Origin of the sequence: Rhodococcus sp. 05-2255-3B1 (assembly GCF_002258545.1) — a bacterium.
GTDB lineage: Bacteria > Actinomycetota > Actinomycetes > Mycobacteriales > Mycobacteriaceae > Rhodococcoides.
The window spans coordinates 628,705-744,047 of record NZ_NOZC01000007.1 but is presented as its reverse complement, the minus strand read 5'-3'; the positions used below and the strand labels follow the sequence as shown (position 1 = coordinate 744,047).

At 64.8% G+C, this 115,343-nt stretch carries 108 protein-coding genes and 1 pseudogene (2 of these 109 only partly in view); 59 read left to right on the top strand and 50 right to left on the bottom strand.

All coding sequences use genetic code 11. The annotated features are described in order from the left end of the window. Positions 1-1,028, bottom strand: the 5' portion of a protein-coding gene (gene dhaL / locus CH249_RS07800) for a dihydroxyacetone kinase subunit DhaL (protein ID WP_094646575.1). The gene continues 625 nt to the left of window position 1, outside the view; only the first 1,028 of its 1,653 coding nucleotides appear in the window; the start codon lies at positions 1,026-1,028; the stop codon falls past the left edge of the window. Positions 1,029-1,094: 66 nt separating this feature from the next. On the opposite strand from dhaL, the gene CH249_RS07795 reads away from it, so the two are divergent. Continuing rightward, positions 1,095-1,646 (top strand): YceI family protein, encoded by a 552-nt coding sequence (locus tag CH249_RS07795; RefSeq protein ID WP_094632044.1) that lies wholly within the window; start codon positions 1,095-1,097, stop codon positions 1,644-1,646. Between the two features lie 38 nt (positions 1,647-1,684). Next, a complete protein-coding gene (locus CH249_RS07790; RefSeq protein ID WP_256980427.1) occupies positions 1,685-2,416 on the top strand; it encodes an SIMPL domain-containing protein in 732 nt (243 codons plus the stop codon). On the opposite strand, the gene CH249_RS07785 is transcribed toward CH249_RS07790, so the two are convergent. The 4 genes from CH249_RS07785 to CH249_RS07770 form a co-directional block, all read right to left on the bottom strand. After that, on the bottom strand, positions 2,413-3,522 hold the full coding sequence (locus CH249_RS07785; protein WP_094681690.1) for a CaiB/BaiF CoA-transferase family protein: 1,110 nt from the start codon (positions 3,520-3,522) through the stop codon (positions 2,413-2,415). The genes CH249_RS07790 and CH249_RS07785 overlap by 4 nt on opposite strands. 31 nt (positions 3,523-3,553) lie before the next feature. Further along, positions 3,554-4,195, bottom strand: coding sequence for a TetR/AcrR family transcriptional regulator (locus CH249_RS07780; protein ID WP_032395380.1), 642 nt, complete (start codon positions 4,193-4,195; stop codon positions 3,554-3,556). Positions 4,196-4,249: 54 nt separating this feature from the next. Further along, positions 4,250-5,671, bottom strand: a complete 1,422-nt coding sequence (locus CH249_RS07775) for a lipase family protein (protein WP_256988175.1) — start codon at positions 5,669-5,671, stop codon at positions 4,250-4,252. 212 nt (positions 5,672-5,883) lie between these two features. Further along, a complete protein-coding gene (locus CH249_RS07770; protein ID WP_094681688.1) occupies positions 5,884-6,765 on the bottom strand; it encodes a dioxygenase in 882 nt (293 codons plus the stop codon). Positions 6,766-6,848: 83 nt separating this feature from the next. Here CH249_RS07770 and CH249_RS07765 point away from each other — a divergent pair, with 83 nt between their 5' ends. Next, positions 6,849-7,250, top strand: a complete 402-nt coding sequence (locus tag CH249_RS07765; RefSeq protein WP_094646570.1) for a hypothetical protein — start codon at positions 6,849-6,851, stop codon at positions 7,248-7,250. On the opposite strand, the gene CH249_RS07760 is transcribed toward CH249_RS07765, so the two are convergent. After that, positions 7,222-7,431 (bottom strand): hypothetical protein, encoded by a 210-nt coding sequence (locus CH249_RS07760; RefSeq protein WP_094646569.1) that lies wholly within the window; start codon positions 7,429-7,431, stop codon positions 7,222-7,224. The two genes, CH249_RS07765 and CH249_RS07760, sit on opposite strands and share 29 nt — an antisense overlap. A 49-nt stretch (positions 7,432-7,480) precedes the next feature. Between CH249_RS07760 and CH249_RS07755 the strand changes: the two genes are divergently transcribed. The 4 genes from CH249_RS07755 to fahA all read left to right on the top strand — a co-directional run bounded on the left by CH249_RS07755 (position 7,481) and on the right by fahA (position 11,302). Then, complete coding sequence (locus tag CH249_RS07755) at positions 7,481-8,053, top strand: MarR family winged helix-turn-helix transcriptional regulator (protein ID WP_094646568.1); 573 nt, start codon at positions 7,481-7,483, stop codon at positions 8,051-8,053. Between the two features lie 72 nt (positions 8,054-8,125). Then, positions 8,126-9,319: a homogentisate 1,2-dioxygenase gene (locus tag CH249_RS07750; protein ID WP_094681687.1), complete on the top strand. Its 1,194-nt coding sequence runs from the start codon at positions 8,126-8,128 to the stop codon at positions 9,317-9,319. After that, entirely contained in the window at positions 9,316-10,104 is a 789-nt protein-coding gene (locus CH249_RS07745) for a hypothetical protein (protein WP_179273168.1), read from the top strand. The genes CH249_RS07750 and CH249_RS07745 overlap by 4 nt, the downstream gene beginning before the upstream one ends. Positions 10,105-10,135: 31 nt before the next feature. Further along, on the top strand, positions 10,136-11,302 hold the full coding sequence (gene fahA, locus CH249_RS07740; RefSeq protein WP_094681686.1) for a fumarylacetoacetase: 1,167 nt from the start codon (positions 10,136-10,138) through the stop codon (positions 11,300-11,302). Positions 11,303-11,310: 8 nt separating this feature from the next. On the opposite strand, the gene CH249_RS07735 is transcribed toward fahA, so the two are convergent. Both CH249_RS07735 and CH249_RS07730 read right to left on the bottom strand, forming a co-directional pair. Continuing rightward, positions 11,311-11,970: an IclR family transcriptional regulator gene (locus CH249_RS07735; protein WP_256981125.1), complete on the bottom strand. Its 660-nt coding sequence runs from the start codon at positions 11,968-11,970 to the stop codon at positions 11,311-11,313. Positions 11,971-12,064: 94 nt separating this feature from the next. Then, the gene (locus tag CH249_RS07730) at positions 12,065-12,604 is read right to left on the bottom strand and encodes a gamma carbonic anhydrase family protein (protein ID WP_256981124.1); all 540 of its coding nucleotides are present in this window, start codon (positions 12,602-12,604) and stop codon (positions 12,065-12,067) included. A gap of 174 nt (positions 12,605-12,778) precedes the next feature. Between CH249_RS07730 and CH249_RS07725 the strand changes: the two genes are divergently transcribed. The 3 genes from CH249_RS07725 to CH249_RS07715 all read left to right on the top strand — a co-directional run bounded on the left by CH249_RS07725 (position 12,779) and on the right by CH249_RS07715 (position 16,338). Further along, entirely contained in the window at positions 12,779-14,002 is a 1,224-nt protein-coding gene (locus CH249_RS07725; RefSeq protein WP_094681685.1) for a CaiB/BaiF CoA-transferase family protein, read from the top strand. A gap of 1 nt (position 14,003) precedes the next feature. Next, positions 14,004-14,885 carry a hydroxymethylglutaryl-CoA lyase gene (locus tag CH249_RS07720; protein ID WP_094681684.1) on the top strand — a complete coding sequence of 294 codons (882 nt, stop codon included), beginning with the start codon at positions 14,004-14,006 and terminating at the stop codon, positions 14,883-14,885. Between the two features lie 73 nt (positions 14,886-14,958). After that, entirely contained in the window at positions 14,959-16,338 is a 1,380-nt protein-coding gene (locus CH249_RS07715) for an SLC13 family permease (protein ID WP_094681683.1), read from the top strand. A 33-nt stretch (positions 16,339-16,371) separates the two neighbouring features. Here the strand turns inward: CH249_RS07715 and CH249_RS07710 are convergent, their stop codons facing one another. Then, positions 16,372-16,884: an Lrp/AsnC family transcriptional regulator gene (locus CH249_RS07710; RefSeq protein WP_094681682.1), complete on the bottom strand. Its 513-nt coding sequence runs from the start codon at positions 16,882-16,884 to the stop codon at positions 16,372-16,374. 180 nt (positions 16,885-17,064) lie between these two features. Between CH249_RS07710 and hppD the strand changes: the two genes are divergently transcribed. After that, positions 17,065-18,270, top strand: coding sequence for a 4-hydroxyphenylpyruvate dioxygenase (hppD, locus tag CH249_RS07705; protein ID WP_094681681.1), 1,206 nt, complete (start codon positions 17,065-17,067; stop codon positions 18,268-18,270). A 28-nt stretch (positions 18,271-18,298) separates the two neighbouring features. Here the strand turns inward: hppD and CH249_RS07700 are convergent, their stop codons facing one another. After that, complete coding sequence (locus CH249_RS07700) at positions 18,299-18,784, bottom strand: Lrp/AsnC family transcriptional regulator (protein ID WP_045198207.1); 486 nt, start codon at positions 18,782-18,784, stop codon at positions 18,299-18,301. A gap of 158 nt (positions 18,785-18,942) precedes the next feature. On the opposite strand from CH249_RS07700, the gene CH249_RS07695 reads away from it, so the two are divergent. Genes CH249_RS07695 through lpdA form a run of 4 tightly spaced genes read left to right on the top strand, consistent with a single transcriptional unit; the run spans position 18,943 to position 23,706 of the window. Then, positions 18,943-20,058: a thiamine pyrophosphate-dependent dehydrogenase E1 component subunit alpha gene (locus CH249_RS07695; RefSeq protein WP_094646560.1), complete on the top strand. Its 1,116-nt coding sequence runs from the start codon at positions 18,943-18,945 to the stop codon at positions 20,056-20,058. Continuing rightward, the gene (locus CH249_RS07690) at positions 20,055-21,059 is read left to right on the top strand and encodes an alpha-ketoacid dehydrogenase subunit beta (RefSeq protein WP_094646559.1); all 1,005 of its coding nucleotides are present in this window, start codon (positions 20,055-20,057) and stop codon (positions 21,057-21,059) included. Before CH249_RS07695 ends, CH249_RS07690 begins: the two co-directional genes overlap by 4 nt. Beyond that, on the top strand, positions 21,056-22,342 hold the full coding sequence (locus tag CH249_RS07685) for a dihydrolipoamide acetyltransferase family protein (protein WP_094646558.1): 1,287 nt from the start codon (positions 21,056-21,058) through the stop codon (positions 22,340-22,342). Before CH249_RS07690 ends, CH249_RS07685 begins: the two co-directional genes overlap by 4 nt. Beyond that, positions 22,339-23,706, top strand: coding sequence for a dihydrolipoyl dehydrogenase (lpdA, locus tag CH249_RS07680; RefSeq protein ID WP_094646557.1), 1,368 nt, complete (start codon positions 22,339-22,341; stop codon positions 23,704-23,706). The genes CH249_RS07685 and lpdA overlap by 4 nt, the downstream gene beginning before the upstream one ends. A gap of 21 nt (positions 23,707-23,727) precedes the next feature. Here the strand turns inward: lpdA and CH249_RS07675 are convergent, their stop codons facing one another. Both CH249_RS07675 and CH249_RS28710 read right to left on the bottom strand, forming a co-directional pair. Beyond that, positions 23,728-24,558, bottom strand: a complete 831-nt coding sequence (locus tag CH249_RS07675) for an EAL domain-containing protein (RefSeq protein WP_179273167.1) — start codon at positions 24,556-24,558, stop codon at positions 23,728-23,730. Position 24,559: 1 nt separating this feature from the next. After that, a pseudogene (locus CH249_RS28710) lies at positions 24,560-24,913 on the bottom strand (EAL domain-containing protein); the annotation flags it as partial. A gap of 350 nt (positions 24,914-25,263) precedes the next feature. Here CH249_RS28710 and CH249_RS07665 point away from each other — a divergent pair. Next, positions 25,264-26,292 carry an Rv1355c family protein gene (locus tag CH249_RS07665; RefSeq protein WP_094681679.1) on the top strand — a complete coding sequence of 343 codons (1,029 nt, stop codon included), beginning with the start codon at positions 25,264-25,266 and terminating at the stop codon, positions 26,290-26,292. A gap of 78 nt (positions 26,293-26,370) precedes the next feature. Next, complete coding sequence (locus tag CH249_RS07660; protein ID WP_094646555.1) at positions 26,371-27,540, top strand: diguanylate cyclase; 1,170 nt, start codon at positions 26,371-26,373, stop codon at positions 27,538-27,540. A gap of 12 nt (positions 27,541-27,552) precedes the next feature. On the opposite strand, the gene CH249_RS07655 is transcribed toward CH249_RS07660, so the two are convergent. After that, positions 27,553-28,197: a hypothetical protein gene (locus CH249_RS07655; RefSeq protein WP_068054540.1), complete on the bottom strand. Its 645-nt coding sequence runs from the start codon at positions 28,195-28,197 to the stop codon at positions 27,553-27,555. 589 nt (positions 28,198-28,786) lie between these two features. Next, complete coding sequence (locus CH249_RS07650; protein ID WP_306436630.1) at positions 28,787-30,040, bottom strand: EAL domain-containing protein; 1,254 nt, start codon at positions 30,038-30,040, stop codon at positions 28,787-28,789. A 261-nt stretch (positions 30,041-30,301) separates the two neighbouring features. On the opposite strand from CH249_RS07650, the gene CH249_RS07640 reads away from it, so the two are divergent. Continuing rightward, positions 30,302-30,784: a hypothetical protein gene (locus CH249_RS07640; protein WP_094681715.1), complete on the top strand. Its 483-nt coding sequence runs from the start codon at positions 30,302-30,304 to the stop codon at positions 30,782-30,784. Between the two features lie 240 nt (positions 30,785-31,024). On the opposite strand, the gene CH249_RS07635 is transcribed toward CH249_RS07640, so the two are convergent. Beyond that, positions 31,025-31,567, bottom strand: coding sequence for a helix-turn-helix transcriptional regulator (locus CH249_RS07635; protein ID WP_179273166.1), 543 nt, complete (start codon positions 31,565-31,567; stop codon positions 31,025-31,027). 314 nt (positions 31,568-31,881) lie between these two features. Further along, the gene (locus CH249_RS07630; protein ID WP_094646552.1) at positions 31,882-32,682 is read right to left on the bottom strand and encodes an AbiJ-NTD4 domain-containing protein; all 801 of its coding nucleotides are present in this window, start codon (positions 32,680-32,682) and stop codon (positions 31,882-31,884) included. A gap of 304 nt (positions 32,683-32,986) precedes the next feature. Here CH249_RS07630 and CH249_RS07625 point away from each other — a divergent pair, with 304 nt between their 5' ends. From CH249_RS07625 to CH249_RS07615, 3 genes are all read left to right on the top strand, one after another. Continuing rightward, complete coding sequence (locus tag CH249_RS07625; protein ID WP_094646551.1) at positions 32,987-33,391, top strand: VOC family protein; 405 nt, start codon at positions 32,987-32,989, stop codon at positions 33,389-33,391. Next, positions 33,388-33,702 carry a helix-turn-helix domain-containing protein gene (locus CH249_RS07620; RefSeq protein WP_094646550.1) on the top strand — a complete coding sequence of 105 codons (315 nt, stop codon included), beginning with the start codon at positions 33,388-33,390 and terminating at the stop codon, positions 33,700-33,702. The genes CH249_RS07625 and CH249_RS07620 overlap by 4 nt, the downstream gene beginning before the upstream one ends. 90 nt (positions 33,703-33,792) lie before the next feature. Further along, a complete protein-coding gene (locus tag CH249_RS07615) occupies positions 33,793-34,473 on the top strand; it encodes a hypothetical protein (RefSeq protein ID WP_094646549.1) in 681 nt (226 codons plus the stop codon). A 191-nt stretch (positions 34,474-34,664) separates the two neighbouring features. On the opposite strand, the gene CH249_RS07610 is transcribed toward CH249_RS07615, so the two are convergent. Beyond that, positions 34,665-35,966 carry an MFS transporter gene (locus CH249_RS07610; RefSeq protein ID WP_068054534.1) on the bottom strand — a complete coding sequence of 434 codons (1,302 nt, stop codon included), beginning with the start codon at positions 35,964-35,966 and terminating at the stop codon, positions 34,665-34,667. Positions 35,967-36,263: 297 nt separating this feature from the next. On the opposite strand from CH249_RS07610, the gene CH249_RS07605 reads away from it, so the two are divergent. Beyond that, positions 36,264-37,673: an FAD-binding oxidoreductase gene (locus tag CH249_RS07605; RefSeq protein WP_094681677.1), complete on the top strand. Its 1,410-nt coding sequence runs from the start codon at positions 36,264-36,266 to the stop codon at positions 37,671-37,673. Here CH249_RS07605 and CH249_RS07600 read toward each other — a convergent pair. The 5 genes from CH249_RS07600 to CH249_RS07580 all read right to left on the bottom strand — a co-directional run bounded on the left by CH249_RS07600 (position 37,639) and on the right by CH249_RS07580 (position 42,221). Next, positions 37,639-38,769 (bottom strand): helix-turn-helix domain-containing protein, encoded by a 1,131-nt coding sequence (locus tag CH249_RS07600; RefSeq protein ID WP_094646547.1) that lies wholly within the window; start codon positions 38,767-38,769, stop codon positions 37,639-37,641. The two genes, CH249_RS07605 and CH249_RS07600, sit on opposite strands and share 35 nt — an antisense overlap. Before the next feature lie 30 nt (positions 38,770-38,799). Continuing rightward, the gene (paaI, locus tag CH249_RS07595) at positions 38,800-39,168 is read right to left on the bottom strand and encodes a hydroxyphenylacetyl-CoA thioesterase PaaI (RefSeq protein WP_082074055.1); all 369 of its coding nucleotides are present in this window, start codon (positions 39,166-39,168) and stop codon (positions 38,800-38,802) included. A gap of 23 nt (positions 39,169-39,191) precedes the next feature. Further along, positions 39,192-39,509: an EthD family reductase gene (locus CH249_RS07590; RefSeq protein ID WP_094646546.1), complete on the bottom strand. Its 318-nt coding sequence runs from the start codon at positions 39,507-39,509 to the stop codon at positions 39,192-39,194. Further along, entirely contained in the window at positions 39,506-41,533 is a 2,028-nt protein-coding gene (paaZ, locus tag CH249_RS07585; RefSeq protein WP_094646545.1) for a phenylacetic acid degradation bifunctional protein PaaZ, read from the bottom strand. The genes CH249_RS07590 and paaZ overlap by 4 nt, the downstream gene beginning before the upstream one ends. 76 nt (positions 41,534-41,609) lie before the next feature. Further along, entirely contained in the window at positions 41,610-42,221 is a 612-nt protein-coding gene (locus tag CH249_RS07580) for a TetR/AcrR family transcriptional regulator (protein ID WP_094646598.1), read from the bottom strand. Positions 42,222-42,331: 110 nt separating this feature from the next. Between CH249_RS07580 and CH249_RS07575 the strand changes: the two genes are divergently transcribed. The 11 genes from CH249_RS07575 to CH249_RS07525 all read left to right on the top strand — a co-directional run bounded on the left by CH249_RS07575 (position 42,332) and on the right by CH249_RS07525 (position 52,101). After that, positions 42,332-43,531, top strand: a complete 1,200-nt coding sequence (locus tag CH249_RS07575) for a thiolase family protein (protein ID WP_094646544.1) — start codon at positions 42,332-42,334, stop codon at positions 43,529-43,531. Further along, complete coding sequence (locus CH249_RS07570) at positions 43,528-44,250, top strand: enoyl-CoA hydratase/isomerase family protein (RefSeq protein ID WP_094646543.1); 723 nt, start codon at positions 43,528-43,530, stop codon at positions 44,248-44,250. Before CH249_RS07575 ends, CH249_RS07570 begins: the two co-directional genes overlap by 4 nt. Beyond that, complete coding sequence (locus CH249_RS07565; RefSeq protein ID WP_094646542.1) at positions 44,247-45,098, top strand: 3-hydroxyacyl-CoA dehydrogenase family protein; 852 nt, start codon at positions 44,247-44,249, stop codon at positions 45,096-45,098. The genes CH249_RS07570 and CH249_RS07565 overlap by 4 nt, the downstream gene beginning before the upstream one ends. After that, positions 45,095-45,865 (top strand): enoyl-CoA hydratase/isomerase family protein, encoded by a 771-nt coding sequence (locus CH249_RS07560; RefSeq protein WP_094681676.1) that lies wholly within the window; start codon positions 45,095-45,097, stop codon positions 45,863-45,865. Before CH249_RS07565 ends, CH249_RS07560 begins: the two co-directional genes overlap by 4 nt. A 154-nt stretch (positions 45,866-46,019) precedes the next feature. Beyond that, positions 46,020-46,967 (top strand): 1,2-phenylacetyl-CoA epoxidase subunit PaaA, encoded by a 948-nt coding sequence (gene paaA, locus CH249_RS07555; protein ID WP_032379887.1) that lies wholly within the window; start codon positions 46,020-46,022, stop codon positions 46,965-46,967. Next, on the top strand, positions 46,964-47,326 hold the full coding sequence (paaB, locus tag CH249_RS07550) for a 1,2-phenylacetyl-CoA epoxidase subunit PaaB (RefSeq protein WP_032404451.1): 363 nt from the start codon (positions 46,964-46,966) through the stop codon (positions 47,324-47,326). Before paaA ends, paaB begins: the two co-directional genes overlap by 4 nt. A gap of 28 nt (positions 47,327-47,354) precedes the next feature. Further along, on the top strand, positions 47,355-48,272 hold the full coding sequence (gene paaC, locus CH249_RS07545) for a 1,2-phenylacetyl-CoA epoxidase subunit PaaC (RefSeq protein WP_032404450.1): 918 nt from the start codon (positions 47,355-47,357) through the stop codon (positions 48,270-48,272). 41 nt (positions 48,273-48,313) lie between these two features. Further along, positions 48,314-48,775 (top strand): 1,2-phenylacetyl-CoA epoxidase subunit PaaD, encoded by a 462-nt coding sequence (gene paaD / locus CH249_RS07540; RefSeq protein ID WP_068054497.1) that lies wholly within the window; start codon positions 48,314-48,316, stop codon positions 48,773-48,775. Further along, entirely contained in the window at positions 48,775-49,869 is a 1,095-nt protein-coding gene (gene paaE, locus CH249_RS07535; protein WP_094681675.1) for a 1,2-phenylacetyl-CoA epoxidase subunit PaaE, read from the top strand. Before paaD ends, paaE begins: the two co-directional genes overlap by 1 nt. 17 nt (positions 49,870-49,886) lie before the next feature. Then, on the top strand, positions 49,887-51,194 hold the full coding sequence (gene paaK / locus CH249_RS07530) for a phenylacetate--CoA ligase PaaK (RefSeq protein WP_094681674.1): 1,308 nt from the start codon (positions 49,887-49,889) through the stop codon (positions 51,192-51,194). 1 nt (position 51,195) lies between these two features. Further along, entirely contained in the window at positions 51,196-52,101 is a 906-nt protein-coding gene (locus tag CH249_RS07525) for a helix-turn-helix domain-containing protein (protein WP_094681673.1), read from the top strand. 29 nt (positions 52,102-52,130) lie between these two features. Here the strand turns inward: CH249_RS07525 and CH249_RS07520 are convergent, their stop codons facing one another. From CH249_RS07520 to styD, 7 genes are all read right to left on the bottom strand, one after another. Then, entirely contained in the window at positions 52,131-53,651 is a 1,521-nt protein-coding gene (locus CH249_RS07520; protein ID WP_094681672.1) for a GMC family oxidoreductase, read from the bottom strand. A 102-nt stretch (positions 53,652-53,753) separates the two neighbouring features. Further along, positions 53,754-55,463: an amidohydrolase gene (locus tag CH249_RS07515; RefSeq protein ID WP_094681671.1), complete on the bottom strand. Its 1,710-nt coding sequence runs from the start codon at positions 55,461-55,463 to the stop codon at positions 53,754-53,756. A 22-nt stretch (positions 55,464-55,485) separates the two neighbouring features. Continuing rightward, on the bottom strand, positions 55,486-55,971 hold the full coding sequence (locus CH249_RS07510; RefSeq protein WP_143544373.1) for a hypothetical protein: 486 nt from the start codon (positions 55,969-55,971) through the stop codon (positions 55,486-55,488). 11 nt (positions 55,972-55,982) lie between these two features. Then, positions 55,983-57,398: an APC family permease gene (locus tag CH249_RS07505; RefSeq protein WP_094681669.1), complete on the bottom strand. Its 1,416-nt coding sequence runs from the start codon at positions 57,396-57,398 to the stop codon at positions 55,983-55,985. Next, positions 57,391-59,337, bottom strand: a complete 1,947-nt coding sequence (locus tag CH249_RS07500; RefSeq protein ID WP_094681668.1) for a primary-amine oxidase — start codon at positions 59,335-59,337, stop codon at positions 57,391-57,393. Before CH249_RS07500 ends, CH249_RS07505 begins: the two co-directional genes overlap by 8 nt. Positions 59,338-59,426: 89 nt before the next feature. Continuing rightward, positions 59,427-59,996 carry a TetR/AcrR family transcriptional regulator gene (locus tag CH249_RS07495; RefSeq protein ID WP_094646597.1) on the bottom strand — a complete coding sequence of 190 codons (570 nt, stop codon included), beginning with the start codon at positions 59,994-59,996 and terminating at the stop codon, positions 59,427-59,429. A gap of 254 nt (positions 59,997-60,250) precedes the next feature. Continuing rightward, the gene (styD, locus tag CH249_RS07490) at positions 60,251-61,735 is read right to left on the bottom strand and encodes a phenylacetaldehyde dehydrogenase StyD (protein WP_094681667.1); all 1,485 of its coding nucleotides are present in this window, start codon (positions 61,733-61,735) and stop codon (positions 60,251-60,253) included. 291 nt (positions 61,736-62,026) lie between these two features. On the opposite strand from styD, the gene CH249_RS07485 reads away from it, so the two are divergent. The 3 genes from CH249_RS07485 to CH249_RS07475 are packed head-to-tail and all read left to right on the top strand — an operon-like array spanning position 62,027 to position 65,050. After that, on the top strand, positions 62,027-63,085 hold the full coding sequence (locus tag CH249_RS07485) for a carbon-nitrogen hydrolase family protein (RefSeq protein WP_094646531.1): 1,059 nt from the start codon (positions 62,027-62,029) through the stop codon (positions 63,083-63,085). Next, a complete protein-coding gene (locus CH249_RS07480; RefSeq protein ID WP_094681666.1) occupies positions 63,078-64,079 on the top strand; it encodes a phenylacetaldoxime dehydratase family protein in 1,002 nt (333 codons plus the stop codon). Before CH249_RS07485 ends, CH249_RS07480 begins: the two co-directional genes overlap by 8 nt. A gap of 20 nt (positions 64,080-64,099) precedes the next feature. Further along, the gene (locus CH249_RS07475; RefSeq protein ID WP_094681665.1) at positions 64,100-65,050 is read left to right on the top strand and encodes a helix-turn-helix domain-containing protein; all 951 of its coding nucleotides are present in this window, start codon (positions 64,100-64,102) and stop codon (positions 65,048-65,050) included. Positions 65,051-65,056: 6 nt separating this feature from the next. Here the strand turns inward: CH249_RS07475 and CH249_RS07470 are convergent, their stop codons facing one another. Further along, positions 65,057-66,034: an alpha/beta hydrolase family protein gene (locus CH249_RS07470; protein ID WP_094681714.1), complete on the bottom strand. Its 978-nt coding sequence runs from the start codon at positions 66,032-66,034 to the stop codon at positions 65,057-65,059. Between the two features lie 261 nt (positions 66,035-66,295). Here CH249_RS07470 and CH249_RS07465 point away from each other — a divergent pair, with 261 nt between their 5' ends. Next, positions 66,296-66,748, top strand: a complete 453-nt coding sequence (locus CH249_RS07465) for a MarR family winged helix-turn-helix transcriptional regulator (protein WP_045198157.1) — start codon at positions 66,296-66,298, stop codon at positions 66,746-66,748. After that, on the top strand, positions 66,745-67,131 hold the full coding sequence (locus CH249_RS07460; RefSeq protein WP_094646528.1) for a DUF5313 family protein: 387 nt from the start codon (positions 66,745-66,747) through the stop codon (positions 67,129-67,131). Before CH249_RS07465 ends, CH249_RS07460 begins: the two co-directional genes overlap by 4 nt. Here CH249_RS07460 and CH249_RS07455 read toward each other — a convergent pair. Then, a complete protein-coding gene (locus CH249_RS07455; protein WP_094681664.1) occupies positions 67,125-69,506 on the bottom strand; it encodes a response regulator in 2,382 nt (793 codons plus the stop codon). The two genes, CH249_RS07460 and CH249_RS07455, sit on opposite strands and share 7 nt — an antisense overlap. Before the next feature lie 122 nt (positions 69,507-69,628). Between CH249_RS07455 and glgX the strand changes: the two genes are divergently transcribed. Beyond that, complete coding sequence (glgX, locus tag CH249_RS07450; RefSeq protein WP_094632189.1) at positions 69,629-71,671, top strand: glycogen debranching protein GlgX; 2,043 nt, start codon at positions 69,629-69,631, stop codon at positions 71,669-71,671. On the opposite strand, the gene CH249_RS07445 is transcribed toward glgX, so the two are convergent. Then, a complete protein-coding gene (locus CH249_RS07445) occupies positions 71,652-73,085 on the bottom strand; it encodes an FAD-dependent oxidoreductase (protein WP_094681663.1) in 1,434 nt (477 codons plus the stop codon). The two genes, glgX and CH249_RS07445, sit on opposite strands and share 20 nt — an antisense overlap. A 122-nt stretch (positions 73,086-73,207) precedes the next feature. On the opposite strand from CH249_RS07445, the gene CH249_RS07440 reads away from it, so the two are divergent. Then, positions 73,208-73,768 carry a TetR family transcriptional regulator gene (locus tag CH249_RS07440; RefSeq protein ID WP_094681662.1) on the top strand — a complete coding sequence of 187 codons (561 nt, stop codon included), beginning with the start codon at positions 73,208-73,210 and terminating at the stop codon, positions 73,766-73,768. Positions 73,769-73,773: 5 nt separating this feature from the next. On the opposite strand, the gene CH249_RS07435 is transcribed toward CH249_RS07440, so the two are convergent. Genes CH249_RS07435 through CH249_RS07425 form a run of 3 tightly spaced genes read right to left on the bottom strand, consistent with a single transcriptional unit; the run spans position 73,774 to position 77,845 of the window. After that, a complete protein-coding gene (locus CH249_RS07435) occupies positions 73,774-75,480 on the bottom strand; it encodes a glycerol-3-phosphate dehydrogenase/oxidase (RefSeq protein ID WP_032395443.1) in 1,707 nt (568 codons plus the stop codon). After that, positions 75,477-76,994 (bottom strand): glycerol kinase GlpK, encoded by a 1,518-nt coding sequence (glpK, locus tag CH249_RS07430; protein WP_045198146.1) that lies wholly within the window; start codon positions 76,992-76,994, stop codon positions 75,477-75,479. Before glpK ends, CH249_RS07435 begins: the two co-directional genes overlap by 4 nt. After that, complete coding sequence (locus tag CH249_RS07425; RefSeq protein ID WP_094631967.1) at positions 76,991-77,845, bottom strand: MIP/aquaporin family protein; 855 nt, start codon at positions 77,843-77,845, stop codon at positions 76,991-76,993. The genes glpK and CH249_RS07425 overlap by 4 nt, the downstream gene beginning before the upstream one ends. A gap of 121 nt (positions 77,846-77,966) precedes the next feature. Here CH249_RS07425 and CH249_RS07420 point away from each other — a divergent pair, with 121 nt between their 5' ends. From CH249_RS07420 to CH249_RS07400, 5 genes are all read left to right on the top strand, one after another. Beyond that, on the top strand, positions 77,967-78,950 hold the full coding sequence (locus CH249_RS07420) for a sugar-binding transcriptional regulator (protein WP_094631965.1): 984 nt from the start codon (positions 77,967-77,969) through the stop codon (positions 78,948-78,950). Between the two features lie 128 nt (positions 78,951-79,078). Continuing rightward, positions 79,079-80,344, top strand: coding sequence for a DUF6745 domain-containing protein (locus CH249_RS07415; RefSeq protein ID WP_256988170.1), 1,266 nt, complete (start codon positions 79,079-79,081; stop codon positions 80,342-80,344). A gap of 61 nt (positions 80,345-80,405) precedes the next feature. Continuing rightward, positions 80,406-80,861: a hypothetical protein gene (locus CH249_RS07410; RefSeq protein ID WP_094646523.1), complete on the top strand. Its 456-nt coding sequence runs from the start codon at positions 80,406-80,408 to the stop codon at positions 80,859-80,861. A gap of 130 nt (positions 80,862-80,991) precedes the next feature. Beyond that, positions 80,992-82,323, top strand: coding sequence for an MCE family protein (locus CH249_RS07405; RefSeq protein WP_045198138.1), 1,332 nt, complete (start codon positions 80,992-80,994; stop codon positions 82,321-82,323). Positions 82,324-82,390: 67 nt separating this feature from the next. Continuing rightward, a complete protein-coding gene (locus CH249_RS07400) occupies positions 82,391-82,750 on the top strand; it encodes an STAS domain-containing protein (protein WP_094681661.1) in 360 nt (119 codons plus the stop codon). On the opposite strand, the gene CH249_RS07395 is transcribed toward CH249_RS07400, so the two are convergent. Continuing rightward, positions 82,727-83,875 (bottom strand): PP2C family protein-serine/threonine phosphatase, encoded by a 1,149-nt coding sequence (locus CH249_RS07395; RefSeq protein ID WP_094631960.1) that lies wholly within the window; start codon positions 83,873-83,875, stop codon positions 82,727-82,729. The two genes, CH249_RS07400 and CH249_RS07395, sit on opposite strands and share 24 nt — an antisense overlap. Further along, positions 83,872-84,672: an alpha/beta fold hydrolase gene (locus CH249_RS07390; protein ID WP_094681660.1), complete on the bottom strand. Its 801-nt coding sequence runs from the start codon at positions 84,670-84,672 to the stop codon at positions 83,872-83,874. The genes CH249_RS07395 and CH249_RS07390 overlap by 4 nt, the downstream gene beginning before the upstream one ends. An 86-nt stretch (positions 84,673-84,758) precedes the next feature. On the opposite strand from CH249_RS07390, the gene CH249_RS07385 reads away from it, so the two are divergent. Beyond that, positions 84,759-85,811 (top strand): NAD(P)H-binding protein, encoded by a 1,053-nt coding sequence (locus CH249_RS07385; RefSeq protein WP_179273165.1) that lies wholly within the window; start codon positions 84,759-84,761, stop codon positions 85,809-85,811. Here the strand turns inward: CH249_RS07385 and CH249_RS07380 are convergent. From CH249_RS07380 to CH249_RS07350, 7 genes are all read right to left on the bottom strand, one after another. Next, complete coding sequence (locus CH249_RS07380; RefSeq protein ID WP_094681712.1) at positions 85,808-87,292, bottom strand: amidase; 1,485 nt, start codon at positions 87,290-87,292, stop codon at positions 85,808-85,810. The two genes, CH249_RS07385 and CH249_RS07380, sit on opposite strands and share 4 nt — an antisense overlap. Before the next feature lie 42 nt (positions 87,293-87,334). Then, positions 87,335-88,537 carry an MFS transporter gene (locus tag CH249_RS07375; RefSeq protein ID WP_094681658.1) on the bottom strand — a complete coding sequence of 401 codons (1,203 nt, stop codon included), beginning with the start codon at positions 88,535-88,537 and terminating at the stop codon, positions 87,335-87,337. A gap of 140 nt (positions 88,538-88,677) precedes the next feature. Next, positions 88,678-89,853, bottom strand: coding sequence for a 4-hydroxybenzoate 3-monooxygenase (locus CH249_RS07370; protein ID WP_094646519.1), 1,176 nt, complete (start codon positions 89,851-89,853; stop codon positions 88,678-88,680). A gap of 66 nt (positions 89,854-89,919) precedes the next feature. Beyond that, positions 89,920-90,672 carry an IclR family transcriptional regulator gene (locus tag CH249_RS07365; RefSeq protein ID WP_094681711.1) on the bottom strand — a complete coding sequence of 251 codons (753 nt, stop codon included), beginning with the start codon at positions 90,670-90,672 and terminating at the stop codon, positions 89,920-89,922. Positions 90,673-90,765: 93 nt separating this feature from the next. Continuing rightward, on the bottom strand, positions 90,766-92,268 hold the full coding sequence (locus tag CH249_RS07360; RefSeq protein WP_094681657.1) for a carboxyl transferase domain-containing protein: 1,503 nt from the start codon (positions 92,266-92,268) through the stop codon (positions 90,766-90,768). After that, complete coding sequence (locus CH249_RS07355) at positions 92,265-93,464, bottom strand: CaiB/BaiF CoA-transferase family protein (RefSeq protein WP_032395453.1); 1,200 nt, start codon at positions 93,462-93,464, stop codon at positions 92,265-92,267. Before CH249_RS07355 ends, CH249_RS07360 begins: the two co-directional genes overlap by 4 nt. Before the next feature lie 212 nt (positions 93,465-93,676). Further along, on the bottom strand, positions 93,677-95,047 hold the full coding sequence (locus CH249_RS07350; protein WP_094646516.1) for an SLC13 family permease: 1,371 nt from the start codon (positions 95,045-95,047) through the stop codon (positions 93,677-93,679). 194 nt (positions 95,048-95,241) lie between these two features. Here CH249_RS07350 and CH249_RS07345 point away from each other — a divergent pair, with 194 nt between their 5' ends. From CH249_RS07345 to CH249_RS07315, 7 genes are all read left to right on the top strand, one after another. Then, the gene (locus tag CH249_RS07345; RefSeq protein WP_045198123.1) at positions 95,242-95,940 is read left to right on the top strand and encodes a FadR/GntR family transcriptional regulator; all 699 of its coding nucleotides are present in this window, start codon (positions 95,242-95,244) and stop codon (positions 95,938-95,940) included. A 172-nt stretch (positions 95,941-96,112) separates the two neighbouring features. After that, positions 96,113-97,306 (top strand): acyl-CoA dehydrogenase family protein, encoded by a 1,194-nt coding sequence (locus CH249_RS07340; RefSeq protein WP_094681656.1) that lies wholly within the window; start codon positions 96,113-96,115, stop codon positions 97,304-97,306. Between the two features lie 37 nt (positions 97,307-97,343). Beyond that, positions 97,344-98,552 carry an acetyl-CoA C-acetyltransferase gene (locus tag CH249_RS07335; protein WP_094681655.1) on the top strand — a complete coding sequence of 403 codons (1,209 nt, stop codon included), beginning with the start codon at positions 97,344-97,346 and terminating at the stop codon, positions 98,550-98,552. Between the two features lie 35 nt (positions 98,553-98,587). Next, complete coding sequence (locus CH249_RS07330) at positions 98,588-100,762, top strand: 3-hydroxyacyl-CoA dehydrogenase NAD-binding domain-containing protein (protein ID WP_094681710.1); 2,175 nt, start codon at positions 98,588-98,590, stop codon at positions 100,760-100,762. A gap of 28 nt (positions 100,763-100,790) precedes the next feature. Next, the gene (locus CH249_RS07325; RefSeq protein ID WP_306436613.1) at positions 100,791-101,420 is read left to right on the top strand and encodes a TetR/AcrR family transcriptional regulator; all 630 of its coding nucleotides are present in this window, start codon (positions 100,791-100,793) and stop codon (positions 101,418-101,420) included. A gap of 132 nt (positions 101,421-101,552) precedes the next feature. After that, positions 101,553-103,100 (top strand): long-chain fatty acid--CoA ligase, encoded by a 1,548-nt coding sequence (locus CH249_RS07320; protein WP_094681654.1) that lies wholly within the window; start codon positions 101,553-101,555, stop codon positions 103,098-103,100. Further along, positions 103,097-104,587: an aldehyde dehydrogenase family protein gene (locus CH249_RS07315; RefSeq protein WP_094681653.1), complete on the top strand. Its 1,491-nt coding sequence runs from the start codon at positions 103,097-103,099 to the stop codon at positions 104,585-104,587. Before CH249_RS07320 ends, CH249_RS07315 begins: the two co-directional genes overlap by 4 nt. Positions 104,588-104,591: 4 nt before the next feature. Here CH249_RS07315 and CH249_RS07310 read toward each other — a convergent pair whose 3' ends face one another. The 4 genes from CH249_RS07310 to CH249_RS07295 are packed head-to-tail and all read right to left on the bottom strand — an operon-like array spanning position 104,592 to position 108,074. Further along, positions 104,592-105,254, bottom strand: coding sequence for a class II aldolase/adducin family protein (locus CH249_RS07310; RefSeq protein WP_094681652.1), 663 nt, complete (start codon positions 105,252-105,254; stop codon positions 104,592-104,594). Next, positions 105,254-106,189 carry a carbohydrate kinase family protein gene (locus CH249_RS07305; RefSeq protein WP_094681651.1) on the bottom strand — a complete coding sequence of 312 codons (936 nt, stop codon included), beginning with the start codon at positions 106,187-106,189 and terminating at the stop codon, positions 105,254-105,256. The genes CH249_RS07310 and CH249_RS07305 overlap by 1 nt, the downstream gene beginning before the upstream one ends. After that, positions 106,186-106,665: an SRPBCC family protein gene (locus CH249_RS07300; protein ID WP_032395463.1), complete on the bottom strand. Its 480-nt coding sequence runs from the start codon at positions 106,663-106,665 to the stop codon at positions 106,186-106,188. Before CH249_RS07300 ends, CH249_RS07305 begins: the two co-directional genes overlap by 4 nt. Beyond that, entirely contained in the window at positions 106,647-108,074 is a 1,428-nt protein-coding gene (locus tag CH249_RS07295; RefSeq protein WP_094681650.1) for an FAD-dependent oxidoreductase, read from the bottom strand. Before CH249_RS07295 ends, CH249_RS07300 begins: the two co-directional genes overlap by 19 nt. Positions 108,075-108,211: 137 nt before the next feature. On the opposite strand from CH249_RS07295, the gene CH249_RS07290 reads away from it, so the two are divergent. After that, positions 108,212-108,823 (top strand): TetR/AcrR family transcriptional regulator, encoded by a 612-nt coding sequence (locus tag CH249_RS07290; RefSeq protein WP_094646591.1) that lies wholly within the window; start codon positions 108,212-108,214, stop codon positions 108,821-108,823. Between the two features lie 12 nt (positions 108,824-108,835). Here the strand turns inward: CH249_RS07290 and CH249_RS07285 are convergent, their stop codons facing one another. Next, positions 108,836-109,408 (bottom strand): TetR/AcrR family transcriptional regulator, encoded by a 573-nt coding sequence (locus tag CH249_RS07285; RefSeq protein ID WP_094631930.1) that lies wholly within the window; start codon positions 109,406-109,408, stop codon positions 108,836-108,838. Positions 109,409-109,521: 113 nt separating this feature from the next. On the opposite strand from CH249_RS07285, the gene CH249_RS07280 reads away from it, so the two are divergent. Genes CH249_RS07280 through CH249_RS07265 form a run of 4 tightly spaced genes read left to right on the top strand, consistent with a single transcriptional unit; the run spans position 109,522 to position 113,925 of the window. Then, entirely contained in the window at positions 109,522-110,436 is a 915-nt protein-coding gene (locus tag CH249_RS07280) for a metal-dependent hydrolase (RefSeq protein WP_032395475.1), read from the top strand. Between the two features lie 17 nt (positions 110,437-110,453). Next, positions 110,454-111,542: a PDR/VanB family oxidoreductase gene (locus tag CH249_RS07275; protein WP_256988169.1), complete on the top strand. Its 1,089-nt coding sequence runs from the start codon at positions 110,454-110,456 to the stop codon at positions 111,540-111,542. 17 nt (positions 111,543-111,559) lie between these two features. Next, a complete protein-coding gene (locus tag CH249_RS07270) occupies positions 111,560-113,095 on the top strand; it encodes an NAD(P)/FAD-dependent oxidoreductase (protein WP_094681649.1) in 1,536 nt (511 codons plus the stop codon). Beyond that, the gene (locus CH249_RS07265; protein WP_094681648.1) at positions 113,092-113,925 is read left to right on the top strand and encodes an SDR family NAD(P)-dependent oxidoreductase; all 834 of its coding nucleotides are present in this window, start codon (positions 113,092-113,094) and stop codon (positions 113,923-113,925) included. The genes CH249_RS07270 and CH249_RS07265 overlap by 4 nt, the downstream gene beginning before the upstream one ends. A 19-nt stretch (positions 113,926-113,944) precedes the next feature. Here the strand turns inward: CH249_RS07265 and CH249_RS07260 are convergent, their stop codons facing one another. Beyond that, the gene (locus CH249_RS07260) at positions 113,945-114,598 is read right to left on the bottom strand and encodes a TetR/AcrR family transcriptional regulator (protein WP_032395478.1); all 654 of its coding nucleotides are present in this window, start codon (positions 114,596-114,598) and stop codon (positions 113,945-113,947) included. Between the two features lie 124 nt (positions 114,599-114,722). Between CH249_RS07260 and CH249_RS07255 the strand changes: the two genes are divergently transcribed. After that, positions 114,723-115,343, top strand: the 5' portion of a protein-coding gene (locus CH249_RS07255; protein WP_032395479.1) for a VOC family protein. Its footprint extends 513 nt past the window's final position; 621 of the gene's 1,134 nt are visible here — the first part of the coding sequence; its start codon is at positions 114,723-114,725; the stop codon falls past the right edge of the window.

Below are 115,343 nucleotides of genomic sequence, written 5' to 3'. Positions count from 1 at the left end.
CCGAAGCCTCCACGTTCGCCCACCGACTTCACGCCGCGGCTGTGGGCGTTGGGCCAACCGGGTGCGTCGGTGGGGGCGTCCCAGAGCTCGAGCATCTCGTCGTCGGCGCGCACGAGGGTGATCGAGGCTCCACCCATGTCGAGCGCGGTGACGAAGCTGCCGACGAGCGAGCGGGAGATCTCGATCCCTTTGCCGTGCAGGTACTCCGAGAGTTCACCGAACAGCAGATGCAGCTCCAGCGGATGCGTTGCTCCGAGCCCGTTGACCACCGCGATCACCGATTCGCCCGAGTTCAACCCGAGCGAGTCCACGATGGGATCGGTCAGTTTCGCGACGATCTCCTGGGCGGGCAGGCGCGGCACCCGGTCGGTGCCGCGTTCTCCGTGGATGCCGATGCCGAGTTCGATTTCCTCCGACGGGAGGTCGAACGACGGTTCGTCCGCTCCCGGCAATGTGGGCGGATTCATCGCGACGGCCATGCTGCGTGCGTTCTCCGCGGTCCGACGCCCAAGCGCGACCACCGCCTGCAGGCTGTCTCCGCGTTCGGCCGCTGCGCCGCATACCTTTTCGACGACGATGGTCGCTGCGGTGCCGCGGCGGCCAGGGCCGTCCTCGCTCTCACTGGCCACGTCGTCGTCGACGAGAACGACGTCGGCAACAATGCCGTCCTCCTGCAACAACTCTCGGGCGATCTTGAAGTTCATCACGTCGCCGGTGTAGTTCTTCACGATGTGGACCACGCCGCCGCCCGAGTCCACGGCCTTGGATGCCTCGTGCACCTGGAGGGCGTTGGGTGAGGTGAACACCAGGCCCGGGCACGCGCCGGTGAGCATGCCGCGGCCGATGAAGCCTGCATGCAGCGGCTCATGGCCCGATCCCCCACCGGACAGCAGCGCGACCTGGCCGTCGGAGATGCGATAGCGACGCGTCAGGTAGCCGGGGTCGGCATGCCAGGCGACGTCGTCGGTGGCGGCGACGAAGCCGCGGAGGGCGTCGGCGACGAATGTTCGAGGGGAATTGGAGAACATACCTCCACCCTAACCACCTGCGCCTGAGTCCCGTCGTCGGTTCTGCGGGACGGATACAGTCGGGGGATGAGTACCGAGACCTGGACGCTCGACGCATCCGACGGCGGGCAGTTGGCTGTTCGCACGGATGTCACAGGAAGGGCATCCAAGATGGGGCATCGCCTCACGATCGCGATGACCTCCTGGGCTGCGACAGTCGAGTGGGCCGGGGACGCACCTACCGCTGTCACCTTGACCGCCGAGGTGAGTTCACTCGACGTGGTCCACGGCGAGGGTGGACTGACACCGTTGATCGGACCGGAGAAGATCGTCGCGAAAGCCAACGCGCTCAAGAGTTTCGACGCCGACCGATATCCGTCGATACGTTTCCACTCCACCGAGATCACGGCCGTCGACTCCGGATTCAGGCTGGCGGGCACGGCCGAGATCCACGGTGTGTCGAGGGAGATCACCGTGGATGTGGACGTCACGGACCTCGGCGATCGGTGGCGTGTCGGGTCCGAAACCACTGTGCGTCAGTCGGATTACAAGATCACTCCGTATTCGCAGATGTTCGGAGCCATGAAGGTGGTCGACGAGGTCACCGTGACGTTCGACGCCGAGTATCGCAAGCCCTGAGCCTTTCCAATTCACCTGCAATGGTGGACACTACGGCGGTGAGTCGAAACAGATGGTTGGCCGGATCCTGCGCATCGGCCCTGGTGCTGGCCGTAGCCCTGACTGCGGGCTGCAGCAGTCCAGCGACCACGTCCCCCGATGGACCTCCCGGTGTGAACGTCAACGGCGTCGGAGAAGTCCAGGGCGCACCGGATACGTTGACAACCCAGATCGGCGTCCAGGCCACGGCCGAGGACGTCACCGCCGCGATCGAACAGGCGAACGCTGCGGTGACCGAAGTGACGGACGCGGTCATCGCGGCCGGAGTCGCTCGCGAGGACATCCAGACTCAGCAGGTCTCGATCGATCCGCAGTATTCCGGTGCACTGCCGGGCGGTACCTCGGCCATCTCCGGATATCAGGCCACCAACACCTTGCAGGTGACGGTTCGCGACCTGTCGAAGGCGTCCGAAGTGTTGGGCGACGCCACATCGGCCGGTGGCAACGCGACCCGAATCTCCGGGGTCTCGTTCAAGATCGACGACGATTCCGAGTTGATCACCGATGCCCGGTCCAGGGCGTTCGCCGATGCCCGCGATCGCGCCGAGCAGTACGCGACGCTCGCAGGCGGCGAACTCGGAGACGTCCTGTCGATCACCGAGTCGATCACCGGCCAGGAGCAGCCGAGGACGTTCGGCGACTCCGCCAGTTCGTTCGACACGGCGGTGCCCATCGAACCTGGCCAGCAGACGGTCAGTGTGTCCGTGTCGGTGAAGTGGGCGTTGAACTAGAACTCGGCGGGCGGTGGCAGGCGATAGTTCACCGGTGTTGCCGAGAAGTCCAGTGGGTTGCGGACGCCGTCGGCCACTGAACCCGGAACCTGCACGCGCGGTTCGAGACCGAGTGATTCCGCGAACGCGAAGGCCTCCTCGAGAGAATTGACCGGTCCCGCGGGAACGTTGCGGGCCATCAGTTCTCGATACCACTCGTCCGCGGTGCGGGCGCTCAACGCCGAGGTCAGAACGTCGACCAGCTCGTCTCGATGTTTCACGCGAGCGGAATTGGACGAGAAGCACTCGTCCGCAGCCAGTGCGGGCGATCCGAGAACCTCGACCAGGGCAACGAATTGCCGGTCGTTGCCCACGGCAAGTGCGAGGGGTCGATCGGCGGTCTCGAACACCTCGTACGGCACGAGTGAGGGGTGCTTGTTGCCCATCGGCACGGGTACGACGCCGGCCCCGAGATAGGCCGACGACTGGTTGCTCAATGCGGACAGCACCGACGCCATCAGTGAGGTGTGTATCTGCTGGCCTGCACCTGTGTTCGATCGATGATGCAGCGCCGCAAGGATTCCGCTGAGCGCATGGAGTCCGGTGACGATGTCGACCATCGCCACACCCACTTTGGTCGGCGCCTCCGCGTCCGGGCCGGTGACGCTCATCAGCCCGCCGACCGCCTGAACCACGAGGTCGTAGCCCGGCAGCGCTGCTCCCCCGCCGGTGCCGAATCCAGTGATCGAGCAGTAGATCAAACCGGGATTGCGCTGCGAGAGCGTCGAATAGCCCAGTCCGAGTCGGTCCATCGCACCGGCGCGAAAGTTCTCGATCACGATGTCCGCGCCGGCGACGATCTCGCGTGCCTCGGCTACGCCGGTCTCGGACTGCAGGTCGATGAACCTCGACGTCTTGTTGCGGTTGACCGAGTTGAAATAGGTTGCCGTACCGGCAGAGTCGTACGGGGGACCCCATGATCGGGTGTCGTCTCCGATTCCGGGTCGCTCGATCTTGATCACCTCGGCACCCATGTCGCCGAGCATCATCGTCGCGTACGGTCCGGCGAGTACACGAGAGAAGTCCGCGACCACGAGTCCTGCGAGTGGTCCGGTGGCAGCTGTCATCGGTCCACTGTATTGCGCGGCACCCTGCAGTTCAGTTCAGGTCGGGAACGAAGGCTCCCAGCACGGCGACCATCGTCTCGACGATGAGCTCGATGGGTGGCCGGGGCGGGGCGGTACGGGACCAGTCGGAGACGATCTCGGTGAGCGCTCCGAGGAATGCTGTTGCAGCCAAACGGTATCCACCCGGTGGAACGAAGTCGGAACCGACTTCCGAGCGCAGGGTGTTCTCGAAGAATTCCACCCACTGTGCACGGCGGCGCGTCCGGTGCTGTTCGACGGCATCGCTGACACCCAGCATCTCCAGATACGAAATCCGCGCTCGCCGTGGGTCACCTCCGATCGATCCGACCAAGGCGGTCATCGCGGCGACGACCAGCGCGCGTCGGTCTCGGTCGACTTGCCCGTCGAGTGCGGCGACGACTGCAGCCAACGCGTCGTCTTGGATCAGGTCGTAGACATCCACGAGCAGCGCCTCACGGTTGGCGAACTCACTGTAGAACTGACTGCGCGCCAAACCGGCCGCGGTGCAGATATGGGCGACCGAAGTGGCTGCGTATCCGCGCACCCCGATGACCTCGATCCCGGCCTGCAGAAACCGTGCGCGTCGATCGGCTTTGCGCGCGGCGGACGATTGTCCGGCGTAGATGCGGCCCTGATCGTCGGCGACAGTCACCGGCGGAGTCTACCGCCGGTGACTGTCTAGCGGGCCTGACGCCGATCGGGCCCGTCACGCCCCGATCGGCTTGCCGAACAGTCCGGCGATCATCTCGCCGACGGCATCGACGAAGAGCGGGTGTGCACGTGTGTCGAGCGCCATCGAGCCGACATCGTTCGTTCGGCAACCCGGTTCCACAGGAACACCGGCAAACCGGTCGCGCATCCACAACACCGCGCTCGGAAAGGCAATCAGCTCCAGAGTGATGTGCTCGCTGAAATGGTCACGGGTGTAGGTGACATCGGCACCGGGACGGCTGCAGTACGAATCGACCATCGCGTTGACCGGCCCGATCGGCACCAGCCAATCCGGGTTCGAGTGGTAGACGTAGAGCGGCATGTTCGGGGTGGTGCCACCGAGTCGCATCGCGGACAGGGCCTTCTTCACCACGGGTTGTTGAATCGGGTCGCCGTCGGTATGCAGGAAACCCTTCAGGTTGACGAACGGGAGCAGCGCCGACGAGTAGCCGACACAGAGATTGTCCTTGGCCGCGAACAAAGTTCGGCCGAGCGGATCGATGTGCCGGTCGATGAAGTCGGCCAACTCGGGATCTTCGCGGCTGGCACCGATGATGCCGGCAGCGACGATGCCGGAGCCGAGGGCGTTGTTCGCGTTGTCGACCAGGGCCCCGAGTTCAGCCGGGGTTCCGCCCTCGGTGACGCCGACGATATCGAGCTCGGGCGCGTAGCTTCCGGCCAGCTCGGCTGCATGACCGGTGGCTATCGCGCCACCGGAGTAGCCGCTCATCCCCACCTTGGTGGCCTCCCCGGACAACTGCATCGGCGCGAAGTTCTCGGCCGCTCGGATGCCGTCGAGGGTGATCCGACCGGCGACCGGCCCCGCGGCGAACGAGTTGTTCGGACCTTGATGGTCGGGTACCGATACCGCCCAGCCCTGAGCCAACGCTGCCTGCACCTCGAGGAATTGGGCACCCGACGTCACTGCGCCCGTGACCGGCCAGGGAATTGCCCCCGCTCGCATCGCATACGAGGGCGCGCAGTAGGCGGCGAGAGAATCCTCGGCCAATTGGATGGATATCAGCGGGCGCGGTGCCGCGGGCACGCCACGGGGCTTGATGACCGTGGTGACCGCAGCTATCGGCTCGTCGCGTCCGTTGTTGGACCGAAACGACAGCTGCCAGGCGTCCACCTGTGCGGGGATGACATTGAGAGTGGCCAGCTCGACGGGCCGAGCGGCGATGATTTGACCTGGTTCGGCCGCGGCCACGACGTCGGCGGGAGGACGGTAGAAGCCGGTGTCGAACTCCGGGATTGTCGGCCACGTGAACGGTGCCAGAGGCGGCTGAACCACCACCTCGGGCGGATCGCTGACGTCGGGTGCAGCGGCAGCGGGACTGGTCGTCGCCGCAATGGCGGCTACGACCGTCACCAGGCCGATTGCGACCCGAAGCGTCCAAGATCGAGCAGAAGACACGGCTGTACTCCTTCGCGCCGGAGGACGGGCTCCGTAGGACGCGCGCCCGGCGTCAGTTCGTACAGCGCATCCGACCATCTTGGACACCGATGTCCGAGATGGTGCTGAGAACTGTAGAGCGAAGTGGTGTGGATAACAATCCCCGGTTCGAAAAGAATTCAGAAGTGAACCGATTCCATCTCCAGCCGGCCATGCCTGCCCCTCCTACGACATCACGCGACCGCGAAGGATCTCTTCGCCAAACCGAATTGAAAGCCGGTGATGGCGGTGGTCACCGGAGTTTCCGGGTTCTCGGCGGCACCCAGAGTGACGAACAGTGGCGTGAAATGTTCGACGGTGGGGTGGGCGTACGGCATCCCCGGCGCAGCACTACGGAAGTCCGCCAGAGTCGCGACGTCACCACGCGACAACGCGTCGGCCGCCCAGAGATCGAAGTCCTCCGACCAGGTCGGCACAGTGTTGGTGGCGAAATTCTCCCGGGACAGGAACGGCAGACCGTGCGTCATGAACCCGGAACCGATCACCAAAACTCCCTCGGCGCGAAGTTCCTTCAACGCGGCGCCGATCGCCATCAGCCGATCGGGAGCGTGCGTCGGCAGGCTCAACTGCAGAACGGGAACATCGGCGTAGGGGTACATGACCTTCAGCGGAACCCAGGCACCGTGGTCGAGGCCGCGGGAGTTGTGCTGATGCAGGTTCTCCGACGCCGGAATGGCCGCGGCAACGCGTGCGGCCAGCTCCTCGGCGTCGGGCGTCCGATATTCCATCGAGTAGTAGCGCTGAGCGAATCCACCGAAGTCGTAGACCAATGGGGTTGCGGCACCCGAGGCGGACAGACTCAGCGGTGCCTCTTCCCAGTGCGCGCTGACGATGAGGATCGCTTTCGGCTTGGGCATCGACTGCGACCAGGTGAACAGCTGGTCCATCCACAGGGCGTCGTCGAAGACCGGTGGTGCGCCGTGGCTGATGTAGAGGGCGGGCATCGGCCCGTCGCTCGGGGTCCACAGTTTCTGCGAACGGCTCGCGGGCGCGGCATCGGCGAGAAACGCGTCGAACGCTGCGCCCGCGACCGGCGGGTTGATCACAGGTGGCATGGCAGGTCCTTCGAAGTGATTAAGTTGAACCTTCAAGTTAGCATCGATCGTGCATTCTGGCCAGCATCGCTACGCTCGGCCCTATGCCGGACGCCGTCTACCGCGCACCGATGCCCGGGGGTGTCGAACGTGCCCTCACCTTCGGACTCTGCGGGATGGCGGCCGACGACGAACGATCACTACGACGGGTAGAGCGCTTCGAGCAGGTCGCGGACGGCTCCTGGGTCTGGACGCGTACCGAGCGCGGCGAGTACTTCCTCGGCCGAATATCCGGTCCGCTTCGCCAGGACCACAGCGCCGATGCGGTGGCGTCGAACATGACTTTCGTACGTGACTGCGAGTGGACCGACGAGCCCGTTCCCGAACATCGGGTACCGGCCGCGACGCTGCACACCTTCGCCCGCGGCGGGCGGAACTTTCAGCAGACGCACGACCCTCAGGTCGCCGCGGAGTCGGCTAACGTGTGGCGAGCTCGAGGTCGCTGACCTGGGGATCGACCTGCACGACGGCGTAGCCCTGAATCTCGAACTTGTTCTCACCCTCGGGCGGCCCGAGCACGGCGCGGACGATCAGCGTTGCAGCGGCAGCGACGAGTGCGATCACGACGACCACCGCGGCCACGATCAGCAGGGTCCGGGGGCCGCCGAACAGGTTCTTCGAGCTCATGCGTCCATCATGACTCCTGCGGGACGAGGCACGTATCGCGCCCAGCGAAATGATAAAGGTGTTGATCAGATGGTTTCGTGGTTACAGTGAATCCGTGACCGACTCACCCGAGCCCGATTTCTGGTCGTTCATCGAGACCGCCAACAGCACGTTGGCCCGGAAGTACGGCTTCGAGCATCAGCTGGCCACAGAGGTTCTACTGACGCTCAACCGGGCGTCGAACATCGTCACGTACGACCTGGAGTCGACGGTTCATCGCCCGCGAGGCTGGTCATGGTCGTCGTTCCGGCTGATGTTCGTCACGTGGCTGGCGGGTCCGATCGAGCCGAAGCGGGCCGCCGAATTGACCGGCATGAGTCGCGCGACCGTATCGAACCTGTCAAAATCCCTGATCGCGGGCGGTTTGCTCGTCAGCACCCCCGACGAGTCCGACGGGCGTTCGGTTCGCCTGGCCCTCACCGAGCGTGGTCACGCAGAGATGATCGAGACGTTCGCCGAGCAGAACGAGCGGGAGAACGCGTGGGCCAGCGCGCTCACCGAGCCCGAGCAGCGGATTCTGGTGATGTTGTTGACCAAGCTGATCACCAATCGAAGCCAGTTCGACGTCCGCGGACGGAACTGACGGTTGCGTAGATCACGTCGAAATAGTTAATGTATTTACTACATCCGGTGAACTCGACCCAGGAGCGACGACGTGGCCTATTACCGCCAGCTCGGATCGGTGCCGCCGAAGCGGCACACCCAGCATCGAACTCCAGAGGGCAACCTCTACTTCGAGGAACTGATGGGCGAAGAGGGCTTCTCCTCGGACTCGTCTCTCCTCTATCACCGCCACATTCCCTCGGCCATTGTCGATGCCACGGTCTGGGAGCTTCCCGATCAATCGACGACGCCGAACCATCCGCTGAAGCCGCGACACCTGACGTTGCACGAGCTGTTCCCGGACTCCGTCGTCGCCGACACCGACGTCGTCACCGGCCGGCGACTCGTCCTCGGCAACGCCGACGTCAGACTGTCCTACGTCGTCGCATCGAAAACCTCACCGCTGTATCGCAATTCGATCGGCGACGAGATGGTCTACATCGAATCCGGCTCTGCCACAGTGGAAACGGTATTCGGCGCGCTGCAGGCGCAGCAGGGCGACTACGTGCTCATTCCGCGCGCGACGACGCACCGCTGGATTCCTCACGGTCCACTTCGCGCGTACGCCATCGAAGCCAACAGTCACATCGCGCCACCGAAGCGGTTCCTGTCGAAGTACGGCCAGTTGCTCGAGAACGCTCCCTACTGTGAACGCGATCTGCACGGCCCCAGCGAGCCTCTGCTCGGCGAGGGAACCGACGTGGAAGTGCTTGTCAAACACCGCGGTTCGACGGGGATCGTCGGGACCCGATACGTCTACCCGCAGCATCCGTTCGACGTGGTGGGGTGGGACGGCTGCCTGTACCCGTACACGTTCAACATCTCCGACTACGAACCGATCACCGGCCGCGTGCATCAACCACCGCCCGCGCACCAAGCGTTCGAGGGTTCCAATTTTGTGATCTGCAACTTCGTTCCACGCAAGGTCGACTACCACCCGCTGGCAATTCCGGTGCCGTACTACCACTCCAACGTCGACTCGGACGAGATCATGTTCTATGTCGGCGGCGACTACGAGGCCCGCAAAGGTTCCGGAATCGGCCAGGGTTCGATCTCGGTGCATCCAGGCGGTCACGCTCACGGGCCGCAACCCGGTGCCTACGAACGCAGTATCGGTGCCGAGTTCTTCGACGAACTGGCCGTCATGGTCGATACGTTCCGCCCGCTCGAACTGGGCGAAGGTGCGCTGGCGTGCGAGGACACCGGGTATGCGTGGACCTGGGCAGGCCGGGGACCGAACCGATGATTCCAAAGTTCTTTCATCGCCTGTGCGACGATGCCGCTGTTTTCCCTCCCGGCAATGCGCCGCTCGATGTTGCTGCGGCACAACATCTCAAGTACCGGGGCAGTTCTTTCGCAGACCTCGTCGGCCCGTTGGTCGTTCCGATGGACCGGGTGAACGAGCTCGTCCTCGGTGCTCGGATGGAGGTGGCGTTGACCGCACCTGCCGGACCAGGCAGTGTCGAGGCCGGCCTACGCGCCGCCGACCGCACGGCCGGGGTGACCGTCGTGGCCATCGAAGTGGCAGTCCCCGACGGCACCGACATCGATGCCCTGCGCACCATCACTCAGGACATCGACATCTACGTCGAGATTCCCCGGGATGCCCGACGAGACGCCATCTTCGATGCAGTCGACGAGTTCGGGTATCGCGCCAAATTCAGAACCGGCGGAGTCACGGCCGACCTGTACCCGGACGAGCAGGAGCTCGCCGCGTCCCTCTACGAGGCCGCGCAGCGTGAGGTCCACTTCAAAGCCACCGCGGGCTTGCACCATGCGGCTCGTAACACCGATCCCGACAACGGGTTCGAGCAACACGGCTTCCTCAACGTGATCCTCGCGGCGCAGGCCGCCCACAGCGGCGCGCGAGTCGGCGAGCTCGAGAAGATACTGGCGATCCGCGATGCAGACGTCCTCGCCGGGCTCGTCGCCGGGATCGAGGGCCAACGCGCTTTCGCCTCCTTCGGTACCTGCAGCGTCCGCGAACCCCTCGACGATCTCGTCGCCCTCGGCCTCGTGCCACCCCTGTGAGCCCCACCCCCGTACATCAGGAGCGCCGTCCATGACGCACATCGACATCCCCGCCGATTCCGAGTTCGGAATCGACAACCTCCCCTATGGCATCTTCAGCACTCCCGGTACCGACGCACGCGTAGGAGTTCGGTACGGCGACAACGTGATCGATCTTTCCGTAGCTGTGGACGATCCCGATTTCGCCTCGCCCAGCCTCAATGCGTTCATGTCCCGTGGACGCACCCGCTGGGTGGAGGTGCGCACGTCCGTCACCGACATGCTCATCAGTGGCACCACCCCCACGGACGCAATCGTATCCGTTTCCGATGTCACGATGCACCTGCCGTTCGCGGTGGCCGACTACGTGGACTTCTACGCCTCCGAGCACCACGCGTCCAACCTCGGTCGACTCTTTCGCCCCGATGCCGAACCGCTGCTACCGAATTGGAAGCACCTGCCCGTTGCGTATCACGGCCGGGCCGGCACGGTGTTCGTCTCCGGTACCGACGTCAGGAGGCCGTGCGGTCAGCGCAAGGCACCCGACGAGGCGTCGCCCACGTTCGGTCCGAGTCGGCGACTGGATATCGAGGCCGAGATGGGCTTCGTCGTCGGTGTTCCGTCCAACGGGCCCATACCGCCGGATCGGTTCTCCGAGCACGTGTTCGGTGCCGTCGTCGTCAACGACTGGTCGGCTCGCGACATCCAGGCCTGGGAGTACGTGCCGCTGGGGCCGAATCTCGGCAAGAGTTTTGCGACGTCCATCTCACCGTGGGTGGTTCCCCTGCTCGCGCTCGAACACGCGCGAACCTCGACGCCGGTTCAGGATCCGGAGCCGCTCGAGTACCTCCGCGAATCTCGTTCGTGGGCTTTGGACATCGATCTGACGGTCTCGTGGAACGGCCATGCCGTTTCCCACCCGCCCTACAGTGCGATGTACTGGTCGCCGGCGCAGATGCTGGCGCACGAGACCGTCAACGGCGCAACCAGCCGAACCGGTGACCTGTTCGCCTCGGGCACCATCTCGGGACCCGAGAAGGATCAGCGCGGTGCCTTCATCGAACTCACCTGGGGTGGTAAGGAACCGGTGTCACTCGGCGCGGAGACCCGCACCTTCCTCGAGGACGGCGACGAGGTCGTCATTGCCGCGAGCGCTCCTGGGCCGAACGGTTCGCGCATCGGCTTCGGTGACGTCCGGGGCCGGATCACGCCGGCCTGAACGACTGGCTACCACTCGGATCGCACGACCAGAGATTTCTCGATCTCCAGCGCTGCGTCGCGCACGGCCTGCCCCCACAGCAGGCCGGCCGACGTCGCCACCCTCTCGATCGGACCCGCGACACAGACGGCGGCGACGATGCGCTCGTCTCGGCGGACCGGTGCACTCACCGAGGTCAGGCCCGGGGTTCGCTCCGACGCCGATTCCCACCACCCGCGGGCCCGACGCTCGGCGTCGGCGTCGAGGTCGCCTGCCAACACGTGACCGGCCGACCCCGCTCCGAGCGGAAGTAGCGCCCCCGCGGGCAAGGACGCCCGGAGTTCGTGCTCCGAATCCTCCGACACCAGACACAACCGATGCGATCCCCGCAGTACCCACAGCTGCGCGGATTCGCCGGTCTCCTGCCGCAGACGCCTGAGAATCGGCACGGCGAGTCCGCCGAGAGTGGACGTACCGAAGCGATCACCGGGATGAACAAGACCGTCGTTGTCCCGGCGCAGCATCGAGTACCGCACCATCTCGCCGACCAGCCGATAGACCGTCGATGCAGACAGACCCAGCATCTTGGCGAGGTCGCCGGTGGTCCGCGGACACGCCTCGACGGCGTTGAGAATCACTGCGGCCCGAGCCAGAACCCCGGTGGTGGTGTCGGCGCTACCGTCCGTCACTGCTGTCGACCTCCGTTTTCGATTCCGGCACTGCACCGGCGACCTGACCGACACTGACTACGCAGCATAGGTGTCGGACCGATCCGCGACGCCGTCAGCAGCGCCGAGCACCACGGTGGACTCCGGCCAAGGTGCGGTAGGTGAGCGCGTTGGCCGTGCAGTGCTCGACCTCCTCGTCGGTCAATTCCCGCCGAACCTTGGCGGGGACACCCGCCACCAACGATCTGGGCGGAATACGAGCGCCTTCGGTCACCAGCGCGCCCGCCGCAACGAGGCAGCTCTCTCCCACCACTGCGCCGTTCATGATGACGGCAGCCATGCCGACCAGTGTTCCGTCGCCGACGGTGCAACCATGCAGGACGGCATTGTGTCCCACACTCACGTTCGCACCGATCGCGAGCGGATAGCCCGGATCCACATGTGCGACAACGCCATCCTGAATATTGGACCCACTGCCGACCGTGATCTCCTCGGAGTCGGCGCGGAGAACGGCCCGATACCAGACACTGCTGCCCGGCCCCAGATTCACTCGTCCGACGAGCGTCGCAGTGGGGGCGACCCATGCGGACGCTTCGACGTTCGGAGATCCGCATTCGAGCGCGAGCAGCATCGACCCTGAGCTCGTATCGGTCATGAGTTCCTGTTCCCTTCCATCGGTACAGCTATTTCTGGAATCCACGTCACAGTGCTTGTCATCAGTGATCCAGCGCACTATGGTCATTCCTACCAGAAGATAATGTGTTTATCAAATAATGATAATTGACATCTTCACTCGGACCTACTACCCAACTGCAGGGAGTGACCACCGGTGTCCACCACTACCGAGAACGGCCCATTGCACGGAATCCGTGTGATCGAGCTGGGCAACTTCATCGCCGCACCGTTCGCCAGTCGTCTTTTCGCCGACTTCGGTGCCGAAGTCATCAAGATCGAACGCCCCGGCGTCGGTGACGAACTCCGCGGCTGGCGTCGAAGCCGCGGAGACACCTCCATGATGTTTCGGACCATTGCCCGCAACAAGCATTCTGTGACCCTCGACCTTCGAACCGACGACGGCCGCGATCTGGCGCTGCGCCTGGTCGAAACCGCCGATGTCGTCGTCGAGAACTTTCGACCCGGCACACTCGAGCGGTGGGGTCTCGGGCCCGATCGTCTGCAGGCAGTCAATCCCGACGTCGTCCTGGTGCGGATCTCGGGCTACGGTCAAACCGGCCCCCATCGCGATCGCGCGGGATTCGGAGGTGTCGCAGAGGCTTTCGGCGGACTTCGCCACGTCACCGGGCACGCAGATCGCGACCCGGTGCGCCCGGCCGCACCCATCGGAGACGTCCTGGCCGGACTCCACGGAGCTGTCGGCGCTCTGGTGATGCTGCTCGCTCGAGAACGCAGCGGAGATCATTCTCGGCCCAAGGTCGCCGACGTCGCACTCTACGAAGCAGTGTTCATGGCCATGGAATCACTGGTCCCGGACTTCGACGCATACGGCACCGTCCGCCAGCGCACAGCGGGCAATCTTCCCGGCGTGGTCCCCAGCGGGATCTATCCATCCCAGGACGGCAGCGTCATGATCGCCGGTAACTCGAGCAGCGTGTTCGGCCGGCTCATGACCGCGGTCGGCCGAGCAGACCTTGCCGCGGACCCCGACTTGGCCGACGGCGACAGGCGATCTCAGCGCGAGGCCGAGCTCGACGAGGCGATCTCGTCGTGGACATCGGCGCGCCCCACCTCCGTGGTCGTCGACGAGCTCGGTGGTGCAGGCGTTCCCGTCGGAGAGGTATTCGACGCAGGCCAGATCGCCGAGGACGAGCACTTCGTCGCCCGCGGCATGGTGCAGCCTCTGAAAGTCTCGGTGGAACAGGGCAGCACCGAGGAAGTGCGCTTTCCCGGAGTGGTTCCGCGCTTCGGCGACACCGCCACCGCCGTCAAGTGGGCGGGCCCGGATCTGGGCGAGCACACCGACGATGTTCTCGGCCGCACACTCGGTCTCACCGAGGAGCAGCTCGACGATCTCCGCGCCAGGAAGGTGATCTGAAATGCCGCGCGTCAACATCACCGACGTCTATCTCCGCGATGGTCTGCAGGACGAGAAGTGCATCGTCCCCACCGCGGACAAGCTGGCGGTGCTCGATGCAACCCTTGCGTCGGGCATCACCTCGCTCGAGATCGCGTCGTTCGTCTCTGCCACCCGGGTGCCGCAGATGGCCGACGCCGAGGAAGTCGTGAGACTCGCACCCCGCCGAGACAGAAGTCGTTACAGTGCACTGACTTTGAACAGTCGCGGTGTCCACCGGGCAGCCGAGACGGACATCGACGTGATCCAGATCGTGACGTCCGCCAGCGAGAGCCACAGCCGCGCCAACGCTGGACGCTCGCCCGACGACGCCTTGCGCGATCTGAGTTCCACTGTCGCACTGCATCCGGACCGCACATTCATCGGCGGGGTCAGTACCGCATTCGTGTGCCCGTTCGACGGCGTCATCACGCCCGAGCGGCTCGTCGAAGTATGTGAACGCATGGCCGACATCGGTGTATCGAGCCTCGGTCTGGCCGACACGCTGGGGATCGCCACCACCGACCAGGTACTGACCGGTGTCGACGCCGTACGAACAGCGTTGCCCGAGTTGACAATCAGCCTGCATCTGCACAACGCTCACGATCAGGCCCTCGACACAGCGGTACGTGCAGTACTCGACCTCGAGATCGAATACTTCGACAGCGCACTCGCCGGGTACGGCGGTTGTCCCTTCGCCCCGGGCGCGCACGGAAACCTGGCCACCGAACAGCTCGTGGATACGTTCCATCGCGCCGGAATCGACACCGGTATCGACACTGACGCTCTCACCGTCGCTGCCGATCTCGCTCGTGCAGTGGTCGATCGCGCCCTACCTCTCCCCACCCCCGCCTCCGCACTGTGATCAGGCGGGCTCCGGCCCGCGCATCGCCGCTTCCTCCGCGGCACAACCTCATCCTCCGTCCGAAAGGCCAGCCATGGTCTACGCAATCTCGATCGTCGCCCTCATCGCCATCTTCACGGTCGCGACGATCACTCCCATCAACATGGGTCTACTCGCCTTCGCCGGCGCTTTCCTCATCGGTGGCGCGATATCCGGCATCCCCATCGACGACATCATCGACGCATTCCCCGGTAGTACGTTCATCATCGTCGGCGGCATCACCTTGCTGTTCGCCATCGCCAAAGCCAACGGAACCATCGACGTCGTCATCGATCGTTCCCTCCGACTGGTGGGCGGGCGACGCTGGGCCATTCTGTGGATGATGTTCCTGCTGTCCGGGCTGCTGATGGCCCTCGGCTCCGTTCTCGCCGTCGGGATGCTGGCACCGATCGCGATGCCACTGGCCAAGCGCAACAACATCAATCCCTTCCTCATGGGCATGGTCGTGAGCCACGGCGCTCTTGCGTGCTGCTTCTCCCCGATCAACCTGTACGGCGCTTTCGTCAACGGCCTGATGGATTCCACCGGGGTCGGCTCACATCCGCTGGCCCTGTTCCTCATCCCGTTCGTGCTCAACACCTTCATCGCTCTCGTGCTCTTCCTCGTTCTCGGCCGCGACCTGATCACAGATCGAACGCGTGCGTTCGACGTTCAGGACCTGCGCGACCAGGCGGGCGGACTGCCGACGCCGTCCGGACCGCGTCCGGGCCACACCGGGTTGCCCGAGGGCAGCGGTGGCGGCACCGCAGTGCAAGTCGAGGCCGATCCCATCGAAGCTGCCTCGGTCACAACGGTTCCCGATCAGCCCGTTCCTCTGAATCGAGTGCGTATCCTCACGCTCCTCGGCATCGCCGCCCTGGTCCTGCTGTCGGTCACCTTGGGTGTCGACATCGGCGTCAGCGCGATCTGCGTGTCGGTGGTGCTGCTGCTGTTGGCACCCAAGACCCACCCCAAGGTGGTCGACAACATCGCCTGGCCCGCCGTGGTCCTGGTCTGCGGCGTCCAGACCTACATGACGGTCATGACCCAGAACGGCACACTGGGATTCCTCGGCGACGCCGCGTCGGCCCTCGGCTCACCACTGCTGACGGCACTGATCCTCTGCTACGCGGTGGCCATCATCTCGGCATTCGGATCGTCGATCGGCACCATCGGTATCGCCCTACCCCTCGCTGCACCGATGCTCGCCGCCGGTGAGCTGGGTGCCATCGGATTCGTTGCTGCCATTGCTTTCTCGGCGACGGTGGTCGACGTCAGCCCGTTCTCCACCAACGGTGTCATGGTCCTGGCCGAAGCACGAGTGGACGACAAGGCCCGATTCCAGCGAAAGATGCTGGGGTACTGCGGACTCGTCGTTCTGCTCGCCCCGCCGACGGTCTGGCTTCTGGCAGTGGTTGCACCATCGGTCACCTGACTCGGCGAACCGACACGCCCCTGCTCACCGCCCTCATTCCCGCGAGGGTCGGTAGGCAGGGGCTTTCGGCGTTCGATCGGTCTCCGCGGTGTTCAGCAGCGGCATCGTTCGGAACTCGACCAGTTCCGAAAGCACCACAACACTCGTCGACCGGGCGATCGTACGAGACTGGTTGAGTACGATCAGAGTTCGTTGCAGATCGTCGTGTGAGGCAGCCGCGACTCGGCACAGCACATCACCGGCACCCGTGGTGGCAAAGGCTTCCAGGACGCCGGGGATCTGCTCGAGAGTAGCGACGACGTCGCCGAGCGCACCTTGTGCAATCTCCAACGTGACGAATGCCTGGACCCCGTAACCTGCTGCAGCCAAACCGATTCGAGGTCGATAGCCGGTGATGACGCCGCTGTCCTCCAGCCGTTGCAGCCTCGCTGTCACCGTCGCCCGTGCCACCCCGAGGTTCCGTGACAGCTCGAGCACCCCGATTCTCGAATTGTCCTGCAGCGCAGCGAGTATCGCGCGGTCCAGCTTGTCGAGCGTCGGTTCCATCGTGCACCTCGGTGGTCATCGTATTTTCTAGACATATCGTATAGCAGAACGAGGGATTGTCTGCGCTATCCGTACAGCTGAGACAGTAGAAGCGAGGTCGATTGACGACCTATCCGCCAGATGTTTTGCTCGACGGAACAACTGGTCGACACGACGCCAGCTCGGCAACAGGGAGATTCAATGAGCCTCGACAGCATTCTCAACGACGACGAAAGATTGGCCGACCTCGACGCCGATCAGCTCCGACAGCTCGTCGGCCTGGTCGAGTACGACGACAAACGCGACCCCTTTCCGGTCAGCGGCTGGGACGCCATCGTGTGGGTCGTCGGCAACGCGACGCAGACCACGCACTTCTTCCAGTCCGCCTTCGGCATGGAATTGGTGGCGTACTCCGGCCCGACGACAGGTCAGCGCGACCACCACGCGTACGTACTCAAGTCGGGCGCAGTGCGATTCGTCATCACGGGAGCCGTCGATCCTGACAGCGACCTGGTGGCGCACCACACCCGCCACGGCGACGGCGTCATCGACATCTCGCTGGCCGTCCCGGATGTGGATCGGTGCATCGAGCATGCGCGGGCGCAGGGCGCGCGAGTACTGCAGGAACCAACCGATATCTCCGACGAGCACGGCACGGTGCGGACTGCGACCATCGCCACCTACGGCGACACCCGGCACACGTTGGTCGACCGATCCCGGTACACCGGCGCATACCTCCCCGGCTACGTGCCGCGGACGTCGACACTGCAGCGACCGGTAGGCGCTCCCAAGCGGATCTTTCAGGCCCTCGATCACGTGGTGGGCAACGTGGAGTTCGGCAAGATGGACGAGTGGGTGGACTTCTATCACCGCGTCATGGGATTCACGAACATGGCCGAGTTCGTCGGAGCCGACATCGCAACCGACTACTCGGCGTTGATGAGCAAGGTCGTCTCCAACGGCAACCACCGCGTGAAGTTCCCGCTGAACGAGCCGGCCGTCGCCAAGAAGCGATCGCAGATCGACGAGTACCTCGACTTCTATCGAGGCCCGGGCGCACAGCATCTGGCGCTCGCGACCAACGACATCCTGTCTTCGGTCGATGCCCTGCGCGCAGCGGGCGTCGAATTTCTCGCCACCCCCGATTCGTACTACGAGGACCCGGATCTGCGGGCCCGCATCGGCAACGTCCGGGTACCGATCGAAGAACTGCAGAAGCGTGGAATTCTCGTGGACCGAGACGAGGACGGGTATCTGCTGCAGATCTTCACCAAGCCTCTGGTCGATCGCCCGACGGTGTTCTTCGAGCTGATCGAACGCCATGGCTCGCTCGGCTTCGGCATCGGCAACTTCAAGGCCTTGTTCGAGGCCATCGAGCGTGAGCAGGACGCTCGCGGCAACTTCTGACTCGTGATCTGTTCGACGCCGCCCACCGTCAACGTTCGGTGGGCGGCGTCGTGCGTCCCAGACCGCCTCGGTCCTCGTCGAAGATCAGCCACGTGCGAGTCGCGCGGACTCCGTCGAGTGATTGCAAACCCTCCAGCACCACCTGCCGCAAACTCTCGTTGTCGGGAGTCCTGATGAGCACCAAGACGTCGAAATCGCCACCGAGCAAACTGAAATGGTCGACGAATTCCATTGCACGCAAACCCTCGGACACGGTCCGCCACGAATCTTGCCGGATGGACAGCGCAATGAACGCAGAGGTCCCCAGCCCTGACGCCGCATGGTCGACCTGAACGGTGAACCGCTCGATGACCCCCGAGTCCTTCAACCGATCGACACGCGTATACGTATGTGCACGAGAGAGATTCAATCGATCGGCCAGTACCCGCATCGAGACCCGACCGTCGGCGGTCAACTCGGTGAGGATGCGCCGATCGGTGTCGTCCAGCTCCACACGCCTCGAGACGTCGTCCATTCGTCCGCTCCTACCTGGTCGTTCTATGCACTGATCGGACATATCGCTGGTGTACGCGAGGATCGGTAGCCATATGTCTGCAATTCTACGACCGTAGGACTTCTTCCTCACTGAATCGGCCAGAATCGCCGTACAAGCCGATTTCAGGAGAGTGCGCCATGACGACCGTCGAGAAGGTTCCGGCAACGTCCTATCAACAGTTCATGCCCGCCGACCGTCCCGTGCAGTATCTCGCACCCGACGGGACAGGCGTCGACAGCGCCGCACGGTATGCGCGCCCGTCCGACGAACGGCTGCTGGAGATGTATCGCTCGATGGTGCACGGTCGCCGATTCGACCAGCAGGCAACGGCATTGACCAAGCAGGGCCGGCTCGCGGTCTATCCCTCCTCGCGTGGACAGGAAGCCTGCCAGATCGCCGCAGCCCTCTGCCTGGGTGAGCAGGACTGGATGTTCCCGACGTACCGGGACTCGATGGCTCTCGCGGCGCGAGGCGTCGACCAGGTGGAGTTGCTCGGTATGCTCGCAGGCTACTGGCACTGTGGTTACGACCCGACCGCCTACAAGGTCGCTCCCCAATGCACACCGCTGGCAACACAATTGCTGCACGCGACCGGTTTCGCGTACGCCGAGGCCAAGCAGGGACGAGACACCATCGCCCTGGCATTCTGCGGAGACGGCGCAACCAGCGAGGGCGACTTCCACGAGGCCCTGAACTTCGCCGCCGTCTTCCGGGCCCCGGTCATCTTCCTGGTCCAGAACAATGGTTTTGCGATCAGCGTTCCGCTCGCGCGTCAGAGCGCGGCTCCGTCGTTGTCGCACAAGGGCGTCGGCTACGGCATCGGTAGCGAACAGGTCGACGGCAACGACCCCGTCGCGATGATGGCCGTCATGGACGAGGCAGTGAAGTACGTCCGCGCGGGCAAAGGACCGGTGGTCGTCGAGGCGCACACCTACCGCATGGACGCCCACACCAATGCCGACGACGCCACCCGCTACCGCAAGGCCGACGAGGTCGAAGGATGGTTGGCCCGAGATCCGCTCTCACGCTTGGACTCCTACCTCGAGGGCCGAGGAATCCTCACCGACGAGCTCCGCGAGCAGATGACGGTATCCGCCGACGCCGACGCTGCAGCCTTGCGCGCCGGCATGAACGTCGAGCAGGACGTCGACCCCAACGATCTGTTCCGGTTCGTCTACTCCTCCCCTACCCCCGGCCTGACCGACCAGCGCAATCAGGTCGCCGCCGAAATCGCAGCAGGAGAACTGTCATGACCACGATCACCATGGCCGGAGCCCTCAACGCCGCCCTCCGCGATGCGTTGACCGAGGACGAAAGGGTCGTTGTTTTCGGCGAGGACGTCGGCACGCTCGGCGGCGTCTTTCGCGTCACCGACGGACTGACCCGCGACTTCGGTGACGACCGCTGCTTCGACACCCCGCTCGCGGAGTCGGGCATCGTCGGATTCGCGATCGGGATGGCGATGTCGGGCTACAAGCCCGTCGTCGAGATGCAGTTCGACGCGTTCGCCTACCCGGCATTCGAGCAGATCGTGTCCCATGTGGCCAAGCTGCGCAACAGAACTCGTGGCTCGCTCACCGCCCCGATGGTCATTCGCATCCCGTTCGCGGGCGGCATCGGCGGCGTCGAGCACCACTGCGACTCGTCCGAGGCCTACTACGCCCACACCCCGGGGCTGAAGGTCGTCTCCCCGTCCACCGTAGCCGACGCGTACTCACTGATGCGTGACGCCATCGCGGATCCCGATCCGGTGATCTTTCTCGAACCGAAGCGGCTGTACTTCTCCAAGGACGACATCGAATTGGGAAACACCGAGCCGATCGGCACGGCGGTCGTACGCAGAGGCGGTACCGACGTCACGCTTCTCGCCTACGGACCCACCGTGTCGGTCGCCATGCAGGCCGCGGAATTCGCGGCCGAGGACGGCCGGAGCGTCGAGGTGATCGATCTGCGATCGCTCAATCCGTTCGACGACGAGACCGTCGCGGCCTCGGTTCGTAAGACCGGACGCTGCATCGTGATTCAGGAGGCGCAGGGCTTCGCCGGCGTCGCTGCCGAGATCGCCTCACGCGTATCCGAGCGCTGCTTCCATCACCTGCACGCCCCTGTACTCCGCGTTGCCGGACTCGATATTCCCTACCCGGCACCGAAACTCGAGCACTTCCACCTGCCGTCCGCAGACCGCGTACTCGACGCGATGGACCGGCTGCAGTGGAACGATGCTCCCGATCTCAGCAAGGCGGTCACGGTATGAGCATGCAGGTGTTCCTGCTCCCCGATCTCGGTGAGGGACTGACCGAGGCCGAGATCGTCGAGTGGAAGGTCAAGCCCGGCGATACCGTCACCATCGATCAGGTCGTCGTCGAGGTCGAAACTGCAAAAGCGTCCGTCGAGGTGCCGTGTCCCTTCGAGGGTGTGGTCGGCGAACTGCATGCGGCCGAGGGCACTTCACTGGCCGTCGGCGCGCCGCTGATCAGCATCACCGGCGGCGCTATCGCCGATACGCCTGCCGCCCATGAGCGGTACCGCGAGGAAGAACGCGCAGGCTCGGGCAATGTGCTCATCGGCTACGGCACAGGACACGGCCCGACCGGTCGTCGCAAGCGGAGTGCGGCTCCGCCGCAGCAGAGAGCGGCTGCGCCGCAGGTGAGCGGAAACTCGACCCAGGCTACGAATTTCCACTCACATGCGCCGAAGGTGCTCTCCCCCATCGTTCGGAGCATAGCGTTGAAGGGTGGGCTCGATCTGGGCAGTATCGACGCAGAAGGCAGCCACGGCGTCATCACTCGTGCAGACGTCGAGCGAGCTTTGGCAAGTTCGACGGTTGCTTCCTCGCCGGAGGGCGTCACGCGAATACCCATCACCGGTATTCGTAAGACCATCGCAGACAAGCTCTCTCGCAGCCGTTCGGAAATTCCTGAGGCCACCGTCTGGGTCGACGTCGACGCGACGGCTCTGCTGCAGGCCCGACGCGACCTCGATGCCTCCATAGACGGCGTCAAGGTGACGCTGCTGGCGGTCCTCGCGAAGCTCACCATGGTCGCGCTGGCCAAGTTCCCGGAGCTCAACAGCACGGTCGACACCGCTGCAGGCGAGATCCTGCGTTACGAGAACGTCGGACTCGGCATCGCCGCGCAGACCGACCGTGGACTGATGGTTCCCGTTGTGCCGCAGGCCGACAAGGCCGACCTGAAGGAACTGTCCGAACGGCTGGCCGAGCTGACCGAACTCGCACGGACCGGCTCACTGCCCGCAGCACGGCTGAGCGGCGGAACGTTCACCCTCAACAACTACGGGGTGTTCGGGGTCGACGGCTCGGCCGCGATCATCAATCATCCCGAGGCCGCGATCCTGGGCATCGGCCGCATCATCGACCGTCCGTGGGTGGTCGACGGCCAATTGGCCGTGCGCAAAGTCGCGCAGCTGTCGTTGGCGTTCGATCACCGCGTGTGCGACGGCGGAGTGGCTGGCGGGTTCCTGCGCACCGTTGCCGATTTTGTCGAGAACCCCGTCGTGGCATTGGGATCAGTCCGATGAGCGACGTGGACGTTCTCATTCTTGGTGGAGGGTCGGGCGGCTATTCGTGCGCCCTGCGTGCCGAACAACTCGGCCTGACGGTCGCGCTCGTCGAGGAAGACAAGCTCGGTGGCACCTGTCTGCATCGCGGATGCATCCCCACCAAGGCCCTGTTGCACACCGCCGAGGTTGCCGACGCGGTGCGCGGCTCGGCGCATGTCGGCGTCACCGCATCGTTCACTGGTGTGGACATGCCCGCGGCACTGGGCTATCAGCGCAGCGTGGTCGCCGGCCTGTACGCAGGTCTGCAGGGATTGCTGAAGCGTCCGGGCATCGAAATCGTGTCCGGTAGTGGCCAGGTGGTCGGTCCTCGCACCGTCGAGGTGGAGGGTCGACGCATCACCGGGGCCTCGCTGGTTCTCGCCACCGGGTCGTATTCACGCACCATCCCCGGTATCGAACTGGGACCTCGCGTGCTCACCAGCGACGGGGCGATGGCACTCGATCGGGTTCCGGAGTCGGTCGTCGTGCTCGGCGGCGGTGTGATCGGTATCGAGTTCGCCAGTATCTGGGCATCGTTCGGTGCGAAGGTCACCGTTGTCGAGGCGCTCGATCGCATCGTTCCCGGCGAAGACGAATGGTCCTCGAAGCAGTTGACCAAGGCATTACGCAAGCGCGGCATCGACATTCGTACCGGGACCAAGGTCGAGTCCGTCACCGAATCTCCCGACGCAGTCTCTGTGTCACTGTCGTCCGGGGACACCCTCTCGGCCGACCTCGTCCTGGTGTCCGTCGGACGCGGACCCCGCACCGACGGCCTCGGCCTGATCGAGCAGGGCATCGCCACCGAACGCGGCTTCGTAAGCGTCGACGACAATCTGCTCACCACCGTGGACGGCGTCTATGCCGTCGGCGACATCGTGGCGGGATATCAGTTGGCACACCGCGGATTTCAGCACGGCATGTTCGTCGCCGAGCACATCGCCGGCCTCGCACCGGCACGCATCGACGGCGATCTCATTCCGCGCGTGACCTATTCACACCCGGAGGTCGCGTCGGTGGGACTCACCGAAAAGGCCGCGGAGCAGAAATACGGCACAGTGACCTCCGTTGTCTACGACCTCGGCGGCAACGGCAAGAGCCGCATCCTGTCCACCGCCGGCGGAGTCAAAGTGATTCGAGCCCGTGACGACGGCCCGGTTGTCGGTGTTCACCTCGTCGGCGACCGCGTGGGCGAGCTGATCGGCGAGGCACAACTCGCCGTGGCATGGGAAGCACTGCCATCAGAAGTCGGGAGTTTCGTGCATGCTCACCCCACGCAGAACGAGGCACTCGGTGAGGCGATGATGGCGCTGTCGGGACGTCCGCTGCACGCGCACAGTTGACCGCTGCCGGAACAGGTTTCGTCATGGTCGACCCGATGTCAGGTCGGGCCCGGGTCGGGTGGGGCTCGAACTGTGCACGATCAGTGTGCGCGCAGAGTCGCAGACCTGGGCCGGATCGGTGCTGAAGAAATACCTCCACTCGTTCGACGGCGAGGCTGGAGCATCGGGGTCGAGCGGGGCGGCGACCAGGGCGCAGTAGAACCGTTGGCCGATGACGGCGATGGCACCGATTCTTTCCGAGGGTTGAACCAGGTCGGCGTGGCGCACCCCATCGGTGGCAGTGAACAGTGCGCGCGGTGCGTCGAGCGCTTTGACGTACGGGTGTCGGCGCGCCAGATGCTGCAGTTTGCGCGCCATGTCTGCGCTGCACAATTCCGGTTCGCGGAACGCGACGACGATCGTCAGAGTCTCGGTGGTCGTCATCGCGAAGTCGAGCAAATGGTCGGAGATGGACGTGAGGAGCGAGATCGACGTCGTGTCGGTGGCGCGGTCGTCGAGAATGTCCGTCAACGGTCTCGTCACAGGAGGGCGTGGCTGCACAGGAAAGGAGGAGGTCGGGGATGCATCGAGGGGGCCGGGACGGCCGAGATGAAACCCTTGCCCGTAGTCGGCACCCCACGCCAAGGCCTTGTCCTTCTGTCTCTCGGTTTCGATTCCTTCGGCGATGAGTGTCACCTCGAACCGGCTCGAGTATGCGAGCACGGCGAGCAAGGTGGCGAGCTTGTCGCCGGGGAGGTCGTCGTCGAGCAACGATCTGTCGAGTTTGATCACTTCCCGGTGCCAGAAGGGGCAGCAGTACCAGAGAGTCGGGGTCGGCACCGACGTCGTCGAGAGCGATGGTGACTCCGTCACGTCGGAGTCGGTCCGCCGATCTGAGCAGGCGTGCAGGGTCGGTGAGCAGGGAGCGTTCGGGGAATTCCGCAACCGGCCGAACCTGGGAGCCGCCTGCGCGGAGCAACTGGCTGAGGCGGCGGACCGAGGCCGACGAGTTCTCGGAGGACATCGCTTCGGCTTCGATGTTGACGAACAACGTACGCGGCGCGTGGTCTGCAGGGGTCGACTGTGCCGCTGTGGTGACTGCCGACTCAATGCATCTGCGGTCCAACTCGTCGACCATTCCCATGGTGCGAGCGATGTCGAAGATCTGTTCCGGCGAGGTGTCCGGAAACGCCGGCCACCGGGTGAGTGCCTCGTGCGCGACGACCAACCCGGTTCTCGAGTCGACGATCGGCTGAAAGATCGAGGTCAGTGAGCCGAAACGCTCGTCGAAGCCCCTGTCGACGCCCAATTCTCACCCCACGTTCTCGGTCCCACCGCTGCACGTACACAGAGACTTTCGTTCCCTGTGCCGCGGCACGCGGGCGCGTTGTCCGTACGCGGGCTTCACCACAGCGGATGGACGGCGTCTGATTAGTTCTTATCAAGCGATCCGCAGCCTGGCAATGATTGCCGCCCGTTGTTCAGTAACGTGAACCAGCCTGGTGTCGCGTCCGGCTGTGGGACGTGATCAGTGCCGCCCGTCGGCGACAATCATCCGAAAGATGCGGAGACTCAGCAATGTCAGAGCACAGAGTGTTCGATCCGTCCGAGCACGAACACGACTCGATCGTCCGTGGTCTGATCGACGATCCCGCCATCGGCGTCGTCGACACGACACCCGACCAGTTGGCCTCGCTTCGTGGGCTGCTTCCCGCGATCGCGGGCGACCTCGCGGAAGAGCCACGGTGGGTGTACTACCCATGGCGGCGCTCACTGGTGCGGGTCCTCGGTCCACGCGGCTTCGATCGGCTGCGACTGGACCGCAACAGAAACAAGATCACCACCGAAGAGCAAGCCCGGTTCAGAGGTCTGCGGGTGGGAATCGTCGGGCTGAGTGTCGGTCATGCCGTCGCGCATACCCTCGCACTGGAGGGATTGTGCGGGGAGTTGCGTCTGGCCGACTTCGACGAGCTCGATCTGTCGAATCTCAACCGCGTCCCGACTTCGGTGCTCGATCTGGGCGTGAACAAAGCGGTCGTGGCAGCCCGACGAATTTCCGAGCTCGACCCCTATCTGAATGTGCAGGTCTTCGCGAACGGTGTGACGGCCGAGACGCTCGGTGGCTTTCTCGACGGACTCGATCTCGTCGTCGAGGAATGCGACTCGATCGACACCAAATTGCTGGTCCGCCAGCACGCCCGCGCCCGAGGTATTCCTGTGGTGATGGAGACCAGCGACGGAGGCGTCCTCGATATCGAACGCTTCGATCTCGAACCCGACCGACCGGTGTTTCACGGACTGCTCGGCGAAATGGACACCGAGGATCTGGCCGACATGACCATCGAGCAGAAAAGCACAATTGCAGCGACGTTGCTCGAACCGAGCAAGCTGACCCCTCGAATGATTGCGTCGGTGCCGGAGATCGGGCGCACGCTCTCGACGTGGCCCCAGCTCGGCGGAGACGTCGCACTCGGGGGTGCCGCTGTAACCGCTGCCGTGAGGGCATTCGGCCGCGGCGAACCACTTCCTTCAGGTCGGCGGCGGATCGATCTGGATGGGTTGGTACGCACCGGCCTCGACCCTGCCGCCGGTCCTGCAAACGTGTGAGCGGGCGCACCACCGGCGAGGAGCTCCGACAGATACTGTTTGTGGGGTTCGCCCAACCCTGATCCGAGGAATCATCCGATGAACGTGATCGACCAGTCGCCTCGTCGGCGCACGAACTTCTGGCGATCACGGCTCGACACCCGCACGGCCGCAGTCATCGCGAGCGCCACCGGTGCGGTGCCGCTGTTGGCCATTGCGCTGCTGTCACCGACATTCCTACGGCCGAACGCACTTCCGGTTCTCATCGCCGTGCTGACGTTCACCGCAGTCACCGTGCTCTTCGCCGCCAGGGTGGGGCGGTTGAGCGAACGCCAATTCGCGGTCCTGGGTTTCGGGGGTATGACCGGAGTCGCGATCAGTGCCTACCTGATCGCGGATCCGGCAGGAACGCGTGCGGTCACCTCGATGTTGGCCATCGTTCCGGCCATCGCCGCATCGAGCTCACCACCACGTGTGACTGCCGGCCTGTCCGCGGTCTCGGTGGTGATGGCCACGGCACTGTCGGTGATCAGTGTGGGGTCTTCCGGGTGGGCGGTGACTGCGGTCGCTATCGGTGCCGCCGTGACCACGGTGCTGGTGCCGGTCGCGCTCATCGGTGGCCTGCGCCGAACACTGTCGGTGGTCAACCGGAAACTGCAACAACTGGCCGACACGGATCCGCTGACCGGTCTGGTCAATCGACGCGGACTGCTGTCGAACGCCGGGATCCTGGTGCACGAGGCCTGCGAGCGAGGGAAACCGTTGTCTGCGCTCGTAGTCGACGTCGACTACTTCAAGGCCGTCAACGACACGGCCGGTCACACAGCCGGCGACCGAACGCTCGCCGCGGTTGCCGCCACCCTGGCGAATGCGGTGCACGCGGTGGTCGGCGCATCGGATGCGGTGGTTGCCCGGACCGGCGGCGAAGAGTTCCTGATCCTCGCCACACACCGAGAGGATCACGAGCTCACGCGGCGGATACTCGACCGAGTCCGGTCCGACTGCACGGTGACCGTGAGTATCGGAACGGTGACTGTGGACGTGCGACCGGCCGCGTCCGATGACGGTGCGTCACCCGCGACAAGCTTCGCTTCGACCGAATCGGGCGGTCTCGATCAAGTACTCGATGCAGTCGTCCGCGCCGCTGATGCCGCGCTCTACCGAGCCAAGACCGACGGCCGAGACCGCGCCTGCCACGCGGGGACCTTGACGATCAGCTGGCAGGGCACCCTACAGGGTCGGCAACACGAAAATGGTCGACGTCAGTGATGTAGCGAGCCGCTATGCCACGAACAGGACCTGCCGATCGTCCCCGCACAGTGCGCGGACCTCGTCGACCATCGAGCGCCACACCTCGGGCTGCGCGGCCTGCGCGAGGGTAGTTCGGTCCCACCACATCATGACGGTCCGGTACTGCTCGCTCGGATACGCGGCAGCGGGGATGCCGTGGTCGATCCGCCCACCGGAACTCTCCCACAAACGCAGGACGTGATCGGCCGCGCTGGCGAACAGGTACCGGCTGCCGGTCAATTCGAGCGTCGGCAACGCTGTTCGAGCCAGGACATTCGACACCGTCCGCCCTGCGGCCCCCGCATCGACCCACGCGCTTTTCATTTCGACGATTCCGTGGGGAAGTCGAGACCGAAGCAGGTCGGTAACCGGTGCCAGTCCGGGCGAGTCCTTCCACTCGGTGAGGACATGGGATTGCTCGACCATCGCGTACGGCCCCTGGGCTCGAACGCCGCCGAGCATCTCTCCTGCCTCATCGCACACCACGTAGAACAGTGCTGTCGTTGCGCCGGAAGCCACTTCTTCCATGTCGAGAGCCGCGGTGACACCGTGGCGTGAATACGACTCCCATGCTCCTTCGACGTAGCGGGACCACAGTTCCGGGGAGCCCGACGGCGTCGCGGCTGTCAATGTCAAGGCTCCGTCCGCGCAAGGCGTCGACCGGTGAACGGAGTCCAGCCCTCGCCCCCGGACGAGGCCCGTCCTGTCCGTCGGCACACTGCAAACCGAGCGGGAACGGTCTACGTATTCGATGGTGCGTGCCGAGGGCACGTCGGGGAGGAGAGGGGTAGTCATGGGCGCACTCCTGGCTGATCCCTCGACGCCCTTCTGGGGCAAAATCGAGGGCATGGTTGATTCCTGAACAATCGTCAAACCTATTGTGTCCAGAAAACAACCCTACGGACCAGCGGAATAGCCTAAAACGTACTGCAGACCTGTTATTTGTCGTAGCTCTGTGACATATCACTGGTCGAACCCGACAGAAGGTCTGCAGTCACTGTGGATAATCACATATCCAGGTCATGATGTCCGAGGCGGTCAGCGGCACGCTCTCCATCAGGAGAGTGATCCGTGTGAGCATCTGAATCGAACGAGCTGTGTCGATCGCGAGTCCAGCTGACCCACGGCTGCGTCCCTGAAATCTGCATAGGTGCGCATTGTTCGCTGGAACCGAGGATGCTGTCCGGCGGCCGTGGGACCCCGCATGCTGGCCGATGTGTGCTGTTCAGTGCGGGTAGCGCCGCAGAATCGCTCGGGCGGCTTGGGTGACGGTGGCTCGGTCGAAGGTCTGCACGAAGTCGAAAGTGCGGTCGAGGTCAGGGCCGTTGTCGTGGCGGTCACGTGCGGACAGAAGTGCCGCGTGGTGTGGACCGAGGGTGATGACGGTCCATTCCTGGACGAGTGGGTCGCCCGGGTCGAGTGGGGCATGTCGAACGTTGCCGTCGACGAGGGCGGGTAGGCCCACGCCGTAGACCCCGGCGAAACCAATGGTTTCTGCGAGATGATGCCATCGAGCGGAGGTGGTGGGTGTGAAGTGTTGTGCGCGTTGGAAAGTGCCGAGTGCGATCATCGATGATCCGGACGCTGCGGCGTGCGCTTCGAGGGATTTGCTCATCTGAATCAACAGCTTTTTCGTTCCGCGCCGGGCGGTGGCGTGTGCCGAGGCGATCGCGTAGGGGGTGCTCGAGTCGGTGGTCGGTGTGGTCCAGACCGGGTCAGCGGGCATAGGAACGACCGGCTCGTCGAGGAGTTCGGCAGGGTCTTCGACTGCCGGGAACAGTTGCCCCGTTCCGTATGTGGCTCCGATGGTGATCGCGGCCAGGCGGGTGGCTTCGGTGTCGACGCCTTCGGCAACGATCACTGCGTGGGAGCGCTCGGCGTAGGCGGCGAGGGCATGAGTGGTGGTTCCGACGTCGTGTCCGGTTTCGGTGAGCAGGTCCGCTGCGGTGATGACGATGTCGGGCTCGATCAACGGCAGAAGGGTCGTCGCGTGGGGGTGGTCTCCGACGCCGTCGAGTGCGATCAGCTTTCCACCGGTCCGCGCGGATGCTATTGCGGCCATGGCCTGGTGGGGGTCGGCGAGGACGGCTGAGGCGTCGACGGTGACGACGACGCGTTCGAGCATCGTCGATGTGCGTTCGCGGTCGCTGTCGTCGAGGGCGCGGCGTGACTGCGCGTCGACGGTGAGGATCAGGGGCAGGTGTTCGGCGAGGGTGCGTGCAGGTGCGGTGTTCGCAAGTGTGGTCTTGTGCAGATCGAATTGGGGTCGCTGTTGCATCAGGTGCGCGGCGCGGCGCAGCGCGTCAGCGGAGTCCAGTGCAGAACCGGCAGGGCCTCGTAGTTGGAGTTCGGCTCCGGCAAGGGCGTTGTCGTCGAGTCGTCGGATGGGTGCGAACTGCATGGTGACGACCAGTCCTATCGATTCCGAGAACGAGGTGGACGGTGAATGCGCGGTCTCGGTGTCGCGATGTGCTGCCATGCAGAATCCTCCCCGGCCACGCGAGGTCGCCCTGGCCTTCGTCGAAAAACCGATCCGAAGTCAGACGGATAGGTCGATAGGAGTGCCGGCGACTCGACACCGAACCGACGATACCGCGCGAGGCGATCGCGCTGCCACGACACGTCTTCGAGCGGTCGCCTCCGGCGCAACCGGTCGCTGTGGAACTCTGAGTGCGGACCGTCTGTAGACGCACGAACGCGCGTACCGGACCGTTAGCGCCGATGCGGAACAATGACCGTGATGCCGAACGAACCTGTTGACGACGACTCCGAGACAACCCAGCACGCCCGCTTCGGATTTCCCTACCGCTGGAGACAGATCGACCCGGCGCGCCGCGGAATCGTGCTGGCGTGGTTGGCATTCACCGTCACCTTCGGCGGTGCCCGGCTGGTCACCTGGCTTATACATATCGACACCAGCGATGTCGGCGACATCAGCGCCGGCGGAGTGCACCTGCACCACTACCTGTGGGGGATTCTGTTGCTGGCAGCCGTCGCCGTCTTCGGTCTCGTGGACCGTTCGCCACGGACACGGTCGTGGATGGGAGCGGTACTCGGGGTGGCCCTGGCGCTGATCGTCGACGAAGCAGCATTGCTCATCACGCTCGAAGATGTGTACTGGCACAGCGAGGGCTTGTCATCGATTGCGCTGGCGATCACCATCATCGGCGTCGTGGGGACCGGACTGGTCCTCACACGCAGTGGCGTCGAGCGAGCCGATTGAAACGCACACTCCACACGTGTCGAGTATTCGAGCGGCCCGTTCACAGTTCGGGTCGAGCATGCATTCGCGCGACCGCGTCGCGTCCTGATCGGCACCCCGACAGCGGTCAGGCCGTCAGCCACGGGCCTCATCGAGTCGCCGGCGACGTCGAACTGGAGTAGTACTGTGCGTCGACAGTATCGACTACGTCAGGATAGCCCCTGCATATACTGCGCCGCAGCAGCTTTCGCGAACCTGGCGTCAGCGCGATTCCCTGACGAATCGAAGAGGCCCGGGGTGATCTCGCACTTCACTCGGGGTGAGATCGTAGTGTCGGCGAACCAAGGTCGAGAGCTGAGCGTGCGAGCTGAATCCCCATTCGGCGGCAATATCGCTGATGCTTTTGTTGACTGTCGTCTGCAGCGCGAGAATCGCGCGGTCGAGCCGCTCTTCTCGTATGGTCCTACTGACCGATGTTCCAGCCTGAGCCATCGAACGGTTGAGATGCCGCAGCGTCACTCTCAGAGCGGATGCGACGTCGGCGGCGGACAGCTCGGGATTCGAAATGTTGGCCGCGATGAAGGACAGGGCTTGTTGCTGTCGAATCGCACCGAGATCATTTGCCAGTCCGGCCATCGTCGCGATGAATTCCACAAGGGCGGATGACTTCTCGATCTCGATTCGGGGAGCAGAACCGCCGCCTTCCGGGCCGAACAGCGCGCCTGTGAGTGCTTGCACGGTCGCCGACTGAGCACTCGAGACGATCGGTCGGTCGATATCCGATCGCCCGAATTGCTGCTGCATTGTCTCTCGTGGCACATCGATGAGCAGCTGCCGCATGTCAGACCCGAATGCGAACCGCTGCCGTCGTCGGACTCGGCCCCGTCGGTCTACTCGTCGGCCAACTCCTGCGTATCAAGGGGGCTTCACGGCGCGCTAGCGTCTTTGCCGAATGTCACCAGCACGTGGCCGGTGGCATTCGGTCACCTTTGGAAGCTTGCCCGACTCAGTGGTCTTACAAGGCACCACCCGCGACCTGCGAAAGCGGCCTCCAGGCGACCGCCGAGTGATTATTTGAAAGAGCCGTGATCGTGGGCGATCCACGAATCGAGACGCCACTAATGTTGGCTCTCGGTCTCCTCGCCAGTGTTCTGTGCGCCACTTAGTAGATTGACGAACGCAGAACAGGTCACCAGCATGTATCGGGCGAGATTCTGATCAACCGCCGGTACCTGTTGGCCTCCGTGTCGCACCCCGTCGGAGTCGCTGACCCACCCATAAATTTTCTTCCACCCGTCGATGAGCGCTGGATGTGTGAAAGTTCCGGCCTTCTTGATCTCGTCCAACGCGGCACCGAGTGTGGTCTTGCCGGTCAAATCGCGAGTTTTTGATTCGACCGCACTGACGGATTCCTTAATGGAATTTGCATAGTCCGGTGCTTCGCGATCGGCGAAGAGCTCCAGTGCGCGCGTGAAGTGGTGACTGACACCGGAATGATCGGTGGCGATAGCACGCTCGACTTCTGCGATCTCCTCGTCAGTGGAGATCGGGGCAACCTTGCCGTCCACGACTCGGTAGCCCGATCGTACCGATTCCAGCACTCGGTTGATGTACTCAGCGAAAGAATCGTGATGTGGGTAAATCGCTTCGATCAAATCGTAGACTTCGTACCATGCTCCTACCTTTACCAGATTCTTCACATGTCGATCGATGTAGATGTTCCCGTAGTCGTCCGCGTCTCGCTCGAAGGTGAAAGCCCAAATGGGACGGAACAGATAGTCGATTTGGTACCGCTCCGAGCCATCAAATATGAGCGAGTAAATCATGTTCCAAATCTCTGTTCGCGCCGCGTCGTCCAATCCTTCGAGCTGGATGGCGGATCTGACCGCAACGTGTCCGTGCCGTTGTGAGAAGCGCATACAGCGATCATGCACCAACCGTCATTGGTGCCGACCTTAACGCGTATATACAACGACGTGGGCGTCCGCAGGCCCCAACCGTCGAGTACGCCACAGGGGTCAGCCTGGACGGCGACTTGAAGCCCCTACGCGACTTGGACAGAACAAATCTTTGCATTGACGACGGCGATGGTGGACAAGGTCAGCCCATCCGAGTGACTGCTTTGGGCCGAGCAGAATGCTCGGCCGTTCCATCGAGCAACTGAGTTGAGGTCGCAAAACTCAGACCTTGACGCCGCACTTGCATTTTGCAAGCATCGAGGGCATGAGCCTGTTCATCACCTGCCCCGTCGAGAGCGTGGAACGCGCGACCGCCTTCTACACTGCGCTCGGTTGGCCCCTGAACACCGAGATGTCCGATCACAACGTGTCGTGCTTCGCCATCACACCGGGGCAGTACGTCATGCTCGGCAGTCGCGAGATGTACGCGAGCGTGGGCGGCACCGAGGAGCTGATCGGCGGACCCGACACCCCGTCGAAGGTCACGGTCTCGTTCGACCTCGGTAGCCGAGAGGCAGTCGACGAGTTGACCGAGCGCGCCGGCGCTGCCGGCGGACGCATCGGAGACACCGATGACTACGCCTTCATGTATCAACGTCAGTTCGACGACCTCGACGGCTACCACTACTCGCCGTTCTGGATGAAGCCGGCCACCGATACGGCCGAATGAGCGACCTCGCCGCCGCCCTCGACATCGTCGGTGCCCGGTGGTCACTTCTCATCGTCGAGCGGTTACTCGCGGAACCGCAACGGTACGGCGATCTGCAGCGCGACCTCGGAGTACCGACGAACATGCTCGCTACCCGACTACGCGAACTCGAAGCGGCCGGCGTGTTGACTCGTCTCCCCCTCCGGCACAACACTCGGGCGTATGCGCTGACCGAGAGAGGTCTCGCTTTGCGTGATGCAGTCGGCGCACTCCAGCGCTGGGGCAAAGAAGCTGCACCACCAGTTCGTGATTCCGACGTGAGCGCGACCTGACCGGCACCCTCATCGTCGGCGACCTCATGGGAGTGATTGCACGCGCGGGACAACACACCGAACAACTGCGTGAGAGGGCTGTGGAAACGAGTGAATACGGCACAAGCCCTGATCGTGTTCTACATCGCGATCTGGGTCGGAGTGTCGGCGGTCGCGGCGATCGTCGGCAAACGGGGTGCGCTGTCCTGGGTGGCTGCGGTTGCATGGACCGTCCCCGCCGCCTGGCTGACGCTCGTCGGAGCATGGATACTTCCGGACCGAAATCTGTACGAGCCTGCGGCCTCGGTCGCACCGTCCGAGATGTGGCCGGTCTATCTCGCGTTGACTGTATGGGTGACGCCCTTCGCGGTCGTGGCTGTGTGGCTGCGAAGCGGGAAAGCCGTTCGTAACACATGCACGGCCTGCGGGATTGCTGCTGCGACGGGCGTAGCAGTGACCCTCTTCCAGATGACCAACCCGGACGAACTGATCTTTCTGACAACTCGAAGCGACCGGCCGCACGTCTACATCATCGTTGGCTTCGCCCTCGCCGTCATCGGGCTGGGTCTCGTCGCAAGCGTTGTCCGGCAACCGGGAAAACGTCACCTCAACCGTCTGGTCGCGGGCGCGGTCGCCTTCGGGGGTGCTGGCGTGACCACCTCGATCGGCGGTCTGCTCTGGCTCAGCTGGCTGTGCGTTGTCGCCGCGACAGTCACTCTGGTCACCGCAGCGATCCGCGCCGATCGCCGACGCCACATGCCACGTCAGCACGAACAATGCGCGAGCGAGTGAATCCGGGGCCGCGATCGGTCGGCATGATCGAAAACCCGGTCCTGCCTTATCCTTTCCCTGCAGGCAGTCTGGCGAAGATGGCAACGAGCGGGCGCGTTGGTCCGTGTTGATTCAGCCGTCGCGGTCGGTCTTGCGTACATACAACGAAAGCCCCGAAACCGTGATGGTTTCGGGGCTTTCGAGCAGGTGCGTCAGACGTTCAGATCCTCGTCTCGACGGTTCTTGATGCGCGAGGTTGCCACGAAGGAGATCGCCGCCAGGATCATCAGGTAGATCGAGATCGACATCGAGGTGCCGGTTCCCTTGAACAGTGCCTCGGAAATCGTCGGAACGAAAGCTCCACCGAGCACCGTGCCGATCGCGTAGCCGATGGATGCTCCACTAAAACGCACAGCAGCAGGGAACATCTCGGCGTACAGAGCCGGCTGCGGTCCGTACGACAGTCCGAGTCCGACGGCGAACAGCCCGAGGGCGACGTAGATCCAGTGCAACTCACCGGTGTCGACGAGAAGGAAGAATGGAATGGCGCACAACACCATTGCCGCGTTGCCGAGGTTCATGATCGTGGTGCGGGCGTAGCGATCGGACAGATGTGCGCCGAGCAGAGTGAACACTCCCCAGACGATGGCCGCGAACAGGCTGGCCACCAACACATCCACGCGAGCGAGTCCGTGTTCGCGCGTCGAGTACGCCACGATGAAACCGCCGACGATGATGTAGCCGTTTCCGTTGGTGCCGATGAACGACAGCGCAGCGAGCATGACCTGCTTCTTGTTGGTGCGCCACAGTGCACGAACCGGAGTGTGGTTGCGCTCCTTGCGTTCTGCGAGCTCCTTAAACACCGGAGTCTCCTCGACGCGGCGTCGGATGTAGAAACCGACGAGGATGAGCACGAAGCTGATCAGGAACGGGATGCGCCAGCCCCAGGCCTCGAACTGCTCCTCACTGAGCAAGCCGGTGCACAACGCCAACGTTCCCACCGCGATGAGCATGCCGAGCGGAACGCCCATCTGGGTTGCGGCACCGTAGATTCCGCGCTTGCCCTTCGGGGCATGTTCGACGGCCATCAGCGCCGCGCCGCCCCACTCGCCGCCGGTGGAGAATCCCTGCAGGATGCGCAGCACGATCAGGATGATCGGGGCCCAGATGCCGATGGTCGCGTAGGTCGGCAGCAGTCCCATACCGACGGTCGCCGCACCCATCAGGGTGAGGGTCGCGATGAGGACCTTCTTGCGACCGATCTTGTCACCGAAGTACCCCGCAACGATGGCCCCGAGAGGCCGGAAGACGAAGCTGATGCCGATGGTGACGTAGGCGACGAGCTGCCCGGACGAGCCCATGGGCGCGAAGAACAGTTGGGCGAAGATCAGCGACGCCGCCTGCGCGTAGATGAAGAAGTCGTACCACTCGACCGTGGTTCCGACCATGCTGGCCATCGCGGCGCGGCGGTGCTCGCGCGACACCCCGGTGGGCGTCTCGACCTGTGTTGACATCGACTTGTCTCGTTTCGTTCGGGCTCCGGCGCTCGGATACTGAAGGCGATTCGGAGTGTCATGAGGCAGGGTGAAAGGGATCGAACACGAACAATCTCGGCGACCGAAAACCGGATATAACTCACCGTCCATTCGGTCGGTAATCACTGTGACCGCCGACACGATGGTTTGTCAAGGTGGCACGGACGATGCCGAGCGTGGGTGCCTGCACATTCGTCGAAATCCACCGATCAACGCGCTGATGTTGGTCCGAAACGACGCAGACGCCGCCAGTGACGGAGGGTCATACTCGGACTCATGACTGCACCCTCGTCGAGGCTCGTGCTCGACTCGCCGATCCTCGACGAACTCACGCAGGCCCTCGGCTCCGACGCGGTGGTGACCGATCCGGACATCCTCGAAAGCTATCGACGCGACGCGGCAGCCCTCTGCGAATCCACACTTCCGCTCGTCGCGGTACTACCGACCACCGAGTCCGACGTCCAGGCGATCATGAGAATTGCATCGACACACCGCATTCCAGTGGTACCTCAGGGTGCACTGACAGGCCTGGCGGGCGCTGCGAACTCCAGCCACGGAGCCATCGCGCTCAACACTCGCCGCATGAACGAGATCATCGAGCTGGACGTCATTGACCGCGTTGCCGTCGTGCAACCCGGCGTGACGAACAAGGAACTGAAAGACGCTGCCCGTGAACAGGGTTTGACGTACCTGCCCGACCCGTCCAGCTGGGAGGCGTCGACGATCGGGGGCAACGTTGCCACCAATGCGGGCGGCCTGTGCTGCGTGAAGTACGGCGTGACAGCACGGTTCGTGCGGGGATTGCGCGTGGTGCTTGCCGACGGCCGAGCGACGTTCGTCGGTCGCCGCACCGTCAAAGGTGTTGCGGGCCTCTCCCTCGCGGACCTGTTCGTCGGATCGGAAGGAACCCTCGGCATCATCACCGAGGTCACCGTCGGCCTCGACTTCCCCAGCGCTACCCCGCTGACCATGGCCGCGACCTTCCCGTCGACCGTTGCCGCCGGCGAAGCCGTCACACAGATCCGTGCGGCTGGTATCACCCCGAGCCTGTTCGAGCTGTTGGACCGCACCACCATTGCCGCGATCGACACCTACGCGCGGATGAGCTTCGGCACCGACGCCGCCGCAGTGCTGATCGCGCAGTCCGACATCGGCGACGGTGCAGTGCAGCAACTCGAGGCGATCGCCGCGCTGTGCACCGAATCCGGCGCCACCGACGTGGCAGTCGCCGAGGACGAGGTCGAGTCGGAACAACTCGTCCAGGCCCGTCGCCTGGCTTATCCCGCGCTGGAGCGCCTGGGTTCACCGTTGGTCGACGATGTGTCCGTACCCATTTCACAACTTGCGACGATGATCGACGAGGTGGGTCGGGTGGCGGACCGGCTGGGCATCGTCATCGGAGTCGTCGGCCACGCCGGTGACGGCAACATTCATCCGACGGTCATCGTCGACCCCAGCGATCCGGCATCGTTGGCCAAGGCTCACCGAGCGTTCGACGAGATCGCGGCCTTCGCTCTCTCACTCGGCGGAACCATCACCGGCGAGCACGGAGTCGGGCTGCTCAAACGGGACCTCCTCGAAACCGAACTCGACCCGGTCGCAGCCGAACTGCAGCGGGGCATCAAGGAACTACTCGACCCGCACTACTTGCTCAATCCGGGGAAGGTCCTGTCCGCTCGGCCCTGAGCCGCAGCGACATCCACACGAGCAATCGAGTATCGGGGTCATCGAGATCGAGATCGAAGAGTTCCCTCGTCCGCCGCAGCCGATAGCGAAAGGTATTGGCGTGCAGATACAGCGATGCCGACGCTGCGGCGACGTTGGATTCGTGCGCGAGTAGCGCCAGCACCGTCGCGCCGTAGTCGGTCCCTTCGGCAGCGTCGTAGGTGAGCATTCGTTCTACGGCCGGAATCGCCAGCGGCACGTCCGAGAGCGCATCGGACGCCCTCTTCAGGGTGACCGGCACCCGACTCTGCGCGAATGTCGTGGTGTATGCACCTGTCTCGATCGCTCCCAGCGTCCAGTGCGCGTGGGCACGCGCCACCGCGGGCCGGGCATGCGGCCCACCGATCGCGAAGGTCACCGGAACACCGAATGCACCCTGTGCCCGGTGCCGCACCTCCTCGGCCTCCTCGGCGACACCGCGGTCATCGTCCCTCGCCACGACGAAGAACACGACGTGACCATCGACGATGAAACCGGAATCCGCATCTCCGCCGAACGAGAGCTCCAACAGACCCCCGAGCCGCACCAACAGGGAACCGGGCTGCGCCGAGTCGACCGTCGCCGCCACAACCGCGAATCGGCTACCCGGCGAGGTGACGACGGCGGGATCGGTCAACAAGGCACGGGCCCTGGAGTTACCGGGTCCGGTCGGACGGAGCCGAGCGAGGAGCAGCGGTGCCGCGGCAGCCGCAGCGCGCGTCAATGCGGTCACCACACCTCGATCGGGTGGACCGGAGGGAGGTGTGGAGACGATGCACCAGATGGAGCCGAGGTACTCCCCGTCCGCCGAGACCGCCACTGCCAGACGCGGCAACGCTCCCGCCACGTCGACCACATGGACCGTCGAACTACGCCGGAAATCCGGATCGATGTGATGCACCATGTATCGGGCCGGAACCTGTTTGCCCAGGATGCCGTCGCGCCGTACGTCGTCGATCGGCTGCCCTGGAACCGACGAGTACGCGACCACGTAGCCCTGCGGGTCCATCACCGACACGGCACCGCCCACAGCTGCGGCGGTTGCGTCTGCCAGCGCCGAGAGGTCCGCAGTGGTCACCGACTCACAGTACTTCCACGGGTTCGATCGCTACCGCGCTATCGTGCGACTGTCGCCTCGGAACTCTGCGACCAGCTCACCTCGACACGACACCGACACGTCGTACAGCCCGTTGCGGCCGAACCTCGCACGCTCGACGGCGTCCGCGACCAGGACGTCGCCGGTCTTCGTCGGACGCAGGTAACGAATGTCGCAGCGGGCTGCGACGGCCGAGTCCTCGTGGGAGTTGCAGGCCATCGCGAACGTGGTGTCCGCCAACAAGAACACGTAGCCGCCGTGGGTGATGGCGTATCCGTTGACCATGTCCTCGGTGACGACCATCGACATCCTGGCATGCCCGGGTGACAGCTCGATCAGCTCGATTCCGAGCTTGCGCGATGCGGCATCGACCTCGAACATCTCTCGAGCGATCTTCGAATCCGTCACGGCTGCAACACCGATCGCTCGTTCTGGGTGAACATCGTGACGCCACCGGTCGCGAAGTTGCGCAGATCCTTGCCTGCCGCCTTCATCTCGGGCGAGGCCAAGCCGGTCTTCAGCGATGCCTCGTCCGCGAAGTACAGGCTGGCGATCGCGTAGTACGGCGGCGGTGAATCGTCGAGCGAGTCGAGCGTGCCCCAGGTGAAGTCGACCAAACCGGGGACAGCCCGCGCGAGGGGCATGTGCACCTCGGCGTAGTGACGATCGAATGCGGCAGTGTCCTCGGGCATCCCGTAACAGACGGCTACTCGCATGCTCATGATGCGGCCTCGGGCTTCGCGACGAGAGTGAGCACGTCGTACGTGGCGACCGGGTCACCGTCCTGGTTGACGACCACTGCGTCCCAACGCACCTCACCGTAGTCGGCACTCTGACGCGGAGTGATCAACTTGGCGGTCAGTGTCACCGTCAGTGAATCCTCGGCCTTGACGGGCGTCAGGAAGCGCAGGTTGTCGACGCCGAAGTTCGCCAGGACGGGGCCCGGTGCCGGGTCGACGAACAGACCGGCTGCCAGCGAGACCACCAGGTAGCCGTGCGCGACGATTCCGCCGAACAACGGATTGGCCGCTGCTGCTTCGGGATCGGTGTGTGCATAGAACGTGTCGCCGGTGAACTCGGCGAAGTGATCGATGTCTGCGCGGGTGACCTGCCGTGGTCCACCGATGATGGTGTCGCCCAGTTTCAGCTCGCCGAGGTTCTTACGGAACGGGTGGACGTCGCCGGTCGTCTGCTTCGCCCCGGCGACCCACTTGTTGCCGATGGCCGTCAGGACGTCCGGTGTTCCCTGAATTGCAGTGCGCTGCATGTGGTGCAGGACGCCGCGGATACCACCGAGTTCTTCACCGCCGCCCGCTCGGCCCGGACCGCCGTGCACCAGTACCGGTAGTGGCGAGCCGTGGCCTGTGGATTCCTTGGCGTCCTCGGAGTTCAGGACCAGGATGCGGCCGTGGTACGGCGCACTGCCCAGCACGACCTCACGGGCGATCGCAGCGTCCTTGGTCACCAGAGATGCGACCAGAGAACCCTTTCCGCGGGCCACCAGATCGAGCAGGTCTGCAGCGTTCTCGTAACCGATGACGGTCGAGACCGGCCCGAACGCCTCGATCTCGTGCGGTTCGGATGCGGTTTTGTCGCCGGCCTTCAGCAGCACCGGTGCCATGAACGCACCCGCTCGCTGATCCACCGTCTCCGGGTCACCGAACACCACAGTGGCAGACTTGGTCAGTCCGCGAATGGATTTGAGGACTTCGTCGCGCTGGTCGATGCTGGCGAGTGCACCCATGGTGACACCGTCGTCTGCCGGATCACCGACGACGACCTTCTCCAGCTTGGCCTTCAGCGCCTCGATGACGGGCTCGACCGAGTCCTGCGGCACCAACACGCGGCGAATAGCCGTGCACTTCTGACCGGCCTTGGCCGTCATCTCGGTAAAGACACCCTTGACGAACAGGTCGAATTCCGGATCATCCTGTGTCACATCCGAACCCAGGATGGATGCGTTCAGAGAGTCCGCCTCGGCCGTGAAGTGCAGTCCCTCACCGACGACGTTGGGGTGTGAGCGCAGGGTCGCTGCGGTGTCGGCCGATCCGGTGAAGGCCACCGAGTCCTGACCACCGAGGTGGTCGAGCACGCCGCGCGCACTGCCGCAGAGCAGCTGTACCGAACCCTCGGGCAGCAGGCCCGACTCGATGATGCGGCGGAACACCAGCTCGGTGAGGTATGCAGTTTGGCTGGCGGGCTTGACGATCGACGGCACTCCGGCGATGAACGCGGGTGCCAACTTTTCGAGGAAGCCCCAGACGGGGAAGTTGAACGCATTGATCTGCACGGCGACACCGCGCCGCGAGGTGTAGATGTGCTGACCGAGGAAGGTGCCCTTCTTGCCGAGCTGCTCGATGGCGCCGTCGAGGTAGACCGTCTCGTTGGGGAGTTCGCGTCGAGCCTTGCTCGCATAGCTCAGCACGGTTCCGAAACCGCCGTCGATGTCGACGCCGGAATCGCGAGTGGTGGCTCCGGTGTGCCGGGAGAGTTGGTAGAACTCCTCTTTGCCGGCCAGCAGCGTCAGCCCCAGTTGCTTGAGCAGGGCTGCACGCTCGTGGAACGTCAGGGCAGCGAGCGCGGGCCCTCCGACGGTGCGGGCGTAATCGACCATGCCTGCGACATCGAGACCGCTGGATGACACCCGGGCGATCTCACTGCCGTCGACTGCGCTCAGCAGCGGCGTTCCCTCGTCGGTCGCGGAATACCACGTGCCCTGGGCATAGCTTTCCAGAAGTCTGCTCACAACGCCTCCATCTCACCGTACGTTCGGTCGGTAATTACCATCGCCGTCGAACGCCGAGAAGTCAAGACTTGCGTTGCTAGGTGCGGCGCAGGCCGTCGAAGGTCAGCGCCACCACGGCGTCGGCCAATTCCTCGACGGATCCGCCGGTGCGCGGGCGATACCACTCGATGAGCGAGTTGACCGTGCCGAACACGAGCTTGGACGCCAAGGCCGGATCCACCCCTGGACGTAGGTCGCCCTCTTCGGCGGCGGCGACCACGAGCCCGGTGACGAACGAATCGAACTCGCGGCGACGGGCGAGCGCTCGACGCTCGACGTCGGTGTTGCCGCGGACGCGCAGAAGCAACGTCACGTACGGCAGTTCGGCGCACAGGATGTCCACGCTGCGACGCACCAGGTATTCGAGGCGGTCGATGTACCGCCCGGTCGTGGCCCGATCTTCGGTCGTCACGGCGAACAGTGCGTTGAGAGCCCGCGACAGGGCGAGTTCGAGAAGCTCCGACTTGCCCGATACATGGTGGTAGATCGAGGACTTGGTGATACCGAGCCGCTTCGCCAGAACCTCCATGCTGGTGCCGTCGTACCCACGGTCGTTGAAGACCTTGACCGCCACGGCCAGCAGTGAATCCAGATCGTATCCGGGCCGGCCCGGCATGCCGGTCCTGCGCGGCGCGCGTGCGGTTGTCATGTCCACATCTTCTCAGCCGAAGGCCGATTCCACAGCACCATGGGCAGCAGCCCTTGCCAAACGACCGAATGTTCGGTTATTAATGACGCAACCGTACGAAGGAGTTCCCAGTGGGCGAAGTATTTCTCGTGGCCGGTGCGCGCACGCCGCACGGACGCTACGGCGGCGCACTGTCGACCGTGCGTCCCGACGACCTGGCGGGGATCGTGGTCGCCGAGGCCGTCCGCCGAGCCGGCGTGCCCGTCGATCGAATCGACGAAGTGATTCTCGGTGCCGCGAACCAGGCGGGCGAGGACAATCGTGACGTGGCGAGAATGGCAGTTCTGCTCGCAGGACTCCCCCACACGGTGCCGGGCTACACCGTCAACCGACTGTGCGCGAGCGGACTGACGGCAGTGGCCAACGCCGCGAGCACCATTCGCAGCGGTGAGGCCGACATCATCGTCGCCGGTGGCGTCGAGTCCATGACCCGCGCGCCCTGGGTCATGGCGAAGCCGGGGACGGCGTGGGCCAAGCCCGGAGACATCTTTGACACCGCCCTCGGCTGGCGATTCACCAATCCGACCTTCGCTGCGCACGACGCGGGGACCGACCCCAAGATCACCCTGTCGATGGGCGAGACGGCCGAGGAGGTCGCGCTCAGCGAGGGCATCACCCGCGCCGAGTCCGACGCCTTCGCCTTCCGCAGCCAGCAGCGTGCCATCGCTGCTCAGGATGCCGGACGCTTCGCCGACGAGATCGTGCCCGTCTCGACCAAGAACGGAGACGTCACCCAGGACGAGACACCGCGGCGCGGAACCACATTGGAGAAACTCGGCACGCTGAAGACCGTCTTCCGCAAGGACGGCATCGTCACTGCGGGCACTTCGTCACCGTTCACCGACGGTGCGTCGGCGCTGGTGGTGGCGTCGGAGGAAGCCGTGAAGAAGTACGGCCTCGAGGTTCGTGGCCGCATCGTCACCAGCGCCAGCGCCGGTATCGCACCGCACATCATGGGGCTCGGGCCGGTGCCGTCGACACAGAAGGCGCTCGCTCGCGCCGGGTGGTCGGCCGACGACCTCGGTGCCGTCGAACTCAACGAGGCCTTCGCAGCCCAGTCGCTCGGCGTCATCCGGCAGTTGAAGCTGAACGAGGACATCGTCAATGCCGACGGCGGGGCCATCGCTCTCGGCCATCCTCTCGGCTCGTCCGGCGCGCGAATCCTGTTGACGCTGTTGGGCCGGATGGAACGCGAGAAGGCGTCCCGCGGACTCGCGACGCTCTGCGTCGGCGTCGGGCAAGGCGTGTCGATGTTGATCGAGGCACCGTGAACACACTCGTCGTCGAGGAGCAGGCCGACCGCGTCGTCGTGACGCTGGCCCGTGTGAAGCAGCGCAATGCGATCGACGCCGAGATGATCGGTGAGTTGCACGAGGTGTGCGGGCTCGTGGAGCAGGATCCGAAGATTGTGATCCTGACCGGTGAGGGCGAGCACTTCGCCGGGGGTGCCGACATCAATCAGCTGCGCGCCCGCACCCGCGACGACGCATTACGCGGCATCAACCGAAACCTGTTCGACCGCTTTGCCGCACTGCCCCTTCCGACGATCGCCGCGGTGCGGGGTTACGCCCTCGGCGGTGGGGCCGAGCTGTCGTACGCCTGCGACATCCGTATCGCGTCGCCGACGGCCGTGTTCGGCAATCCCGAACCGGGGCTGGGCATCATGGCTGCCGCCGGGGCAAGCTACCGGTTGCCGACGTTGGTGGGTGTGTCCGTCGCGAAGCAGGTTCTCCTCGGTGGCCGAACGCTCGACGCCGACGTGGCACTCCGCTCCGGCCTGGTGCTGGACGTCGTCGACGAGCCGTTGGCTGCCGCCCATGCCCTGGCTGATCGCATCGCCAAGCAAGCACCCCTGGCGCTGACGCTGACCAAGAAGATCCTCGATGCACCCGGTTCACATCCATGGGCCGACGACATCGCGCAGGCGGTGCTGTTCGAGACCGAAGACAAACAACGCCGGATGACGGCATTTCTGGAGAAGAAAAAATGACCGCTCCCGTGAAAGTGGCTGTCGTCGGCGGAGGACGGATGGGTGCAGGGATCGCGCAGGTCTTCGCGGCGCTCGGATCCACCGTCGTCATCGCCGAAGCTGCCGATCAGCAGGCCGCTCTCGGTCGAGTCGAGACGGGCTTGGCTCGGGCGCACGAGCGCGGCAAGCTCAGCGAGGACCCGTCGGCCATTCTCGCCCGGGTCTCCACGGTCGCGGGGCCGTCCGACCTGCATGCCGAGCTCGATCTGGTTGTCGAAGCGGTGCCCGAGATCCCGTCGCTCAAAGTCGAGGTACTTGCTCTCGTCGACAAGATCGCCGGGCCCGAGACCGTTATCGCGTCGAACACGAGCTCTATTTCCATCGCCGAACTCGGTGCGGCGCTGAGTGATCCGAGTCGCTTCGTCGGGATGCACTTCTTCAATCCGGTTCCGGCGTCGACTCTCGTCGAGATCGTGCGCGCGCCGGCCACCGCCGCGGACGTGGTGGAGCGAGTACGGCAGTGGGTGTCGCTGCTGGGCAAGACCGAGGTGCTCGTCAACGACTCCCCCGGATTCGCGACGTCACGGCTCGGGGTTTGCCTGGGGCTCGAAGCCATTCGGATGTTGGAGGAAGGCGTCGCCGACGCCGAATCCATCGATCGCGCCATGGAACTCGGTTACAAGCACCCGATGGGTCCGCTGCGGTCGACCGACCTCGTGGGGTTGGACGTCCGGCTCGCGATCGCAGAACACCTGGCGTCGACCCTCGGCGACAGGTTCACACCCCCGCAGTTGTTGCGAGACATGGTTTCTCGCGGCGATATCGGACGCAAGTCCGGTCGCGGCTTTCACGATTGGACGAACGCATGACGGTACGGTTCGACATCACCGACGGCCTGGCGACCATCACACTCGCTCGCTCCGAGGCACACAACGCCCTCGACGTGACGACAAAAGTCGCGCTGGCGGAGGCCGTCCAGAACGCTGCCGCACCCGAGGTGCGCGCAGTACTCATCACCGCCGAAGGCAAGAACTTCTGCGTCGGCCAGGATCTGGGTGAGCATGTCACCGCGCTCGAGCCCGATCCGGCCACAGCGATGGATACCGTCGGTGAGCACTACAACCCGGTCATCCGAGGGCTCGCAGCGCTCGACGTACCGATCGTCGTGGCCATTCCTGGCGCCTGCGTCGGCGCCGGTCTCGGAATCGCGCTCGCAGGAGATATTCGGGTCGCGGGCACCAAGTCGACGTTCGCGACGGCGTTCACCGGCATCGGCTTGGCCAGTGACTCGGGATTGAGTTTCACTCTGGTCGAGGCACTCGGATCGAGCCGGGCCGCGGGTCTGATGCTGCTCGGCGACAGGGTCACCGCCGCGCAGGCCCTCGACTGGGGCCTGATACATCGCGTCGTCGACGACGCCGACGTTCTCGAGACAGCACGCACGCTGGCCGCGTCACTCGCAGCCGGACCAACCCAGGCCTACAAGCAGGTCAAGTCGCTGATCGCGCGCTCCGGACTGTCCGACGCACTGGACCGCGAGGCGCAGGCGCAGACCGCCCTGGGCCAGACCGCCGACCACAAGGCCGCCGTCGACGCGTTCCTGAACAAGACGAGAGCCTCCTTCGTCGGCATGTGAGCGGGAGTGGAGCCTGCGGAACGACCCATGTGAACAGAAACTCGACCCATGCTACGAAGTTCCACGCACGTGAGGCGCAGCCGCTCTTGTGCGCGGAGCCGCACTCGAGGCATACTGGTTACCAACCGATCATTCGGTAATGAAAGTAGGACTTATGACCACGTCAAACACCTTGTCCGCCGAGACGCTGCAGGACGGGTTCGACGACACCGTTGCCCGCGAACAGCGCGTCGAGCCCCGCGACTGGATGCCCGACGGCTACCGCAAGTCGCTCATCCGCCAGATCGCCCAGCATGCGCACTCCGAGATCATCGGTATGCAGCCGGAGGGCAACTGGCTCACCCGTGCGCCGTCACTGCGCCGCAAAGCGATCCTGATGGCCAAGGTGCAGGACGAAGCCGGCCACGGCCTCTACCTGTACTCCGCCGCCGAGACGCTCGGTGCAGACCGCGCCGATCTGACGGTCAAGCTCATCGAGGGCAAGCAGAAGTACTCCTCGATCTTCAACTACCCCACCCTGACGTACGCCGACGTGGGCACCATCGGCTGGCTCGTCGACGGTGCAGCGATCTGCAACCAGGTTCCCTTGTGCCGCAGCAGCTTCGGCCCGTACGCACGCGCGATGATCCGCGTCTGCAAAGAGGAGTCGTTCCATCAGCGACAGGGCTACGAACTGCTCGCCACGATGATGCGCGGCACCGACGAACAGCGCGCCATGGTTCAGGAATCAGTCAACCGCTGGTGGTGGCCGGCTCTGATGATGTTCGGCCCGCCGGACGACGAGTCCCCCAACACCGAGCAGTCGATGAAGTGGGGCATCAAGCGCCACACCAACGACGAACTGCGCCAACGCTTCGTCGACATGTCCATCCCGCAGGCGAAGGCCCTGGGCGTCACGTTCCCCGACCCGGACCTGAAGTGGAACGAGGAGCGCAAGTCGCACGATTTCGGCGAGCCCGACTGGTCCGAGTTCATGCAGGTGATCAAGGGCAACGGTGCCTCCAACGTCGAGCGCATCGCGAACCGGCGCGCAGCTCACGACGGCGGAGCCTGGGTCCGTGAGGCCGCAACCGCATTCGCCGAAAGGAACGCAGCATCATGACCGAATTCACCGCCGAGGGCGGCCACGGAGCGGTGCCCACCGAGGGTGTTCCGGTCGAGCCGAAAAGGGAAGCCGTCAAGGCAGATTGGCCCCTGTACGAGGTGTTCCTGCGCGGCAAGCGCGGCCTGAACCACGTGCATGTCGGATCGCTGCACGCCGCCGACGACCACATGGCGCTGCGGCATGCTCGCGACGTCTACACCCGACGCAACGAAGGCGTCAGCATCTGGGTGGTTCCGTCCAACTCGATCGTCGCGTCGTCGCCGTCGGAGAAGGATCCGTTCTTCGCTCCGAGTGGCGACAAGGTGTACCGCCACCCGACGTTCTACGAGATCCCCGACAACGTTCCCCACATGTGAGACCCACACTTCAAGAGGACACGCACTCATGACTGATCACGACAGCGCCTACGAGGGCCTCGTCGACGAGGATTCGCACGGGCAGTGGGCATTCGGGACGAGCTTCGACGACCCGCTCGCCGGAGTCGACACCACCGTGCCCGACGACGTCGACCTGAAAGCCCTTGCCGCGTACTGCCTCATGCTCGGCGACGATGCGCTGATCAGCTCACAGCGCCTGGCCGAGTGGAGCACCCGCGCACCGGAACTCGAAGAGGAAGTGGCACTGGCCAACGTCGGCCTCGATCTCCTCGGCCAGGCCCGGCTACTGCTGGCCCGCGCCGCCAAAGCCGACCCGACGGTCGTGCCGTTCATCTCGGACACCTCCCCCGCGCCGGCCGAGGACGCGCTCACGTTCTTCCGCGACGAGGCCGACTTCCGGAACGTACGACTCACCGAGCTCGACAACGGTGATTTCGCCAAATCTCAGGTGCGCCTTCTGGTGTTCTCGACGTGGCGTCTCGCACTCTTCACTCGGCTGCAGGATTCCCGCGATCCCGTTCTCGCCGCGGTTGCGAACAAGGGCGTCAAAGAGCTGACGTACCACCGCGACTACTCGGCACGCTGGGTCGTCACTCTGGGCTGCGGCACGGAGGAATCGAAGCGACGCGTCCGCGACGCGGTGGCTCGGATCTGGCCGTACGTCTCCGAACTGTTCGTGCCGACGGACGAGGAAATCGCACTCGCGAAGGTCGGTGTCGGCGTCGACCCACGCGACGTGCGCGAGGAGTTCGATTCCGTTCTGGCACAGGTGCTGCACGCCGCCGAGTTGGAGGCACCCGAGGGCAAGTCCGTGGGCACCATCGGCGGCCGTGGAGGCAGGCGAGGTATCCACACCGAGGCATTCGGGCCGCTGATCGCCGAGATGCAGGTCGTGGCGAGAGCGCATCCGGAGGGAGTCTGGTGACCACTCTCGAACGAACGGCACGCGAGATCGCCGCCACCGTCATGGATCCCGAGATGCCGCTGCTCACTCTCGACGACCTCGGCGTCCTGCGCGACGTCGAGGTACGCGAGAACGGCAGTGTGCTCGTCACGATCACACCGACGTACTCAGGATGCCCGGCGATGGCGACGATGCGCGACGACATCGCGCACAAGCTCACCGACCACGGCTACTCCGAGGTCGAGATCGTCACCAGCCTCTCCCCCGCGTGGAGCACCGACTGGATCTCCGAGGAGGGCCTGCGCAAGCTTCGCGAAGCCGGCTACTCCGTACCCGGCCCCGCCCCGGCGCGGACGAGTGGTCCGGTCCCGTTGACCCTGACAGTGAAGCCGCGGCAGATCGCCTGCCCCCAGTGCACTTCCACCAATACCCGCCTCACCTCCGAGTTCGGTGCCACCCTCTGCAAAGCCCAGTACCGGTGCGACGACTGCCTCGAGCCCTTCGACCACGTGAAGGAAATTTGATGACCGTCACCGCTGAACCCGTACAGAAGAATCTGCGGAACAAGCCTTTTCACACGTTGACCGTCGCGGATGTCGAGTCACTGTGCGACGACGCCGTCGCCGTCACGTTCGACGTGCCAGAACACCTCACGGGCGAATTCGACTTTCGCCCAGGGCAATCCCTGATGCTCAGCCGCACGGTGGACGGCGTCGAGCACCGTCGCTCCTACTCGATCTGCGCACCGGTGGGCGCGCGTCCCCGCGTCGGTGTGCGGGAGGTGAGCGACGGCCTGTTCTCCTCGTGGTTGGTCCACGACGTCAAGGCAGGCGATCGAATCGACGTCCAGGGCCCGAGCGGTAGTTTTCACGCCGACCCGGCCGCAGGCGGCCGACACGTGCTCATCGCAGCCGGCTCGGGCATCACCCCGATGCTCTCGATCGCCGCTTCGGTGTTGGCGAACCCCGACTCCGAAGTCGTTCTGCTGTACGGCAATCGGCGTACCAGATCGGTGATGTTCGCCGAGGAGATCGCCGATCTCAAGGATCAGTACGGCAGCCGGTTCGACGTCATTCACGTCCTGTCCAGGGAACCGCGCGAGGTCGAACTGTTCAGCGGAAGACTCGACGCCGACCGGTTGCGCGAGATACTCGACTCCGTCGTCGCGACCCCCGAGATCGATCACTTCTGGCTGTGCGGTCCGTTCGGAATGGTGACCGACGCCCAGCAGGTACTCGGCGATCTCGGCGTGGCCAAGGACAACGTCCATGCCGAACTCTTCTACGTCGACGATGTTCCGCCACCCCAGGAGAAGCATCGCGAACCCGGCGTGACCGGACCGAGCAGCGAGGTCACGATCACCCTCGACGGCCGCTCCGTGACGGGCACTCTCCCCCAGGACGAGTCGATCCTCGATTCCGGTGAGCAGCTGCGCTCCGATCTCCCCTTCGCGTGCAAGGGCGGCGTGTGTGGCACCTGCCGCGCGAAGGTCACCTTCGGCGAGGTCGACATGCGCCGCAACTACGCCCTCGAAGACAACGAGGTCGCTGCCGGCTTCGTGCTCACCTGCCAGACCTTCCCCCTCAGCGACACCGTGACCGTCGACTTCGACGCCTGAGACACGAGAGAGCAATCATGACCAGTGTGCTGTCCGCCCCCACCGATACCCCCGATATCGAGTTCGCGTCTCGCGATCGGATCTCCACCCTGCAGTTGGAGCGCCTGCAGTGGTCACTGCAGCATGCGTACGACAACGTTGCTCATTACAAGAAGGCCTTCGACGACGCGGGGGTGCATCCGACCGATCTGAAGGACCTGTCGGATCTGGCGAAGTTCCCGTTCACCGCCAAGGCCGATCTGCGGGAGAACTACCCGTTCGGCATGTTCGCCGTCCCGCAGAACCAGGTCTCGCGCATTCACGCGTCCTCGGGAACCACCGGCCGACCCACCGTCGTCGGCTACACCGCGAACGACATCAGCAACTGGGCCGACCTCATCGCTCGCAGCCTTCGTGCCGGCGGGGTGAAGCCGTCCGACAAGGTGCACGTGGCCTACGGCTACGGACTGTTCACCGGCGGCCTCGGCGCGCACTACGGCGCGGAACGTCTGGGCTGCACCGTCATTCCGATGTCCGGCGGTATGACCGATCGTCAGATCCAGCTCATCGAGGACTTCGAGCCCGACGCCATCATGGTCACACCGTCGTACATGCTCACGATCGTGGACGCGATGATCAAGAAGGGCATCGACCCGGCCATGACCTCACTGAAGACCGGTGTCTTCGGCGCGGAGCCGTGGACCGAGGAGATGCGCAAGGAGATCGAGAAGACTCTCGACATGGACGCCGTCGACATCTACGGCCTGTCCGAGGTGATGGGGCCTGGCGTCGCGATGGAATGCGTCGAAACCAAGGACGGACTCCACATCTGGGAGGATCATTTCTACCCGGAGGTCATCGACCCGGTGACCGGCGAAGTCCTGCCCGACGGCGAGGAGGGTGAACTGGTGTTCACGTCGTTGTCCAAGGAAGCGATGCCGATCATCCGGTACCGCACCCGCGATCTGACGCGACTGCTGCCGGGCACGGCCCGCACGATGCGTCGGATGCAGAAGGTCACCGGTCGCACCGACGACATGATCATTCTGCGCGGCGTCAACCTCTTCCCGACGCAGATCGAAGAGCTGATCCTGACCGTGCCCGTGCTGGCACCGCAGTTCCAGTGCGTGCTCGAGAGGGCAGGCCGCATGGACTCGTTGACCGTTCTCGTCGAGGCCCGCCCCGACGCCGCACTCGACTCGCACGCACCAGCAGCGGCGACACTGAAGAAGCTCGTCAAGGATCGCATCGGCGTGAGCGTTGCGGTCGACGTCGTCGCACCCGCGGCCCTCGAGCGTTCCATCGGCAAGGCTCGCCGTCTGATCGACAACCGTCCCGCCGTATGACATGAGCCCGGTGGCACAGAGTTTCGAGCAATGGCGCGAGAACGTCTCGACGGCGTTCGTGCCGTTGGACGCTGTGTCCACCGGGCCGTCGTCGTTCGAGGGCACGCTGGTGTCGTCGACGCTGGGGGCCTTGCAACTGAGCGAGGTGACCGGCCGCGAGGTCGACGTCCGGCGGACCCGCGCGACCATCCGGCGGTCCGATCCGGGCTTGATCAAGGTCGGTCTTCAGCTGACGGGGCGCGGCACGATCGTTCAGAACGAGCGCGAGGCCGTGCTGAACCCGGGTGACTTCGCGGTGTACGACACCAGCGCCCCGTACGAGCTGCATTTCGCCGGCAATTTCGAGATGTTCGTCGTGATGTTCCCGCGTCGAGAACTGCGTATCGACTCTCGTGAACTGACCACTGTGGCGGCGCGGTGCATCGAGGGTGCCCGCGGCGTGGGCGCGTTGGTGTCGCCTTTTCTGCATACCCTGCGCCGCAACGCCCTCGACGGCACTCTGCCCACCACGCCGATGCTCGAGCACGCGGTACTCGATCTTCTCGGTGCCGCTCTCGACGACGCAGCACCCCACGAGGTTCCGGGTTCGACACTGCTGATCGAGGCCAAGGGCCTCGTCGAATCGCACCTGTCCGATCCCTCGCTGTCCACGGCCTCTCTCGCTGCGCGCCTGCATATCTCGACGCGCTACCTACAGAAGCTCTTCGAGTCCGACGGTCGCACGGTGGCCGGATGGATCAGATCCAGGCGGCTCGATCGCTGCCATCGCGATCTCCGCGACCCTCGATTCGCCGCGGACAGCATCGGAACCATCTGTGCGCGTCATGGTTTGATCGATTCCTCGAACTTCTCGAAACTGTTCAAGGAGACATACGGGATGTCACCGCGGGAGTATCGCGCCGGGTGAGAGCGCACGCCCCCTCACCCGACTACGATCTACCTCCCCAGAATCAGATCCGAGGCCCGCTCACCCACCATGATCGACGGCGCGTTGGTGTTGCCCGACGGCACGGTGGGCATGATCGACGCGTCCGCGACCCGCAGCCCTTCGACGCCACGCACTCGAAGATTCGCTCCGACAACAGCATTGGGATCCGAGTCCGCACCCATCTTGCAGGTGCCGACCTGATGGTGGTACGTGCCGGCGGTCTGTCGAACATAGGCCCGCAGGTCGTCGCGTGTGCGCGCACTCGGCCCCGGAACCACCTCGGCCTTCCGCCACGGCGCGAACGCGTCGGATGCACCGATCTCACGGCAGATCTCCACCGCGTCGACCATCGCTTCGAGGTCGTACGGGTCGGCCAGAATGTTCGGATCCGCCAGCGGCAGTTCGCTCGGGTCCGATGACGCCAACCGCAACGTCCCGCGCGAGCGGGGAGCGACGATGCCGGGTGCGATGGTGTAACCGTTCTCGGGCACCGGGTATCCGTCTGCCGGGTACGGAATGTGCATGAACAGGGGCTGCAGATCCGGTGCAGCGCCGGCCCATCCATTGCTGCGGGCGTAGAGCTGCGCCTCGAGCAGATTGTTCGTACCGGCTGCGAGCGGCTCGAGGGACTCGTAGATGTTGCTCAGCAGCAGGTGGTCGTGCAGATTCTCGCCAACACCCGGCAGGTCCACGACCGTGTCGATCCCGAGTTCGGCCAAGTGCGCGGCGGGTCCGATTCCACTCAGCAACAACGTCTTCGGTGATCCGAGAGCTCCACCGCAGAGGATCACCTCGTGATCGGCGAACGATCGCTCCACCTCGGAACCACCGCGGCTGTATTCGATTCCCACCGCACGGCCGTTCTCGAGAACCACCCGGTGAACGAGTGCCCCAGTGGTGACAGTCAGGTCAGGATGCCCGATCACCGGTCCTACGAAGCTCTTCCACGCACTCATCCGTTCGCCGTCGCGAGTAGTGGTGTGGTTGTAGCCGGCACCCACCATCTCGTCGGCGTTGAAATCGTCGATCAACTTGTGCCCGTGTTCGACTGCCGCATCGACGAAGGCGGCCGCCAGCGGATGCGGGGTACCCATGATGGACACCGGCAGTGGCCCGTCGCCGCCGTGGAACTCGTTGGCCCCGAGTTCGTGTGACTCCGAACGCTTGAACAGCGGCAGCACGTTCTCCCAGGCCCACCCGGCATCGCCGGTCGCGCACGCCCACCCGTCGTAGTCGCTGAAATGCCCTCGTACGTAGATCATTCCGTTGAGGGACGAGCTGCCGCCGAGTACGCGTCCGCGCGGCCAGAAAATCCGTCGATCGTTGGCGTGCTTCTGCGGAGTGGTGAACAGTCCCCAGTCCTGCGAGCCGCCCAACAGCGTCGGCCAGCCCTGCGGTGAGTGGATCGCCGGATCGGTATCCACAGGTCCGGCCTCGATCACGTGCACGGTGTGACCGGCATCGAGCAGCCTCCTGGCGATGACACTTCCCGCTGATCCTGCTCCCACTACGATGTAATCCGTCGACATGCGCTCCCTCTTTCTGTTGTGACCGTCGACACAACAGTCGCCGATCGTCGCGACGGAAACATGTCACTGAGCGCACACATTCTGGGTCAGACGCGCCCTCGTTCAGTGGCGAACCCACGTGGAGGCGCTGTAGACCTCCACACCCCCGACCACGGTCGACACAACGGGCACCGAAGGAATGTCGTGCGGATCCATCGCAGCGAGGTCACCGTCGAGAATGCACAGGTCGGCCACCTTTCCCGGTTCGAGCGAGCCCTTCCAATCCTCGGCGAAGTCCTGCCACGCTGCGTTGATCGTGTACGTGCGGATCGCGTCGGCCAAACCGATGGTCTGCTCCGGCCCGCTGACTCTGCCCGACGCCCGGCTCTCCCGCAGCATCATCGTCGAGATGCCTTGCCTCCAGTCCGGTGTGGTGACCGGCGCATCGGACGAGCTCATCAGTGCCACTCCCGACTCGACGGCACTTCGGTACGGCCACTCGTACGCCGCTCTCTCGACGCCGACGACACCCTCTTCGAGATCGGCGATCGTCCACTTGATCGTGGGGTTCATGTTGACGCCGATATTGTGCTCGGCCAGGAGCGCGAGTGTCTGCGCACTGATGAAGTCTCCGTGAATGAGGTAGTGCCGCGCATCGTCACGCGGATGGGACGTCTGTGCCGCGATCAACGCGTCGGCAACCGTATCGATGGCTCGATCACCGGTGACGTGCACGCCGATCTGATGCCCCGCTTCGTGTCCGACCCGAATCATCTCGGTCACCTCGTGTACCCGACGCTCGTCGGTGTCACCGCCCACGCACAGTGACCCGCAGCCGCCGCCGACGTATTCCTGGTGCATCCATGCCGTCTTGCTGGGCGGAATACCGTCGGCGAACACCTTCACGCCGAGGATCCTGAACATGCGCGGATCCACGGTCGACGGCGGCTCCATCGCGCTGAGGTTGCGGTCGAATTCCGCGGCTGTTCCGCTCATTCCGGTGGGAAGCATCAGGGCCGAGACTCGAATCCCGAGCTCCCCCGACGCGGCGAGGTCGGCGTAGATGGACAGGCCCTCCTCACCCATCGCACCGCCGGCCAGATCTTCGCCGCCCGGCCCGAGTGCCGGGTCGGTGAAACTGGTGATTCCTTCTCGCTGCAGGATGGAGATCGCGGACCGCACTGCTTCCGTTCGCCTTTCGCGTGTGAGCTTCGGCAGAGCAGACTGGACGAGACTCTGGGCACCCTCCTGCAGGATGCCGATCAGGCGGCCGGACGGCTCCGTCGGTATCACTCCACCGTCCGGCACCACCGTCTTCTCGTCGACGCCGGCCCGCTCGAGCGCGGCAGAGTTCACCCACGAGACATGGCGGGAGAAGTCCTGCAGGAACACCGGATTGTCGGGCGAAACGGCATCCAGATCGAATCGAGTCGGTCGAACCGCCGGATCGGACACGCACTCGTCCAGATATCCCTCGTCCCAACCTGTTCCGACGATCCACTCACCGGGCTCCGCCTTCGCCACCGCACCGGCCACCGCGTCGACCACGTCGGCGATGGATCGGACGGTCGGAAAGCTCAGGTCCAGCGACAGCGGCGGTGTGTCCAATCCGAAGGCCACCGCATGCAGGTGCGAATCGTTGATGCCCGGCAGAACTGTCTTACCTGCGAGATCGATTGTCACGGTGCGCGGCCCGACGAACTTGTCCATGTCCTCGTCGGTTCCGGTGGCCAGGATCACGCCGTCGGCGATAGCGAGCGCACTCGCGATCGTGAACTCCGAGTCCACGACGAACACTGCGCCGTTGCGATAGACGATGTCTGCTGTAGTCATTGTTGTCTCCTGGATAGTGGAATCAGAAAGCTACGGGTGCCATTCCGAAGATCATGAGAAGGGAGCCGGCCGCCACCGGTCGTTCCGAGCGTCTCCGGTGAAACATGGTGATTGTCAGAGCGATCCATGCAACCAGCAGAACCAGAACTGCGATCCTCGGATCGAGACCGGCTCCGTGCCGGTGCATCGGCGCGGCGGAGCCTGCATCGGTTGCCGAATGGGTATGGAGCGAGGGCATCAGCAGCAGTAGGACCGCCATGCAGGTCAGGTCCACGACGCACGGACCGGACGGCGACGTCGGTGAAATACTGCCGGTCACATGCAGAGCCGCGACGACGAGCGCGAGGCCCGCCGGAATCGCGATGGCGGCGTCCATGCCGAACATCGCCATCACCAGCATCACGACGCCCATGCACAGGTGTGCGACACGAATCCGTCCGGTACGGCTTCGATGTCCGACGACCGGCAGCACCGCACCGATCGCTCCGAGAATCATCGCCCCTGTCATGAGCACGGGTCTCAGACCGCCGTGGATTCGGGAGTGCGCCGCCGAGTCATCCGCGCCGTGACCGTTCCCGCCGCGAAGAACACCGCCACGACGACCAACAGCAGCGCGGCGAGCACCCCTGAACCGCCGATGAGCAGTGTGAAATTGTCCAGCACCAGACCGAGAATCCCCACCAACCCAACGGTTCCGAGCGCCGGGGCGACAACGGTGTGCCAGGTACGCGTATCGACGGTCGATCGACGGAAGAACGCGATGATCGCGCCTCCGGTGAGGATCATCAGAACCAGGATGCTCACGGTGGCGAGTCCGGACATCCACGTGAACAGTTCCAGCACCGGGTCGGCGCCTGCTGCCGCGAAGGCCACGAGAACCACTGCCGCCGAGACGGTCTGGAACAGTGATCCCAGGTGCGGGGAGCCGTGCCGAGAGTGGGTGCGCGCCAACATCGACGGGGCGACACCCTTGCGGGCCAGCGCGAACACGTACCGTCCGATCGCGTTGTGGAACGCAAGCAGGGCAGCGAAGAGACTGGTGACCAGCATGATTTCCATGATGTCCGCCGCCATCGGGCCCAGGTACTGGGCGGCAGCGGCGAAGGTCAGCCCTGCCGTGTCGTCGGTTGCGGCCTGCCCGACGGACGAACTGCCGAAGGCGAGCACCACCGCCCAGCTCGAGACCGCATACACCAGACCGATGGTGACGACCGCGGCGTAGGTCGCGATCGGAACCGTCCGGGTGGGGTTGCGGGCTTCCTCGCCGTAGATCGCGGTGGCCTCGAAGCCGATGAACGACGCAATGGCGAACATCAGGGCGATTCCCGGGGATCCACTGAAGAAGGCCGAGGGAGTGAAGGATTCGACGTCGATGCCGGCGGCACCACCCTTGGCGAACACCGCGACCGACAGCATCACGATGATGCCGATCTCGAGCACCAGCAGTACCCCGAGGACCTTGGCACCGAGATCGATGCTGCGGTACCCGAGCGTCGCGACGATCGCGAGGAGGCCGAGCGCCCAGACCCACCACGGCAGGTCGGGACCCCCGTACTTCACCACCAGGCTGTCGACGGTCGATGCAGCGAGGCCATAGATCCCCGCCTGAACAGCCGTGTACGTCAGCAGCGCCAGACCCGCGGCGCCGAGGCCCATGGTTCTCCCGAGCCCCTTCTCCACGTACGCGTAGAACGCGCCCGTGTCCACCATGTGTCGGCTCATGGCCGCGTATCCGACGCTGAAGATCAGCAGGACGATCGCCGCGACTATGTAGGCGAGTGGAGCGCCCGCTCCGTTGCCGGTCGCGATCATGACCGGTAAGGCTCCACCGATGGCGGTCAGCGGCGCCGCAGCGGCGATGACCAGGAACACGATCCCGACGACGCCGATGGAACCGCGCAGTACGCCTGCCGAACTCGACTGTGTATCAGACATTCTGCTCGCCGCCCTCGCAGCTCGATGCGGCGCAGTGCGAAGAACTCGAGCGGGGCACGTCGAGGGTGGGGTTGCGGTCGAAGAATCCCGCAGGCTTCAGTTTGAAGCCGGTGTAGTCCACCGGCATGATCGGCCAATCCTCGGGCCTCGGGAAGTGGGTCAGCCCGAAGGTGTGCCACAGCACGATGTCCTCGTCGACGAGGCTACGGTTCGAGGCGACGAAGGCCGGCAGGCCCGCTCCCCCGTGGTGCTGATTGACGAAATCACCTGCGGCATACCGTTCGCTTCGGTCGAACTGCGTCACCCAGAGATGCTTGGTGGCGAACGTGGCGCGTCGCGCGATCGACGAGTTGTCGTCGGCCAACAGCAGCGGCTGCCCCTCGGGATGCAATGTATATCCGACGGGCTTTCCGAGCCGGCTCGAGGAGGTGGGATTGGTGACGTGCCAGACGCGGCCGACCCTGCCGTCGGCGACGCGTTGGGCCTCCGATTCCGTGGCCAGCGGGGTGTGTTGCAGAGCAAAAGCATTGCCGTGCAGGTTGTCCGGGCCCATCGGTACTCGGCGGGTCTCGATCTCCTCGACGGAGTTGCCGATGCCGTCGATCATCATGTCCAGTCGCGCACTGAACAGGTGCTGGTGGCACGGCGCACCGAGCCCCGGGGCGATCTCTGTCGCGTAGGGGTAGTCGCCACCGGGATGCCCGGAGGTGAAGACGATTCCTGTTGCCTTGACCTCGAATTCGATGCTGCCGTCGAGGTACAGGTACCAGAAGAATCCGTAGTCGTAGTTGCCGATGGTGGTGAAGAAGGAGATCACGAGACGTCGCTGACGCCGGGTCTCCTGCGAACCCGACCACAGATCGGTGTGCTTCCACAACACCCCGAAGTCCTCCTCATGCATGCACACGGCATTCGGCAGCGTCTTCGGATTGCCGAATTCATCCGCGATCACAGCATCGAAATACGTGATGTCCCCGACGCAGTCACAGCCGAGTTCGAGTGAATTCGCGTACCGTCCCACCAGATACTCACCGGTGTCGAAGTAGTTCTGCCACGACCGCACCGGGGATGGGTCCCCATATGGCACAACCATTTCGGCGATCGAAGCGCGGTGGATGATCGGCCGGACGATACCGTCGTCCTCGAACCCGATCTGGTGCAGAACCAGACCTTCACGCACATCGAAGCCGACTCGGAAGGACCACTTCTCCCAGTCGACGCGATTGCCTCGAACCGTGAAGCTCGGACCCTCGGGTTGAGTGATCTCGATCGGCTTCTGCGTGGTGCGCAGCGGACCGGTGACGGCCGGATCGTCGAAGTTTCCCGACTCTTCCGGGATGGGAACCACACCCAGGTCGACAACCTTGTCCACCGTCCGATTCATCACGTCCACGAACGCGACCAGCCCGTCTATGGGATGGGCCCACGCGTGATCGGCGGGGTGGTCCTGCCGAAAAGCCAGGCCACGGAGTATGCGTCGGCCATGCTCGCCCGGGTAGTCGAACACGCCTGCCGACAGGGGTGCCACTCGAACGTCGGCCACGTCGAGTCCGCGCGCGGCCAGTGCGGCGAGCCAGTCCGGGTCGGTGGAGAGCACATTCTCGACGAGCTCGAATTCCTCGTCGAGAACCGGCATCTGGCCGTCACGGATGGCGTCGAGGCGGGTGGCACCGATCACCCGACGCTCGTCGAGGGAGACCAGAAGGTCGACGGCATCGGGCGTCGAAATGTCGTGCAACAGCACCCGGAAGGTCCGCCGGGTGGTCGGTTCGGAGACGTACAACTCGGCCTTGTCCGGTTCGTCCAGTCCGACGTAGACGAACCGCGTTGCGGCCGTGACGAATCCGGCGGCGTCGACGATGTCTCGAACCTGTGCGATCTCGTCTTCGGTGGGCAACGACAGAGCGTGGTCGATGGCGTGGGGCGTGAGGGTTGGCATGGGTGGTCCTCGAGGTCTGGTGTTGGTTCTACGTACGTTGAATAACGAAGGCATGCGGCATTGCAGGATTCGCCTGCCCGCAGGGGTGGCTACAGCTGAGCTATGAACCGGTCGAGCATCTCGAACTGCCGGTCGGCAGTGGTGTCGTCGGGGGTGAGCACGCCGAGAATCTGCATACCCATCATCATGTTGAGCAACATTTCGACGGCGAGATCGACATCGAAGTCGCCGGCGTCGCCTTCTGCGCGAGCCTGCTCGAGAAATTCCGCCATCCGCGCCCGCCACGACACCAGGGATCGACGGTTCGTGTCGTCCATGTGCTCGTCGTACATCGCGCGCTGCCACAGCGAGACTGCAATTCTCGCCTCGAGCAGAGTCTCTTCGGTCGTCGGCATCACTTCTCGGCAGAAGATGCGGAGGGCATCGAATCCCGTTGCGTCGCCCAGCGCTTCGTCGATACGGCGGTTCGTTGCCTCGAAGACGTGCTCGAACGCGGTTCGGAGAATCTCGTCCTTACCCGCGAAGTAGTGACTCAGCGCGCCGTTCGTGTATCCCGCCTCGGTCGCGATGTCCCGCATGTTCGCGGCATCGATCCCCTTGGCAGCGATCAGACGCCACGTTGCCGCGGTGATCGCGCGGCGGCGTTCGTCGTGATCCACGAGCTTGGGCACAGCCCTACGGTAGCGGCTCCCTGCTCGGACCTAGGGTTCGGGCATCGTCATCATCGCCTTCCGATCCGTTCGGACGTTGTTCTACGTCCGTTGAATCAAAGCTTGAGGCCTACTCGTTACGAATCGAGTTTCGTTCGGTAAACACCGCGTTACCCCAGGTGAGCGGAACTTCGACCCCTGCTACGAAGTTCCGCTCACATGGGTCGTTCCGCAGGCTCCACTCCCGCTCACCTGCGTGAGCTCTAGAGAACGATCGTCACGACCTTCTCCTCGGTATTGGCCTCGATGCCTGCCCCCCCGAGCTCACGGCCCGTGCCACTGGTCTTCATGCCGCCCCACGGGAGTGCGGGATCGATTGCTGCCCAACCGTTCACCCATACCGCGCCGGAGCGGACCTGCGCGGCCAGGGTGTGCGCCCTCGACACGTCGCGGGTCCAGATCGAGGCGGCCAGTCCGTACACGGTGTCGTTGGCGATGCGGATCGCTTCGTCCGCGGTATCGAACGGAATCACCGTACCGACGGGCCCGAAGATCTCCTCCTGGGCGATCTTCATGCCGTTGTCGGCGTCGGCGAAGATGGTCGGCTCGACGAAATACCCGGCCCCGTCGGGACGGCCACCTCCGGCCGCCACTCGGGCACCGCCGTCGCGTCCGGCCTGGATGTACCCCAGCACGCTGTCGCGCTGCGTGGCGTTGACGAGTGCACCCATGGTCGTCGACGGGTCGAAGGGATCGCCCAGTACCTGAGCCGACGCCGCAGCGGCCAGACCGTCGACCACCTGTGAGTACAGCGAGCGATGCACCAACACTCGGGTGCCGGCCGCACACACCTGGCCCTGGTTGAAGAACAGGCCCATCGCGGTTCCGTTGATCGCTGCCTCGAGGTCCGCGTCCTCGAGGATGATCTGCGGCGACTTGCCGCCGAGTTCGAGGGTGGTCCGCTTGAACGTGTCGGCAGCCTTCTTTGCGATGAGCTTGCCGACTCGAGGACTTCCGGTGAAGCTGATCTTGTCGACGTCCGGGTGACCGACCAGCGCGTCGCCGGTCACTTCTCCCAGTCCTGGAACAACATTGACGACTCCCGCAGGTACGCCCGCCTCGTCGATCAGTCGAGCCAGGTGCAGGATCGACAGCGGTGCGTCCTCCGGCGGCTTGATCACTACGGTGTTTCCTGCGGCCAGTGCGGGCGCGAGCTTCCATCCGGCGATCATCAGCGGCGTGTTCCACGGGACGATCATGCCGATCACGCCGACGGGCTCGCGAACGGTGTACGAGTGCGTCGGCTGCCCGAAGTATCCCGCAGTGGGAATGGAGCTGCCGGTGATCTTGTCTGCCCAGCCGGCGAAGTGCCGGAAAGTGGCTGCTGCATTGGGAATGTCGAGCATCGCCGGTTGACCCACCGGCTTGCCGACGTCGAGGGCCTCGAGTCGAGCGAGCAGGTCGCCGTCGCGCTCGATGAGATCGGCAATCCGGTTGAGCAGCTTCCCGCGGACTGCTCCAGGAGTCGCGCCCCACTCACCACCGAGCTGGGCCCGGGCCGCGCGCACCGCTGCATCGACGTCCGACGCGGTAGCCGCAGCAACCTCGGCCAGGGGCTGTTCCGTCGTGGGGTTGATGTCGGTGAAGGTGCCACCGTCGGATGCGCCGCGCCACTGCCCGGCGATGTAGAGCTCGGTGGCGGTGCCGGTCGGCAACGACGGTGCGGCCGATTCCTGTACTGCAATCATGTTTCTTGGCTCCTTCTCGGGTGCCGATCGCGGCACCTGTGGCGTGTCTGCTCCAGACTGCGCCCGTGCCTACGAGAAGGTCTTGTGTGATCGCGCACACATTGTGCGGCAGATGCGCACCGCCCATCGAGCTCCACGCGTGACGATCGTGTGTCCACACACGAGGTCCCGGTTACCGCAATGTTTCGGTATCCGACCGTGCGACGGAGAGTCAATTTTTCCGACACTTCGAGGCCATCGAATGGCCTTTCAGCAGGCAAAACTGGGGCACTCCCAACGAAAGGCCCGTCCATGAACCACCATCAGTTCCGCGCCGCAGCAGTCCAGGCCGCGCCGATCTTTCTCGATCTCGACGCCTCGATCGACAAGGCGATCGGCCTGATCGAGGACGCAGCTCGCGCCGGAGCCGAGCTCGTCGCGTTTCCCGAGACCTACCTGCCCGGCTATCCCTGGTACATCTGGCTCGACGCCCCGGCATGGGGATTTCAGTTCACACAGCGCTATTTCGACAACTCGCTCGAGTACGGAACTCCGCAAGCAGCTCGAATTGCGCAGGCCGCCAAAGACAACCACATCATGATCGCGATGGGCCTGAGCGAGCGATACAAGGCCAGTCTCTACATCGCCCAGTGGATCATCGACGCGGAAGGCAAGACCGTCGCTATGCGTCGCAAGCTCAAGCCGACTCACGTCGAACGCACCGTCTACGGCGAGGGCGACGGATCGGATCTGTCGGTGTACGACACGGACCTCGGACGAGTCGGCGCACTGTGCTGCTGGGAGCACTTGCAGCCGCTGTCGAAGTACGCGATGTACGCCCAGAACGAGCAGGTTCACATCGGAGCCTGGCCCAGCTTCTCGCTCTACACCGGAGCGGCCTACGCCCTCGGGCCAGAGGTCAACACGGCCGCCAGCCGCATCTACGCCGTCGAAGGCGGCTGTTTCGTCATCAGTCCGTGCGCGACGGTCTCGCCCGAGATGATCGACATCATGTGCACCGACGACGCCAAGCGCGCGATGCTCACCGCGGGCGGCGGGCATGCCCGCATCTTCGCTCCCGACGGCCAATTGATGCACGAACCGCTCGCCCCCGACGCCGAAGGCCTGGTGTTCGCCGACATCGACACCAGCCTGATTTCCATCGCCAAGGCCGCCGCCGACCCGGCCGGCCACTACTCGCGTCCGGATGTGACGAGACTGTGGCTCGACAAGACTCCCGGCGACCGCGTCGTGTCGGGTGCGCAGCCAGTGGCGAACGCGCGCTACGACTCCACCGAGGACGTCGCCGCCGAGGTACGGCTCGAGATCACCGAGCAGCTCGCTCACGACGAGGACGCCGCCCGTGTCTGAGCTCGAATCCGCGATACCCGATCACCTCGTCGTTCCACGGTCGTGTCCGCGCAGAACACCCGAGAGCTACCAGCCGCCCTTCCCGTCGTACGTGGCTCGCTTTCCGGTATCGACCGAGCGAGTCGTGATGGGCTACTTCGGAATACAGGGCGTACCCGACGCCTCCCCGTGGGGTGACGACGGCCCACCCCGGACGGACCGGGCGCGCTACACCGACGAGGAGGGCATCGACACGACGGTGTTCATCGGCTACTGGGACGACGTGGCCGCCTTCGACCGCTGGTTCGACACCGTCGGCCGGCACTGGACGAGCGTCCGAGGCCGCTTCGTCGAGATCATCAGACCGACCGTCGACCGTTACGAGACGCTGTTCTCGTCCACCGGACGAATGGAAGGTGTTGCCACTCTGACCGATTCACTCAGTGGAACCATCGTCGAGCATGCCTACTGGGGCGGGGTTCGAGATCGAATCCCGTTGTCGCAGAGTGACTCGCTTGCTCCCAGCGGGGAGCCTCGGGTGGTGCGCGAGGGCGACAGAGTCAGGATCGTGCCGCAGGAGAACCTCTGCCTCATCCGATCCGGGCAGGATTGGGCCGATACCGCCGGGGCCGAACGAGAGATGTACCTGCGGGACGTCGAACCGGTATTGCGTGCCGGCATGGACTTTCTCCGCGACGACGGACTGGTCATCGGATGCTTCGCCAATCGGTACATGACCGTCGTGACCGACGACGGCACCGATACCGACAAATCGTTCGGTATGAGTTGGTGGCGCAGCCTGAGCGATCTGGAGGCATGGGCCGAGTCGCATCCGACGCACGTGGCCATCTTCGGTGCCGCGCTGAAGTATCTGTCGACGATGGGCCCCGCAGCCGCCCTGAGGCTCTATCACGAAGTGACCGTCGCGGCGGCGGACGAGCAGTACTTCGAGTACTTCGGCTGCCACGACCGCACCGGTCTACTGCGCACCGCTGCCGAGCGTTCTACTCTGTGACCGGACGGGAGGTACCTGACATGGGCGATCCGCTGCGCACCGATTCGGTGGACCGGGCCGACAGCGTCGACTTCTGGACCGCGGCGGTGAGCCGGACGTACGTCGATCTCGAGTGCACGATTCCCGAGAACGCGTCGGCCATCACCGGGCATATCGAGTCCACCGGACTTGCGACTCTCGGGTTGTCGCGAGTGTCGGCGACAGCTCAGAGCGTGCTGCGAACGCCTGCAGGTATCTCCCGAACCAGTGACGACTACTTCCTGGTCAGTGTCCAGACGTCGGGAACCGGGTTCGTCGTCCAGGACGACCGAACTGCGGTCCTGCAACCGGGAGACTTCGCGCTCTACGACACCACCCGGCCCTACAGTCTTCGCTTCGACGACCCGTTCGCCCAGTACGTGCTGATGCTCCCCGGAGCGACGCTGAGGACGCTCGTCCGGGATACGGGCTCGTTGACCGCACGGGCGGTGTCCGGACGACACGGAGCGGGAAAACTGCTCGTCAGCATGATCTCGTCGATCATGGACGACGCCGACATGAGTACCGCCTCGGCCGAGGCCGTGTCGCAGAGCGTCGAGTACATCCTGGTCGCAGGCCTGGTCGGACTCACCGGGGTCGAGAAGCCCGCACCGTATGCGGCGTCGGAGAGACTCGGCGAAATCAAGCGCGCGATGACCGCGCGACTGCGTGATCCGGACCTGACCGTCACGGAAGTGGCTGCCTCGCTGCACTTGTCGCTGAGTACGGTGCATCGAGCATTCGCCGGTGAGCCGTGCACCGCCAGTGAATGGATCTGGATGCAGCGACTCGACGGCGTCAAACGGGCCCTGTGCGAGCCGCAGAATGCCCGCACCACCATCGGCGCGTTGGCGGCATCGTGGGGATTCACCGACCCCGCGCATTTCAGCCGCGCGTTTCGTGCGCGCTTCGGCTGCACCCCCAAGGACTTTCGCGACACCAACCGCAGCTGAGTCGGCTCAGATCTCGAGCGACCCGGCCAGTGTCGGCCAACTCTTGGGCAGCTGCTCCACCCAGTACGGCCACGAATGAGTTCCGGTCTCGGTGAAGTCGAATGTCGCCGGGATGTTCAGCTGGCCGAGTCGGTCCGCCAGTCGATGGGTGCAGTAGTTCGCGCCCACTTCGATGAGGCCGCCGACCACCACCACATCCAGTGCCGCTGCGCTGTCGAAGCTTTCGTGCGGTCCCGGTGCTCCCGTTCCCACCGACACGTACACGTCGGTGCCGCGCAGACTTTCGGCGTTGACCACCGAATCGTGTTGCACCCAGGCAGGATCGAGAGGTCCGCCCCACATGTTGTCGGCATTACCGCCGAACGCTCCGACGATCGCGCGAATGCTCGCCTGCCCCATCGGCTCCGAGGAGGCGAAACAACCACTGTACGACGCCACCCCGGAGTAGAGGTCGGGGTGACGTGCGGCCAAAATCATGGCGGACTGCGCACCCATGGACAGCCCTGCGATCGCGTTGCGTCCGTTGCCGTCCACGGCTGCGTCGATCAACGGGGGGAGTTCCTCGGTCAGGAACGTCTCCCATTGGTATCGGCCGAGTTTCGGATCGTCCCGTTGCCAGTCGGTGTAGAAGCTGCCGGGGCCTGCCAGCGGTAGGACGACGTTGACGTTCTTGTCGGCGAAGAATTCGGCCGCGCCGCCCTTGCGGAGCCACATGCTGTTGTTGGGGTCCTCTTCTCCGATGCCGCTGAGCATGTACAGCGTCGGCCGCGAGCCGGACCGTGCTGCCGGGGTGAGCACCTGCACCTCGACGACCGCCCCCATCGCGGGCGATTCCACGCTCAGCGTGCGCAGGGTCTGCGACGCGATGGACGTGTCGACGATCCGCGCGACCGGCCCGACGGGATCGGCCGTCGCGACGCCTACCGAGGACACCGACAGAGCTGCGGCGACGACGAACGTGGTGAAGATGCGTCGACGACGCATGGCGATCCTCTCGGGAGGTGTCAACAGGGCGGGATTTGTCACAATGAAATGGCGAATTGCATGGAGCATTGCACAGCAACCGACCGGATGGAATGCCGAACGTCGATCCGCCCGATTCGGACCGACCGGGACTCTGGCAACACCTCGCCGCGCGAGCATTTGCCCTTCTTTGCAACATCTTTCGGGCATCGAGTACCGACTTTCGATATCGCATCGCCCACTAATGGTTAGTGCACTACTCAATTCTGGTAGCCTGGGACCGTGGCCACCGCCGAAGATCCACTCGCACTCGATCGACAGGTCTGCTTTGCACTCGCCGTCGCCAACCGTGCCGTGCTGTCGGTGTATCGGCCCCTGCTCGAGCCGATGGGGCTGACGCATCCGCAATATCTGGTGATGCTGGCACTGTGGGGCGAATCGCCGATGTCGGTCAAAGCCATCGGATCGGCACTGCAGCTCGACTCCCCCACCCTGTCGCCGCTTCTCAAGCGTCTGGAGTCGATGGGGTTGCTCACCCGCAATCGAAGCGTCGAGGACGAGCGCGTTCTGCTCGTCGCGCTCACCCCGGCCGGGGCCGCACTCCGCAAGAAGGCCGAGAAAATTCCACCCGCCGTCGTGGCGAAGCTCGGCGCGTCGCTCGCCGAGCTCGACGAACTGCGACGCGTCCTCACCCGCGTCAACGACGCGGCCATCGCAGCAGGAGCACTGTCGTGAACGCTCGCCCGACCCGCACCCGTCCGCCCCTCGGCCAATGGCTGGGCTACGCCGTCCTCGGCCGCAAACTCCCCGACGAGTTCCAGGGCTGGGTCCGACGCGATCTCGTCGGTCCGGGAGCGACGCCGCGTCACATCCTGCGCTCGATGATTCCGTTCCTGCCGATCTTCATCGGATTTTTCGTCCTGTTCCCAGGAGCGATCTGGCTACGCGCCTCGATGGTGTTGCTCAGCCTGCTGCTCGCGCTGTTCTACACGGCGGCGTACATGGACCAGAACCGTGCCCGACGCCTGGAAATCCACGGGCTCCCGGCCGGTCTGAAGAGCGAGAAGAAGACGGCCGAAATGGAACGGGAACGCGAGAAGTACCGCCGCAATCACTGACGCTCTCGGTCGAGCCCGGCGGTGAAGTCGTCGACGATCATGGTTGCCAGGTCGCGGGTCTTTCGGTTGGAGTTCTGCGACAAGTCGGTCAGCTGGGTGAACGCGGCATCTTCGTCGATGCGGTAGACCGACATCAGAATTCCCACTGCCCGGCCGATCGTTCCGCGGGTGTCGAGGGCAGTGCGCAGCGTCGAGGCCTGGTTGTCACTTTCGGCGAGGATCTGTTCGCGCATACGGGAGAGTTCGTGGTGTACCCGCACACGGGCGACGAGTTCTCGATCGTGGAACGGTTTGACGATGTAGTCGTCGGCCCCGCGGCCCAGGCCGTCGAGCACGAAGTCCGTTCCCGCTCGCGCGGTCAGCAGTATCACGGGCACACGCTGCAGGCCGGTGTCGCGGCGGATCTCGTCGACCAGGTCCAGTCCGCTGCGCCCGGGGAGCATGACGTCGGTGAGCACGATGCCCGGCGGCGTCGACCGTGCCAGATCGAGTGCGGTCTCGATATCGCCTGCGGTGGCGACCGACCACCCTTCCTCGGTCAGCAGCCTCAGCAGGTAGTTGCGCATGTCGACGTTGTCCTCGACGAGCAGAATGTCCGCTCGATCGGGCGTCGCCTGCGTCGATTCGTGGGCCACGAAGATCGCCGACACCGAATCGGTCGGTGTTGCCGGACGGTCGACGGGCACCGCGGCCTCGACCGGCTTCCGGGGCACGACCACGGTGAACGTGCTCCCGATGCCCACCTCGCTGTCGACATCCACATGCCCGTTCAGGGCTGTGAGCAGGTCCGATACCAGCGCGAGCCCGATGCCGAACCCTTCGATACTGCGCGCTCCCGCGTGCTCGACCCGGTGGAATCGATCGAAGATGCGCGACAGATCGTCTTCGGGGATTCCGAGCCCGGTATCGGCGATCACGAGCCGAACGGTGTCGGTCTCGGCCCTCAGACGCACCGACACCCGGCCCGTGGGGGTGTACTTGATGGCGTTCGCGACGAGGTTGAACACGATCTTCGACCACATCTCGCCGTCGCTGAGCACGACGACGTCCTCGGACGTATCGACTTCCAGGTCGAGACCGCGGTCCGACGCCACCGTCGCGAACAGCGTCGCGCAGTCACGCGTCACCGCCGTGAGATCGGTGGGTTCGAGACGGGCCTCGAGTCGGCCCGCGTCGGCGCTGACGGCATCCATCAGATCGTCGACGAGTCGGCGTAGTCGTACCGATGCGCGGTGGACCACGTCGAGGGATTGCCGATCGGGTTCGCTCAACTGCGAGGAAGCACTCTCGCGTACCGAGTCCAGCGGACCGGCGAGAAGGGTCAGCGGTGTTCGGAATTCGTGCCCAACGGTTTCGAGCAGCCGCGTCTTCGCCGCATCGGCCTCGGCCAGCGCCACGACGCGTTGCCGCTCCATCTCGAAGGCCTGGGAGGCGGTCAGCGCAGTCGATACGCGTTCGGCCACGACGCCACAGAACGAGGTGAAGGCATCGTCGATCACTCGGTGGCTGCTCACCCCGATCAGCAGCGCACCGACCGGCTGCACACGGCCTGCCATCGTCAACGGCACGACGACGGCCCGAGGAACGTTGCCGTCCACGCCGACCGTCGCCACGGCCACTGCGCCGTCGGCGACCCGGGCGAGATCGGCGCACTCCCACGTCGAGCGCTCGTAGCCGACGTCGCCGCCGGTCACGACACACTCGACGCGGCCGTCCGCATTCATGCCTTCGCGGAGGTAACCGGAGACGAGCGGAAACTCCGATGCTTCGGCCGCGAGCGCGCCCACGGCCGCCCGGCAGATGTCCTCGGCACCGTCGGTGTCGATGCCTGTCAGCGTCCCCAGGCTCAGCAACGCCTGCATACGACGGTCACCGAGCACCTGCTGGGTGACCTCCGACGTGGCGACGAACACGCCGAGGACCGCGCGTCCGGGACCGTGGATCGGGCTGTAGGAGAAAGTGAAGTACGTCTCTTCGAGGAATCCGTACCGGTTCATCATGAACCGTTGGCGAGCACCGTGCACTGCCGTGCCGCCGTCGACGACCTGTCGGGCCAACTCTCCGATCTCGTCCCAGATCTCCGCCCAACAGACCTTGGCCGGCTGCGCTGCGGCCGCGGGGAACTTGTCCCCGAGGAAGTCGGTGTACGTGTGGTTGAAGATCTGCACCAGGTGAGGACCCCACCAGATCAGCATCGGAATCGTCGACGGCATGACGGTGCGAATCGCGGTGATCAACTCTTGCGGCCACCGGTCCACCGGCCCCAACTCGGTCGCCGCCCAGTCCAGTTCCCGAAACCTGGCGTCGGTCGCGTTGTCACCCGGAAACAGCTCGTCCAGGCGGGCCGAACCGGCATCGGGTCGTGGGGAGTTCATCGCATCGTCCTTCGTAACTTGCGCCCGCTGGTGCTCGGCGGCCGCAATCTCGCCGTCGATAGTAGCCGAACGCTCGGTATGCAGGCGTTTCGCTCGAGCCTTACGGGGGTACTGCCGCGACCATGCCCTCCTCATTCAGTCTCCCGTACCCCTTGGGCGTCTCACGTCTGTCGAACGACGGTGCCAACCTTGCCGTCTACTCCGAAACAGCGGACTCGGTCTCCGTGGTCGTATTGAACGACGACGGAACAGAGCGCAGTACAACGCTTTTGACGCAGCGCACCGGCCACGTCTTTCACGATCTGGTTCCCGACGTCACCCCGGGAGCGCGGTACGGTCTGCGCGTCGACGGTCCGTGGGACCCCGCGTCGGGGTTACGGCACAACTCGGCGAAGTTGCTCCTCGACCCGTACGCCACCGCCATCACCGGTCAGGTCGACTGGAACGAGTCGGTCTTCTCGCATCTGCACGACGAGCCGGAGACCCGCAACGACGAGGATTCGGCACCGTACATGCCGTATTCCGTTGCTGTGCAATCGAACTTCGATTGGTCGGGAGACGAGTCACCGCGCACACCGTTGGACAAGACGGTCGTCTACGAGGTGCACGTCAAGGGATTCACCGCCACCAATCCCGATGTGCCCGAGGACATTCGCGGCACCTACGCCGGACTGGCACACCCCGCAGCCATCGCACATCTGAAACGAATCGGCGTCACGGCAGTGGAACTGCTGCCGATCCACCAGTTCGTTCAGGATTCGCATCTGCTGGAGGAGGGCCGTCGCAATTACTGGGGCTACAACTCCATCGGCTTCTTCGCCCCGCACAACGAGTACAGCAGCACCGGCGACACCGGCGGCCAGGTGGACGAGTTCAAGGCCTTGGTCAAAGCCATGCACGACAACGGCATCGAGGTCATTCTCGACGTCGTCTACAACCACACCGCCGAGGGCAACCATCTCGGACCGACCCTCTCGCTCAAGGGAATCGACAACGGCTCGCACTACCGACTCGTCGACGACGACCGGAGCGCGTACTACGACACCACCGGTACCGGCAACAGCCTCAACGTCGGTCACCCCGCCGCCCTGGCACTCATCCTCGACTCACTGCGCTACTGGGTGACCGAGATGCACGTCGACGGCTTCCGCTTCGACCTGGCCAGCACCCTGACTCGTCAGGACTCGGACCTCGACGTGCACAGCGCGTTCCTCAGCCTCGTGCATCAGGATCCGACGCTCGCGCCGGTCAAGCTCATCGCCGAACCGTGGGACACCCAGGGCTACCAGGTGGGCGGCTTCCCGGCGCGCTGGTCGGAGTGGAACGGCAAGTTCCGCGACGACGTTCGCGATTTCTGGCGCGGCGAGAGCGGCGCTCTGCCTGCACTGGCGCAACGTGTCACCGGAAGCCCGGACGTCTACGAGAGCACCCGTCGACCCACGTTGGCCAGCGTCAACTTCATCACCGCACACGACGGCTTCACGTTGGCCGACCTGAACTCCTACGACGACAAACACAACGAGGAGAACGGCGAGGACAGCCAGGACGGCGAATCCGACAACCGCTCGTGGGGTTGCGGTGCCGAGGGCCCGACCGACGACGAGGGTGTCAACGCATTGCGAGCTCGCCAGCAACGCAATCACCTTGCGACGCTGCTGCTCTCGGCCGGTGTGCCGATGATCCTCGGCGGCGACGAGCTCGGCCGGACGCAGAACGGCAACAACAATGCCTACTGCCAGGACAACGAGGTCTCCTGGTTCGACTGGAGCACAGCCGATCAGGACCTCATCGACTTCACCACGCACCTCATCGCGCTTCGCACCGAGCACCCGGCACTGCGCCCCACCTGGTTTCGGCACGACAGCGATTCCGACGAGGAGGGAGCCGGCCCGGACACCGTCGACTTCTATCGCGCCGACGGCGAGAAGCTGTCCGACGAGGATTGGTCCGACGGCAACGCCCACAGCATTCTGGTCCTCATGCGCGCCGGGGAAAGTGATGCCTCGTTCGCGTGGATGGTCAACGCCTCACCCGGAGCCGTGGAATTCACTCTGCCGAAGGGCACCTGGACTCAGACGATCTCGAGCGACCCGGATCAGGCCTACGAGGCCGGCGGCCCGTCCATCCTGATCCGAGAGCACTCGTTCACGTTGCTGCAGGGCTGATCGAGGCGGAACACTCTGCTGTCCACCGGTCTCGAACAGCCTGCCATTGATTCGAGTCCGATCGTCCGGCCCATGCGATGTATCCATCGGGCCGGACGAGGACTGCCGGACCGTTGTCGGCTCGGCGGGGGATATCCGTTCGGCTGCAATCGTTCTCGCCGATCATCAGAAACGTGGTGTCGCGCAGCGCCGTGGTGACGGTGCCGTCGATGAGGGGTATCTGCACTGCGCGCCGGCCAACCAGCGGGTGCTCGCCACGTCGGCAAGCATACGAGATCGAAATACCGGAAAACATCCCGGCTATCCTGCCGACGGCACGTTGTCTACGAAGCACCCGTGCGGAGACGATGTTGCGCAACGTCCGCGCTACCACCGAGCGCAGCAACAACATGCGAATCGTCGCGCCGCTACTGCGCAACACCAGCTTTCCCACTGGATGCCGCTCGTCGTGATAGGTGTCGAGGATCTTCTCGTCGGCACCGCCGAGGACGGCTGCCAGCTTCCAGCCGAGGTTCATCGCGTCCTGGATTCCGGTGTTCATGCCCTGTCCCCCGGCAGGCGAATGTACGTGCGCCGCATCGCCGGCCAGGAATACCCGGCCCACTCGGTAGCGCCGGACTTGCCTCTCGTCGCAGGAGAAGCGCGAACTCCATCGCACGTCGGTCCAGCCGTAGTCGGTTCCGAGTGCGCGGCGCACCACGTCACGAAGCCGCGTCTCGTCGACGGATGCAGCTACATCTGCGGTGTCGGTACGGTCGCAGGCGATCACTCGAAACCACCCGTCGCCGAACGGCGCGACGAACGCAAAGCAGTCCTTGCCTGCGCCGATGTTGATCAGACCGTTGGGCGGATCAACCAACCGGACATCCGCGAGCATGATCGACCGCAGCAATTCCCTGCCGGGGAAGTCGAGTCCGATCGACGTGCGGACGATACTGTGCACTCCGTCGGTTCCGGCCGCATACGACGCCGTCCACTCCTGCGCGCTGCCGTCGGCCACCGTCCCGCGCACCACTACCCCGTCGGCATTCTGCTCGAGACCGGTGACCTCGACCCCGCGCAGAATCCGCGCACCGGATGCCCGCGCGTACTCCTCGAGTCGAGAGTCCACGTTGGTCTGTGGCGTGACCAGCAGATACGGAAACTGCGACGGTAGTGCGCCGAGGTCGAGGGACAGTCCGTTCCAGAGTTTCAGTCCCGGCGCGTGCGCTCCGGTGGAGAGCAGGTCCTCGGCCAGACCACGACTGTCGAGGATCTCCAGCGTGCGGGCATGTACTCCGAAAGCTCGCGACAGCGGTGATGGTGCATCGTGTTTCTCGAGCACCGTCACCGAGCGGCCGGCACGCGCGAGTTCCCCCGCCAGCATGCAGCCCGCCGGACCTGCACCGACGACGATCACGTCCGAATGGTTCATGACGCACTCCCACTGTGGTCAGCGAATTCCTGGGTCAGCGAATTCTTGGTCAACGATTGTTGACTTCCGACGATAGACCCGCCGAGCACCGTGGTCAACGGTCGTTGACTTAGGCTACGGAGATGACCGAACGACAACCTCGATCCGCGACCGCCACCCGAGCTCGCATTCTCGACGCAGCCCGCGCCCAATTCGCGGCCGACGGCTACGACCGCACCACCATGCGATCCGTCGCCGCCACCGCGGGCGTCGACGCGGCGATGGTCGTCAGGTATTTCCGAACCAAGGAAGCGTTGTTCGCCGAGGCCGCCACGTTCGAACTCGACATTCCGGATCTGACCCACGTCCCACCGGAGCGCATTGCAGAAGTGTTGATGCCCAGGTTCTTCCAGGTCTGGGAGGAAGACGGAACGTTCCTCGCCCTGATGCGCGCTGCGGCTACCAATGCCGCGGCGGCAACGACCATGCAGCAGGTGTTCGCCACCCAGGTCGCGCCGGCGCTGGCCGCAGTCTCGCCAGATCGGTATGCGGAGCGGGCTGCCCTGGTGGGAACCCAGGTACTCGGTCTGGTGTTCGCACGCTACATCCTCGCGGTACCTCCATTGGCCGAGATGACCCACGAGCAGTTGGTTCGGTGGGTAGGACCGACACTGCGGCGCTACCTCACCGAACCACTCGACTGAGTAGGTCAGCTCACCCCGGCACGCACGTCCGGTGCCCCGAGACGGGCTGCATCAGCAGTGTCGTCATCGGGCTGTTGCTGCGAATCCCGTTCTGCCAGAACGCGAAGCCGATAGTGCTCGATCTCTTCGGCAACGTGCTGGTCGTCCCATCCCAGGATGGGTGCCACCAACCGGGCCACCTCGTCGGCCGCCGCTTCACCACGATCGGGAACCTCGATGGAGATGCGGGTACGACGCGTCAGAATATCTTCGAGGTGCCGCGCGCCTTCGTGACTCGCGGCATACACGGCCTCGGCCTTCAGGTACTCCGGCGCACTCTCGAGAGGCTCGCCGAGCTCGGGGTTGCCGTCGATCAAGTCCAACAACTCACCCATCAGAGTGCCGTACCGACCCAGCAGGTGCTCGACGCGTGAGACACGCATACCGGTGCGCTCGGCCGTCAGGGCACGGGAGTTGAACGCCCCGAGGTAGCCATCGGCGCCGACGAGCGGAATGTCCTCGGTGACGCACTTCGGTACCGTCCGCTCGAGCCCGTGCACTGCGGAATCGACTGCGTCCTTGGCCATCACGCGATAGGTGGTGTACTTGCCACCCGCGATCACCGTCAATCCGCGCACCGGACTGGACACCGCGTGCTCACGCGAGAGTGTGCTGGTGGAATCGGATTCACCGAACAGCAACGGTCGCAATCCCGCGTACACACCGACGACGTCGGTGCGGTCCAACGGATCGGCGAGCAGCTTGTTCACGTGGCCCAGGATGTAGTCGATGTCGCTCTGGCTCGCGGCCGGGTGAGCCAGATCGAGCTTCCAGTCGGTATCGGTCGTACCGATGATCCAATGACTTCCCCACGGAATGACGAACAGCAGACTCTTCTCGGTTCGCGTGATGATGCCGGTGGCACTGTTGATGCGATTGCGCGGCACCACCAGGTGCACACCCTTGGACGCGCGAACCTGGAATTGTCCACGCCCACCGACCATCTGCTGCACCTCGTCGGTCCAGACACCGGCGGCATTGATGACCTGCTTGGCCCGTACCTCGAAGGAGCGGCCCGTTTCGAGGTCGCTCGCCACGACGCCGACGACCTTGTCGTCCTCCCGCAGGAAGCCCGTGACGCGAGTGCTGTTGGCGCACAACGCACCGTAGGCGGCCGCCGTACGGGCGAGCATCATCGTGTGCCGAGCATCGTCGACCTGACCCTCGTAGAACTTCACCGCACCGCGGATCGCCGAGCGCTTGCCGGACGGGAAGGACTCGAGAGTCTTCTTCTTGCCGAGGTGCTTGTGATGACTCGGCACGCCGCGTCCGGCACCCATGACGTCGTACACGCCGATGCCGAGCCCGACGTACGGGCGGTCGATCACCTTCTCCAGCGGATAGATGAACGGCACCGGACGAGCGAGATGCGGGCAGAGCTTGTTCAGTACCAGCGAACGCTCCTTGAGCGCCTCGAACACCAACGCGAAGTTGAACTGCTCGAGGTAGCGCAGACCGCCGTGGAAGAGCTTGCTCGAGCGGCTGGACGTGCCGGCCGCGTAGTCACGCGCTTCGAGCAGACCGACCTTCAGGCCGCGTGTGACGGCGTCGAGTGCGGTGCCCGCGCCGACGACGCCGCCGCCGATCACCAGGATGTCGAGCTCTTCGGCTTCCATCCTCGCCAGCGCGTCGGCGCGCGACTGCGGGCTCAAAGCCGTTGTGGTGGAACTCATTCTTCATCAACCCAATCGAGAGTACGTGTTACTGCCTTCTTCCAGCCGGCGTAGAGCTTCGCCCGCTGGTTCTCGTCCATGGACGGCGTCCATGTCTTGTCCTCGGCCCAGTTCTGACGGATGTCGTCCTCGCTCTCCCAGTACCCGACGGCGAGGCCGGCCGCGTATGCCGCTCCGAGAGCGGTGGTTTCGGCCACGACAGGCCGAACCACGTCGACGTTCAGGATGTCGGACTGGAACTGCATCAGCAGCTCGTTGACCACCATGCCGCCGTCGACCTTGAGTACCTCCAGATCGACGCCGGAGTCTGCGTTCATGGCCTCGATCACCTCACGCGTCTGATACGCGGTGGCCTCGAGGACGGCGCGGGCCAGGTGTCCCTTGTTGACGAATCGCGTCAGTCCCACGATGGCACCGCGGGCGTCCGACCGCCAGTGTGGGGCGAAGAGACCGGAGAACGCGGGGACGAAGTAGGCACCGCCGTTGTCGTCCACCGACCGTGCGTCGGTCTCGATGTCGGCGGCCGAGGAGATCATGCCCAGGTTGTCGCGCAGCCACTGCACCAGCGAACCCGTCACGGCGATGGAACCCTCGAGCGCGTACACCGTCGGCTGGTCGCCGATCTTGTAGCAGACCGTGGTCAGCAGGCCGTTCTTGCTCATGACCTTTTCGGTGCCGGTGTTGAGGAGCACGAAATTGCCTGTGCCATAGGTGTTCTTGGCCTCGCCGGGAGACAGGCAGGCCTGCCCGAAGGTGGCTGCCTGCTGGTCGCCCAGGATGCCGGAAATCGGTACCCCGCGGAACGGACCGCGCTCACGGCCGGTGCCGTACACCTCGGAGCTCGAGCGAATCTCGGGCAACATCGACATCGGGATGTCCATGTCCGCACAGATCTGCTCGTCCCACTGCAACGTGTCGAGATCCATGAGCAGGGTACGCGAGGCGTTGGTCGGATCGGTGTAGTGCAGCCCACCGTCGGTTCCGCCGGTCATGTTCCACAGCACCCACGTGTCCATGTTGCCGAAACACAGTTCTCCCGCTTCGGCTTTGGCGCGTGCTCCGTCGACGTTGTCGAGGATCCACTTGACCTTGGGTCCGGAGAAGTAGGTCGCCAGGGGCAGCCCGGTCTTCGCGGTGTACTTGTTGGCGTCGCCCCCACCCAGTGCGGTGGCGATCCGATCGGTACGGGTGTCCTGCCAGACGATGGCGTTGTAGATCGGCTTGCCCGTCGCGCGCTCCCACACCAGCGCCGTCTCACGCTGGTTGGTGATGCCGACTGCGGCGATGTCCTCGCGCGTCAGATCGGCAGCGGCCATGGCACCGGCCGCGACGGCGCGCACGTTGTCCCAGATCTCCGACGCGTCGTGCTCGACCCAGCCGGCCTGCGGGAAGATCTGCTTGTGTTCCTTCTGATCGACCGCGACGACGGTACCGGCGTGATCGAAGATCATGCAGCGTGAGGACGTGGTTCCCTGATCGATCGCGGCGACGTACTTTCCTGCGAACTCGGTCATGGCTTCTCTCCTGTGGTCTGGGTGTCTGCTGGGAGTCGTGATGGCGGCTCGGGCGTCGAACCTTCGTCTTTGCGCAGGTTCTTACCGATGAGCAGGTCGTACAACAACACTCCTATCGGTCCGCCTACGAGAGGTCCGACGATCGGGACCCAGAAGTACAGGCCGCCGTATTGATCTCGCCAGGCTCCACCGTATCCGGTGATGTACGACGCCAGGCGAGGTCCGAAATCTCGGGCCGGATTGATCGCGTATCCGGCGTTGGTGGCCCATGCGAAGCCGATGGCGACCACGATGAGGCCGACGATCAGTGGAGCCATGTTGGCCATCGGCGCGGTGCCGAGCGAATCGGTCACTGCCACAATGAGGAACAGCAGGATCGCGGTGCCGATGATCTGGTCGATCAGTGCCGAGGAGACGCTGACGGGCAACGTTCCGTTGCCGGGAAGCGTCGAGAAGATCGTCTGGGTGGCGGTGGTGTGCCCGGGGTCGACTGCATTGATCATGTCGTTGTAGTTCCAGCGCACCAGCAGCGCGGCCACGAAGGCACCTGCGGTCTGCGCGAGGATGTAGGGCGCAACCATCTTCCAGCTGAATCCGCGGAAGAGTGCGAACGTGATCGTGACCGCGGGGTTGAGGTGCGCGCCGGTGATTCGACCGGCGACGTAGATGCCGAACATCACCCCCAGGCCCCATGCCCAGGCGATCGAGTCGTGGTCTCCGAGACTTCCCGATTCACCGCCCGAGACCACCTGCGCGACGACGCCGACGCCGAACAGAATGAGAATCATGGTTCCGGCGAACTCGGCAGCCATGTGCGCCGGCAGTCCCCATTCCGGTTCCTTACGAGCCATTGTGTAGCCTCCGCAAAGTTGGTGATGCACGCCACATTGCGTGCTGTTTGCCACGGTAGACGGCCTGCACTGCGTTGCACAGCTGATGCACATATGTGCAAATCGGTCGTACACTGCGACGGTGACGGACCCACGCATTGCGCCCGAATCGGATCTGCGGACCGGCCATGCCACCCAGGCAGCGCGCCTGTACTACTTCCAGGACATGACGATGGCGGCGATCGGCCGTGAGCTGGGCGTATCTCGCTCGACGGTCTCACGACTCATCACGTTCGCGCGGGCATCGGGACTGGTGGAAATCAAGATCTCCACCCCGCTCGGTCAAGCACCGCGAATCGAGCGTGCATTCGCCGATCTGTACGACATTCGTGCACATGTCGTCCCCGTGTCGGAAACCGTCGACGAATTGCAGCGCCTCGATCGCGTCGCCACCTTCGCGGGCCGATTGCTGACATCGTTCTTCGAATCCGACATGGTGATGGGCGTCGCCTGGGGAACCACCGTCAGCGCCGTCAGCCGCAAGCTCGCACCCAAACGAACCCACAACTCCACCGTCGTGCAGCTCAACGGCGCAGCGAACACCCGAACCACCGGAGTCTCCTACGCCACCGACATCGTCCGAACCTTTGCCGACGCCTACGGTGCTGTCGCGCAGGGATTTCCGGTGCCCGCCTTCTTCGACTACCCCGAAACCCGCCGACACCTGTGGCGCGAACGCAGCATCAAGCGAGTACTCGAACTACAGGATCGGATGAACCTCGCCGTGTTCAGCATCGGCGTCATGAGCGGTGCCGTTCCGAGTCACGTCTACAGCTCCGGCTACCTCGAGCGCGAGGATCGAGCCGAGCTCCAACGGGACGGTGTCGTGGGCGACATCGCCACCGTGTTCCTGCGCTCCGATGGCAGCCACGACCGAATTGCTTTGAACGACAGATCGAGTGGACCGAGCCTGGATCGGCTCAAGGTGGTTCCGCGCCGAGTCTGCATCGTCGCCGGAGCGTCCAAACTCGATGCCCTCACCGCAGCGCTGCGCGGCGGATTGATCACCGACCTCGTCATCGACGACATCAGCGCGGCCCAGTTGATCCTTCGCTCACGCGGCTGACCTACGTGAGCGGAACTTCGTAGCAGGGGTCGAAGTTTCGTGCACATGGGTGCCCTCTTGCGCTCATCCGATTCTCGTGTCACTCTTTTCTTCATGACAACCGGAAAGGCGGACACCGCCTCCCTCACGTGAGCGCCGTGCCGATGCCGTCGACATTTCCCCGTCGCGGCACATTCAGTGACAATCCCGATGAATACGCCGAGAGCATCAGTGCGGTCTGCGCGCAGCGCGATCGATGGCTCCGCTACGGCCTGAAGGCCGGCCCCTCCTATAGAACCGCGGCGGAATCAGCCGTGGCACACTTGTATCAAAGAGCCGGTTTCGACGCGCCCGAGTTCGTGTGGGTACCGTCCCCCGCTGCCGCCGCGTCCTTCGTCACGGCAGAGCAACTGGTGAACGAAATCCCCACGACCGCAGCAAAAGCCGAGAAGGCACCTGCACGCATCGCATCGTTGCTGTCGAATTCCCGTCGACGAATGGACGAGCGAATCGACAAGCGAAGAATCGAATGGCCGCGGTGGTACTTCCACCAGAATCCGAACATGCCGAGCGATCGAGAAGCGCGGATGACCGTTGCAACACGTTCACCGGAGGACGCGGCCCGAGCCGGCATCAGTCCCGATCCCATCATTCGCCGGACAGTGTGGGATTCGTTGCGCACCAGTCTGTTCGACGGTGTCGCTTCTGCGACGAGAAGCCTCGCTCAGCACTCGTTCGGCAGTATCACCTGGTACGGCCAGCAGGAAGCGCATCGCGTCGCCTACTACGACATCTATCGCACCTTTCACCTCGCCGCGTTCGAGCGCGAGGACAACGAGCTTCTCGACATTCAATCGGCCCTCGTCGAATCGACGGGATGGTGGTGGGCGTTCGACGACGTCGCAGTGATGTCCGAACGCCCCACAGCAGTGCACACCGAGCCGGTTCCCAATCCGGTGCACGGTGAAGTGCGCCTGCACAATTCGTCTTCTCCAGCAGTCGAGTTCGGTGACGGCAGCGGTGTCCATGTCCTGAACGGGACCGTGGTTCCCAAGTGGGTGATCCACGATCCGACGGTCGAGCGCATCACCGTCGAACGCAACGTCGAGATCCGACGGAGCGCCATCGAACGAATCGGTTGGGACAACTATCTCGACCGAGCCGGTTTGCGACTGGTCGACACCGACGCCGATCCGGGCAATCCCGGTTGCGCCCTGCAACTGTTCGCCACCCCGGCGGGCTGGGGCAGCGAGGGGCGAATCCTTCTCGCCGTCAACGGCTCTCGTGAACGCGACGGCGAGCGCCGACGCTACGGACTTCGCGTCCCCGGCGCGTTCTCGTCCGCGGTCGACGCCGCGGGCTGGACCTACGGCCTGGCCGGAGCCGACTACGGCCGGCTACTCCGCAGAACCTGACACCTCACCGCGACACCACATGCCGGCTACACACACCCCGACGACACCCAAGGTGACTCACATGAACTCGAACATCACACTGTCCGCACTGACCGACCTCACCGGCCTCGACGTATTCGACTATCTCGACAAGGAGATCTCCGTGCCCGTCATCGACGGCCTGCAAGCTCAAGGCGATCTGATCGTCGTTCCGTACGTACTGCTCGACGGCATAGTCGTCCCCACCGGCCAGACGCGACGCGAGAAGGTGCCGTTGACGGGAATCGAACTATTGCGCAGCGCCGCAGGCGGTAACCCCCACAGCCTGGTGGCCGACGGTGGCGTCTGCTCGTGGGCCAGTCCCGTGCACGACGTCCGAGGTCTGGCCCTGGGCATCCTGACCAACTCGCAGACGGCATACCTCATTCATCCCGAACACGGAGCCACCGGAATCGCGCCGGGGACATACGTCATCGGCCGGCAGCGAGAACGCGGACAGGGCGGCTGGTTCCATTCGACCCACTTGGTTGCCGACTGAGGATAGTGGTGCCCATCACATTTCTGCCGAAGTGCTAGGTCCATCTCACAAACCGATCTTCGGTAGTAAGTGTGACGTTGTGTACCACTAAGGTTCGCGACATGGCTGCTGTTGTCGTCTCCACGGTCGCATGACCGGCTCCCCCTCGCCGGTCCAGAACCGACTCCTCGGAATCGCCCTTGTCCTGCTCATCGTCATGTTCGTCGGGTGGAGCGTCACCTCGTACAACAAGACGTTCGAGGACGTGGTGACGGTGTCGCTCGAGACCGACAGCGTCGGCAACGCGCTTCCCCGCAATGCGGATGTGAAGGTTCGCGGCATGATCGTCGGCGAAGTCCGCTCGGCGACGACGGCCGATGGCGTCGTCACCTCGGAGTTGGCCATCGAGCCGGACATGGCCGAGATGATTCCGTCGAACGCCACTGCGCGACTGCTGCCGAAGACGTTGTTCGGGGAGCGGTACGTCGCACTGGTCCTGCCCGAGGGTAAGCCAGCGTCCGCGATCACCGAGGGCACCGTGCTGAAGCAGGATCGCAGCGGTAACGCCATCGAGGTCGGGCAGGTACTCGACGGCCTGTTGCCGCTGCTCCAGGCGGTGCCGCCGGAGGACCTGTCGAACACCCTCGGTGCGTTGGCTCAGGGACTGAGCGGGCGTGGTGAGCAGCTCGGTCTCACGATCGACAGACTCGAGAACATTTTTGCCGGCCTCAACACGGAGTTGCCCGCAATCCAGGAAGACCTGCGCGGGCTCGCCGATTTCTCGCAGACCTACGCCGACGCCGCTCCCGAGCTGATCAACGCACTGGACAACCTACGGACCACCGGCAATACCGTCGTCGAGAAGCGCCCGGCCCTCGAATCGCTGTACGCCTCGGTGACCTCGGCCTCGTCCACCACCGCCGATTTCCTCGACGCCAACTCCGCGAACGTCATCGGATTGGCCGCGAACTCGCGAGAGGCCCTCGAAGTCCTCGCCGAATTCTCGCCCGCGCTCGGTTGCACCGTCGCCCAGTTCGCCGAGGGGGCCAGGCGTGGACGGATCGTCACCGGAGTCGGCGACGAGTACCCCGGCATCAACGTCTCGATGCCGTTCGTCAACCCGAAGGGTCGGTACCTACCGAACCAGGACGAGCCGAGATTGTTCGAGCAGAACCGCGGCCCGACCTGCCCTACTCCCATCGAGCGCTCGACCGGCGAGTACTTCCCGCAGTATCCGGGCGGCTCCGCGAACGACGGCTCGTACCAGGTGCCGACTCGAAACCCCGGTGACCAGGACATTCCGACGCTGCCTGCACCGCAGCTCTCCCCCGTGCCCGCCTCGTATGCGAATTCGGTCACCGAGCAGCAGACCCTGGCCGTCGTCTACGGCGGGGCCACCGGAATCGACCCCGCCGCGGTGCCGTCCTGGACCACGACGGTCGGCGCTCCCGCGCTCAGAGGAACGCAGGTCACGTTCGAGTAGGACCAACTGATTGAATGGTCCGCATGCCCCGTCGACGAGCGCGGCGGGTAACGATTCAGGAGTGCAGATGTCAGCCGATACGAACACCGCCGGATTCTCCATCCAGTCCAGCAACGACGGCCGCGCGGCCGTCATCGCTGTCGCCGGTGAACTCGACGTCACCACGGCCCCCGCGTTGTCGAACGCGATCGACGCGCAGGTTTCCACCACGCCTGCCGCGTTGATCATCGATCTGAGCAAGGTCTCGTTCTTGGCCTCGGCTGCCATGACGGTGCTGGCATCGACGCAGAAGAACCACGGGGACAGCGTCGCCTTCTCGGTCGTCGCCGATGGGCCGACCACCAGCCGCCCGATCAAACTGATGGGTCTCGATCAGGAATTCGCGCTGCACGCAGATCTGGCGTCAGCCCTCGCCGCTCTCGACTGACGACACCCCCAGCGCCATCACTGCTGCATCGTCGGCCAATCCGTCGCCGAAGCTGTTCAGTAGGACTCGCAGATCCTCGACGATGATCGCTGCCGTCGCCGGGGCGTGGGCTGTCGCGAACTCGAGCAGCGCGCCCTCGTCGTCGTATCGACCCGTGCCCACCCGGGCCTCGGTCAAGCCGTCGGTGTAGAGCATCAGGGTGTCGCCTGCGCTCAACGTCACGGTGGCAGGCACGAAGCGGGCGGCACGCAGAATTCCGACGAGTTGCCCACCCGTCATGTGTACGTAGTGCGCGCTGCCGTCGGCCCGCATCACCAGCGGAGGTGGGTGACCGCCGCTGGCCATCGACACCTCGAATCCTCCGTCCGAGCGACTGAGCACCCCGAACACCGCGGTGCAGAACTGCGCATCGTTCTCGCGGAACTCCTGCCGCAGAACCGAGTCCAGGTTGTGCAGAACAGCGACCGGATCGTGGTCGTACACCGCGGCCGCGCGCAGGGTGTACCGCGTCAACGACGTCACGGCTGCGGCCGACGCACCCTTGCCGCACACGTCGCCGAGGAAGAATCCCCACCGGTCGTCCGACAGCGGGAACAGATCGTAGAAGTCTCCGCCCACCTCGTCGCTCGATGCCGCGTGATAGTGCGCGGCAGCGGTCATTCCCGACGGCGGCAGCAGGGCAGGCGGCAGCAACGACCGCTGCAGGGTCTTCGCCAGCAGCTCCGCTCGAGTTCGGGACTCGAGCAACTCGCGTTCGTAGGTGCGACGGTCCCTGGCGTCGAGCGCGGTGATGCGAATCAGTACCGGCGCACCCGTCTCGTCGGTCTTGACGTTCGCGGTCATGAACACGGGCAGCCGTCGCCGATCGGACGTCACGAAATCGATCGCGATGCCGTCGAGCTGGCCGTACATCCGCAGAATCGGACCGAAATGGGTCTCGTAGTGAATCCGGCCACCAGCGGTGAGGAGTTGGGTGAAGTCGGTACCGATCAAGGCGTCGACCTCGAATCCCAGCCAGTTCGCCAGCGTCGAGTTCAGTCTCACGATCCGCATGTCCGGCAGCACCGAGAGGTAGCCGCACGGCGCGTTCTCGTACAGGTCCTCGATGTCGAGTTCGTGGATCACGACGATCTCACGAAGGTCGCAATCGCCTCGGCGGTCTGTTCGGGCTGGGTGACGTGCGGGCAGTGCCCACTGGCGTCGAGGGTCTGCAGGGTGCTGCCGGCGATGTGTTCGTGGACGTATCTGCCGACCTGAGGCGGTGCCAGCGAATCCCGAGCACAGTCGACGATCATCGTGGGCAGGGCGACCCCGGCCAGATCGGCGCGATTGTCGGACAGGAAGGTGGTACGGGCGAACACCCGTGCGCACTCGGGATCGGTTCGGCAGAAGCTCGCGGTCCACATGTTCTCGAGATCCGGCCGATCCGGTGCGTTCACCACGATCGTTGCCATCGACGCGGACCACCCGAGATAGTTGCTGTCCAACGACTCGAGCAACTCGTCGATGTCCTCGCGGCTGAAGCCACCCCGGTAGTCACCGTCGTCGATGTATCGGGGGGACGGCGTCAGGAGAAAGAGTTTGGAGAATCGCTCGGGAGCCGCCTGGACCGCGAGAACACCCATCATCGACGCCACCGAATGCCCCACGAACGTCACATCGTGCAGATCGAATTCCTCGGCGATGTCGACGATGTCGCGGGCGTAGGCCTCCAGCGGCGCGTACTTGTCGGCATCCCACGCCGCGGGGTCCGAGGCTCCCGACCCGACGTGATCGAAGAGCACGACCGAGAAGTTCGGAGCCAGGATATCGGTCACCGAACGCCACAGCGTCTGGTCGCAACCGAAACCGTGAGCCAGCATCACCACGGGCCCGTCGGCAGCCCCCACGACCCTGACGTTGTTCCTGATGCGCGCACTCACCCGCACAGTCTGCCATCTGCTTCCGACACCGGGGAGTGAGACTGCTCCGACGGGGTATGGCCTGTTTCTACAGAAACGAGAAAGTCATGCGAGTGCTGGTCACCGGCGCAACCGGATACATCGGGTCTCGGCTGATCCCGGTCCTGCTCGAACAGGGTCACGACGTGCACGCTGCGATGCGCGATCCGAGCAAGAAATCGCGCTTCGCCTGGGGCGCTCACGTCACCGCCGTGCACTTCGACCTCGACGAGCACGAGACCTTCGACACCGCGACCGAGAATATCGACGCGGTCGTGTACCTCGTGCATTCGATGGACGAGGGCGACTTCGTCGAGAAGGATCGGCATGCCGCGCAGGCCATGGCCGCCGCGGCCGAACGCAACGGTGTGCGCCGGATCGTCTACCTCTCCGGACTCATTCCCGACGACGGCACGCCGCTCTCGGATCACCTGCGCTCTCGCCTGCAGGTAGAGGAGACGTTCCTCGACAGTTCCGTCGATGCCACCGCGCTGCGGGCGGCCATCATTCTCGGTTCCGGATCGACGTCGTTCGAGTTGGTGCGACGGATGACCGAGCGCCTGCCGCTCACGCCCATCCCGACGTGGATGCGCAGGCAGGTCCAGCCCATCGCCGTCGTCGACGTGGTCGCCATCATCGCCCGCGCTCTCGGCGACACCGCACGCCCGGGAACGTTCGACATCGGCGGAACCGAGACGATGAGCTACCCCGAACTACTGCAGGCGTACGGCAACGTCGCCGGTCTGCGTCGCATACAGATTCCGGTACCGCTGTTGCCGACCGGTCTGGTGGGGCGTGCCGTCGCCAAGATCACCGCCATGCCTGCCGGCACGGTGATCTCGTTGGTCGACAGCCTCACCCACGACATGGTGGTGCGCCGCGGGAACGCAGCAACAGAGGTGTTCGCCGAGCCCGATACGTCGCTGATGAGCGTCCGAGAGGCCCTCGAGCGTTCGATCACCGTCACCGCCGAGGAGGGCACCGATGCCCACGCCGATCCCCAGGCTGCCGCCGACACCGATCCCGAGTGGGCAGGCGGAGTCGTCGATATCGTCGACGGCCATGTGCGGCAACGCCCGTCGGGCATCGTCGGAAAGGCTCTGCTCGGAGTGACCCGCTAACCGATATCGGCGTAGCGGTGGGCCCACGGCACGGCTCGCTCCAACTGACCGGCCAGTTGGACGAGCAATGCCTCGCCGCCGAGGGGCGCGGTGAAGTGCGCGCCCCTCGGAAGACCCTCGGGGGTCCAGTGCACGGGAACCGACAGCGCCGGACGCCCGGTGACGTTTCCCAGCTGCGTGTAGGGAATCCATGAGATGTTGTCGTCGATCATCTGATCCACGATGCCGGTGTAGCGCAGGATTCCTGCAGTTCGGCTGCGCAGCAACAACTCCGATGCCAGCTCCAACGGCTTCGCGAGATCGAAGGCACCGATCTTCGGGGGGAGCTCCGCGAGAGTGGGCGTGAGCAACAGGTCGTAGGTCTCGAAGAAGGTGGCCAGCGCACGCACGTGCAGATGGCGACCTTCCACTGCTTCGAGGTAGTCGACACCACTGGCGGATCTGCCCAGCGCCGCCATGATGCGGGTGTCACGCTCGAATCTGTCGTCGCCGCAACCGGTTCTGCGTTTCACCTCGTCCATCTCCCACGCCAGGTAGGTGAACCAGGCCAGCAGGAATTCGCGGTTGAGATTCGCGTCGTCGTACGGTGGCGCGTCGAGAAGTTCGACGGTGTGGCCGAGATCGGTGAGTGCCTTCGCAGCCGACTCCATCGCGGCGACGGCCTGCGGGTGGGGCGACGGATTGACCGATGTCACAGCGTACATTCCGATGCGTAAAGGCTTGGGGTCCTTGCCCACTCGGGACAGGAACGTTCCGTCCGGACGCGCGGGCAGATAGCCGGACGTCGCCTCACCGCCCGCCAGCACGTCGAGCATCGCGGCGGTATCGCGCACCGACCGCGACACGACACCCTGCACTGCTGCCCCGTGCATGGGTTCACCGAACGTGGGGCCCGACGGCACCAGTCCGCGTCCCGGCTTGAGTCCGACCAGACCGCAGCACGACGCCGGAATCCGGATGGAACCGCCGCCGTCGTTGGCTCCCGCCACCGGGACGATGCCGGACGCCACCGCAGCGGCCGATCCACCCGACGATCCACCGGGAGTTCTGCTGCGATCCCATGGATTTCGAGTCGCGCCGTGCACCGCCGGTTCGGTGATTCCCTTCGCCCCGAATTCCGGAGTGTTGGTCTTACCGAAGATCACCAGGCCGGCATCGAGCCAGCGCTGCACCACCGTGGAATGCTCGGGCATCGGCAGGTTCGTCAACGCACGCGATCCACTCGATGTGGGCAGGCCTGCGTAGTCCTGCGAGAGATCCTTGATCAGGAACGGCACGCCGGCGAAGGGGCCCTGCAACGGTCGCGTCAGCTGGTCGTCGGCTTGCTCCCGCATCACCCGAATCACGGAATTGATCCGCGGATCGATCGATTCGACCTGCGCCAGTGCGCAATCGAGCAGTTCGCGCGGTGTCACATCTCCTGCGGCCACGAGACCGGCCAGACCGAGGCCGTCGTACTGGCGATACTCGTCGATGCGCATACCGGCCACAGTATCCGAGGCCATGTCGGCCTCGGTGCGGAATCAATGCCGCGAGTTCGACCCAGCGAGGGGCCGCAATGCCCCCATCACGATCAACGAACACGCCAGGAGCGCAGCGACCACGAGCAACGCTCGAAGTACGTCACCGTGCCCGCCGAGGAAGCCGATGAGGGGCGGACCTCCGAGAAAGGCGAAGTATCCGATGGAGGCGACCACACTGACGCGAGCGGCGGCAGCTGCCGGCTCGTCGGCCGCCGCACTCATGGCAACCGGGAAGCCGAGGGAGACGCCCGATCCCCACAGAAACGCGCCCAGAAACGCAAGCGGCACAAACGGACTGAGCACGAACAACAGCACGCCGACCACCGAGACGCCCGCGAGACCTCGCAGTACGACGACGCGACCGTACCTATCCAGCAGACCGTTGCCGAACCACCGCACCGCGGTCATGGCAACCAGGAACGTGGTGAACGCCAGGGTCCCGGCGACGGCCGATGCGTCGTATCCGTCGATCAATGCGATGTTGAGCCAATCGTTTCCGCTGCCCTCGGCAAACGCGAACGACAAGGCCACGACACCGATCAACAGGGTGCGCGGCTCCTTCCACCGAGCGAGGGCATGTGGCCGCGAGGTGTCGGGGGCGGGCTGTTCGGGTTCGGCGTCGGACTCGTTCAGAAAGTTACGGACTCCCCACGGGATGGCTCCGACGATCGCGGCTGCGACCGCCAGCAGATGCACCGTCACCGAGACGTTCAGCACCACCATCAGTGTTCCGATCAGGGCTCCCACCACGGTGCCCGCGCTGAAACCCGCGTGAAAGCGCGGCATGATCGATCGCCCGAGCCGTCGTTCGGCCACTGCGCCATGGACGTTCATGGCAACATCCCATGCGCCGTTGGCGAATCCGAGCACGAACAGCCCAAGAAGCAACGGCACCACACCGACGAGATAGCCGGTGGAGATGATGGTCAGACCGGCCGCGAGGACGACAGACATCACAGTCACCGTGAGCCGAGACCCGAAGCGGTTGATGATGATGCCGGACAGCGGCAGGGCGAGCAACGACCCGACGGCGATGGCCAGCAGCACGATGCCGAGTTGGGACGACGTGAGCTCGAGCCGGTCCCTCACCTGCGGAATGCGCGATGCCCAACTGGCGAAGGCGAAGCCGGCTCCGATGAACGCGATGTAGGTGGCCCGTACCGCGGTGGTCGTGCGCGCCGAGGTCGCGTCGATATCAGACACTGTGAATTACCCTGTTTCTCTCGCTGTTCCGCAAGGGTAACGAACGAGGGGCCGGCCGCAGCGATCGCCGCCGAACTCGAAGTTATGGATGGATTCCGGCCGAATTCTGTCCATAACTTCGAGTTCGACAGTCCACACGCTCAGAATCCGATGGGCAGTCCCGCATAGTTCTCCGCCAGTCCCGTTGCTCCTGCCTCGCTGGAGGCCACCCAACGCAACTGGGAGAGCTGCAACTGCGCGTCGAACGGATCGTCGCCGGTGTGCAGCATCGTCGTCATCCACCACGAGAAGTGCGTGCAGCGCCAGACGCGTCGGAGTGCGTCGTCACTGTAAGCATCGGCGGCACGGGAGTCGTTCTTGCCCAGCAACGATGTCAGCGCCGGGGCCAACAGGGCCACGTCGGCAACCGCGAGGTTGAGGCCCTTCGCTCCGGTCGGCGGCACGATGTGCGCGGCGTCGCCGGCCAGAAAGAGTCTGCCGTGTCGCATCGGCGTCTGCACGTAGCTGCGCATCGGCAGCACGCTCTTCTCGGTGATCGGTCCCGGTGTCAGCTCCCAGCCGTCCTGACCATGACCGAGCCTGCGTGCCAACGCATCCCAGATACGCTCGTCGGACCAGGTGGCGATGTCGGTGCCGTTCGGAACCTGCAGATACAGCCGGCTGACCGTCGACGATCGCATCGAGTGCATCGCGAATCCATCCTGATGCCAGGCGTAGATCAGCTCGTCCGTCGACGGTGCGACGTCGGCGAGCACCCCGAGCCAGGAGTAGGGGTACGTTCGCTCCCAGGTGTTACGCACCGAATCCGGCATCGCCGCGCGGCTCGGACCGAAGGAACCGTCGCATCCGGCGATGACGTCGGCGTCGATCCGCATCGATGTTCCCGACGCGTCGGTGAACGTGACGAACGGGGCGTCGGACTCCACGTCGTGCAACGCGGTGTCGGAGACGTCGTAGTAGATCTGTTGGCCCGCTTTCTCTCGGGCCGCAACGAGATCCTTCGTCACCTCGGTCTGCCCGTACACCCACACGCTTCGGTCCACCAGATCGCGAAAGTCGATGTGGTGTCGCTCTTCCGGCCACTGCAGATAGATTCCGCGGTGCTCGTGTCCTTCGCGATGCAACCGCTCGCCCAAGCCGTGGTCGTCGAGCAGCCGAACCGTCGAATGTTCGAGGATGCCTGCCCGGATTCGCGAGAGCACGTACTGCTGCGTGCGCGACTCGATCAGAACGGAGTCGATTCCCTGCTCCCCGAGCAGGTGGGACAGCAGCAGACCCGCGGGCCCTGCACCGATGATGGCGACCTGTGTACGCATGCATCGAGTACACCGCGCATGCGACCTCCGGACAAGAGGCAGTTTCCACTCAGCGGAAGCCCGCGTTCACCCCCGTAGAGTTCGCTCGATTCCTCGGGCCGCAACCTGCAGAGCTGCAACCAGTCTGGCGCGATCTCGACCGATGCTCGGAACCACGATTCCCAGTGCGGCCACCACCGTCTCGCTCTCGCCGCGGACGGGTACGGCCACCGAACACGCTCCCAGTGTCATCTCCTCGACCGTCTGCGCATACCCCTCGCGATGCACTCGGCGTAGTTCGCTGTCCAACTTTCCCGGGTGAGTCACCGTGTACGGGGTGATGCGGGCCAAGTTCCCGAGCACTCGGTCGTGCACCTCGCGCGGGGCGTAGGCCAGCAACACCTTTCCGACTCCGGTCGCGTACAACGGCAGACGGGCTCCGACCCGGCTGATCGCGGGCACCGACGCGTGTCCGGCCAACCTGTCGAGGTAGAGCACCTCGTCGCCGTCACGAATGGCCAGATGCACCGTGGCGAGCGTGGCTCCGTAGAGATCGTGCAGGAACGGCGACGCGATCTCGCGCAGGTCGGACTGATCCGGGGCCAACATACCCAGCTTCCACAGCCGACGTCCGACCACGAACTTGCCGTCGTCGCCGCGAACGAGTGCTCCCCAGTCGAGAAGCTCGTGCACCAAGCGGTGAGCCGTGGCGATGGGAAGACCTGCGCCGTCTGCCAATTCGGTCAATGTCAACGCAGGCTTCTGCTCGTCGAACACGCCGAGCAACGCCAGCAGTCGAGACGCCACCGAGACCCCCGGATCCCGCGCATTGCCCGCCACCTGCACGACGATAGCCTCCCCGGTCATCGCCGAGCTCGAAGTTATGGACGAATTTCAGCCGAAAGTCATCCACAACTTCGAGTTCGGCGGCCATCAGACCGCGGCAGCCGCGAAGCCGATTCTGTTGAAGCGCTTTTCGCGGGCGATCATCCGCATCGACGGATCCTGGGCGATCAGGTCGGCGAGCTCCCGGTGCAGCACCGCACCCACCCGGTCGCAGAACTGCTGCGATTCGTCCGCCGCGTCGGGCAGCTCGGGAATGATGATGTCGACGACGCCGGCTCGGAAGAGATCGAGCGACCGTACTCCCTGCTTGGTGGCCATCTCGGCCGCATGAGCAGTGTCCCGATGCACGATGGCCGACGCACCCTCGGGCGGCAGCGGCGAGAGCCACGCGTGTTGAGCAGCAAGAACGCGATCGGCGGGCACCAGTGCCAGAGCGCCACCGCCCGTCCCCTGCCCCAACAGCAACGACAGCGTCGGTGTTTCGAGGTCGACCATGTCCGCGATGCACCGAGCGATCTCTCCCGCGAGACCGCCTTCCTCCGCCTCCTTCGACAGCGCCGCGCCCGCGGTGTCGATGACGGTGACGAGCGGAAGCTTGAGATCCTGTGCCAGACGCATACCGCGTCGGGCCTCGCGAAGCGCTGCGGGACCGAGCGGGGTCCTGGTCGTCTGCCCACGTCGATCCTGCCCGAGCAGTACGCACGGCATGTCGCCGAACCGAACGAGGGCCAGAATCAGGCCAGGATCCGACTCTCCCTGCCCGGTTCCGTTGAGCGGCAGCACATCTGCTGCGGTGCTGAACAGCAACTCGCGCACGCCGGGACGATCGTTCCTACGGGAGGCCAGTATCGACGTCCACGCGGGCACGTCCTCGATCGTCCATTCGAGCGCCTCGACGGTGCGGGGCCGACACGACGGGATGTCGGTCATGATGCGCAGCGCCCGATCGACGATTTCGCCGAGCTGCTCGGGCGGGCGGATGGCGTCGATGAGCCCGTGGGCCTGGAGGTTCTCCGACGTCTGCACGCCCGTGGGGAATTTCGCGTCGTAGAGGGCCTCGTAGACGCGAGGCCCGAGGAAGCCGACGAGGGCACCGGGCTCGGCGACGGTGACGTGTCCGAGCGATCCCCAGGACGCGAAGACTCCACCGGTGGTGGGATGCCGCAGGTAGACGATGTACGGCAGGTTCGCCGCCTTGTGCGCAGTGATCGCGGCGGTGATCTTGACCATCTGGAGGAACGCGACGGTACCCTCCTGCATGCGGGTTCCGCCGGAGGTCGGCAACGCGAGCAGCGGCAACCGCTCGTCCGTCGACCGGTGCACGGCGGTGACGAGCCGTTCACCCGCCGCAACCCCGATCGAGCCGGCCAGAAATGCGAACTCGCCGAGCAGGATTGCGACCTTGCGGCCCCGAATCGTCGCGGACCCGGTGAGGACGGATTCGTCGAGACCGGTCTTCTCACGGGCCGCCGCGAGTTCGCTCGCGTACTGGTCGTCGATGACGTAGTCCGCGGTCGGGGTGTCCCAGGAGTCGAAGCTGCCGGGATCGATCACCAGATCGAGCAGTTCGAGGGCGGTCATTCTGGTCATCGGATCGCTTCTTTCAGCCAGTCGCGGACGAGCTCGTCGTCGGCACCGAGTACCGGCGGAGCCAGATGATTGGTTTCGGTGACCTCGGTGCCGTCGGATTCGAAGAAGCGCAGCGGCGGCCCCGGAAGAGTGACCGTGCCCAACGTCGCGTGCTCGACGTCGACCAGCAGGCCTTGAGACTTGGTCTGCTCCCACTCGTACACCTCCTGCACGTTGCGCACTTTGCCTGCGGGAACACCGATCTCGTCGAGAAGGGCCAGCAGCGGTTCGGTGTCGTAGGTGCGGAAGATCTTGGAGACGAGTTCGATGACGTCGTCGCGACTGTCGACGCGTTGTGGGTTGGTGGCCATGCCTTCGAGATCGGGGTCGATACCGAAGCCCTCGCAGAACCGATGCCACAGGCCCTCGCTACCGACGGAGATCTGCACTGCGCCATCCGAGGTCGGAAACAATCCGTACGGGCAGATCGATGGGTGATGGTTGCCCTGCGCCGTGCCGATCTCGCCGGCAACGGTCCACTTGGTGCCCTGGAAGGCGTGTACTCCGACGACGCTGGCGAGCAAGGAGGTACGGACGACCTTGCCGCGTCCGGTGCGGTCGCGTTCACGCAGTGCGGCGAGAACGCCGAAGGCCCCGTACATTCCGGCCAGCAGGTCGGCGATGGGAACGCCGACGCGTTGGACGTCCTCGGGACCGGAGCCGGTGAACGACATCAGCCCGGCCTCACCCTGGGCGATCTGGTCGTAGCCGGAGCGGCCACCCTCGGGGCCGTCGTGACCGAATCCGCTGATCGACAGCACGACAGTGCGCGGGTTGATCTCGGCGATGCGTTCGGGCGAGAAGCCGAGGCGGTCGAGCACTCCGGTGCGAAAGTTCTCGAGCAGCACGTCGGCTCGTTCGATCATGTGCTCCAACGCTTCTCGGCCGTCGTCGGTCTTGAGATCGAGTGCGATGGATCGCTTGTTGCGGTTGGCCGAGAGGAAGTAGGTCGACTCACGTTCGGCGTCGCGCGGAGTGACGAAGGGGGGACCCCAGACTCGGGTGTCGTCGCCGCCTTTGGGGGTCTCGACCTTGATGATGTCTGCGCCGAGGTCGCCGAGCATCATGGCCGCGTGCGGGCCCGCCAGGGCACGGGTCAGATCGACCACCACGGTGCCTTCGAGCGGTCCGGTTCTGCCTGTCGTGTTGAGGGGCATCGAATTGATCCTTACGTCGAAGCGAGGTGGGAGCCGGACCCGAAGTCCGATTGGATGACTGGGCTAGTGGCCTAGCCAATTCCATTGGACCAGCGAACCTCAGAGAAGTCAAGTAACGATGTGCGGGCCTTTGCCCAGCTCAGACGCGTGATGGCGGCACGTCGAACACACGTGCCGCCATCATCGAGAACCGCATCCGAGCTACTGTCGAGCTACATCCAGCCGGGTACCACCAGCAATCCCCAGGCGACCAGTGGACCGATGACCACAACCAGAGCGCTGTACTTGAGGATCTGCTTGTAGAACACATCTCGGTCGATGTCCTGGGCGTTGGCGAGCACCAGGGCTCCGTTGGTGGAGAACGGGCTGACGTCGACGATGGTCGAGGCGATGGACAGGGCCACGATGACACCGATAGCGCCTACTTCACCCGCGAGCAGGAACGGAACGGCCAGCGGGATGGTGACGCCGAGGATCGCGGTGGACGACGCGAAGGCCGAGACGATGGCACCGATGTAGCAGAGCAGCAGCGCCACCAGGAGCGGGATACCGATGCTCGCGACCGAATCGCCGACGTATTCGACAGTTCCGGCTTCCTGCAGGACCCCGACGAACGTGAGTACGCCGCCGATGAGCAGAACCGTCGACCAACTGATCTGGTTGATCGCACCCTTTTGCGCCTTGGGCGATGCGAGAGCGAGAACCACGGCCACCGTCATCGCGATGAAGCCGACGTCGAGATCGAGCACGAGGGCGAACAGGGCCAGCGAGGCCAGGCCGACGAGCGTGAGAATCTGATCGAAGGTGATGGCCTTGACCGCGGTGGCCAAGGGCGGCGCATTCTCGACCGTGACCGTCTGACCGGACGGACGAGGCGTCGAGGAGCCGAAGCCGCGCATGACCGTCCGAGAACCCGAGCCGCCGACGCCGCCCGAGTCGCCGTCGGGACGACTGCCGTCCTCGTCGTGCACGCTGCGTCCGATGAGGGAGCGGCCACCGAGGAACATGAACAGCAGCGCACCGATCGCGGCGTTGAAGAACAGGCTGCCGAGGAAGAGTGTGAGCGGACTGTTGACGAGTCCTGCGTTGGCGGCGATGTTGTTGACCGTGACGCCGTAGATGCTGATGGGCGAGAATCCGCCCGCCTGCGCGCCGTGGATGACCATCATGCCCATGAGCAGCGCGTTGATCTTGTAGCGCGCGGCAAAGCCGAGCGCGATCGGGGCCACGATGGCCACCGCGGCGGGCCCGAGCGCCCCGATGGAGGTCAGGACGCCGGTGATGCCGAACATCACCCAGGGGATGAGCGCCACCCTGCCACCGACGAGTCGAACGGCTCCGCGGACCAGCAGGTCGACCGTGCCGTTGTTCTGCGCGATGGCGAACAGGTAGGTGATGCCGACGAGCGTGAGGAAGAGACTGCTCGGGAAGCCGGCAATGATGTCGTCGGCCCCCATGCCCACGGCAAGTGTTCCGACGAAGAACGCCGCCACGAACCCCAACGCACCCATGTTCACGGGGAACACGGTTGCGGCGAGGAACATGACGACGAGCGCAAGGATGGGTATCAACTCGGTCGACATCGAAGGTCTCCGGTCCGTCTGTGGTGTCACCCGAGCGGTTGCCCAGGATCTCCAGTGGCTAATTGGACTGACCACTGAGTCATTAAGGACTCAACCAGTGAACTGGATCACTTGTCAATACTTGCCATGACCTGAGTCACCGGTTACCGGACAGTTAAGGTGGAGTTCCAGAGGAGCAGAGAGCGAGTGACACAGTGGCTGAGCAAATTCGCCCCGTGACCCGACCACGGCTGTACGAGGTCATCGTCGAGCAGCTGTGCAAGCACATCGCCGATCGCGACATGAACCCTGGCGATCGACTTCCACCCGAGCGCGAACTCGCCGGCCACCTGGGAGTCAGCAGAGCGTCGCTGAGTCAGGCCCTCGTTGCACTCGAGGTGCAGGGCATCCTCGCCGTGCGCCACGGCGATGGGGCGGTACTCGTCCGACGACCCGTGGGCGACATGGCAATTCGCGCCTTGCGCGAGCACGCCGATCGACTGCCCGAGGTGATCGAAGCCCGAGAGGCACTCGAGGTCAAGCTTGCCGAACTGGCCGCAACGCGGCGCAGCGACGACGAGATGGCAGCCATCGACCACGCGGTGTCCGTGATGGCCACCGAGATCACCGACGGCGATCGCGGAGACTCCGGCGACGAGCTCTTCCATCACGCCATCACCGAGGCCGCGCACTCACCGCTGCTCGCTCGCCTGATGGGCGAGATCGCCGAGCTGATTCGCGAGACCCGCATCGAGTCACTGTCGCAGTCCGACCGCCCACAGGCCTCGCTCGAGCATCACCGACGCATCGCCGAGGCCGTGCGCAATCAGGATCCGGCCGAGGCGGGCCGGGCAATGGCCGACCACATCCGACTCGTCTCGGACGTCGCGCTACTGCGATCGGTCGACGGCTAGAGAACTCCCCGCCGAGCTCGAAGTCATGGATGAATTCTGACCCGAATCCGTCCATCACTTCGAGTTCGGCAGCTCGGGCAGCACCCATGGTTGACATCCGCGACATCGTCGCGCCATCATTATTGGCACAGCGCCAATAAACCACAGTCGCGCTTCGAGCCAAGGACCCCCCATGACTGCACTCGCAGATCGCTCCACCGACGACCTCACCACCGAGCTCGCCGACGTGCGCCAGCTCGCCCGTGGATTCTTCGAGAAAGAGGTCGCACCGCACCGGGAGGAATTCGCGGCGGCCGGACGCCCCAGCCGCGAGGTCTACCGCACCGCAGGCAGCCTCGGGCTGCTCGGCATGTCGGTACCCGAGCAATACGGCGGAGGCGGCGGCGACTTCCGACACGAGGCAGTGCTATTCGAAGAACAGGTTCGCGCCGGCGACTCGGCCATGCAGCTCGGCGTACACAGCGGCATCGTTCCGCATTACATCCTGGCCTACGCGTCCGAGGAGAAGAAGCAGCGGTGGCTGCCGAAACTGTGCTCGGGCGAATGGATCGGTGCCATTGCCATGACCGAACCGGGCACCGGATCGGACCTGCAAGGCATCACCACCCGCGCCGTGCGTGACGGCGACGACTACGTGGTGACCGGCGGAAAGACGTTCATCTCCAACGGAGCTCACTGCGATCTGCTCATCATCGCCGCCAAGACCGATCCGTCCGCGGGAGCCCGGGGACTGTCATTGCTCGTCGCCGAGGTCTCCGATGACACCGAAGGTTTTCACCGCGGACGCGTGCTGCACAAGATCGGCCAGAAGGGCCAGGACACAGCCGAACTCACCTTCGACGGCCTTCGCATTCCCGCCGCGAATCTGCTCGGGGGCGGGAGTGGAGCCGGCAGGAACGACCAGGAAAGTCATGAGGGTCGCGGTTTCGCGCAGTTGATGCAGCAGCTCCCCCAGGAACGCCTGATCTGCGGCATCGCCGCCGCTGCGATGATCGACGCCGCCGTCGCGCAGACCGTCGAGTACACCAAGTCGCGCAGCGCGTTCGGCAAGACACTGTTCGATCTGCAGAACACCAAGTTCGAGCTCGCCGAATGCGCCACCATCGGCCGCGTCGTGCGCACCTTCGTCGACGACGCCATGGCACAGCATATTTCGGGCACACTCGACGTCACCACGGCCGCAATGGTCAAATACTGGACCACCGACCGACAGTTCGAGGTGGTCGACCGGTGCCTGCAGCTCTTCGGTGGGTACGGCTACATGGAGGAATACCCCATCGCCCGCATGTTCGTCGACGGACGCATCGCCCGCATCTACGCCGGTGCCAACGAAGTCATGAAAGACCTCATTTCCCGTTCCTTGTAGAACTCGGTAATTCTGTAGCCCCCAGAAAGGCACCATCATGGAGGCATTCCTCTACGACGCAGTGCGCAGTCCACGTGGCCGCGGCAAGAGCTCCGGCTCACTGCACACCGTCAAGCCGGTCGATCTGGCCGCGAACACGTTGTCCACGTTGCTCTCTCGACACTCCCAGCTCGATCCGGCCCTGATCGACGACGTCGTGCTCGGTGTCGTCACCCCGGTCGCCGATCAAGGCTGCGACATCGCCCGAACCGTCGCGATGGCGGCCGGCCTACCGGACAGCGTGGCCGGCGTTCAGCTCAACCGCTTCTGCGGATCGGGGCTCGAGGCCGTCAACACTGCGGCGCAACGTGTTCGGTCCGGATGGGATCGGCTCATCGTCGCCGGTGGCGTCGAATCGATGTCTCGTGTGCCGCTCGGGGCGGATGGCGGCGCGTGGCCGTGCGACCCGCTGACCAACTACGGCAACTACTTCGTCCCACAGGGAGTCAGCGCAGATCTCATCGCAACGATCGAGGGGTTCGATCGGGACGAGGTCGACGCCTACGCGGTACGTAGCCAGCAACGAGCGGCGCATGCCTGGTCGATGGGTCACTTCGAGAAGTCGGTCATCCCCGTCTTCGACGCCAACGGCCGGCTGATGCTCGATCACGACGAGATCATGCGACCCGAGACCACCACTGCCGATCTCGCCGCCCTGACGGCATCGTTCGCACAGATGGGTTCGCTCGCCGGGTTCGACGCCGTCGCGATGCAGAAGTACACCGAGGTCGAGCGCATCGATCACGTACACCACGCCGGTAACTCCTCCGGAATCGTCGACGGCACCGCGATGGTTCTCATCGGCTCCGAAGAGGCCGGTCGCGCAGGCGGATTGACCCCACGCGGACGCGTCGTGGCCGGGGTCGTCGCCGGATCGGACCCGACGCTGATGCTCACCGGCCCGATTCCGGCCACCCACAAGGTGTTGGCCGCGGCGGGACTCGGTCTCGACGACATCGCGGTGTTCGAGGTCAACGAGGCATTCGCTTCGGTGGTGCTCAACTACGCGAAGAAGCTGGACATCGACCACGAGCGCATCAACGTCAACGGCGGCGCGATCGCGATGGGCCACCCACTGGGCGCAACGGGAGCGATGCTCACCGGAATGGCTCTCGACGAGCTCGAGCGCCGGGGCGAGCGCTATGCGCTGATCACGCTCTGCATCGGTGCCGGAATGGGCGTCGCCACCATCATCGAGCGCCTGTGACCACCCCCGCGCTCGAACAACGACCCGAGGACACGATGACTACCTCTGCTGCACTGACGACGTCGACGATCACCGGCGAGATCGGGACCGACCGCGTACTCGTGGTGACGATCGACGACCCGACGCAGTCGACCAACACCATGAACACCGCGTTCGGTGAATCGCTCGGTCGGACCGTCGACTGGCTCGAAGCCAACGTCGATGACTACGACGGCATCATCGTCGCCTCGGGAAAGGATTCGTTCTTCTCCGGTGGTGACCTCGAGTTGTTGCGCGACGCGGGCCCCGCAGACCATGCACGCATCGCCGATGCCCTCGACTTCACCAAGGACAAGTTCCGTCGGCTCGAGAAGCTGGGCAAGCCCGTCGTCGCTGCACTCGGCGGCACCGCGCTCGGTGGCGGCTTCGAGATCGCGCTGGCCTGTCATCACCGAATTGCCGTGAACAGAGGCAACTCTCGCTTCGGCCTTCCCGAGGTGACCCTCGGTCTGCTCCCTGGCACGGGCGGCGTCACCCGAACGGTGCGGATGTTCGGAATCGTCGGCGCATTGACACAGGTGGTGGGCCAGGGCCAACGCTACCGGCCGGCCAAGGCACTCGAGATCGGGCTGATCGACGAGGTCGTCGACACCCACGAGCAGATGATGGCGAACGCACGTGCCTGGATCGTCGCCAATCCCGTTGCAGTACAGCCCTGGGACAGGAAGGGGTTCGAGATTCCCGGCGGCACCGCGGCCTCACCCGCGTTGGCTGCTCAGCTGCCTGCCTTCGCGGCCACCGTACGCAAGCAGGTCAAGGGTGCACCCATGCCCGCACCCATCGCGGTGGTTGCTGCCGCGGTGGAAGGGTCGGTGCTCGACTTCGAGTCGGCGTCGATCGTGGAAACCCGACACTGCACGGCACTCGCCTGCGGTCCGGTCTCGGGCAATCTGATCCAATCGATGTTCTTCGATCTCGGATCCATCAACAAGGGCGGCTCTCGTCCGAGCGGCGAACTGCACCGGGTACCCGAGAAGGTGCTGGTGATCGGTGCCGGGATGATGGGTGCCGCCATCGCCTACGTCGTCGCGTCGGCCGAGGTTCCCGTCGTACTGCGTGATATCTCGATCGAATCCGCCGAGCGTGGAAAGGATTACGCGCGTTCGATTCTCGGCAAGGCCGTCGCGACGGGGCGCACGACCCAGGCCGACGCCGATGCGGTGCTCGCTCTGATCACACCCAGTTCCGACGCGGCCGATGCCGAGGGGTGCGATCTGGTCGTCGAGGCCGTGTTCGAGGATCCCGCCGTCAAGCAGGGCGCGTTCGAGGCCGTCGAGAAGTATCTGACCGCCGACGCACTGCTGTGCTCGAACACCTCGACCCTGCCCATCACCGAGCTGTCGACGGGAGTCTCGCGCACCTCGGACTTCGTCGGCACGCACTTCTTCTCTCCGGTGGACAAGATGCCGTTGGTGGAAATCGTTGTGGGAGAACACACCAGTGATTCCACTCTGGCCCGCGCATTCGACTTCGTCCGTCTGATCGGCAAGACGCCGATCGTCGTCGGAGACAGTCACGGCTTCTTCACCACTCGCGTCATCGGCCGGTTCATGGACGAGGCGATCTCGCTGGTCGCGGAGGGCGTGCACCCCGCCACCGTCGAGCAGGCCGCTCTCCAGGCGGGCTACCCGTCCGGTGCGTTGGCTCTCATGGACGAGATCTCGTTGACCCTGTCCAGGCACATCCGCGAGGGCATGGCGCAGGCCGCCCGCGCCGAGGGTCGACCGTGGATCGTGTCGAATTCGTATGCTCTGGTCGATCGGCTGGTCGACGAGTTCGATCGGCCCGGCCGCAAGGGCGGTCGCGGCTTCTACGAGTACGCCGAGGACGGCACCAAGGCGGGGCTGTGGCCGGGCCTGGTGGAGCACTACCACCGCCCCGATCATGGAATTCCGTTCGAGGACATGATGGATCGGATGTTGATCGCACAGTCCCTGGACTCGGTCGCATGCCTGGACGAGGGAGTCCTACGCACGGTCGCCGATGCGAACATCGGCTCCATCCTCGGCATCGGCTATCCCGCCTGGACCGGCGGGGTGCTGCAGTTCGTCGATCAGTTCGACGGCGGGCCGCAGGGGTTCGTACATCGAGCCGACGAGCTGCGGGCACGGTACGGCGATCGGTTCGTCGTACGGAGGTCACTGCGCTCGCGCACCGAGCGGTACCTCTGACGCCTCACGGAGTCGGCTCGGTGCGATCATGAGAACCATGCCGGCTGCAAGTACACCCAAGTGGAATCGACTCGAACCGGACGAGCGTCGGACACAGATCCTGGCCAGCGCCGTTCGGTTGTTCGGCGACAAGCCGTACGCCGAGGTGTCGATGTCGGACGTCGCCGCCTCGGCCGGCGTCGCCCGCGGGCTCATTCACCACTACATCGGCAGCAAACGCGATCTGTACCTCGAGAGTGTTCGATTCCTGGTCACCGTGCCGCCGATCGAGGACGTACATCTGCCCACGGGCTCACTCGAGGAGCGGGCACGTGGCAGTGTGCACTGGCTGGTGGGGGTGATCGAGACACACGGCACGGCATGGGTGTCGATGGCGAGTGGTTCGGGTGTGGACGAACAGGTGGCGCAGATTCTCGACGAGGCCGACGATCTGGCTGCCGAACGCGTGCTCGATGCAACGGCATTCGAGGGCAGAGGCGGTGACCGTCGCATCGCGACGTCTGCGGTGCGCGCGTTCGGCGGCATGGTCAAGGCAGCGGGCCGCGAGTGGTTGGTACGCGGAACACTGACCCGTGAACAGGTCGAGACTCTGCTGACGGATGTGCTCGTCACCGTTCTCGCAACCGCACGTTCCTTCGACGACGCTCGGGAACGTTAGCAAGACAACCGTTTTCGCGGAATCGCCAGCCGGGTCGCCCTACACCTCCACTATTGACACAGTGCCAACAAGGTGGAACTGTGACGGTATTCACCCGGGCGCCCTCGCCCCCTCTCGCACAAGGGACTCGACATGTATCTCACCCAAGGCCTGCATCGCTCCGCCGCAACGACTCCGAACCGCGCAGCGACGGTGTTCGGCGATCGCGTTCGTACCTTCGCCGAACAGATCGACAGAGTGGCACGACTGGCGGCAGGCCTGCACTCCATCGGCGTCGAGTCCGGCGATCGAGTTGCGATACTGGCGTTCAACAGCGACCGTTACTCGGAGTACCTGCTCGCGGTGCCGTGGGCCGACGCCGTGCTCAACCCCGTGAACATCCGATGGTCGCCCGTGGAGGTCGCGTACGCACTCAACGATTCCGACACCAAGGTCCTGCTGGTCGACGACACCTTCGGTGCGATGGTCCCGGCACTGCGCCCGGCATGTGCCGGCCTGCAGACCATCGTCTACTGCGGAGACGGCGCCACCCCCGAGGGCATGGTCTCGTACGAGGACCTGGTCTCGTCCCACGATCCCGTCCCCGACGCCCGCCGTAGCGGCGACGCACTCGCAGGACTCTTCTACACCGGCGGCACCACCGGCTTCCCCAAGGGCGTCATGCTCTCGCACGCGAACCTCGTCACCTCCGGCCTGGGAACGGTGGCGACCGGACAGCTGCTCGACGACGCATCGATCCTGCTCCATGCCGCTCCGATGTTCCACCTCGCCGATCTGGCCGCGTGGGTGGGGCAGGTCATGCTCGGCGGTACCCACGTCATGGTTCCGTTCTTCGAGCCGACCGCCGTCCTCGGCGCGATCGCCGAGCATTCGATCACCGATGTGTTGTTGGTACCGACGATGATTCAGCTTCTGGTCGACCACCCCGCATTGAGCGAGTTCGACACCTCCTCGCTCAGTCGTGTGCTGTACGGAGGATCCTCGATCTCCGCAGGCGTCCTCGAGCGCACCCTGGCACGCCTCCCGCAGGCCCGTCTCACTCAGGCCTACGGCATGACCGAGCTCGCACCGGTCGCATCCCTGCTCTGGCCGGAACACCATGTGGGAGAACGCATCGGCTCGGCCGGTCGCGCGGCCCCGCACTCGGAGATCCGGATTCTCGGCCCCGACGACGAGCAGTTGGCCACCGGATCCGTCGGCGAGATCTGTGTTCGCGGTGGACACGTGATGCTGGGCTACTGGAACAAGCCGGACGAGACCGCCGCGGCCGTTCGCGACGGTTGGATGCACACCGGCGATGTGGGCTACCTCGACGCCGACGGATTCCTGTTCGTCGTCGATCGACTCAAGGACATGATCATCACCGGCGGCGAGAACGTCTACAGCGCAGAGGTCGAGAGCGCACTGAGCCGCCATCCCGCCGTCCTGGCCTGCGCCGTGATCGGTGTGCCCGACGGCGAATGGGGCGAGCGCGTCCACGCCTGTGTCGTGTTGGCCGATGGCACCTCGCCGACGGTCGAAGAACTTCGCGATCACACCCGCAGCTACGTTGCCGGATACAAGACCCCGCGCACCATCGAGTTCGTCACCGCGCTGCCCATGAGCGGCGCGGGAAAGATCCTCAAGCGCGAACTGCGGGACGCCCACGTGGCGAAGGACGCGCTCGGAGCGTCCCTGTGACCAGCCAGGTCCAGGCGCGAACCACGTTCGATTCCTTCTCCCCCATCGACGACGGTCCGGTCGCCTCGTTCCCCGTCGATGGGGCGGAGTCCGTCGCGCGGACGGTCGGACTCGCGCGAAAGACGCAGCGCACATGGGCCTCGCTGCCGCCACGTTCTCGCGCCCGACACCTGCGGTCCTGGCGACACGAAATCTGGAGTCATCGAACCGAATTCGTCGATCTCATTCACCGCGAGAACGGCAAACCCGCCGACGATGCACTGCTCGAGATCGTACTGACCCTCGAGCACATCGCGTGGGCGGAGAAGCAGGCACCGAAGCTCATGCGGTCGCGCCGAGTCGGCCCCGGGTTGCTGCTCGCGAACTACTCCGCTCACGTGGAGACGGTGGCACTCGGTGTCGTGGGCGTCATCGGTCCGTGGAACTACCCCCTGTATGCACCCAACAGTGCGATCGGTTCGGCGCTGGCAGCAGGTAACTGCGTGGTGTTCAAGCCGAGCGAATACACCCCCACGGTTGCGGCCCGATACGTGCGCGCGTTCCACGAAGCCAATCCGTCTCTGCCACTGGGCATTCTGTCGCTGGTGACCGGATACGGCGAGACCGGTGCCGCGCTGTGCCGCTCGGGTGTGGACAAGATGGCGTTCACGGGCTCGACGAGAACCGGCTCGAAGATCATGGCCACGTGCGCCGAGACGTTGACACCGGTGGTCGTGGAATGCGGCGGCAAGGATCCGGTGATCATCGCTGCGGACGCGGACATCGCGGCAGCAGCCGAGGCGGTGGCCTGGGGTGCATTCACCAACAGCGGCCAGACGTGCGTCGGAGTCGAGCGGGTGTACGTGGAGCGGAGTGTCGCAGCACAATTCACCGGCGCTCTCGTGCAGCATGCGCGCTCCATCCGGCCCGGTGGTGATGCGTCGGCCACCTACGGGCCGATGACGATGCCCGGCCAGATCGACATCGTTCGACGCCATCTCGCCGACGCCGAGGCGGCAGGTGGTCGAGCACTGATCGGCGGACTGTCCTCGATCGGGGAGCGATTCGTCGGGCCCACCGTGTTGGTGGACACCCCCGAGAACTGTTCGGCCGTTCGCGAGGAGACCTTCGGCCCCACGGTCACCGTACGTGAGGTCGACAGCATCGACGAGGCGATCGAGCTGAGCAACGATCATCGGTACGCTCTCGGCGCTTCGGTGTTCTCCCGCAGGCAGGGCAAGGAGATTGCGGCGCAGCTGGTGTGCGGTCAGGTCACCGTCAATTCGGTGATCGCGTTCGCCGGAATGGGATCTGTTCCGATGGGCGGCGTCGGTGCCAGCGGCTTCGGGCGGGTACACGGCGACGAGGGGTTCGCCGAGTTCTGCCGCACTCACAGCCGCGTCACGAAGCTGTTCGACGTCCCCGGATTCGAGCTGGTGACGCTCCACCGCAAGCGCTGGGTCATGCCGCTGATCGACCGCCTGCTCGCACTCCGTCACCGTCGGTGATCGGTCAGTCCTCTGCGCGCCGCGAGGTGGTGCCGTACGACCGGCGCACCACCTCGTCGAGGGTCGCCGCCAACTGCGCGTCGGTCATGGCACGTGGCGTCGCCACTGCGCCGGCGGACAGATACACCCCGCACAGCCATTCGAGCAGTTCGATGTTCGACAGTGCGGCCGCGAGATCGTGACCGGTGGCCACCGATCCGTGATGGGCCATGATCACCGCCGACCTCGAGCGCATCGCGGTCACCACCAGGTCGGCGAGCTCGGCCGTACCGAACGGCGCGAACGGCACCACCGGAACCCTGCCGCCGAGGGCCAGCTGCGCGTAGTGAACGGGCGGCAGTTCGTCCGCGACGAGCGACAGTGCAACGGCCGCCGAGGAATGCGCATGCACGACGGCACGAACCTCGGACGACGCGTAGATGCCGAGGTGCAGACCCAGTTCCGAAGTCGGTTCACCTGGTCCTGCGCGGACGATTCCGTCCGTACCGACGAGTGTGACGTCCTCGATCGTCGCGTCCGCCAACACCAGCCCGGTCGCCGTCACCGCCACCACATCACCCGCGCGTGCGCTGACGTTGCCTGCGGTCCCGAGAACCAGGCCCTTGCGTGCCAGTTGCCGGGCGGTCTCGGCGACGGACTGCCGTAGCTCCTCCACGTCGACCGACATCAGACGGTCCGGCAGGTGCGTGCGAACGTCCGAACGTACTCGAGGTCGTAGGTGCCGAAATCGGTACCGAGTCCCTGCGCAACCTGAGCCGCGGTCGCATTGCCGAGTTCGGCTGCCTCGACGACGTTCATGCTCAGGGACAGGCCGCGAACGAACCCGGCCGAGAACGCATCTCCGCATCCGCTGGTGTCCACCACGTCCACGGAGAACGCGGGGACCTCGACGACACTGTCGGTCGTGACGACGAGAGTGGGCGACGCACCCGCGGTGGCCACCACGCAGGACGCTCCGAGCTCGAGCAGTCGACGACACCCGTCCTCGACAGTGGCGCAGCCGGTCCAGCCGAGGACCTGCTCGTCGTTGGGCAACAGGTAGTCCACATGGGGCAGCGCGGCCGCGAACGCACCGAGCCCTTCCGGAACGGACGGGGCCAGGCTGTCCACGGTGACGACGACACCGTCCTCGTGGGCGCGGCGTGCGATGTCGCGCGCGGTGTCCGGTCCGTAGAACTCGGGCCCCCCGAGATGCAGGAAGTCGACGTTGTGAAACATGTTCCACGGAACATGCTGAGCCAGATAGCCGTTGGCTCCGATCACGTGCAGAGCCGGTCGGGATCCGTCCGGCCTGATCGGCAGTACCGATGCCGAGGTCTGGACCCCGTCCATGCGGTGAACGAGGGAGACGTCCACTCCGTCGTCGATGAGGAGCTGCAGTAGGAACGTGCCTGCCGAATCACCACCGACCACTCCCGCGGTGTGTACCGCGGCACCCAGTCGGGACAGCACCAGTGCCGTTCCCGCGGCCGTACCCGCGGCCGACATCGCGATCTGCTCCGCCAGGACCGCCGCCTGACCGTCGGGAATCTCGGTCACCGGCCGCACCAGAGTGTCGAGTATGTGCACCCCCAGGGTGAGGACCTCCGCCGGTGCTCTCATCGGATCGTCGCAGTTCGCTCGGAGAGAATCAGCGCCTCGAGGTTGCACATCGAGACGTCGAATCGTGCGGACATCCCGGCGGTCGCGATGGGCCGCACCACACGCCCCATCCAGCTCGGTGCAACATCGAACCAGAATTCGAAGGTCATCGCGGTGGAGGTCCCGCCGGCGAGCGGCGCGAAGCGAAAGACGTTCGCCACGTTGACGAGTGGCGCGAAACCCTGACCCGAATCGATTCGCAGTCGGTTCGGTTCCAGCTCCCGGACGGTCCATGTGGCGTGAGTGGTGAAGCGGCCGAGCGTCGCCACCTCCTCCGTGTACACACCACCTGTGCGTGCGGTGCCATGATGAGCGATGACCGACCGGACGTCGGTGACCCACTCTGCGTACCGACCGGTGTCGGCGGTCAATGCCCACACTTCCTCGGGGCTCACCGAGAGGGTGCGATGGGCCGAGACTACGAAGCGTTGTTCCACGAGAGTTCTCCTTCGGTCGAAAGTAGTGCTGCTGCTGCGTTTTCACCCGATCGCACGGCCCCGTCCATGTACCCGTTCCAGTAGTCGGAGTGTTCGGCTCCTGCCCACTGCACTCGGCCGAACGCAGTGTCTCGCCACCGGCCGAGTTCGGTCAGCACTCCGGGGGCAAGCACGGCGGTGGGCCCGCCGCAGGTCCAGTGCTCGCGCGTCCAGTCGAGCTCGATCCATTCCGTCGGTTCGAGTGCGCGCGGCCCGACGGCGGAAGCGAAGGCGCGCAGCACCTCGCCGCGTCGTTCGGCGTCGGTGCCGTCCGACCAGTTCCGGCCGCCGCGGTGGCGGCCGCCCCAGGTGCCGACGAATCCCATCAGCACTCCTTGGCTTCCGTCGGGTGGTGAGTTGTCGAACATCGAGGACACCGGTACGTCGCTGTCGCGAAAGAGCGCCTGGCCGGAGAGCCCGCTCGCGCGCCAGAACGGTTCGGGGTACACGGCCTCGCACTTGGCCAGGCCGCCGAAGTTCATTCGCTGGAACAACGCCTCCTGGGGTGCGGGAAGCGCAGGGCTCCAATCGATTCGGGTGGCCAGAACGGGCGGAATCGCGACGACCGCCGATCGAGCGATCCATGATTCGGTGTCGCTGCACACCACCACGCGATCCGGATACTGCTCCACACGTCGAACCGGGGTGTCGAGCCGGACGGCGTCACCGAGCTGCTTCGCAATTTCGATGCAGATCGCCTGTGAGCCACCGAGGAATCTCCACTGTTGTGCTCCACCGGCGACACTCATCAACCGATCGACGGTACCGGGGGTGTACTCGTTTCCCGCCCCGGCCACGTACGCCAGGCCGAAGAGCGCCGATGCGTCGGCGGACGTGCCACCGAACACCGAACCGAGCAGGATGTCGAGCAGTTCCACGCCACCGGCGGTGGCCGAGTGCCTCCGGGCCCAGGTGGCGAGAGTCTGGGTGTCCCACTCGCGTGCTCGGGTTGCCGACCACGGTCGGTCGACGGGAATCTGCTTGGCAGCCCGATCGATTCGCGCCACGAGCACACCGACGTCGGGTAGCGCCGCCAGATCCGGCGGCACCCCGCCGTCGAAGCGTCGAGCGTTTCCGTTCTTGACGTACATGCTCGATCCGGTGTCGTACGCGGGGAACGTCCCGACGCCCACCGATGCGGCCAGGCGGAGGATATGGTCCTGCGTCGGACCCACGAACTGCCCGCCGGTCTCGACGACCGAGTTCTCACCGAGTGCGTGGTTGACCGTGCGCCCACCCACCCGGTTCCTGGCCTCGAGGACCTGCACGGTCAATCCTGCGGCCGTCAGTTCCCTGGCGGCGGTCAGACCCGCGAGTCCTGCGCCGACGACCACTACGTCCACGTGCGGGGCCTGCGACATCTCGGTCATGGGTGCTCCTTTCCGGGCTGTTCGATGTAGCGGCGACAGTAACTCAATATTGGCCATCCGGCCAGGATTGACGAAAAGCGCCTGCTGGAGAGCACAGCGGTGGGGTGGAAGACAGCACTCCGACTAACGTTGCAGCCATGACCGAAGAGCGCCGGAAGACTCGATACGCGCGCGGCCGGGAGCGCCGCGACGCGCTGGTCGACGCGGCCATCGGCGTGATCGGAACACGCGGACTCGAACGCGTCTCGTTTCGGTCCGTGGCCGAAACCGCCGGCTTCCCGCCGTCGACCACCAGCTATTTCTTCGGCTCGGTCGGCGAACTCATCGATGCCGCAATCACTCGTATCGCCGAGAACGTGACGGCGAAGGTCACGGCTCTACTCGACGTCGCGAACGCAGGCGGTCTCACTCGCGACGATCTGGCCGACGCGATCATGGACCTCGTCTCGTTGCTGTCCTCCCCCGAGGACGACGACTCTCTCGTCCAGTTCGAGGCGTACCTCGCCGTGCGTAGACGGCCCGAGCTGGCGGATTCGGTGCATCGAATCATGCGGATGATCGAGGAGGCGGCCGAAGCGGCGTTGGGGGCATTCGGGATCGCCGAACCACACCTACCGGCTCGACATTTCCTGGCCCTGATCGACGGCTACACCCTGCACGAGATCGCCAGGCCGACGCCGGGTGGCAATCGGGCCGAACTGAAGGACGCCCTGCTGCGCGTGCTCGACTCGTACGCGCCGCGAGGTTGAGCCCGGATACCGCTAGTCGAGACCTACGAGAAGCGGCACGATGCTGCGGTGCGCGAACGCGAGCAGCTCGTCGTAGGTATCGAGCGGGGCGGCGGCCGAGGGTGTCAGTAGGATCGAATGGACCACGCGCACAACAATTTCCGGTGCGTCCGGCACGGCGAAGGTGTCCGATTCCAGTTCACCCCTGGTGATGTGCGTGGCAGCGTTGATCGCGGTCACGAGCAGTGCCGATGCGTTGGTGGTCAATTGCTCGAGCACCAGCGAGCTCTCGGAGTCGAACATCTTCAAGAGCACAGGGTTCGTTCGCACCGAGTCGATGGTCGTGGCGAATCCGTGTGCCGCCCGATCCGCACGTGACCTCTGTTCGGCAGCCGCAGCTGCCACCGCCGCGAACAGCCGCGACGACTCCCGCGCCATGACGGCCCGAACGAGTTCGTCCTTCGATCCGATGCGGCGATAGACGGTCACGCGATTGATCTTGGCGCGCTTCGCGACGTCGCCGATGGTGGTTCGAGGAATTCCGACCTCACCGAACAGTTCCAAGGCGGCATCGAGAATCGGCCCGTCGTCCCCATCTGGATGCATCGCTCGATCCTATCGGCCGTCCACCGTCTATTCGGTGCAACATTGCAACATACTATGTTGCTATGTAGCATCGCTGGCAGCAGCAGCACGATCTCGAAGAAACGGAGTTTCGAATGTCTCGGAACAAGGCGGGCGACTCGGACGAGCAGTACACGGACGAGTCCTACGCGATAGTGGCGCGCGCGGTGACATTCGACTGGTCCGGAGTTCCACTCCAGTACATCCCCCACGAGTGGTACGCCACCCACTTCTGGAACGTGATGCACCTGGTTCTGCCCGAGGGAGAACGAGCGATGGCGGACGTGTTCGCCCGCGCGCTGCCGTACATCGACGACCGCAGACTGCACGAGGAAGTCGTGGGATTCGTCGGCCAGGAAGCCACGCACGCGTCCTCCCACGAAAGCTTCCGCACCTACCTCGTCGCGCACGGAGTGGACATCGAACCGATTCTGCAGCGCATCCGCTTCGCCGTGGGTGTGGTGTTCGGCGATCACGGCCTCACCGGCCGCGCAGGCAAGGCATGGCTGAACGAGCGCCTCGGAATCTATGCAGCAGCAGAGCATTTCACCGCAGTGGTAGGCGAGTGGCTGCTCGACAATGCCGAATTCGACCGCATCGGCGTCGACCCGACGATGCTGGATCTGCTGCGTTGGCACGGAGCGGAAGAACTCGAACACCGCAATGTCGCATTCGATGCGTTCCAGTACGTCGACGGTGGCGCATTCCGCCGCGCCCGAACCGCGGTGATCGCCAGCGCTGGGTTGGCCGTGCTGTGGTTCAGTACCGCCGCGTACCTGTACCGGAATTCGGTCGCAACGCCACGAACCGGTACGCGGCGGCTGCGCGCCCCGTGGCCGATCGCGTTCGCACGAGCGTCACGCAAGCACCTGATACCGGGCCTGTCGTTCCTGTTCGTGCAGCTCGCCCTGTACATCCGTCCCGGCTTCCACCCCTCGAAGATGGGCGACATCGACAAGGCCGTGCAGTACCTGGCAGTCTCCCCCGCGGCGCTGGCGGCCCAGCAGTGACGACCACAGTGCCTCCGGTGCACAGCCATCTCGGCGAGATCACCGTGACGGCACCGGGACGGGGACTTCGCGCCATCGGTGCCGCGTCCCGTTTCTACGCCAGGCTCGTCACCGATTCGCCGATCGTGACGGCCCTGTCTCCGGCGCGGCCCCGACGAAGCGTCGGATACGAATTCGAGACCGTCGTCGACGATACGATCGACGAGGCCGAGGACGTTCGCTCGCTGCTGCTCTCGCGCAGGGACGGTGCACCACTACCGACATGGCAACCCGGAGCGCACATCGACGTCACCACTCCGTCCGGTTCGGTGCGGCAGTACTCACTCGCCGGTCGACCCGGGTCAGGTGATCGCTACCGCATCAGCGTCCGCAAGATCCCCGGCGGTAGAGCGTCCACCGAGATCCACGCGCTCTCCCGCGGCGCTGTCCTGCGAGTTCGAGGTCCCCGCAATGCCTTTCCGATGGCGGAGGCCGAGCATTACCTCTTCGTGGCCGCCGGAATCGGCATCACCCCCATCCGGGCGATGATCGAACGCGCCGTCCGGGACGGGGCGCGGTGGACGCTGTACTACCACGGTCGCTCTCGGGCGAGTCTGCCGTTCGTTGCCCTACTGCAGCAGTTGGCACTGACCTCGCGCGGGCATGTGATCGTCAAAACCGATGATGTCGACGGGTTTCCGGTTCCGGAGGACATCGTCGATCTCGGGATGGGCAACTCCGCGATGTACGTCTGCGGGCCCGCGGCGCTGTCGGGCAGACTCCGCGACGAGTCCCTCGCCAGTACGGCCGTTCGTGAATTCCACACCGAGTTGTTCGCGCCTGCAGCGGTGGTCGACGGCATGCCGTTCGTGTTACAGCTCGATCGCTCGGGAGACACCATCGAGGTCGGTGCGCAGGAGACCGCTCTCGACGCACTCCGCCGGTCCAGGCCGGATCAGCCGTTCTCGTGTCGGCAAGGCTTCTGCGGAGCGTGCGTCGTCGGTCTCGTCGCCGGACGCGTCGAGCACCGAGATCGCGTCCTGAGCCCGTCCGAACGCGAGAACTCACTCACCCTGTGTGTCTCGCGCGCTGCCGTCGACGGCGAAGCTCTCGTCCTCGATCTGTAGAAGGAGCCCATACCCTCATGCCTGCAACACCATTCGACAGTGCCACGCCCGTACCGCACACCGACGTCGCGATCATCGGCGCGGGCTTCGGTGGCCTCGGGGCCGCGATCAGGCTCGAGCAGGAAGGCTTCAGCGACTTTCTGATCTTCGAGCGCGATACGGCGGTCGGTGGAACGTGGCACGTGAACACCTATCCCGGTGCTCAGTGCGATATTCCGTCGGCGCTGTATTCGTTCTCGTTCGCACCCAACCCCGACTGGACGCGGCTCTACCCACTTCAGCCCGAGATCGAGGCGTATCTCAACGATTGCACCGATCGTTTCGGTATCCGCGATCGCATCCGTTTCGGGCACGAGGTACTCGACGCGACGTGGAACGACGAACAGGCCCAGTGGGTGGTGCGGACGAGCGAGGGAACATGGTCTGCACGCATCCTCATCGGAGCACTCGGCCCGTTCAGTGAACCGGCAACTCCCGACATCGAAGGACTGGAATCGTTCTCGGGCACCGTGTTCCACTCGGCGAAGTGGGACCATCGGCACTCCGCCCAGGGCCGACGCCTCGCCGTCATCGGCACCGGAGCATCCGCGGTGCAGTTCGTTCCGCGTCTGGCCCCCGAGGCCGCGCACCTGACACTGTTCCAGCGGACACCGACGTGGATCCTTCCGCATCCCGACCGGCCGATCTCCGAATCCGGCAGGTCCCTGCTCAGGAAGTTCCCCCGGGCCCAGCGGGCGATGCGCCGCACGTTCGATCTGTTCCAGGAAGCGTTGGTTCCCGGACTCATCGGCCATCGATCGTTGCTCGCACCGCTCACGGCATTGGGGCGCGCACATCTCCGTCGTCAGGTGAAGGACCCTGCACTTCGCGAGAAGCTCACACCTGGTTACGAATTCGGTTGCAAGCGACCGACGTTCTCGAACAAGTTCTACCCCGCCCTGTGCCGAGAGAACGTCACCGTCGAAACCACGAGCATCGCGCGGATCGTGCCCGAGGGCATCGTCACCACCGACGGGACCGTGCACCAGGTCGATGCCATCGTCCTCGGGACGGGATTCACCGTGTCCGGCCACACCGGCTTCCGGCGGATCGTCGGTCGTGACGGAAAGTCGTTGGCGGACCACTGGCCAGACGGGGAAATGTCGTCGTACCGGGGCACCACGGTGCACGGCTTCCCGAATTTCTTCATGCTGCTCGGCCCCAACTCGGTGGTGTACACCTCCCAGGTGGTCACCATCGAGGCTCAGGTGAACTACATCCTTGCGGCACTGCGCGCGATGGACGACAACGCACTGGTGGCGCTCGAGGTCAGCATGCGGGCACAGATCGAATTCGCGGATCACACCGACGAGCGTCTCGCGGGATCGGTGTGGAACTCGGGAGGATGCAGCAGCTACTACCTGAGCCCGTCCGGACGCAACGTGACGTACTGGCCCGGTTCGGTACGCAACTTCACCCGGCGTATGTCCACCATCGAACTACGCCATTATCACTGCCGCAGTGCGCTTTCCGAGGTAGATCCACTGCTCGCGACCAGCAAGGAGCTCGCATGAGCGGCACCATCGAACCCGCGGGAAAGGTGGCACTGGTCACCGGCGGAGCGCGTGGAATCGGAGCCGCGACGGTCGAGAGATTGCGCGCGGCGGGAGCGTCTGTCGCGGTGGTGGATCGAGATTTTCCCGCGGATCCGACCGGTACGGAAAGGACACTTCTGCTCGTCGGTGACGTCACCGATCCGGCAGCGATGGCGGACTGCGTCGCGGCAACGATCGACAGGTTCGGCCGCCTCGACATCGTGATCGCCAACGCCGGGATCACCCCGCCGCCGGCCACCATCAGGTCGATCGACCGCGCCGTCTTCGACTCGGTGATGGCGGTGAACTTCGGCGGCGTCCTCAACATCGTGCGGGCTGCCGCCGACGAGATCGTCGCGAGCGGCGGGCACATACTGCTCGTATCGTCCTGCGCTGCATTCACTCCCGGGATGGGTGGGTCCGCGTACATGGTGAGCAAGGCGGCCGTGGAACAGCTGGGCCGCGCTCTGCGCATCGAACTTGCTGCCGTCGGCGCATCGGCCGGTCTCGCGTACTTCGGAGTGGTAGACACCGATCTGGCACGGCACACCCTCGACGACGACCCGATCGGTCGGCGAATCGGAGGATTTCTTCCGTGGCCGCTGAGCCGACGCCTGCCGTCTCAGCGAGCCGCCGAGTTGCTCGTACACGCGGTCCAGACCCGTCGGGCACGATTGATCGCCCCTGCCGTGTGGACTCCGTACTTCTGGTTCCGGGGAATGCTCAACCCGATTCTGGAACGCAGGCTCGTCCGGGACCGTCGGGTTGCGCAGATCATCCGGGATCTGGAGGAGACACACGCACGCTGACGTTCCGCAGGCGCGTGGGCTATGCGCTCTCACCGTCCACGCTGGGAACGTCACTCATCGGCGGGAGCGGCCGGGCGCACAGGTCACGCGCATCGGCGTCGGACATTCCCAGCGCGAGCAGCACGCTGTACGCCATTCGATCCACGGCCTCGTTGTCGTCACGATCAGGTTGCTCGAGCAGTAGCTGGCCCAGACCGAGCAATGCGCCTGCCACCAGAGCCAAGGACAGCTGTATGTCCTCGACCCGGAAGTACCCCGCATCGACTCCGGCGACGATGTCCCTCGCCGCACGTGGACCGAGACCGTGCTGCGAGGTGATCAACTCGGGACCGGAGTGGATGAGCACGCGGCTGAGTTCTGGTTGCAGGCGAAAGAGTCGGCCGGAGATTCGAAACGATCGAGTGAACGCCTCGGCGGGGTCGGCGTCGACATCGGTCAGCGAATCGAGATAGCCGCCCAGCAACTCCAGGGCACCGTCGACCGCCGACTGGAACAGCTGCTCTCGACTGACGAAGTGGTTGTAGAACGACCCCATACCCACGTCGGCGGCCTGGGTGATCTCTGCGATCGGCGCGTTCAGTTCGCCGCGGGCGATGAAGCCCTGCGCCGCTTCGATCAACGCTCCACGTGTGCGGGCCTTACGGCGCTCGAGTCGATTCGGGGTTTCGGTCATGGTCCCTACTTCTGTCTGCGCTGGTCGACGGCCTGACTCTTCCTCATGGCTGACGATTCTGTCAATACTATTGACTGACGGCACTGTCATAGGTGACGATATTGTCACCAACGAGGGAGGCTCAATGGCACAGGACGTCGACGGCCACAAGGACATGCACGTGGACCAAGGCGCGCTCACCGGCGAGCACCCCGGTCGCGCGAAGGATCCCATCATCAAGGTTCGGGACATCGCGTGGTTGGAGTTTCGCAAGCCGGATCTGACCAAGGCCGAGGCGTTCGCCGTGGCCTTCGGTTTCACCGTCTCGCTTCGCACTCCGGAGGAGATCCATCTGCGAGGTACGCACGTCGGCGCACCGTGCGTGATCATTCGTCGCGGCAAGCGAACACGCTTCGTGGGCGCAGCCTTCGCCGCCGCAGACGATGCCGACCTGATGAGGCTGGCCGAGGCCACCGGGCAGCGCGTCCAACGACTACCCGACACACTCGGCGGTGTCGCCGTGAATCTCACCGACCCGGGTGGACAACCCGTCCAGGTGGTGTCCGGGTACACCGAGCATCCCGAGCTGCCCGGCCAGCCAGCGCACACCTACAACTTCGGCGACCCGCGCTACCGACTCAATGCGACGCAGCGGCCTCCGCGTCAGCCCGCCCGAGTCCAACGTCTGGGACACGTGGTGCTCCAGCGCACCGGCTACCTCGAGAACCTGAACTGGTACCTACATCATCTCGGACTGATCGTCAGC

Excerpts from the sequence above, each read along its gene's own strand:
- CH249_RS07795 (WP_094632044.1), top strand. The coding sequence starts at position 1,095 with ATGAGTACCGAGACCTGGACGCTCGACGCATCCGACGGCGGGCAGTTG.
- CH249_RS07785 (WP_094681690.1), bottom strand. The coding sequence starts at position 3,522 with ATGACAGCTGCCACCGGACCACTCGCAGGACTCGTGGTCGCGGACTTC.
- CH249_RS07770 (WP_094681688.1), bottom strand. The coding sequence starts at position 6,765 with ATGCCACCTGTGATCAACCCGCCGGTCGCGGGCGCAGCGTTCGACGCG.
- CH249_RS07765 (WP_094646570.1), top strand. The coding sequence starts at position 6,849 with ATGCCGGACGCCGTCTACCGCGCACCGATGCCCGGGGGTGTCGAACGT.
- CH249_RS07760 (WP_094646569.1), bottom strand. The coding sequence starts at position 7,431 with ATGAGCTCGAAGAACCTGTTCGGCGGCCCCCGGACCCTGCTGATCGTG.
- CH249_RS07755 (WP_094646568.1), top strand. The coding sequence starts at position 7,481 with ATGATAAAGGTGTTGATCAGATGGTTTCGTGGTTACAGTGAATCCGTG.
- CH249_RS07745 (WP_179273168.1), top strand. The coding sequence starts at position 9,316 with ATGATTCCAAAGTTCTTTCATCGCCTGTGCGACGATGCCGCTGTTTTC.
- fahA (WP_094681686.1), top strand. The coding sequence starts at position 10,136 with ATGACGCACATCGACATCCCCGCCGATTCCGAGTTCGGAATCGACAAC.
- CH249_RS07730 (WP_256981124.1), bottom strand. The coding sequence starts at position 12,604 with ATGACCGATACGAGCTCAGGGTCGATGCTGCTCGCGCTCGAATGCGGA.
- CH249_RS07720 (WP_094681684.1), top strand. The coding sequence starts at position 14,004 with ATGCCGCGCGTCAACATCACCGACGTCTATCTCCGCGATGGTCTGCAG.
- CH249_RS07715 (WP_094681683.1), top strand. The coding sequence starts at position 14,959 with ATGGTCTACGCAATCTCGATCGTCGCCCTCATCGCCATCTTCACGGTC.
- CH249_RS07710 (WP_094681682.1), bottom strand. The coding sequence starts at position 16,884 with ATGGAACCGACGCTCGACAAGCTGGACCGCGCGATACTCGCTGCGCTG.
- hppD (WP_094681681.1), top strand. The coding sequence starts at position 17,065 with ATGAGCCTCGACAGCATTCTCAACGACGACGAAAGATTGGCCGACCTC.
- CH249_RS07700 (WP_045198207.1), bottom strand. The coding sequence starts at position 18,784 with ATGGACGACGTCTCGAGGCGTGTGGAGCTGGACGACACCGATCGGCGC.
- CH249_RS07695 (WP_094646560.1), top strand. The coding sequence starts at position 18,943 with ATGACGACCGTCGAGAAGGTTCCGGCAACGTCCTATCAACAGTTCATG.
- CH249_RS07690 (WP_094646559.1), top strand. The coding sequence starts at position 20,055 with ATGACCACGATCACCATGGCCGGAGCCCTCAACGCCGCCCTCCGCGAT.
- CH249_RS07685 (WP_094646558.1), top strand. The coding sequence starts at position 21,056 with ATGAGCATGCAGGTGTTCCTGCTCCCCGATCTCGGTGAGGGACTGACC.
- lpdA (WP_094646557.1), top strand. The coding sequence starts at position 22,339 with ATGAGCGACGTGGACGTTCTCATTCTTGGTGGAGGGTCGGGCGGCTAT.
- CH249_RS07665 (WP_094681679.1), top strand. The coding sequence starts at position 25,264 with ATGTCAGAGCACAGAGTGTTCGATCCGTCCGAGCACGAACACGACTCG.
- CH249_RS07660 (WP_094646555.1), top strand. The coding sequence starts at position 26,371 with ATGAACGTGATCGACCAGTCGCCTCGTCGGCGCACGAACTTCTGGCGA.
- CH249_RS07650 (WP_306436630.1), bottom strand. The coding sequence starts at position 30,040 with ATGGCAGCACATCGCGACACCGAGACCGCGCATTCACCGTCCACCTCG.
- CH249_RS07640 (WP_094681715.1), top strand. The coding sequence starts at position 30,302 with ATGCCGAACGAACCTGTTGACGACGACTCCGAGACAACCCAGCACGCC.
- CH249_RS07635 (WP_179273166.1), bottom strand. The coding sequence starts at position 31,567 with ATGCAGCAGCAATTCGGGCGATCGGATATCGACCGACCGATCGTCTCG.
- CH249_RS07630 (WP_094646552.1), bottom strand. The coding sequence starts at position 32,682 with ATGCGCTTCTCACAACGGCACGGACACGTTGCGGTCAGATCCGCCATC.
- CH249_RS07625 (WP_094646551.1), top strand. The coding sequence starts at position 32,987 with ATGAGCCTGTTCATCACCTGCCCCGTCGAGAGCGTGGAACGCGCGACC.
- CH249_RS07620 (WP_094646550.1), top strand. The coding sequence starts at position 33,388 with ATGAGCGACCTCGCCGCCGCCCTCGACATCGTCGGTGCCCGGTGGTCA.
- CH249_RS07610 (WP_068054534.1), bottom strand. The coding sequence starts at position 35,966 with ATGTCAACACAGGTCGAGACGCCCACCGGGGTGTCGCGCGAGCACCGC.
- CH249_RS07605 (WP_094681677.1), top strand. The coding sequence starts at position 36,264 with ATGACTGCACCCTCGTCGAGGCTCGTGCTCGACTCGCCGATCCTCGAC.
- paaI (WP_082074055.1), bottom strand. The coding sequence starts at position 39,168 with ATGTTCGAGGTCGATGCCGCATCGCGCAAGCTCGGAATCGAGCTGATC.
- CH249_RS07590 (WP_094646546.1), bottom strand. The coding sequence starts at position 39,509 with ATGAGCATGCGAGTAGCCGTCTGTTACGGGATGCCCGAGGACACTGCC.
- CH249_RS07580 (WP_094646598.1), bottom strand. The coding sequence starts at position 42,221 with ATGACAACCGCACGCGCGCCGCGCAGGACCGGCATGCCGGGCCGGCCC.
- CH249_RS07565 (WP_094646542.1), top strand. The coding sequence starts at position 44,247 with ATGACCGCTCCCGTGAAAGTGGCTGTCGTCGGCGGAGGACGGATGGGT.
- CH249_RS07560 (WP_094681676.1), top strand. The coding sequence starts at position 45,095 with ATGACGGTACGGTTCGACATCACCGACGGCCTGGCGACCATCACACTC.
- paaA (WP_032379887.1), top strand. The coding sequence starts at position 46,020 with ATGACCACGTCAAACACCTTGTCCGCCGAGACGCTGCAGGACGGGTTC.
- paaB (WP_032404451.1), top strand. The coding sequence starts at position 46,964 with ATGACCGAATTCACCGCCGAGGGCGGCCACGGAGCGGTGCCCACCGAG.
- paaC (WP_032404450.1), top strand. The coding sequence starts at position 47,355 with ATGACTGATCACGACAGCGCCTACGAGGGCCTCGTCGACGAGGATTCG.
- paaD (WP_068054497.1), top strand. The coding sequence starts at position 48,314 with ATGGATCCCGAGATGCCGCTGCTCACTCTCGACGACCTCGGCGTCCTG.
- paaE (WP_094681675.1), top strand. The coding sequence starts at position 48,775 with ATGACCGTCACCGCTGAACCCGTACAGAAGAATCTGCGGAACAAGCCT.
- paaK (WP_094681674.1), top strand. The coding sequence starts at position 49,887 with ATGACCAGTGTGCTGTCCGCCCCCACCGATACCCCCGATATCGAGTTC.
- CH249_RS07525 (WP_094681673.1), top strand. The coding sequence starts at position 51,196 with ATGAGCCCGGTGGCACAGAGTTTCGAGCAATGGCGCGAGAACGTCTCG.
- CH249_RS07520 (WP_094681672.1), bottom strand. The coding sequence starts at position 53,651 with ATGTCGACGGATTACATCGTAGTGGGAGCAGGATCAGCGGGAAGTGTC.
- CH249_RS07515 (WP_094681671.1), bottom strand. The coding sequence starts at position 55,463 with ATGACTACAGCAGACATCGTCTATCGCAACGGCGCAGTGTTCGTCGTG.
- CH249_RS07510 (WP_143544373.1), bottom strand. The coding sequence starts at position 55,971 with ATGACAGGGGCGATGATTCTCGGAGCGATCGGTGCGGTGCTGCCGGTC.
- CH249_RS07505 (WP_094681669.1), bottom strand. The coding sequence starts at position 57,398 with ATGTCTGATACACAGTCGAGTTCGGCAGGCGTACTGCGCGGTTCCATC.
- CH249_RS07500 (WP_094681668.1), bottom strand. The coding sequence starts at position 59,337 with ATGCCAACCCTCACGCCCCACGCCATCGACCACGCTCTGTCGTTGCCC.
- styD (WP_094681667.1), bottom strand. The coding sequence starts at position 61,735 with ATGATTGCAGTACAGGAATCGGCCGCACCGTCGTTGCCGACCGGCACC.
- CH249_RS07485 (WP_094646531.1), top strand. The coding sequence starts at position 62,027 with ATGAACCACCATCAGTTCCGCGCCGCAGCAGTCCAGGCCGCGCCGATC.
- CH249_RS07475 (WP_094681665.1), top strand. The coding sequence starts at position 64,100 with ATGGGCGATCCGCTGCGCACCGATTCGGTGGACCGGGCCGACAGCGTC.
- CH249_RS07470 (WP_094681714.1), bottom strand. The coding sequence starts at position 66,034 with ATGCGTCGTCGACGCATCTTCACCACGTTCGTCGTCGCCGCAGCTCTG.
- CH249_RS07455 (WP_094681664.1), bottom strand. The coding sequence starts at position 69,506 with ATGAACTCCCCACGACCCGATGCCGGTTCGGCCCGCCTGGACGAGCTG.
- glgX (WP_094632189.1), top strand. The coding sequence starts at position 69,629 with ATGCCCTCCTCATTCAGTCTCCCGTACCCCTTGGGCGTCTCACGTCTG.
- CH249_RS07445 (WP_094681663.1), bottom strand. The coding sequence starts at position 73,085 with ATGAACCATTCGGACGTGATCGTCGTCGGTGCAGGTCCGGCGGGCTGC.
- CH249_RS07440 (WP_094681662.1), top strand. The coding sequence starts at position 73,208 with ATGACCGAACGACAACCTCGATCCGCGACCGCCACCCGAGCTCGCATT.
- CH249_RS07435 (WP_032395443.1), bottom strand. The coding sequence starts at position 75,480 with ATGAGTTCCACCACAACGGCTTTGAGCCCGCAGTCGCGCGCCGACGCG.
- glpK (WP_045198146.1), bottom strand. The coding sequence starts at position 76,994 with ATGACCGAGTTCGCAGGAAAGTACGTCGCCGCGATCGATCAGGGAACC.
- CH249_RS07425 (WP_094631967.1), bottom strand. The coding sequence starts at position 77,845 with ATGGCTCGTAAGGAACCGGAATGGGGACTGCCGGCGCACATGGCTGCC.
- CH249_RS07410 (WP_094646523.1), top strand. The coding sequence starts at position 80,406 with ATGAACTCGAACATCACACTGTCCGCACTGACCGACCTCACCGGCCTC.
- CH249_RS07405 (WP_045198138.1), top strand. The coding sequence starts at position 80,992 with ATGACCGGCTCCCCCTCGCCGGTCCAGAACCGACTCCTCGGAATCGCC.
- CH249_RS07400 (WP_094681661.1), top strand. The coding sequence starts at position 82,391 with ATGTCAGCCGATACGAACACCGCCGGATTCTCCATCCAGTCCAGCAAC.
- CH249_RS07385 (WP_179273165.1), top strand. The coding sequence starts at position 84,759 with ATGCGAGTGCTGGTCACCGGCGCAACCGGATACATCGGGTCTCGGCTG.
- CH249_RS07380 (WP_094681712.1), bottom strand. The coding sequence starts at position 87,292 with ATGCGCATCGACGAGTATCGCCAGTACGACGGCCTCGGTCTGGCCGGT.
- CH249_RS07370 (WP_094646519.1), bottom strand. The coding sequence starts at position 89,853 with ATGCGTACACAGGTCGCCATCATCGGTGCAGGGCCCGCGGGTCTGCTG.
- CH249_RS07360 (WP_094681657.1), bottom strand. The coding sequence starts at position 92,268 with ATGACCAGAATGACCGCCCTCGAACTGCTCGATCTGGTGATCGATCCC.
- CH249_RS07355 (WP_032395453.1), bottom strand. The coding sequence starts at position 93,464 with ATGCCCCTCAACACGACAGGCAGAACCGGACCGCTCGAAGGCACCGTG.
- CH249_RS07350 (WP_094646516.1), bottom strand. The coding sequence starts at position 95,047 with ATGTCGACCGAGTTGATACCCATCCTTGCGCTCGTCGTCATGTTCCTC.
- CH249_RS07340 (WP_094681656.1), top strand. The coding sequence starts at position 96,113 with ATGACTGCACTCGCAGATCGCTCCACCGACGACCTCACCACCGAGCTC.
- CH249_RS07335 (WP_094681655.1), top strand. The coding sequence starts at position 97,344 with ATGGAGGCATTCCTCTACGACGCAGTGCGCAGTCCACGTGGCCGCGGC.
- CH249_RS07330 (WP_094681710.1), top strand. The coding sequence starts at position 98,588 with ATGACTACCTCTGCTGCACTGACGACGTCGACGATCACCGGCGAGATC.
- CH249_RS07325 (WP_306436613.1), top strand. The coding sequence starts at position 100,791 with ATGAGAACCATGCCGGCTGCAAGTACACCCAAGTGGAATCGACTCGAA.
- CH249_RS07320 (WP_094681654.1), top strand. The coding sequence starts at position 101,553 with ATGTATCTCACCCAAGGCCTGCATCGCTCCGCCGCAACGACTCCGAAC.
- CH249_RS07310 (WP_094681652.1), bottom strand. The coding sequence starts at position 105,254 with ATGTCGGTCGACGTGGAGGAGCTACGGCAGTCCGTCGCCGAGACCGCC.
- CH249_RS07305 (WP_094681651.1), bottom strand. The coding sequence starts at position 106,189 with ATGAGAGCACCGGCGGAGGTCCTCACCCTGGGGGTGCACATACTCGAC.
- CH249_RS07295 (WP_094681650.1), bottom strand. The coding sequence starts at position 108,074 with ATGACCGAGATGTCGCAGGCCCCGCACGTGGACGTAGTGGTCGTCGGC.
- CH249_RS07290 (WP_094646591.1), top strand. The coding sequence starts at position 108,212 with ATGACCGAAGAGCGCCGGAAGACTCGATACGCGCGCGGCCGGGAGCGC.
- CH249_RS07285 (WP_094631930.1), bottom strand. The coding sequence starts at position 109,408 with ATGCATCCAGATGGGGACGACGGGCCGATTCTCGATGCCGCCTTGGAA.
- CH249_RS07280 (WP_032395475.1), top strand. The coding sequence starts at position 109,522 with ATGTCTCGGAACAAGGCGGGCGACTCGGACGAGCAGTACACGGACGAG.
- CH249_RS07270 (WP_094681649.1), top strand. The coding sequence starts at position 111,560 with ATGCCTGCAACACCATTCGACAGTGCCACGCCCGTACCGCACACCGAC.
- CH249_RS07265 (WP_094681648.1), top strand. The coding sequence starts at position 113,092 with ATGAGCGGCACCATCGAACCCGCGGGAAAGGTGGCACTGGTCACCGGC.
- CH249_RS07260 (WP_032395478.1), bottom strand. The coding sequence starts at position 114,598 with ATGACCGAAACCCCGAATCGACTCGAGCGCCGTAAGGCCCGCACACGT.